110 protein-coding genes and 1 tRNA gene (2 of these 111 running past the window's edge) are annotated in these 111,912 nt (G+C 59.4%); 78 read left to right on the top strand and 33 right to left on the bottom strand.

Annotation, left to right across the window (positions count from 1 at the left end):
• Both FKG95_RS10085 and FKG95_RS10080 read left to right on the top strand, forming a co-directional pair.
• Positions 1-387, top strand: partial view of a DUF4401 domain-containing protein gene (locus tag FKG95_RS10085; RefSeq protein WP_142896232.1) — the 3' end only. Its footprint begins 714 nt before the window's first position; 387 of the gene's 1,101 nt are visible here — the last part of the coding sequence; its start codon lies off the left edge, out of view; its stop codon occupies positions 385-387.
• Positions 384-905, top strand: coding sequence for a GDYXXLXY domain-containing protein (locus FKG95_RS10080; RefSeq protein ID WP_142896231.1), 522 nt, complete (start codon positions 384-386; stop codon positions 903-905). The genes FKG95_RS10085 and FKG95_RS10080 overlap by 4 nt, the downstream gene beginning before the upstream one ends.
• A gap of 27 nt (positions 906-932) precedes the next feature.
• Here the strand turns inward: FKG95_RS10080 and FKG95_RS10075 are convergent, their stop codons facing one another.
• From FKG95_RS10075 to FKG95_RS29620, 4 genes are all read right to left on the bottom strand, one after another.
• Positions 933-2,276, bottom strand: a complete 1,344-nt coding sequence (locus FKG95_RS10075; protein WP_142896230.1) for an HlyD family type I secretion periplasmic adaptor subunit — start codon at positions 2,274-2,276, stop codon at positions 933-935.
• Positions 2,273-3,931 carry a type I secretion system permease/ATPase gene (locus FKG95_RS10070; RefSeq protein WP_142896229.1) on the bottom strand — a complete coding sequence of 553 codons (1,659 nt, stop codon included), beginning with the start codon at positions 3,929-3,931 and terminating at the stop codon, positions 2,273-2,275. The genes FKG95_RS10075 and FKG95_RS10070 overlap by 4 nt, the downstream gene beginning before the upstream one ends.
• Before the next feature lie 147 nt (positions 3,932-4,078).
• Entirely contained in the window at positions 4,079-4,744 is a 666-nt protein-coding gene (locus FKG95_RS10065) for a hypothetical protein (protein WP_142896228.1), read from the bottom strand.
• Positions 4,745-4,903: 159 nt separating this feature from the next.
• Entirely contained in the window at positions 4,904-5,542 is a 639-nt protein-coding gene (locus tag FKG95_RS29620) for a calcium-binding protein (protein WP_179954030.1), read from the bottom strand.
• 605 nt (positions 5,543-6,147) lie between these two features.
• Here FKG95_RS29620 and FKG95_RS10055 point away from each other — a divergent pair.
• Positions 6,148-7,281, top strand: a complete 1,134-nt coding sequence (locus FKG95_RS10055; protein WP_142896226.1) for a hypothetical protein — start codon at positions 6,148-6,150, stop codon at positions 7,279-7,281.
• 85 nt (positions 7,282-7,366) lie between these two features.
• Here FKG95_RS10055 and FKG95_RS10050 read toward each other — a convergent pair whose 3' ends face one another.
• From FKG95_RS10050 to FKG95_RS10040, 3 genes are all read right to left on the bottom strand, one after another.
• A complete protein-coding gene (locus FKG95_RS10050) occupies positions 7,367-7,750 on the bottom strand; it encodes a hypothetical protein (protein ID WP_142896225.1) in 384 nt (127 codons plus the stop codon).
• Positions 7,747-7,962, bottom strand: coding sequence for a hypothetical protein (locus FKG95_RS10045; RefSeq protein ID WP_142896224.1), 216 nt, complete (start codon positions 7,960-7,962; stop codon positions 7,747-7,749). Before FKG95_RS10045 ends, FKG95_RS10050 begins: the two co-directional genes overlap by 4 nt.
• Positions 7,963-8,052: 90 nt before the next feature.
• Positions 8,053-8,526 carry a hypothetical protein gene (locus FKG95_RS10040; RefSeq protein WP_142896223.1) on the bottom strand — a complete coding sequence of 158 codons (474 nt, stop codon included), beginning with the start codon at positions 8,524-8,526 and terminating at the stop codon, positions 8,053-8,055.
• 331 nt (positions 8,527-8,857) lie between these two features.
• On the opposite strand from FKG95_RS10040, the gene FKG95_RS10035 reads away from it, so the two are divergent.
• Complete coding sequence (locus FKG95_RS10035) at positions 8,858-9,355, top strand: plastocyanin/azurin family copper-binding protein (protein ID WP_142896222.1); 498 nt, start codon at positions 8,858-8,860, stop codon at positions 9,353-9,355.
• A gap of 159 nt (positions 9,356-9,514) precedes the next feature.
• The gene (locus FKG95_RS10030) at positions 9,515-9,892 is read left to right on the top strand and encodes a hypothetical protein (RefSeq protein WP_142896221.1); all 378 of its coding nucleotides are present in this window, start codon (positions 9,515-9,517) and stop codon (positions 9,890-9,892) included.
• 44 nt (positions 9,893-9,936) lie between these two features.
• On the opposite strand, the gene FKG95_RS10025 is transcribed toward FKG95_RS10030, so the two are convergent.
• Entirely contained in the window at positions 9,937-10,875 is a 939-nt protein-coding gene (locus FKG95_RS10025) for a nucleoside recognition domain-containing protein (protein ID WP_142896220.1), read from the bottom strand.
• A 133-nt stretch (positions 10,876-11,008) separates the two neighbouring features.
• Here FKG95_RS10025 and FKG95_RS10020 point away from each other — a divergent pair, with 133 nt between their 5' ends.
• The gene (locus tag FKG95_RS10020; protein ID WP_142896219.1) at positions 11,009-11,470 is read left to right on the top strand and encodes an Lrp/AsnC family transcriptional regulator; all 462 of its coding nucleotides are present in this window, start codon (positions 11,009-11,011) and stop codon (positions 11,468-11,470) included.
• Positions 11,471-11,674: 204 nt separating this feature from the next.
• Positions 11,675-13,480, top strand: a complete 1,806-nt coding sequence (locus FKG95_RS10015; RefSeq protein WP_142896218.1) for an ankyrin repeat domain-containing protein — start codon at positions 11,675-11,677, stop codon at positions 13,478-13,480.
• A 117-nt stretch (positions 13,481-13,597) separates the two neighbouring features.
• Here FKG95_RS10015 and FKG95_RS10010 read toward each other — a convergent pair whose 3' ends face one another.
• The 3 genes from FKG95_RS10010 to FKG95_RS10000 all read right to left on the bottom strand — a co-directional run bounded on the left by FKG95_RS10010 (position 13,598) and on the right by FKG95_RS10000 (position 16,933).
• A complete protein-coding gene (locus FKG95_RS10010; RefSeq protein ID WP_142896217.1) occupies positions 13,598-14,233 on the bottom strand; it encodes a peroxiredoxin in 636 nt (211 codons plus the stop codon).
• Between the two features lie 116 nt (positions 14,234-14,349).
• Positions 14,350-15,387 (bottom strand): porphobilinogen synthase, encoded by a 1,038-nt coding sequence (gene hemB / locus FKG95_RS10005; protein ID WP_142896216.1) that lies wholly within the window; start codon positions 15,385-15,387, stop codon positions 14,350-14,352.
• Positions 15,388-15,616: 229 nt separating this feature from the next.
• Positions 15,617-16,933 carry an O-acetylhomoserine aminocarboxypropyltransferase/cysteine synthase family protein gene (locus FKG95_RS10000; protein ID WP_142896215.1) on the bottom strand — a complete coding sequence of 439 codons (1,317 nt, stop codon included), beginning with the start codon at positions 16,931-16,933 and terminating at the stop codon, positions 15,617-15,619.
• A gap of 398 nt (positions 16,934-17,331) precedes the next feature.
• Between FKG95_RS10000 and FKG95_RS09995 the strand changes: the two genes are divergently transcribed.
• A complete protein-coding gene (locus FKG95_RS09995; protein WP_142896214.1) occupies positions 17,332-17,937 on the top strand; it encodes a 2-hydroxychromene-2-carboxylate isomerase in 606 nt (201 codons plus the stop codon).
• A gap of 56 nt (positions 17,938-17,993) precedes the next feature.
• On the opposite strand, the gene FKG95_RS09990 is transcribed toward FKG95_RS09995, so the two are convergent.
• Complete coding sequence (locus FKG95_RS09990; RefSeq protein ID WP_142896213.1) at positions 17,994-19,976, bottom strand: methyl-accepting chemotaxis protein; 1,983 nt, start codon at positions 19,974-19,976, stop codon at positions 17,994-17,996.
• A 295-nt stretch (positions 19,977-20,271) separates the two neighbouring features.
• Between FKG95_RS09990 and FKG95_RS09985 the strand changes: the two genes are divergently transcribed.
• Positions 20,272-21,141, top strand: coding sequence for a DUF1444 family protein (locus FKG95_RS09985; RefSeq protein ID WP_142896212.1), 870 nt, complete (start codon positions 20,272-20,274; stop codon positions 21,139-21,141).
• A gap of 70 nt (positions 21,142-21,211) precedes the next feature.
• On the opposite strand, the gene FKG95_RS09980 is transcribed toward FKG95_RS09985, so the two are convergent.
• Entirely contained in the window at positions 21,212-22,978 is a 1,767-nt protein-coding gene (locus tag FKG95_RS09980) for an ankyrin repeat domain-containing protein (protein ID WP_179954029.1), read from the bottom strand.
• A 287-nt stretch (positions 22,979-23,265) separates the two neighbouring features.
• Here FKG95_RS09980 and FKG95_RS09975 point away from each other — a divergent pair, with 287 nt between their 5' ends.
• The 5 genes from FKG95_RS09975 to FKG95_RS09955 all read left to right on the top strand — a co-directional run bounded on the left by FKG95_RS09975 (position 23,266) and on the right by FKG95_RS09955 (position 27,693).
• On the top strand, positions 23,266-24,405 hold the full coding sequence (locus FKG95_RS09975) for an isobutyryl-CoA dehydrogenase (protein ID WP_142896210.1): 1,140 nt from the start codon (positions 23,266-23,268) through the stop codon (positions 24,403-24,405).
• 48 nt (positions 24,406-24,453) lie between these two features.
• Positions 24,454-25,533 (top strand): enoyl-CoA hydratase/isomerase family protein, encoded by a 1,080-nt coding sequence (locus FKG95_RS09970; RefSeq protein ID WP_142896209.1) that lies wholly within the window; start codon positions 24,454-24,456, stop codon positions 25,531-25,533.
• 60 nt (positions 25,534-25,593) lie between these two features.
• Positions 25,594-26,478, top strand: coding sequence for a 3-hydroxyisobutyrate dehydrogenase (gene mmsB, locus FKG95_RS09965; protein ID WP_342779218.1), 885 nt, complete (start codon positions 25,594-25,596; stop codon positions 26,476-26,478).
• Between the two features lie 138 nt (positions 26,479-26,616).
• Positions 26,617-27,060: a MarR family winged helix-turn-helix transcriptional regulator gene (locus tag FKG95_RS09960; protein ID WP_246116735.1), complete on the top strand. Its 444-nt coding sequence runs from the start codon at positions 26,617-26,619 to the stop codon at positions 27,058-27,060.
• A 420-nt stretch (positions 27,061-27,480) separates the two neighbouring features.
• Complete coding sequence (locus tag FKG95_RS09955) at positions 27,481-27,693, top strand: DUF6898 family protein (RefSeq protein WP_218940150.1); 213 nt, start codon at positions 27,481-27,483, stop codon at positions 27,691-27,693.
• Positions 27,694-28,417: 724 nt separating this feature from the next.
• Here FKG95_RS09955 and FKG95_RS09950 read toward each other — a convergent pair.
• Positions 28,418-28,861, bottom strand: coding sequence for a Ros/MucR family transcriptional regulator (locus FKG95_RS09950; protein WP_142896206.1), 444 nt, complete (start codon positions 28,859-28,861; stop codon positions 28,418-28,420).
• 313 nt (positions 28,862-29,174) lie between these two features.
• Between FKG95_RS09950 and rpiB the strand changes: the two genes are divergently transcribed.
• The 11 genes from rpiB (at position 29,175) to FKG95_RS09895 (ending at position 37,609) form a co-directional block, all read left to right on the top strand.
• A complete protein-coding gene (rpiB, locus tag FKG95_RS09945) occupies positions 29,175-29,612 on the top strand; it encodes a ribose 5-phosphate isomerase B (protein ID WP_142896205.1) in 438 nt (145 codons plus the stop codon).
• A gap of 68 nt (positions 29,613-29,680) precedes the next feature.
• Positions 29,681-30,985, top strand: a complete 1,305-nt coding sequence (gene glyA / locus FKG95_RS09940; RefSeq protein ID WP_142896204.1) for a serine hydroxymethyltransferase — start codon at positions 29,681-29,683, stop codon at positions 30,983-30,985.
• A gap of 105 nt (positions 30,986-31,090) precedes the next feature.
• Entirely contained in the window at positions 31,091-31,549 is a 459-nt protein-coding gene (gene nrdR / locus FKG95_RS09935; RefSeq protein WP_142896203.1) for a transcriptional regulator NrdR, read from the top strand.
• Positions 31,512-32,669: a bifunctional diaminohydroxyphosphoribosylaminopyrimidine deaminase/5-amino-6-(5-phosphoribosylamino)uracil reductase RibD gene (ribD, locus tag FKG95_RS09930; RefSeq protein WP_425456743.1), complete on the top strand. Its 1,158-nt coding sequence runs from the start codon at positions 31,512-31,514 to the stop codon at positions 32,667-32,669. Before nrdR ends, ribD begins: the two co-directional genes overlap by 38 nt.
• 71 nt (positions 32,670-32,740) lie before the next feature.
• Positions 32,741-33,334, top strand: coding sequence for a riboflavin synthase (locus FKG95_RS09925; protein ID WP_142896201.1), 594 nt, complete (start codon positions 32,741-32,743; stop codon positions 33,332-33,334).
• Positions 33,331-34,470, top strand: a complete 1,140-nt coding sequence (gene ribB / locus FKG95_RS09920) for a 3,4-dihydroxy-2-butanone-4-phosphate synthase (protein ID WP_142896200.1) — start codon at positions 33,331-33,333, stop codon at positions 34,468-34,470. The genes FKG95_RS09925 and ribB overlap by 4 nt, the downstream gene beginning before the upstream one ends.
• A gap of 86 nt (positions 34,471-34,556) precedes the next feature.
• On the top strand, positions 34,557-35,021 hold the full coding sequence (gene ribH, locus FKG95_RS09915) for a 6,7-dimethyl-8-ribityllumazine synthase (protein WP_142896199.1): 465 nt from the start codon (positions 34,557-34,559) through the stop codon (positions 35,019-35,021).
• 10 nt (positions 35,022-35,031) lie between these two features.
• Entirely contained in the window at positions 35,032-35,568 is a 537-nt protein-coding gene (nusB, locus tag FKG95_RS09910; RefSeq protein ID WP_142896198.1) for a transcription antitermination factor NusB, read from the top strand.
• A 34-nt stretch (positions 35,569-35,602) separates the two neighbouring features.
• On the top strand, positions 35,603-36,586 hold the full coding sequence (gene thiL, locus FKG95_RS09905) for a thiamine-phosphate kinase (protein ID WP_142896197.1): 984 nt from the start codon (positions 35,603-35,605) through the stop codon (positions 36,584-36,586).
• A 181-nt stretch (positions 36,587-36,767) separates the two neighbouring features.
• A complete protein-coding gene (locus FKG95_RS09900) occupies positions 36,768-37,205 on the top strand; it encodes a hypothetical protein (RefSeq protein WP_142896196.1) in 438 nt (145 codons plus the stop codon).
• Between the two features lie 107 nt (positions 37,206-37,312).
• Positions 37,313-37,609 carry a YciI family protein gene (locus FKG95_RS09895; protein ID WP_142896195.1) on the top strand — a complete coding sequence of 99 codons (297 nt, stop codon included), beginning with the start codon at positions 37,313-37,315 and terminating at the stop codon, positions 37,607-37,609.
• 13 nt (positions 37,610-37,622) lie between these two features.
• On the opposite strand, the gene FKG95_RS09890 is transcribed toward FKG95_RS09895, so the two are convergent.
• Positions 37,623-38,060 (bottom strand): EamA family transporter, encoded by a 438-nt coding sequence (locus FKG95_RS09890; protein ID WP_142896194.1) that lies wholly within the window; start codon positions 38,058-38,060, stop codon positions 37,623-37,625.
• 254 nt (positions 38,061-38,314) lie between these two features.
• On the opposite strand from FKG95_RS09890, the gene FKG95_RS09885 reads away from it, so the two are divergent.
• The 4 genes from FKG95_RS09885 to FKG95_RS09870 all read left to right on the top strand — a co-directional run bounded on the left by FKG95_RS09885 (position 38,315) and on the right by FKG95_RS09870 (position 43,906).
• Positions 38,315-39,238: a PhzF family phenazine biosynthesis protein gene (locus FKG95_RS09885; RefSeq protein WP_142896193.1), complete on the top strand. Its 924-nt coding sequence runs from the start codon at positions 38,315-38,317 to the stop codon at positions 39,236-39,238.
• A gap of 122 nt (positions 39,239-39,360) precedes the next feature.
• Positions 39,361-40,551, top strand: coding sequence for an MFS transporter (locus FKG95_RS09880; RefSeq protein ID WP_142896192.1), 1,191 nt, complete (start codon positions 39,361-39,363; stop codon positions 40,549-40,551).
• A gap of 162 nt (positions 40,552-40,713) precedes the next feature.
• The gene (locus tag FKG95_RS09875; protein WP_142896191.1) at positions 40,714-42,810 is read left to right on the top strand and encodes a sodium-translocating pyrophosphatase; all 2,097 of its coding nucleotides are present in this window, start codon (positions 40,714-40,716) and stop codon (positions 42,808-42,810) included.
• Positions 42,811-43,045: 235 nt separating this feature from the next.
• Complete coding sequence (locus FKG95_RS09870) at positions 43,046-43,906, top strand: MBL fold metallo-hydrolase (RefSeq protein WP_142896190.1); 861 nt, start codon at positions 43,046-43,048, stop codon at positions 43,904-43,906.
• 83 nt (positions 43,907-43,989) lie between these two features.
• On the opposite strand, the gene FKG95_RS09865 is transcribed toward FKG95_RS09870, so the two are convergent.
• Positions 43,990-44,496 carry an outer membrane protein assembly factor BamE gene (locus FKG95_RS09865; RefSeq protein WP_142896189.1) on the bottom strand — a complete coding sequence of 169 codons (507 nt, stop codon included), beginning with the start codon at positions 44,494-44,496 and terminating at the stop codon, positions 43,990-43,992.
• Positions 44,497-44,691: 195 nt separating this feature from the next.
• On the opposite strand from FKG95_RS09865, the gene FKG95_RS09860 reads away from it, so the two are divergent.
• The 10 genes from FKG95_RS09860 to FKG95_RS09815 all read left to right on the top strand — a co-directional run bounded on the left by FKG95_RS09860 (position 44,692) and on the right by FKG95_RS09815 (position 51,655).
• Complete coding sequence (locus FKG95_RS09860) at positions 44,692-45,255, top strand: ubiquinol-cytochrome C chaperone family protein (RefSeq protein WP_142896188.1); 564 nt, start codon at positions 44,692-44,694, stop codon at positions 45,253-45,255.
• Between the two features lie 150 nt (positions 45,256-45,405).
• On the top strand, positions 45,406-46,080 hold the full coding sequence (locus FKG95_RS09855; protein ID WP_142896187.1) for a YceD family protein: 675 nt from the start codon (positions 45,406-45,408) through the stop codon (positions 46,078-46,080).
• 99 nt (positions 46,081-46,179) lie between these two features.
• Complete coding sequence (rpmF, locus tag FKG95_RS09850; protein WP_142896186.1) at positions 46,180-46,359, top strand: 50S ribosomal protein L32; 180 nt, start codon at positions 46,180-46,182, stop codon at positions 46,357-46,359.
• A 63-nt stretch (positions 46,360-46,422) separates the two neighbouring features.
• Complete coding sequence (plsX, locus tag FKG95_RS09845) at positions 46,423-47,469, top strand: phosphate acyltransferase PlsX (RefSeq protein WP_142896185.1); 1,047 nt, start codon at positions 46,423-46,425, stop codon at positions 47,467-47,469.
• Positions 47,470-47,486: 17 nt separating this feature from the next.
• On the top strand, positions 47,487-48,461 hold the full coding sequence (locus FKG95_RS09840; protein ID WP_142896184.1) for a beta-ketoacyl-ACP synthase III: 975 nt from the start codon (positions 47,487-47,489) through the stop codon (positions 48,459-48,461).
• A gap of 169 nt (positions 48,462-48,630) precedes the next feature.
• Positions 48,631-48,936, top strand: coding sequence for an integration host factor subunit alpha (locus FKG95_RS09835; RefSeq protein ID WP_142896183.1), 306 nt, complete (start codon positions 48,631-48,633; stop codon positions 48,934-48,936).
• A gap of 65 nt (positions 48,937-49,001) precedes the next feature.
• Positions 49,002-49,403: a MerR family transcriptional regulator gene (locus FKG95_RS09830; RefSeq protein ID WP_142896182.1), complete on the top strand. Its 402-nt coding sequence runs from the start codon at positions 49,002-49,004 to the stop codon at positions 49,401-49,403.
• A gap of 202 nt (positions 49,404-49,605) precedes the next feature.
• Positions 49,606-49,682, top strand: a tRNA-Pro gene (locus FKG95_RS09825).
• A gap of 153 nt (positions 49,683-49,835) precedes the next feature.
• Positions 49,836-50,636: a 2-keto-4-pentenoate hydratase gene (locus tag FKG95_RS09820; protein WP_179954028.1), complete on the top strand. Its 801-nt coding sequence runs from the start codon at positions 49,836-49,838 to the stop codon at positions 50,634-50,636.
• 242 nt (positions 50,637-50,878) lie between these two features.
• Complete coding sequence (locus FKG95_RS09815; RefSeq protein ID WP_142896180.1) at positions 50,879-51,655, top strand: SAM-dependent methyltransferase; 777 nt, start codon at positions 50,879-50,881, stop codon at positions 51,653-51,655.
• 90 nt (positions 51,656-51,745) lie between these two features.
• Here the strand turns inward: FKG95_RS09815 and FKG95_RS09810 are convergent, their stop codons facing one another.
• Both FKG95_RS09810 and FKG95_RS09805 read right to left on the bottom strand, forming a co-directional pair.
• Positions 51,746-52,546, bottom strand: a complete 801-nt coding sequence (locus FKG95_RS09810) for a citryl-CoA lyase (protein ID WP_142896179.1) — start codon at positions 52,544-52,546, stop codon at positions 51,746-51,748.
• Entirely contained in the window at positions 52,543-53,739 is a 1,197-nt protein-coding gene (locus FKG95_RS09805; protein ID WP_142896178.1) for a CaiB/BaiF CoA transferase family protein, read from the bottom strand. The genes FKG95_RS09810 and FKG95_RS09805 overlap by 4 nt, the downstream gene beginning before the upstream one ends.
• A 127-nt stretch (positions 53,740-53,866) precedes the next feature.
• Here FKG95_RS09805 and FKG95_RS09800 point away from each other — a divergent pair, with 127 nt between their 5' ends.
• Both FKG95_RS09800 and FKG95_RS09795 read left to right on the top strand, forming a co-directional pair.
• Positions 53,867-54,544 (top strand): IclR family transcriptional regulator, encoded by a 678-nt coding sequence (locus FKG95_RS09800; RefSeq protein WP_142896177.1) that lies wholly within the window; start codon positions 53,867-53,869, stop codon positions 54,542-54,544.
• Between the two features lie 194 nt (positions 54,545-54,738).
• On the top strand, positions 54,739-54,993 hold the full coding sequence (locus FKG95_RS09795; RefSeq protein WP_142896176.1) for a DUF1344 domain-containing protein: 255 nt from the start codon (positions 54,739-54,741) through the stop codon (positions 54,991-54,993).
• A gap of 92 nt (positions 54,994-55,085) precedes the next feature.
• On the opposite strand, the gene FKG95_RS09790 is transcribed toward FKG95_RS09795, so the two are convergent.
• The gene (locus FKG95_RS09790; RefSeq protein ID WP_142896175.1) at positions 55,086-55,994 is read right to left on the bottom strand and encodes a S1 family peptidase; all 909 of its coding nucleotides are present in this window, start codon (positions 55,992-55,994) and stop codon (positions 55,086-55,088) included.
• 630 nt (positions 55,995-56,624) lie between these two features.
• On the opposite strand from FKG95_RS09790, the gene tssA reads away from it, so the two are divergent.
• The 21 genes from tssA (at position 56,625) to FKG95_RS09685 (ending at position 86,697) form a co-directional block, all read left to right on the top strand.
• Positions 56,625-57,746: a type VI secretion system protein TssA gene (tssA, locus tag FKG95_RS09785; RefSeq protein ID WP_142896174.1), complete on the top strand. Its 1,122-nt coding sequence runs from the start codon at positions 56,625-56,627 to the stop codon at positions 57,744-57,746.
• Positions 57,747-57,967: 221 nt separating this feature from the next.
• The gene (gene tssB, locus FKG95_RS09780; RefSeq protein WP_179954027.1) at positions 57,968-58,498 is read left to right on the top strand and encodes a type VI secretion system contractile sheath small subunit; all 531 of its coding nucleotides are present in this window, start codon (positions 57,968-57,970) and stop codon (positions 58,496-58,498) included.
• A complete protein-coding gene (gene tssC / locus FKG95_RS09775; RefSeq protein ID WP_142896172.1) occupies positions 58,498-59,997 on the top strand; it encodes a type VI secretion system contractile sheath large subunit in 1,500 nt (499 codons plus the stop codon). The genes tssB and tssC (FKG95_RS09775) overlap by 1 nt, the downstream gene beginning before the upstream one ends.
• A 119-nt stretch (positions 59,998-60,116) precedes the next feature.
• The gene (tssC, locus tag FKG95_RS09770) at positions 60,117-61,658 is read left to right on the top strand and encodes a type VI secretion system contractile sheath large subunit (protein ID WP_142896171.1); all 1,542 of its coding nucleotides are present in this window, start codon (positions 60,117-60,119) and stop codon (positions 61,656-61,658) included.
• A gap of 24 nt (positions 61,659-61,682) precedes the next feature.
• Positions 61,683-62,519, top strand: coding sequence for a type VI secretion system accessory protein TagJ (locus tag FKG95_RS09765; protein ID WP_142896170.1), 837 nt, complete (start codon positions 61,683-61,685; stop codon positions 62,517-62,519).
• Between the two features lie 7 nt (positions 62,520-62,526).
• A complete protein-coding gene (tssE, locus tag FKG95_RS09760) occupies positions 62,527-63,021 on the top strand; it encodes a type VI secretion system baseplate subunit TssE (RefSeq protein ID WP_142896169.1) in 495 nt (164 codons plus the stop codon).
• Positions 63,014-64,840 (top strand): type VI secretion system baseplate subunit TssF, encoded by a 1,827-nt coding sequence (tssF, locus tag FKG95_RS09755; protein WP_142896168.1) that lies wholly within the window; start codon positions 63,014-63,016, stop codon positions 64,838-64,840. Before tssE ends, tssF begins: the two co-directional genes overlap by 8 nt.
• Positions 64,804-65,943 (top strand): type VI secretion system baseplate subunit TssG, encoded by a 1,140-nt coding sequence (tssG, locus tag FKG95_RS09750; RefSeq protein ID WP_142896167.1) that lies wholly within the window; start codon positions 64,804-64,806, stop codon positions 65,941-65,943. The genes tssF and tssG overlap by 37 nt, the downstream gene beginning before the upstream one ends.
• Before the next feature lie 13 nt (positions 65,944-65,956).
• A complete protein-coding gene (locus tag FKG95_RS09745; protein ID WP_142896166.1) occupies positions 65,957-67,507 on the top strand; it encodes a class I SAM-dependent methyltransferase in 1,551 nt (516 codons plus the stop codon).
• A gap of 132 nt (positions 67,508-67,639) precedes the next feature.
• Positions 67,640-70,333: a type VI secretion system ATPase TssH gene (gene tssH / locus FKG95_RS09740; RefSeq protein ID WP_142896165.1), complete on the top strand. Its 2,694-nt coding sequence runs from the start codon at positions 67,640-67,642 to the stop codon at positions 70,331-70,333.
• 100 nt (positions 70,334-70,433) lie between these two features.
• The gene (locus FKG95_RS09735; protein ID WP_142896164.1) at positions 70,434-70,910 is read left to right on the top strand and encodes an Hcp family type VI secretion system effector; all 477 of its coding nucleotides are present in this window, start codon (positions 70,434-70,436) and stop codon (positions 70,908-70,910) included.
• 244 nt (positions 70,911-71,154) lie between these two features.
• Positions 71,155-73,080: a type VI secretion system Vgr family protein gene (locus tag FKG95_RS09730; RefSeq protein ID WP_179954026.1), complete on the top strand. Its 1,926-nt coding sequence runs from the start codon at positions 71,155-71,157 to the stop codon at positions 73,078-73,080.
• A 104-nt stretch (positions 73,081-73,184) separates the two neighbouring features.
• Positions 73,185-73,763, top strand: coding sequence for a DUF6931 family protein (locus FKG95_RS09725; RefSeq protein WP_142896162.1), 579 nt, complete (start codon positions 73,185-73,187; stop codon positions 73,761-73,763).
• A gap of 126 nt (positions 73,764-73,889) precedes the next feature.
• Entirely contained in the window at positions 73,890-75,386 is a 1,497-nt protein-coding gene (gene tagH, locus FKG95_RS09720) for a type VI secretion system-associated FHA domain protein TagH (RefSeq protein WP_142896161.1), read from the top strand.
• Positions 75,387-75,549: 163 nt separating this feature from the next.
• The gene (gene tssJ, locus FKG95_RS09715) at positions 75,550-76,011 is read left to right on the top strand and encodes a type VI secretion system lipoprotein TssJ (protein WP_179954025.1); all 462 of its coding nucleotides are present in this window, start codon (positions 75,550-75,552) and stop codon (positions 76,009-76,011) included.
• 101 nt (positions 76,012-76,112) lie between these two features.
• Entirely contained in the window at positions 76,113-77,447 is a 1,335-nt protein-coding gene (gene tssK, locus FKG95_RS09710; RefSeq protein ID WP_142896159.1) for a type VI secretion system baseplate subunit TssK, read from the top strand.
• Between the two features lie 153 nt (positions 77,448-77,600).
• Entirely contained in the window at positions 77,601-79,001 is a 1,401-nt protein-coding gene (gene icmH, locus FKG95_RS09705; RefSeq protein WP_142896158.1) for a type IVB secretion system protein IcmH/DotU, read from the top strand.
• Positions 79,002-79,106: 105 nt separating this feature from the next.
• Complete coding sequence (gene tssM / locus FKG95_RS09700; RefSeq protein ID WP_142896157.1) at positions 79,107-82,709, top strand: type VI secretion system membrane subunit TssM; 3,603 nt, start codon at positions 79,107-79,109, stop codon at positions 82,707-82,709.
• 29 nt (positions 82,710-82,738) lie between these two features.
• Positions 82,739-83,593: a type VI secretion system-associated protein TagF gene (gene tagF / locus FKG95_RS09695; protein ID WP_218940149.1), complete on the top strand. Its 855-nt coding sequence runs from the start codon at positions 82,739-82,741 to the stop codon at positions 83,591-83,593.
• Between the two features lie 124 nt (positions 83,594-83,717).
• A complete protein-coding gene (locus FKG95_RS09690; protein ID WP_179954024.1) occupies positions 83,718-84,470 on the top strand; it encodes a PP2C family protein-serine/threonine phosphatase in 753 nt (250 codons plus the stop codon).
• Positions 84,471-84,615: 145 nt separating this feature from the next.
• A complete protein-coding gene (locus tag FKG95_RS09685) occupies positions 84,616-86,697 on the top strand; it encodes a serine/threonine protein kinase (protein WP_142896155.1) in 2,082 nt (693 codons plus the stop codon).
• Positions 86,698-86,720: 23 nt separating this feature from the next.
• Here FKG95_RS09685 and FKG95_RS09680 read toward each other — a convergent pair whose 3' ends face one another.
• Positions 86,721-87,695 carry a glycosyltransferase gene (locus FKG95_RS09680; protein ID WP_142896154.1) on the bottom strand — a complete coding sequence of 325 codons (975 nt, stop codon included), beginning with the start codon at positions 87,693-87,695 and terminating at the stop codon, positions 86,721-86,723.
• Between the two features lie 89 nt (positions 87,696-87,784).
• Positions 87,785-89,257, bottom strand: coding sequence for an SUMF1/EgtB/PvdO family nonheme iron enzyme (locus FKG95_RS09675; RefSeq protein WP_179954023.1), 1,473 nt, complete (start codon positions 89,255-89,257; stop codon positions 87,785-87,787).
• Between the two features lie 478 nt (positions 89,258-89,735).
• On the opposite strand from FKG95_RS09675, the gene FKG95_RS09670 reads away from it, so the two are divergent.
• The 5 genes from FKG95_RS09670 (at position 89,736) to FKG95_RS30320 (ending at position 94,175) form a co-directional block, all read left to right on the top strand.
• On the top strand, positions 89,736-90,185 hold the full coding sequence (locus FKG95_RS09670; RefSeq protein ID WP_218940148.1) for a DUF4399 domain-containing protein: 450 nt from the start codon (positions 89,736-89,738) through the stop codon (positions 90,183-90,185).
• A gap of 119 nt (positions 90,186-90,304) precedes the next feature.
• Positions 90,305-90,745, top strand: coding sequence for a DUF4399 domain-containing protein (locus FKG95_RS09665; RefSeq protein ID WP_142896152.1), 441 nt, complete (start codon positions 90,305-90,307; stop codon positions 90,743-90,745).
• A gap of 54 nt (positions 90,746-90,799) precedes the next feature.
• Positions 90,800-91,087, top strand: a complete 288-nt coding sequence (locus FKG95_RS09660; RefSeq protein ID WP_142896151.1) for a PAAR domain-containing protein — start codon at positions 90,800-90,802, stop codon at positions 91,085-91,087.
• Between the two features lie 308 nt (positions 91,088-91,395).
• Positions 91,396-91,773, top strand: a complete 378-nt coding sequence (locus FKG95_RS09655; RefSeq protein WP_142896150.1) for a hypothetical protein — start codon at positions 91,396-91,398, stop codon at positions 91,771-91,773.
• A gap of 47 nt (positions 91,774-91,820) precedes the next feature.
• Entirely contained in the window at positions 91,821-94,175 is a 2,355-nt protein-coding gene (locus tag FKG95_RS30320; RefSeq protein WP_142896149.1) for a caspase family protein, read from the top strand.
• A gap of 231 nt (positions 94,176-94,406) precedes the next feature.
• Here FKG95_RS30320 and FKG95_RS09645 read toward each other — a convergent pair whose 3' ends face one another.
• Positions 94,407-95,783, bottom strand: coding sequence for an SH3 domain-containing protein (locus tag FKG95_RS09645; RefSeq protein WP_142896148.1), 1,377 nt, complete (start codon positions 95,781-95,783; stop codon positions 94,407-94,409).
• 142 nt (positions 95,784-95,925) lie between these two features.
• Here FKG95_RS09645 and FKG95_RS09640 point away from each other — a divergent pair, with 142 nt between their 5' ends.
• Entirely contained in the window at positions 95,926-96,711 is a 786-nt protein-coding gene (locus tag FKG95_RS09640; RefSeq protein ID WP_179954022.1) for a dienelactone hydrolase family protein, read from the top strand.
• Between the two features lie 9 nt (positions 96,712-96,720).
• On the opposite strand, the gene FKG95_RS09635 is transcribed toward FKG95_RS09640, so the two are convergent.
• The 3 genes from FKG95_RS09635 to FKG95_RS09625 all read right to left on the bottom strand — a co-directional run bounded on the left by FKG95_RS09635 (position 96,721) and on the right by FKG95_RS09625 (position 99,846).
• The gene (locus tag FKG95_RS09635) at positions 96,721-97,572 is read right to left on the bottom strand and encodes an SPOR domain-containing protein (RefSeq protein WP_142896146.1); all 852 of its coding nucleotides are present in this window, start codon (positions 97,570-97,572) and stop codon (positions 96,721-96,723) included.
• Between the two features lie 258 nt (positions 97,573-97,830).
• Complete coding sequence (locus FKG95_RS09630; protein ID WP_342779217.1) at positions 97,831-99,126, bottom strand: polyhydroxyalkanoate depolymerase; 1,296 nt, start codon at positions 99,124-99,126, stop codon at positions 97,831-97,833.
• A 387-nt stretch (positions 99,127-99,513) separates the two neighbouring features.
• Positions 99,514-99,846, bottom strand: coding sequence for a hypothetical protein (locus FKG95_RS09625; protein ID WP_142896145.1), 333 nt, complete (start codon positions 99,844-99,846; stop codon positions 99,514-99,516).
• A gap of 417 nt (positions 99,847-100,263) precedes the next feature.
• Here FKG95_RS09625 and FKG95_RS09620 point away from each other — a divergent pair, with 417 nt between their 5' ends.
• From FKG95_RS09620 to FKG95_RS09605, 4 genes are all read left to right on the top strand, one after another.
• Positions 100,264-100,803 carry a TerB family tellurite resistance protein gene (locus FKG95_RS09620; protein ID WP_142896144.1) on the top strand — a complete coding sequence of 180 codons (540 nt, stop codon included), beginning with the start codon at positions 100,264-100,266 and terminating at the stop codon, positions 100,801-100,803.
• Between the two features lie 219 nt (positions 100,804-101,022).
• Positions 101,023-101,232: a cold-shock protein gene (locus tag FKG95_RS09615; RefSeq protein WP_142896143.1), complete on the top strand. Its 210-nt coding sequence runs from the start codon at positions 101,023-101,025 to the stop codon at positions 101,230-101,232.
• Between the two features lie 306 nt (positions 101,233-101,538).
• Positions 101,539-101,787 carry a hypothetical protein gene (locus FKG95_RS09610; RefSeq protein WP_142896142.1) on the top strand — a complete coding sequence of 83 codons (249 nt, stop codon included), beginning with the start codon at positions 101,539-101,541 and terminating at the stop codon, positions 101,785-101,787.
• A 127-nt stretch (positions 101,788-101,914) separates the two neighbouring features.
• Entirely contained in the window at positions 101,915-102,334 is a 420-nt protein-coding gene (locus FKG95_RS09605; protein WP_142896141.1) for a VOC family protein, read from the top strand.
• Positions 102,335-102,406: 72 nt separating this feature from the next.
• On the opposite strand, the gene FKG95_RS09600 is transcribed toward FKG95_RS09605, so the two are convergent.
• On the bottom strand, positions 102,407-102,892 hold the full coding sequence (locus FKG95_RS09600; RefSeq protein ID WP_142896140.1) for a GNAT family N-acetyltransferase: 486 nt from the start codon (positions 102,890-102,892) through the stop codon (positions 102,407-102,409).
• Between the two features lie 45 nt (positions 102,893-102,937).
• Positions 102,938-103,087: a hypothetical protein gene (locus tag FKG95_RS29615; protein WP_179954021.1), complete on the bottom strand. Its 150-nt coding sequence runs from the start codon at positions 103,085-103,087 to the stop codon at positions 102,938-102,940.
• Between FKG95_RS29615 and FKG95_RS29610 the strand changes: the two genes are divergently transcribed.
• Positions 103,086-103,253: a type 2 periplasmic-binding domain-containing protein gene (locus FKG95_RS29610; protein ID WP_179954020.1), complete on the top strand. Its 168-nt coding sequence runs from the start codon at positions 103,086-103,088 to the stop codon at positions 103,251-103,253. The two genes, FKG95_RS29615 and FKG95_RS29610, sit on opposite strands and share 2 nt — an antisense overlap.
• Positions 103,254-103,330: 77 nt before the next feature.
• On the opposite strand, the gene FKG95_RS09595 is transcribed toward FKG95_RS29610, so the two are convergent.
• On the bottom strand, positions 103,331-103,567 hold the full coding sequence (locus tag FKG95_RS09595; protein ID WP_142896139.1) for a hypothetical protein: 237 nt from the start codon (positions 103,565-103,567) through the stop codon (positions 103,331-103,333).
• Positions 103,568-103,787: 220 nt separating this feature from the next.
• On the opposite strand from FKG95_RS09595, the gene FKG95_RS09590 reads away from it, so the two are divergent.
• On the top strand, positions 103,788-104,999 hold the full coding sequence (locus FKG95_RS09590) for an MFS transporter (protein WP_142896138.1): 1,212 nt from the start codon (positions 103,788-103,790) through the stop codon (positions 104,997-104,999).
• Positions 105,000-105,013: 14 nt separating this feature from the next.
• On the opposite strand, the gene FKG95_RS09585 is transcribed toward FKG95_RS09590, so the two are convergent.
• The 4 genes from FKG95_RS09585 to FKG95_RS09575 all read right to left on the bottom strand — a co-directional run bounded on the left by FKG95_RS09585 (position 105,014) and on the right by FKG95_RS09575 (position 108,872).
• Complete coding sequence (locus FKG95_RS09585; protein ID WP_179954019.1) at positions 105,014-106,318, bottom strand: O-acetylhomoserine aminocarboxypropyltransferase; 1,305 nt, start codon at positions 106,316-106,318, stop codon at positions 105,014-105,016.
• A complete protein-coding gene (locus FKG95_RS29605) occupies positions 106,315-106,827 on the bottom strand; it encodes a CoA-binding protein (RefSeq protein ID WP_179954018.1) in 513 nt (170 codons plus the stop codon). Before FKG95_RS29605 ends, FKG95_RS09585 begins: the two co-directional genes overlap by 4 nt.
• A gap of 3 nt (positions 106,828-106,830) precedes the next feature.
• Complete coding sequence (locus tag FKG95_RS09580) at positions 106,831-107,658, bottom strand: enoyl-CoA hydratase (protein WP_142896137.1); 828 nt, start codon at positions 107,656-107,658, stop codon at positions 106,831-106,833.
• Positions 107,659-107,747: 89 nt separating this feature from the next.
• Positions 107,748-108,872, bottom strand: a complete 1,125-nt coding sequence (locus tag FKG95_RS09575; protein ID WP_142896136.1) for a CaiB/BaiF CoA transferase family protein — start codon at positions 108,870-108,872, stop codon at positions 107,748-107,750.
• Between the two features lie 128 nt (positions 108,873-109,000).
• Between FKG95_RS09575 and FKG95_RS09570 the strand changes: the two genes are divergently transcribed.
• From FKG95_RS09570 to rpsI, 3 genes are all read left to right on the top strand, one after another.
• Positions 109,001-109,423, top strand: a complete 423-nt coding sequence (locus FKG95_RS09570; RefSeq protein WP_142896135.1) for a PaaI family thioesterase — start codon at positions 109,001-109,003, stop codon at positions 109,421-109,423.
• 289 nt (positions 109,424-109,712) lie between these two features.
• The gene (rplM, locus tag FKG95_RS09565) at positions 109,713-110,177 is read left to right on the top strand and encodes a 50S ribosomal protein L13 (RefSeq protein ID WP_142896134.1); all 465 of its coding nucleotides are present in this window, start codon (positions 109,713-109,715) and stop codon (positions 110,175-110,177) included.
• A gap of 3 nt (positions 110,178-110,180) precedes the next feature.
• Positions 110,181-110,669 carry a 30S ribosomal protein S9 gene (rpsI, locus tag FKG95_RS09560; protein WP_142896133.1) on the top strand — a complete coding sequence of 163 codons (489 nt, stop codon included), beginning with the start codon at positions 110,181-110,183 and terminating at the stop codon, positions 110,667-110,669.
• A 135-nt stretch (positions 110,670-110,804) separates the two neighbouring features.
• On the opposite strand, the gene FKG95_RS09555 is transcribed toward rpsI, so the two are convergent.
• Positions 110,805-111,704, bottom strand: coding sequence for a LysR family transcriptional regulator (locus tag FKG95_RS09555; protein ID WP_142896132.1), 900 nt, complete (start codon positions 111,702-111,704; stop codon positions 110,805-110,807).
• 112 nt (positions 111,705-111,816) lie between these two features.
• On the opposite strand from FKG95_RS09555, the gene FKG95_RS09550 reads away from it, so the two are divergent.
• On the top strand, positions 111,817-111,912 hold the start of the coding sequence (locus FKG95_RS09550) for a DUF4437 domain-containing protein (protein WP_179954076.1). It continues 744 nt past the right edge of the window; only the first 96 of its 840 coding nucleotides appear in the window; the start codon lies at positions 111,817-111,819; the stop codon falls past the right edge of the window.

Below are 111,912 nucleotides of genomic sequence, written 5' to 3'. Positions count from 1 at the left end.
GAGGAAGAGGTCATCCGTCCGCTCTTTATGAGCCTGCTCTTTGCGGGGGCGCTGATCGCGGCCATCGCCTGGATCGCGGGCGGCCCGGCGAAACTCAAGTCCGAAGCTCTGATACTGGCCTGCTTGGGCGCCGCGGCGCTCGGCGCGATTGCCGCGCCCGGTATTACGCTCGCCATTCTGCTGATGGTGCTGGGCTACGGTAAACACGAGAAGATCATGATCGCCATGGGCGCGTTGCTGCTGCCGCTTTTCCTCTATCACTATTACTACGAACTGGATGTTTCCCTGCTGCAGAAGTCGGGCGTGCTGGTGGGCAGCGGTCTGTTGCTACTCGCCGCGCGCTTTTACTTGCACTTCAGAAAACTGGACCAGGGAGATACGGCATGAGAAGCAAAATTATGATCGGCCTCGCGGTTCTGATCTTCGGCGCGCTGAACTACGGGATCTACGAAAAAGAGCAAATTCTCGACAAGGGCGAGATTCTTCTGCTGGAGCTGGCGCCGGTCGATCCCCGATCACTGATGCAGGGGGATTACATGAACCTGCGCTACGCGGTCGAGCGTGCCGAGCCGGTGAAGGCACAGATGGAGGGACAGCAGAAGCGCGGGTACATGGTGATCAAGCCCGATGCCGATAATGTCGCGAAGTTTGTCCGCTTTCATGCAGGCGAGGAGCTGCAGGCGGGGGAACGGCTGCTGCGGTTCCACAAGGAATACAGCAGGATCACGATTGTTCCGGACTCTTTCCTGTTTCAGGAAGGCCATGCGAAATTCTATGAAAACGCCAAGTACGGCGTCTTCAAGTTCGATGAAAACGACAAGCGCCTGCTCGTCGGCCTGGCAGGTGAAGACCGCAAATTGATCGTTGTGCCCGATTCGGATTCGCGTGCCTTGGCGCATCCATAAAAAGGCTGCGGCTAAACGTCGCCCGAGTTAGCCTTCCGTGAAGCTTCTGCGAAATGATGACATCAAAGGTTCTAGAAGGTAGTCTAGAGCGGTCCGCTCGCCCGATATAATCATCACCTCCGTTGGCATGCCGGGATAAAGAACAATTTTCTCGGGTAACTCCGAGATGGCGTCCCGCTCGACGATAACTCGAGCCGAATAATATGTTTCTTCCGAGTCTTCGTCTTCCATGATGCCGGCCGAAATCCATTCAACCTTACCTCTTATGCTCGGTGTGGAACGGCGTGGATAAGCCGACAAGATAATCTCAGCACCTAGACCCGGATGCACAGCATCGATGTCAAGCGGAGGAATGCGGGCATCGATTACCAAGAGCTCGCGCGCCGGTACGATATCAAGAATGGCCTCGCCCGCTTTTACGACCCCGCCGATTGTCTTGAACTTAAGATTTATAACGCTTCCATCCACCGGCGCTTTGATAACAGTTCGCTCCAACTCGTCCGCCGTCCTGTCGAGGCTCTGCTCAATCTCAGCAATTCTGACCCGGAGGTCGGCCAGACTGTTGTTGACTTCATCGAGACGTTCAGCCTTGAGGCGAGTGATTTCAAGTTCAGCTTCGCCAATTGCCGAGCTTGCGCGTGCGATTCCAGCGAGGTTTTCTCCTCGTGCACCGTCGATTTGGGCCTGTGTTCTCTGCAGTGCCAGTAGACGCGGCTTGCGTTCAAGTCCTTTGTCAAACAAGGCTTGCACCCCCGCGATCTCTTCCCTGATCAGAACCTCTTGCCGATCAAGACTGTCGTTTTGGATGTTGAAACCTTCAATTTGCTGTTCGTATTGCTTTATCCGCTGACGCAGAATGCTCTGTTGATTTTCAAGGGCACTTCGCCGCGCTTTGAAGACCGCCTCTTGGGCTGACATAGCCTCTTCCTGCTCGGGGTCGCTGGCGTTGGTCATCAAGCGTGGGTCATGCGTAATAAATGCTCGACTTGCCTGTTCCGCCAATAGTCGGCTCTGCTCGGCCAAAAGGGTAAAAAGCTGACTCTCAAAGGTTGCGTGTTCAGATCGCACGCGGATCTGCTGTAGAACTGCGACAGTATCGCCTTTCGCCACACGTTGCCCTTCGCGCACCCGAAGCTCTTGGATAATGCCGCCTTCGTAATGCTGAACCGTACGCCTGCTGCCGTCAGGGCTGACAATGCCGGGGGCGAGCGTGCCCCGCGCTAAGGGCGCAAACGTAGCCCATCCGCCAAACAGGCCGAAGAAAAGCAAAATGGCGATCACGCCGACGGACACGATCGGCCGGAGACTGTCCTTCAACAGCGTTTCATCGGATGTCGCACTCACTGGGGCGACAGTTATCTGGTTCGTCATGCCGGGGTTAATCTTTCCATAACGGCTGCCGTGTGGCCGAAGGCTTCGACCCGCCCGTTACGCAAGGCGATGATTTTGTCGACTCCTTTCAGCATTGCTTGGCTATGCACAACCATAATAGTGGTTGCGCCCCATTCCCTGGCGGCCTGCAAAGCTCTGAATAAAGCCTCTGCGCCGGATCCATCGAGATTCGCGTTAGGTTCGTCGAGCACGAGCACTTGCGGCCGCTGATACAAAGCACGGGCTAGTCCAATGCGCTGTTGCTGCCCACCCGACAACGGTGCCCCGTCGGCCGAGACCAAAGTGTCATAACCCTGCGGCAGTTCGAGGATCATACTGTGAATTCCCGCTAGCTGGGCCGCCTCGATCACTGATTCATCGCATGTCGAGCGGAAGCGCGCGATGTTCTCCTTGATCGTACCCGGCAAAAACTCGCAGCGTTGCGGCAAGTAGCCAACGCAGGGCCCTAAGTCCTTAGCACGCCAATCGCGCACATCGGCGCCATCTATTCGGATGTAGCCTGCCGTCAATGGAAAATACCCGAGCAATGCCTTGCATAGAGTAGATTTACCTGCACCTGATTCACCGATAACCGCAAGCGTTTCACCGGGCGCGACCGAGAAACTGATCTGATTGAGAAGGGCGCGATGCGATCCGGGAAGCGCAAGCGTCGCATTCTGAGCCGAAATGGCGCCGCGCGGCGGGGGAAGGGCGATGTTACACTCTGGCGTCGCGGCGTATCTAAGAAACTGCCTGAGATAGTTCAGGGCTTCGCGGGCGTGAACCAGTTGCTTCCAACCTGCGACAATGGCGTCGATCGGCGCGAGCGCACGGGCGAGCATAATTGAAACTGCGATGATCGCGCCCATGGTGATCTCGCCCAGCACGGCGAGGTAGGTGCCAAGTCCGAGAATAGCGATCTGGATAAGCACGCGAACGCTTTTCGCGGCGGCAGAAAAGATCGCGTTCAGTTCGTCACTGCTTGCGTGCTCCTGGTTTCCTGCACCGCTGCGTTGCTGCCAGGTCTTCAGGATGTCGGGCCACATAGCCATCGCAATGATCGAGGAAGAGGCCTGAATTGCGCCGCTGGCATAGCGGTTGCCTGCCGTGCTGGCATGACGGGCGTCACGAGATCGCTGACGGATCGCGAAGTGAGCGATAAGTGTAATCGCAATCATGACAATGGAGGCCAGAGCGGCGGCGAAGCCGAGAGTTGGATGTACCATCCAGATGATTGCTATAAAGAGGGGAAACCACGGCAGATCAATGAGAGCGATGATTGCGGGACTTGCAAGGACACTCTTGAGCATATCCGCTTCCTCCAGCGGCCGCTTACCAACATCCATGCCGGTCGCTCGTGAACGCAGGCAAGCCGATAGGATGCTGGGTTTGAGACGTTCTGCAACCCAGGCGCCGGTGCGGACCAGGCAGCAAGATCTCACAGCTTCAAGGATGGCGTAGCCAACGATTGCGATGGCGGCAATCAGCGTGAGGAAGAAGAGTGTGTCCAAGTGCTGGGTCGGGATGACCCGATCAAACAGCTGCAGCATATAAAGGGGTAGGGTAAGGATCAGTATATTGATGAAAAAGCTAAAGCCGGCAACCAGCAACAGGGGGCGCCAAAGTTGTCCAGCAACGATCCCAATCGGTTCCACTGTGTTGTATCATCTCCCTTGTTTCTTGAGATAGATCGGTCGAGTGACGACGAGGAACGCTTTTGGGCCACCGGTCCCGATTGTCTCTCTCTGGCTTGGCGGATAGCCCTTCCCGTCAAGTCTCCAAACCTGCTGAACGCATATTCTCTAGGGGTGTGGTGAATTGCGAAGCGATCTCAATCGAGAGGCTTGCGAAATACGAACCCTCTCATGCTTCTCCAGTGTTTCAGTGTCGAGACTGACTCTAGGAGTTTTCGTAGTGAGTGTGATCTCGGAGGGATTGCTAAAAATCTCCGCGTGCAACATGCCCGCAGTCGGCGCTTGGCCGGTTTCATAACGGGTCATCGTTAAACCGGGACCGTATTTCCGCCTAAGAGCATGCGACGTTCTGATATCCATGAAATCATCCAACATCTCTCGCTTCAGCCCGCGGAGGGCTGCCTCCTTCATCAACCGAAGTCGGTCGTCGCGATCAGAATGAGAAGTTAATAGCCCGGTCTGGTTGCGATAGTGGATCGCTACAATCTTGCCATCCACCTGATAGACCACGCGTGCTTCAATCGCTTTTTGCTTGGCAATCTGCTGCAGGTGTTCCGCCGCCGGCCATCCTGCCAAGATTCTCCGGGCTTCATGCTGTCTTCGGACCGCCTCGGCCGGAACAGTTTCCGATACTCGTGCAAACCTTACTTTCTGATCGGCCAATGCCGTTGGGCTCGAGGCTGTCTTTACCTTGCTTTCTTGTGAGAAAAAAATAAGATTATCGTTTATTGGTTGTGGATCGAGTAATGCAAGAGCGATTGTGATCACTAACATTTTGGATCCCCATGAACTCAAGTTTATTGCTTCTGTTCTCAGTGAGTGAGAGCAATTAAAAATTGTAAAACTGTGATATTCTTTATGCGATTGACTTCGTCCGCTACGGCCCACACGAAGTCGTTATGCTTCATGTGGGCCCAGTGTGGTTTTTTTGAGTTAAGCGACTAAGCCAGTCAAATCCCATCCGACGCCATCACTGCCGTATACAAACTCGACGAGATTGTTACCTCCCAGGAAAAAATCTTCGATGATAACGCCTTCGTCGATCGTACCGTCTGACGTATCAAGGGCATCAGTGACACGCAAATCATTGCCGAATTGGTAGAATTGGATGTTCGCCCCTAAAGTGTCCATCATCCACAGAGTATCAATTCCACCGCCGGTTCCAGGGTTTCCGGAAGCGAAATTTGCGTCATTTATGGTGTCCACGCCACCGTCACCGAACCGAAACCGGTATTCGTCATTGCCGGCCCCGCCGAACATTTGATCCGAACCTGCGCCGCCGTCGAGCGTGTCGTTGCCGATTTCCGAGGATAAGCCATCACCGACAATCAAATCATCACCTGATCCGCCGATTATCGTGTCGTCCCCGTCATTTCCAAGCAGAATATCATTGCCGCCGGCGCCATTAATAAAGTCGTTTCCGTCTCCGCCGTGAATTTGATCATTGTATTGATTACCGGTAATTGTATCGTTTCCACCGAACCCATCGATTCGGTTCCCGGTTTCCCCGCCAGTTGGTACGAGGTCGGAGACGTAAACATCGTTTCCTTCTGTCAGTGGCATGTAAGCCATTTCATCCTCCAAGACGTGTTAACCATGATAGGTTGTATTCTAACCACGATTGAAATTTATCAGCAAGAAAAAAACTCTCAAAAAGAGAAAAATGTCTCATAGTTCTAATAAAACGAGTCTTGAGGGGAGTGGCAGACTGATGGGAAACGTGAACGGCGAACTTGGACGGTTGATTTCAGTTTTTCTTAGTCTCTCAGTTCATGAAACGGTCTGGTTCTGAACACATACTGCTGTGTTGCGGCTTAAGCCGGAGGCAGCGAAGAAGTTTAAATCTATGGGGCTTAGGCCAACTTAGCCGATCTCTGCATTTGACGATGTAACAGGGAAGCGATGCGCTTACGACGTGATCTGAAACCTTGTTCTACCTGGGCTCAGATTACTCGAAGGTGCCGGGACGCTCCGACTGAAGAAGTAATGCACTTTAACGCTCTAACCGACGGAGGATGACTGCAAGAAAATTCTGCCGGGAAGATTTTACCGAGTTAGGAAATTTTGACCCGGATGAAGTCCGTAACTGCCGCATTTTTATAGTGATGAGCCGAAAATGTCCGGCACGGGATTTGCTTGTGAGGGAGTAGTCCCAACTGTCTTCCGGAGTCCGGCGCGTGATCAATGGCAACCCAAGTCTCGCATTGGCGCACTACACGAACTATCAGAACGTCCCGGCGCAGTCCTCGGCTGCGAGCGCGGCTCAGGCCGGTACTGCGCGGGCCGCGAACGCGGCTGCGGCGCAGGCGCGTGGCGACAGCATTTTGCTCTCGGACGCGGCCCGGGCCGGCCTGAGCGAGAAAGCCGGCGCAACGATTGCGGAAGACGCCCAGGCCAGTATGAAAAAGCTGCTGGCGGACACCGGAAAGAGCTCGCCGCTGAAAGACGGTAAGCTGGACGTGGATCTTTCCAGGTTCGATCGCCGTGAGCTCTTTGCGGTGGCCACCAATTCGGGACTTCAGTTTCCAACCGATCAGCAGAAGGCCGCCAAACTCGAGCTTCAGCGCCGCTTTGACGTTACCATGGCCGGCGGCCTCGCGGTGGTCGGCGTCACCGGGAACGTGAAGGAGCTTTATGATCTCGCGCTGGACTATCTGAATTCGGCGGGACCGGAAGAGCGGGCATCCGGACCTTTTCAGAAACAGCTGGCGGCGGTAAAGGAAGCGCTTGGTCAGCTGGAAGCCAATCCGGAGCGGGTTCCCAGCGGTATCGAGAATGATCCGGTTGACAATTATCTGATGCGTGCCGCGAAGGGCGAAGCGATCATCGAGCGGAGTTTCGCCGATGTGACCTCCGATGCCCGCCGCGCGCTGGATAAGCAGTACAAAGCCGCGGACGCGGAGGGAAAACGGCTGATCTTCAGCGGTGACCCGGCGCGCGGGAAAGCCGTCGACCTCTCCGGTTTCGGCAATCGTGCCCTCTCCGCCATTTCGCTGAACCGGGATGGCAGTTTCAGCAGCCGCGAGGTTCTGTCCGCGAAGGAGGAATTGCAGACACGGGTCGGTAAGACGGTGCAGGATGCCTTCAGGTCCTCCGGTCCGACCAACGATCCGACCGCCTTCTCAAAGAACCTGATCGCACAGTATCAGACCATGAGCGCGGAAGAGCGCGAGGCCGCCGGATTCAGTCCGGAGTATTACGTGACCCTGAAGCAGAACTTCGAGAGTTCGCAGGCCATGTCGCAGCTCTTTGCCGGGCTGGGCGGACCGTCAGCTTCCGGATCGTCGCTCAATCTGATGAGCTATCTCTAGACCGGATCACATCCAGACGGAAACACTCCGTGCTTCAGGCATAGGCCGGAGAAATCGGCCGTGCCGAAGAACGGCTGTCGCGCGGCTATTTGCCCGCCTGCGTGCCGGGGAGGGGACTGGCACGCGCGGTGCACCAGGTCTCGAGCTTGAGAGCATCGAACGCATCGCAGCTGTTGTCCCGCCGAATGTAGATGTATTCCGGCCGTTCTGCCGAGAGGGCGAAATAGTGTTGGTGATCCCTGGCGAACAGCCACCAGCTTCCGGACCCGGGGTTATTCCTCGTGACCTCAAAACTCCAGATGTCGCTCTCGGCCGGGATAAAAAACGAACCCGTACCCTCCAGCATCCAAAAGAGATTGCCGTAGAGCTGTGTCGTGAAACTCAGAAGGAAAACTGTCAGCGCGAGACCGGCGAGAAGGCGCTTGAGCACCACCGCAAACCGGATCCTCTTGCGACCGGGTTCGATCATTTTTTAGCAAAGAAGAAGTTTATCAGCTTCACGAGGATGAAAAGGAATGCGCCGGTGAGGGCCAGGAGGATGATCCCGACGAGGATGATCTCCCATGTCTCCAGCGCGGAGAAGACCGGAGTGCCATCCCAGTAGAAGCGCGCCCGGGCCGGTGTGACTGCGGTGACCGCGGTCAGGCAGATGAAGAAGAGGAGGAGCGTTCTGTGCAGCACTTGAAGTGACCTTGCACGCGGCGTGGAAAAAAGGGAACCGCTTCAGTTGCCTGAAGCGGTTATGAGTTGAGGGAAATGGAGGACGGGGCTTTAGCCTTCCGGCCAGTAGTAGTTACAGGTGTATTCGATCCGGAAGCGGTTGGAATCACCGGCACCAACGGGGACCTTCTTAATTGTGTTGCCATGGCCTTGCGCAGGTGAACCGTTGTCAGTTCTGACCGAGCTCGGCGCAGGGCACTCGAAGATGGGCGAGCGGCACTCCATGGTATGCAGGCCGCCTTTGCGTGAGCCGCCCTGATACTTCAGATACTTCGTTTTGCTGTATCCGGGCATGCAGTGGAAGACCACAGGCGCAGCCGGTGCGTAACCGCCTGGGGCCGTCGAGTTGATGCCGGAATTGAAGGTGGGGTTGACCGGTGTCGGAGTCGGGGTTCCCGGCTTTTTCGGCTGTGTTTCCAGCTTGAGCTGAGCGACTGATGCGGATTCGGCCGTGACCGGGACCGTGAAGGACATGGACCCGACGAGGGCGCCGGCCATGACCAGGAGCGCGAGTTTCTGTTTCATTGAATCTTCTCCGTAATTGAAAGCGGGCGTTTTGAATTCTCACCCGTTAGACGGAGGCATGCGGTGTTGGGTTCAAAAACAACGAAAAAAACGTCTAATCAATAAAATTTCAACATATTGATATTAATAATTTATTCATACTTTTCCCGCCGCCGGGCGCGCATTCAGCCGAGCTTGAGGTGAAATGGGGAGGAGCGGTTATCTTCCTAAAGGCGGATCCTCGAAGGCATTGTCTATTTCAGCGCATTTGATGTGAATCATTCTCATTCACACAGTTTTTGAACAGAGTGGTGCAGAGTTCCATCGACCACCAGCGCGGGATTTAGATCAGATGATCAACTTCACCCCCAGGACCCTGACCCGGCGGCGGGCCATCCAAACCATCACGGCGGTCTGTTGCTGCGCCGGCAGCGCCGCGGCTGCGCGCCCGCGCGCCGTGGATCAGATCACCGATACCAATGCGACAGCCGCGACGGACATGTTCCGTTTCGAGCCGAATATTCTCCTGGTGTCGCCTGGCGAGGAGGTCGCTTTTTTGAATAGCCGTGGTGAGCATACGGTGCATTCGGTGCCCCAGCTCTGGCCGGATGGCATGCCCCCCGTAGGGATCTCGAACCAGAACGAGGCGCGCGTTACCTTCCGGGAGGAGGGCTTCTACGGCTTTCGCTGCCGGCGGCACGGGCAGTACGGCATGGTCATGCTTGTGGTTGCCGGGGAGGCAGGAGACAGCAAAAAGGCCTTGGCCGCGATCGATCAGATGCGGGCCAGAGCAAGAGAAAAGCAGGCCTTCGCCGACTTGATCGCACGTTACGAGAGCTTGCGGGCCTGACTGCTCAGGCACATAAAAAATGAACCGAGTAGTACCTCGTCCGACGAAAGGGATATTGGCGCGGAAACCCTCGTGAAGAAAAGTCTCTTCGGGAAGGTGCCTGGGTCGATACCACTCGAATAAGAGTTTCCCCAACGTCACCCTCACGAGGATGTAACCATGCCCATGACTTCACTCAGCTTGAACAAGGCCGGAATCCTGCTTGCGGCCGCGCTGGTCGCGATGATGCTGAACCCCGCCGTTTCCAAAGCCAAGAACACGAAAGATCCGGCCGCCAACCCGCCGGGCGCATCGCAGATGATGAAACAGAAGGCGGGCGGCAGCGGCCCGGGCCGGCCCATCGCTGCCACGTCGAAACTGCATGGCAAACCAGGCCAGTCTGCCAACGCCAACACCGGTTGTCATGACGGTGCCTCGCAGACGTCGTACGAAGGCTCCTGCGATTATCACGAGCAGTACCAGTCGACCGGCGGCTGTGAGAGCGATACCACCGGCACCTCCTATCCAGGAAACTGCCGCAACAGCAGCGAGCCCTGAATCCGAGGTTTATCGAGCCGACGTGTTACGACTGTCCGGGGAGGTCATGCCTCCCCGGTTTTTCTTGAGTCCATCAAGGGCGTGATTCGGGCCAGCACGGCGATCAGCGCCAGGCTGAAGCCGACCCGCCCGACCAGGACGATCCAGATATCCGCACCCAACGCCAGCATCAGGGCCGTATCTTCGATCAGGGAATGGGAGAGGGAGAGCAGTGATAAAGCAAGGAACCTGGCGCGGGGCGTGAAGTCCTGCTCTTTCGTCGCCTGGATGATGAGGGCGCCGCCATAGGTCAGGCCCAAAAGCAGCCCGATGGTGGTCAGCGGCGCAAGGCGCGTGTCCAGACCGATGACCCGCAGCGCAGGTTCGATCGCGGCGGTGATCCGGCGGATGACGCCGAGCTTTTCCAGCAGATCCAGGCCGATGAAGAGCGCGACGATAATGCCGAAAATGGAGGCAAGGGAGCCTGCGGTCGAGAGTGCCCAGGCGCCCCAACCCGGGTCGGTTTCCGCCGCCGTCAGCCAATCCAGTTCCAGTGGACTGGAAAGAGCACCGCTGAGGCCGCAGATCCAGGCGATGCCGGCGCCGTAAAGCAGGGCCCCACCGATCCTCAAAAGGCTGGTCAGCAGAAAGCTCGCGCCGGCGCGCCGGACGATGGCCTGCTCAAGCGGGATCGCGTGGGCGAAAAGCATCATGGCGCAGAGAATGCTGCCCTGGGCGATGCTCAGCTCCATCTGCGGGAAAAGGGCGATGTAGGCGCCGATCCCGCCGTAAAGACCGGTGAGCATGCCGGTGGCCCAGACAATCCCGGCCTCCGGCGGCAATCCCACCAGATGCATGACCGGTGCGAGGCCGGTGCCCAAGGTTTCTGAAAGTCCGAATTCTTCGCCAATGCGAATGACCAACATGACCGGCAGCATGATTTTCACGAGCGTGGTGAAGCTGCCCAGGCTGCGCCGGGCAAGGTTTTTCAGATAGCATTTCATTTCGGGTGCTTTGTTTCCGTGACCGTAAGATGCGGCAGGATCGCGGAAAGAGACTGCAATAGGTGCGCGAAAATCTCGTTTAGAAGCAATAAAGCAGTGAAAAAATGCAATCATTGCAATAATATGCGGCATCATGGAGCTTGACCGCATTGACCACCGTATTCTCTCGGTTTTGAGGGAGAACGCCGATCTGCCGAACACTGCGCTCGCCGCGCAGGTCGGCTTGTCACCCTCGGCCTGTCTGCGCCGCGTTGCCCGCCTCAAGCAGGAAGGTGTCATCAGACGCATCGTTGCCGTGATCGACCCGGGCCACCTGGACCGCAAACTTTCCGCGGTGGTGACCGTCGCGCTCGACCGGCACGGGCCGGAGTATCGCCGCGACTTTGTCACGCGGGTCAAGCGGGAGTCCGCCGTGTCTCAATGCTACATGGTGGCGGGCGAGGTCAGTTGTGTGGTCGTTGTGCAGGTGGCTGATATGGATGAGTACACCGCCCTGGCCGACCGGCTGTTTCACGCCGACAGTAATATAAAAGCCTTCACGACCCACTGGGTCATGAGCACAACCAAGCAGGAAATCTCGGGCTCTGTCGCCTAGTGTCCCGTTGAATCTAGTGTGATTCAGTCTCTAAAATTCGCCGCATATTATGCGACGAACTTCAGAAACATCACACTAGTCATAGCGTTCAACTGCTGCCGCGCGTGCCACAGCAAAACCATTTTGTAGTCACTGTATTTTTACAATCTAGGGTGATAGTTCCAGTCTTGTCGTTCGATTGATTTTCCTCGGGACTGGAATGCTATGACCCGCTACGGAAGCCTCATTCTTGCGTTAGTGGGAATTGCCCTTGCAGGTGGAACGGCGCGAGCTGAGTCCCGCAGTCATGGGATTACGCCTTACAAACCTGTTTTGCTCGAGAATATGCGGCCGGCGATTTGCGATCCATTTCTCTCCGCCTGGGAGAGAGTGTTTTACGGTGAGGGTTTGCTGGACGAACGGTTGCTAGACCTGCAGGCGGCTTTCCCGGATGCAGAATTTCTCACCTATCCGCGCGACCGCCATCGCGCGGGATATTTCAATGGCTTATACGATAGGAGCTTTGTGGAGTTTCTGGACCTTGATAACGACGGAAAATTGGAAGTTCTCCATATTGAAGGCGGCCAAGTTGGCTGGCGTTATCTCAGTTCCGATATTTATGTTTTCGAGAACGAGGCGCGGTATCAAGAAATAAAGGCGGTATACGGCGAAAGATATCCCCACTATCAATTTTTCCATATGTCCCGGATGGGAAGGCAAGATAATGACGAGCCTCGCCCGGTCGTGCAGCATCCGCCAAGCAGTGTGGTCTACGTGTTCTCTCACGAAGGGGCGTTCTACACCACTGCGGCGGTTAGCCGTTGGTTTCAAGGCAACGAGAGACAGGCGGATCTCTACCGGTTGAAAGCCACAGGAACTGCGGAGAAAGTCTGTAGCGTCCAATTGCAGCCAAGTGCGTCAAACATCGAGAGTTTTACGGAGAATTCGAGGTTTTATCAGACCTTACAAGCGATTCTCGGTGGTCCTCAAACCGGGTGCAGGGGGGGAACTCGAGCGTGGGGGATATCGTCCGAGAGGCTCCTGCTGACCGCGTTGAACAGGCCCCAGTCGATGGCGTTGGTCAACAACTATACGATCAATGAAACCATGACCTTGGAGCGGCAGGATGCTGCACGGAAAATTCGTTTTCTGGTTTGGGGTGTCAGCGATCCAACCAGTTGGTCTCTCTACAACAGTTTTAAGAATAGCCGCTCGGCCTTTATCGAAGGGATGCGCGCTTACTACCTGCAGCATTTTGTAGAAACGGCTGAGGAGGCACGCGCACTTGCAGAGGAGAGCTACCGCTTCGTCGTCGACCAGACCATTAGCTCCGACTATCCGGATCGTTTCCGGCTGACCGGCATTGCACAGTGGCCGGACTTTCCCTTGAGTCTTTCGAGGGACACGCCGCCTCGGGATGTTGCCGGGGTTGCGATCGAGAGTTGGCTTGAATTTGCAAGCCAGAATCAACGAGCAGCGTCCAACAGCAAGGTGTGGCGCGACGCCGTTCTTGCGGCTGTCTTCACACGCCAGGATATCGACGTGGTGGCTTCACTCTGGACGAAGTTGAAAGAGAGCTACCGTGACGACCAGGCCGCGATCGACAAGGCGTCGAATGATGTTTTGCTGGCTGCGCTGGGCGACCAGGATTTGACGGAGTTTGCGCTCATGGCGGGAGCGCAGGTCGATGCACCGACGAACTGGTTTGCGAAAACGGCGCTGATGTACGCAGCGCAGACGAATGATATTGGCGTTGTGCAGTTTCTTTTGAAGCAGGGGGCAAATCCTTCCGCCCGAACGGTTGCCTCTGAGCATCAATGCGCAAGGCTTAAACGCGATGGCCGCACGCCCTTGATGTACGCTGCGGAAAATGCCTCATCCGAAGTGATCGAGCTGCTCCTGAGCGCTGGCGCACAGACGGCAGCGACTGATACAGAGGAGCATACGGCAGCCTGGTATCTTCAGCGCAACAGTGGTTTGACTGACCAGGAAAAGACCGTTTTGTTGCGGCGCCTGAATCCGGAGCCGTAAGTCCGGGACGTTGGTGCACTGCTGCATCCGAATTAGAGAGGGACCGGCCAGAAATCGGCAGGTTCCTCTCTTCTTGGTGCGTGAGATGCCCGCGCCGGACCTCTCGTCTCTCCCGATTTACTTATTCGGTTGCGGCGTGACGCGCAGGTAAGGCTTCAGTGCCTTCCAGCCCTTGGGGAACTTGTCCTTGGCGTCTTCGTCGGAGAGGGCCGGGACGATGATCACGTCTTCGCCGTCCTTCCAGTTCACTGGGGTCGCGACCTTGTAACCGTCGGTGAGCTGCAGGGAGTCGATGACCCGCAGGATCTCGTCGAAGTTCCGGCCGGTGCTGGCGGGATAGGTGATGATCAGGCGGACCTTCTTGTTCGGGTCCATGATGAAGACCGAACGCACCGTCAGGGTGTCGTTGGCGTTCGGGTGAATCATGTCGTAAAGGTCGGACACGCTGCGGTCGGCATCGGCCAGCAGCGGGAAGTTCAGTTTCTGGGATTGGGTTTCCTCAATGTCGTTTGCCCAGGTCGTATGGTCGCTGACCGGATCGACGCTGAGGCCCATGACCTTGACGTTGCGCTTGTCGAACTCGGGCTTGAGTTTGGCCACGAAGCCGAGCTCGGTGGTGCAGACCGGCGTGAAGTCCTTGGGGTGCGAAAAGAGCACCGACCAGGAATCGCCGACATAGTCGTAGAAGTTGATCGTGCCTTCGGTGGAGTCCTGCGTGAAGTCAGGGGCGGTGTCGCCAAGACGGAGGGTCATTGTCGTTCTCCCTTTGGGTGGATGCGCGATGTGAATGCTGCGCCATTGGAACAATCAGACAAAAGATGTCGTCATGCGCTTGTTTAAATTCAACGGGTCTAAAGTGCTGTCGGACGTCAGCCGGCTTTGAGCAGCTCGGCCATTTCAATGGCTGCGTAGGTCAGGACTGCGTCTGCGCCGGCCCGCTTAAAGGCCATGAGGCTCTCATAGACGACCTTGTCGTTGTCGAGCCAGCCGTTGGCGGCGGCGGCCTTCATCATGGCGTATTCGCCACTGACCTGATAGGCCATGGTCGGCACGCCGAAGCGGTCCTTGACCCGGCGTACGATGTCCAGATAGGGCAGACCGGGTTTGACCATCACCATATCGGCACCCTCGGCCAAATCCAGCTCGACCTGGCGCAGGGCTTCGTCCGAATTGGCGAAGTCGAGCTGATAGGTCTTCTTGTCGCCGCTCAGCATGGTGTCCGCGCCCACGGCTTCGCGGAAAGGACCGTAGAAAGCGCTGGCGTACTTGGCCGAGTAGGACATGATCTTGGCGTCCTGATAGCCCGCGTCGTCCAGCGCGCGGCGGATTGCGCCGACCCGCCCGTCCATCATGTCGGAGGGGCCTAAGACATCGCAGCCGGCCCGGGCCTGGACCAGCGCCTGCTGGCAGAGCGCTTCGACGGATTCGTCGTTCAGGATCTTTCCGTCCTGCACCAGGCCGTCGTGGCCCAGCGAGTTGAAGGGATCCAGCGCGACGTCGCAGAGGATGCCGATGTCCGGCACCTCTTTCTTGATCAGGCGCACGGCGCGGCAGACGATGTTTTCCGGATTGAAGGCTTCGGCGCAGTCTGCCGTTTTCAGGCTCTCGTCCACGTAGGGAAAGACCGCGACCGCGGGGATCTTGAGCTCGGCGGCCTTGGCGACAGCCTCGACGACCCGGTCGAGGCCGTAACGCAGGACGCCGGGCATGGCGGAGATCCCGCTGGTGCCGTCAGGTTCCTGGACAAAAACCGGCCAGATAAAATCCTGTGGCCCGAGCCGGTTTTCCGCGACCAGACTGCGGGTCCAGGCGTCGGTCCGGTTGCGCCGCGTGCGGATCTGGGGATAGCCGCCCAGCACCGCCGGTTTGCGCAAGTAGGGGTTCAACTCGTTTCTCTGGCTCGCCATGACGTTTCCAATCGCGGCGCTCCGAAGGAAATCGCCGACTTATTGTGTTTATCGCCCGGTAACACTAATGCCGGATCGTCTATGCAACAAGTGTCGCGCAGGTCCCGGAAATTTACCATCCGGGACCTGCGCGCTCCTTAACGGAAATCAAGCCGGCACCGGCCCGAGATTGCCCGAGCTGATTTTATCCGGCCCGATGTTGCCCGGCCTTAATGCGCCCGGTCCGGGGTTACTCCGCCGCCGCGGCGCTGCTGCCCAGAGATCCAAGGGCCTGACCCAGGTCGGCCAGGATGTCGTCGATGTGCTCGATCCCGATCGAGAGCCGCACGTAACCGTCCGACACGCCGCTGGCCAGCTGCTCTTCGGGAGAGAGCTGAGAGTGGGTGGTTGTCGCGGGATGGATCGCCAGGCTGCGGGCATCGCCGATATTGGCCACGTGATAGAAGAGCTGCAGGCTGTCGATGAACTGGCGGCCGGCTTCCTTGCCGTCCTTCAGCTCAAAGCCGAGCAGGGCGCCGTGCTTGCCGCCCAGATAGATCTCGGCCCGGCGTTTCTGCTCTCCCTCGAAGAGGCTGGGGTGGATCACCCGTTCGACCGCCGGATGATCTTCCAGGAAGGCCGCGACCTTGTCCGCATTGGCGCAGTGCTCGCGCATGCGCAGGGGCAGGGTCTCCAGGCCCTGAATGAACTGGAAGGCGTTGAAGGGGCTCATGGCGGCGCCGAGATCGCGCAGCAGGGTGACGCGGGCCTTGAGGATGTAGGCGATCGGGCCCAGCGGCTTGACCGCCTGGGTCCAGACCGCGCCGTGATAGCTGGGATCCGGCTCGTTGAGCAGCGGGAAGCGTTCGGCGTTGGCCTCCCAGTCGAAGCTGCCGCCGTCGACGATCAGACCGCCGATGGAGGTCCCGTGACCGCCGATATACTTGGTGGTCGAATAGACCACGATGCTGGCGCCGTGGGCGAGGGGCTTGCAAAGCACCGGCGCGGCGGTGTTGTCGACGATCAGCGGCACGCCGAGTTCGTCGCCGATGTTTGCCACTTCGCGGATCGGGAAGACCGCCAGCTTCGGATTGGGCAGGGTCTCGGCATAGTAGGCACGGGTCTTGTCATCGGTGGCGCGGCGGAAGTTCTCGGGATCTTCCGGATCCACGAAACGCACTTCGATGCCCATGTTCGCCAGGGTGTTGGCGAAGAGGTTCCAGGTGCCGCCGTAGATGTCGGTGGAGCTGACCACATTATCGCCGGCTTTCGCGATGTTCTGGATCGCAACCGCCGAGGCCGCCTGGCCGGAGCTCACTGCCAGAGCCGCGGCACCGCCTTCCAGAGCCGTCACCCGCTCTTCCAGAACCGCGCAGGTCGGGTTCATGATCCGGGTGTAGATATTCCCCAGTTCCTTCAGCGCGAAAAGGTTCGCGGCGTGCTCGGCGCCCTGGAACTGATAGGAGGTGGTCTGGTAGATCGGAACCGCGACGGCGCCGGTCTCCGGGTCGCTGCGATAGCCCGCATGGAGCGCGAGCGTTTCCGGGTGTTGCGATTTTACGGTCATGGCGTTTCATCCCTCTTTGCAAGCTGCGGTGCCGTCTCCCTCGATCCGGCGCCGCTGGTCATATCGGCAGCAGGTAAATGAATTTCTTGCCCCGCGGACCCTCTCCGCGCGGCGAAAAACAAAAAACCGCCACAGCTATAGCCGGGCGGTGAAATCCGCTCGCTTTAGCCGTATTTATAGAGCGCCCGCAAGCTGTGCTTCAAATCGGCGCTAAGGCATCCAACGCTTTCAGCGTGATTTTGTCAAGTTTGATTGCGTGGAGGGCGCGATTCTGGAGGCTGAGAGGAAGTCTGGCTGCTGAAGTTCTGGCTGCTGGAGAGGCATAGGATGTGACGCCGGTGCCAACGTGGTAAGCAGGGGCTTCAAGAAAATGAAAACGAGCAGGGAAGCGCGAATATATGACCGCGAAGACAATCGAATACTTCTACTCGGCGCACTCGGCCTTTGCCTACCTGGGCTCAAAGCGGGTGATGGAAATTGCCGCTGCGGCGGGACGGAAGCTGCTCCATAAACCGGTCCACCTGGGACCTGTGGTATCGGCGGTCGGCGGGAAGACCTTTGCGGAGCGAACACCGCAGCATGTGGCCTATTTCTTTGGGCGGGAGATCGAGCGCTGGGCCGAGTTCCGCAATGTGCCGGTCATCGATTTCCGTCCGACCTATCATGACGAGGACATGACCCTGGCGAGCTGCATGCTGATCGCCGCGCAGGACCAGGGGCTGGATGCGGACCGGCTCGCGCATCTCATTCTGGAGGTGCACTGGCGCGATGACGCGGACATTTCCGACCCGTCGCTTTTGAGGAACCTGGCCGCTTCGCTGGATATCGATCCGGACAGCCTGATCGAGAGCGCCCAAACCCCTGCCGTGCAGAAGACCTATCAGGCCAATACGGCGGAAGCCATCGCGCGTTCGGTCTTCGGCTCACCGACCTACTTCATCGACGGCGATATGCATTATGGCCAGGACCATCTCGAGCTGATCGAGCGGGCGCTCGCCGGGTGAAGCGCTGAGTGGCGCGCAGGCGCCGGGCGTCAGGCTTCCTAAGCTGAGCAGGCTTCCTAAGCTGAACGGAGTTTGCCGAGGAAGCTGTCGACTTCGCTGCGCAGCACATCCGATTGCGTGGAGAGTTCATCGGCGGCGGTGAGAACCTGTTCCGCCGCGTTGCCCGTGGTCTCGGCGGCATCGCTCATGCTGCGGCTGTGGGTCGTAACCTCCTGGGTTCCCTCCGCCACTTCGGCCACGCTCCGGGAGATATCCAGGGTCGCAGTGTTCTGTTCTTCGACAGCGGAGGAGATTGCGGAGGCGTTTTCGCCGATCCGTGTGATGACGTCGCGGACACCGCTGATCGCATTCACGGTCTCCGAGGTCGCCGACTGCATGGACGCGATCTGACCGCTGATCTCTTCCGTTGCCTTTGCGGTCTGGCTGGCAAGAAGCTTGACCTCGGAAGCAACCACGGCAAAGCCTTTGCCCGCCTCTCCGGCGCGGGCCGCCTCGATGGTTGCATTCAGGGCCAGAAGGTTGGTCTGTTCCGCGATATCCTGGATCAGACTGACCACATCGCCGATTTTCTGGGCCGCTTCGGCCAATCCCTCGACGGTCGAGCTGGCCCCTTCGGTCTGGGTGATGGCCTGTTGGGTGATGTCGGTCGATTGGCTGACCTGTTGGCTGATCTCGCTGATCGAGCCGGAGAGCTGTTCCGCCGAAGAAGCCACCATCTGAATGTTCTGGGTCGCACAATCCGAGGCCTTGCCGACCGCCGTCGCCTGCGCGACGGTCTGTCCGGCGGTGCCCGACATGGAGCGCGCGGATGACTGGAGCTGGCTGCTGGTCGACGCGACAGTCTCGACCACGCTCTTGATGCTGTTCTCCAGCTCTTCAGCCATTTTCAGGGTGGCTTCGCGTTTCTCGCGCTCGGCTTGTTGGCTGGCGTGCGCGCTTTCCTCCCCAAGGCGCCGTGCCTCACTGGCATTCTCCTTGAAGACCTGGACAGCGCCGGCCATATCGCCCAGCTCGTCGCGGCGGTCCAGACCGGGCACGTCGATCTGGATTTCGCCCTTGGCCAGTCGCCGCATAACCGCGGTGATGTTTGAGATGGGCCGCGCGATGGAGCGGTTCATCGACCAGGCAATCAGCATGGAGGCCAGGAAGACCGCAATCCCGATGCCCAGGGAATTGAGCCGGCCTTCGTTAAGAGCGGCATTCATCACGCTGCGGTCGAACCCGATGACGGCGACACCAACGATGTTGCCGCTGAAATCAGTCACGGGGGTCATCAGAGCCGCATGAGCTATGCCGTCGATATCCACCTCGGACTGCAGGCGCGATCCGGTTTCTGCCGCTGCCCTGCGCAGAACGGCTTCGTCAAATACAACCTCCGCCGGAAAGGTCGTTGCGAAGGTTTCCACGGCCTCGTCGCGCAGGACATAGAGTGCCGCCAAAGCAGAGGTGCGCGCGGTAAAACCATCGAAGAAGGCCTGATCGAAGGAGAGACCGAATTCGACGGAGCCGACCTGTTCACCCTCCTGCGTGACCGGCACCACGCCGCGCATGCCGAGACCCGCGCGGCCACGCTCGAGGCCGGAAATGGCCCGCCCGTTCTTGTTTACGGCGACGACCGTCAAACGGAAGGATGATAGATCGTCATCGAACTTTTCAGGCTTATGAACGCGCAGAAACGAGGTGGCCGGGGCGATATGGAACTGGAACTGACGAACGCCCTGTTCGTCTCTCATCTTGGCGAAGCTTGGCACAAAAAGGGCGGCGAGGGCGTCGCGGTTGCGTTCTGCGAAGAGGCGCTGGACCTCTGCGGTTTCAGCGACCGTTGTTGCCATGGAAAGGGCCCGTGTCGCCTCTGCCTCGAGCGCGCTGATCAGTTGTCCCTGCAGTCCAGCAAGTTTTTGCTGCAGTGCCTGCTCACCCATGTTGGTCGCAGTCCAGAGGTTTGCCGCGGTCGTCACACCAACGCCCAGAAGCGCCGTCATGGCGAAGCCCATCGCCAAACGGACGCCGATCTTCCCGGTGCGTAGTCTTTTGAACATGGGTTGTTTTTCTCAAAGGTTGAATCGTTCCCAACCACCGGTTTAGTTATTAAAAATTTCGAATGTGTTAACTATAGTCTGTTTGCTTCAACTCCAGATAAGTCAAGTGTTGAAGACGTTAAGACTTAGATGCTTTTCAGAAGACATAAAGTTAAATAAAAACAACAAATTAGAAAAATAGCTTTTGCTCCTTATGCGTGGAGTGCCCAATAGTTGCAATCGGGTTGTGCAATCATCGGGCGGAGCTTGGACGTTCATTGGCATGGATATCGAGGCAGAGGACTGCGATTAAATAATGGTGAGATTTGTTAACGCCGCCTGCGTCTTGCTGCTGTTATTCCCCATGGTTCATGCCAGTGCAGCGGACGTGCTTTCAGAGGATGCGTTTGCAAAGCTTGTTCTTGAGGAGTTGCACTCTGAGGTTCCAGACTACGAAGTCCGGATCGCTGGACGGCTGCACCTGACGCTTAAGCCGCCTGAAGGCGAGGCGTTTCAGGTGTATCTGGACAATGCCTACAAGCTCTACCAGACGTCTCCGGAGCTTCGGAGTGACATCATCTCAAGCTATATGGTTGCCTGGCTCAATCCGGGACATAGCGAGGTCGCCGATATAGATGTGTCCAAGGTTGTTCCTGTCATCAAAGACACTGGTTACATCCCTCGCCTGCAGCAATCAGTTCGCGCTAGTGGCGCCGACTTGAGTGAGTGGCGCGTTCCCGCCCATGAGCCTTACAATAGAGAGTTGGTCGTTCTCTTTGCCGAGGATACGGACAGGAGCATTCGCTATCTGTCCGAGCAGGATCTGGTGGAAATCGGGTTCGAAGCTGAAAACCGGCTCGAACGCGCGATTGAGAATTTACGGGGGCTTTTGCCTGATATTCGGCTTTATGGCGGGAACGGTACCTACGGGTTAGGGGCTGGCGGCGATTACGAAGCCAGTATTCTTCTGCTGGCGAACGTCTGGAAGAGCGATAAGATTGCCGTGAATGGAGAACTGGTGGTGGCGGTACCGGCCCGAAACACACTGGCGGTGACCGGGAGCGAGGACGCAGAGGGTCTCGCGGCGCTGCGGCGGATCATTGCGAGTACGATGCAAGAGGAGGCCTATACCCTGACCGATCGACTGTTCGTTTACCGCGATGGTCGCTTCGTTCTTTATGAGTGAGGTGTCTTGCGGCTGCCCTGATTTCGGTTTCCGTCGCCACAGGGCAGCTACAGGCTTTTGCCGAAGGCGCTTAAGACGCGAGCGCGTCCGCGATCATTTGGAGCATCTCCGGACCGGCCTGCTCTTCAGCCAGTGAGAAAAGCGACTGTCCGGCGCCGTCGCTCACCCGCGGGTCGGCGCCTTGCTCCAGCAGATATTCCAACGCCTCCTGGCGCTTGTTGAGCACCGCATAGACGAGCGGCGTCATCCAGTCGTTCTCGCAAGCTTGCGTCTTGTTCGGACGGATCTCCCCAAAAGTCTGGTTCAGGCGCGCCGGGTCTTCCGCCAGCAAGATCCGGATCTGGCCGATGTTCCCGCGGGATACGGCTGTGAAGATATCCATGGCCTGCCCGTCGAGCAGTGCCACCAACCCGTCGTGACCGGCGTGCTGGGCAAAGCCGATGGGCGGCGCGAAGTAGTCCGGATCGCGTAAGCGCGGGTCCGCGCCCGCGTCCAGCAGCGTCTTCATCATGTCAAGATCGCCTTTGAGCGCGGCTTCATGCAGCGCTGTGCGTTTGCCGGGCGTGTTGAGTTCGAAACCCAGGGCGATCATGGCGGCGAGGGCTTTGCTTTTTCCCAGCTTGACCGCATCGCAAAGCAGTTCGTTCTGCAGCGGCTGGATCGCCCGTTTGAGGTCAGGCTCGCGACCAGTGAGTTGCTGTGCGGCCTCGAGATCGCCGGCCATGCAGGCGGCCTGAAAGCGGTCGAGCGCCGACAGGCTACCCTGGTCTGCGCCGGCTTCACGTAGAGCGGTGGCGATCTTCGTTTCACCGAGCAGGAGAGCTGCCGCGTGGGGCGTTCTGCCTTTTGTGCGGGTGTCATAGCTGTCATCGGGCTTATTGAGATCGACGCCATGATCGATCAGCAGCCGGGCCCGCTCCGCATAGCCGCGGTGGATCGACTGGATCAGATGAAAGTGCATGGTTTCGCTCGGGTTGGGGACCAGCCGGTCGCCGTCTTCGAGCAGCCAGTTGTTCCGATCCCTAGGAGACAAACCGAATTCCAGCAGCAGTTCGAGCCAGCTGTTGTCGGGCTCGAAACAGCGGTTGTAGGCAGCCTGGCCGTCGTTTGGATCCGCGCCCGCCTGTAAAAGCGCACGGGCAAAGTCCCGGCAGTCCGGATGTTCCGGCTGATTGACGGGGCCGCCTTCACCTTGACCGAAAACCCCCGTCAGGGCAGTGAAGCGGTACTGCCCGCCCCACATATAGTGCGCGTTGGGATCCGCGCCGCGCTCGAGAAGACGCCGTCCCGCGGCCAGTGTCGAGCGGTCCGGCAGGCGGGCGTAGGCCGCGTACATCAGGGGTTCCCAATGGAAGAATCCGCCTTTTTGAGCAACCCGTTCCGGCTTATCCTCCAGCCAGCGGTCGATCTCGGCGACATCGCCGATGGCGGCGGCCACGTAGATGTTCTCGCGCCGAATTTCAGGCTGCGACTCAAGGAGGGCCTCTGCTTCACGGAAGCGCGCGGGACTGCTCAGCTCTCCCGGCCCGTAGTTGAGCAAGACCAGATCCAGGAAGCGGTTGGCCAATTGGTCGCCGGTCTGCCCGGAGGCAGATACGGCGGTTCTTTTGTTGCGGCGTTCGACATGGGATTTCAGTTTCGCCCAACTGGAAAAGCCGTAGGCGCGCGCCAGGACAAGCTGCGCGGATTGCAGGCCGATCTTCCTGGGGTCTCCGAAATAGGGGCCTATCAGGTCGAGTGCCTGCTGATCACCGGCGCGTGCGGATTTAAGCAGGCCTTTTGCCCGCTTTTTAAGGTTCTCTAAGCTCGGATTTTCGGGGAGTTGATGGGTCGGCATCGGCGACCTCCTTTCATCACTGTCCGGTATCCGCGCCCTCAGACTGAAAAGAGGTTTGATGGGTCGTCGCAACTTCGTACAGGTGGGCTTAGCCCTTCCCGCGGATCGGGGGCCTCCTGATCGGCGGGCACAGCTTATCATGTGAGTGCTGCGTCGGGAAGCTGCGCCGCGCGCCTTGGAGCCGCTGGCTTTGGAAGGGAGAAAAACAAGGAGCCAACGCTTTCAAATGGACGGCGGCGCCATGCTTCGTTAAAAGAAACCTAACAGTCGTTAGGGGAGACAGGTTCGTGCAGTTCGATCTATCCGAGGAGCAGCGCGCTTTTCGGGATATGGCCCAGGAGTTCGCGCGCAACGAGATGGCGCCTTTCGCCGCCGAGTGGGACGCAGAGTGCCACTTTCCGGAGGAAACTCTGCGCAAGGCGGCTGCCTTGGGTTTCGGCGGTATCTATGTGTGCGACGATGTCGGCGGGTCGGCGCTGTCGCGCCTGGATGCGGCGGTCATCTTCGAGGAACTGGCGGGCGGCTGCACCTCGACGGCGGCTTACATCTCGATCCACAACATGGCCTCCTGGATGATCGATCACTTCGGCAACGACGAACTGCGCCGTAAATTCCTGCCCGCGCTGACTTCCATGGAACACTTCGCCAGCTACTGCCTGACCGAACCCAGTGCCGGATCCGACGCGGCGTCCCTCAAAACGCGCGCGGAGCGGGACGGAGAGGATTACGTTCTGAACGGCACCAAGGCCTTCATCTCGGGCGGCGGGCGCAGCGACATCTATGTCGTCATGTGCCGGACGGGCGGGGAGGGATCGAGAGGGATTTCCGCGCTGGTCGTTCCCAAGGACACGCCGGGGCTCTCCTTCGGCAAACAGGAAAAGAAAATGGGCTGGAACAGTCAGCCCACGGCGATGGTGATCTTCGAGAACGCGCGGGTACCGGCCGACAATCTGCTGGGCAAGGAGGGCGACGGATTCAAGATCGCCATGATGGGACTGGACGGGGGGCGGGTAAACATTTCCGCCTGTTCGCTGGGCGGCGCACGGACAGGCCTGGAGGCGGCGCGCGGCTACATGAAGGAGCGCAAGCAGTTCGGCAAAGCCCTGGCCGGATTTCAGGCCCTGCAATTCAAGCTGGCGGATATGGCAACCGAGCTGGAAGCGGCGCGCCTGATGGTGCAGAAAGCCGCTGACAAACTCGACAGGAACGCGGCGGATAAAACCGCGTTCTGCGCCATGGCCAAGCGTTTTGCGACCGATGCCGGTTTCAATATCTGCAACGAAGCGCTGCAGCTGCACGGCGGTTACGGCTACCTGCGGGACTTTCCCATCGAGCGCATCCTGCGTGACCTGCGGGTCCACCAGATTCTTGAGGGCACCAACGAGGTGATGCGGATTATCTCCGCGCGCAGCCTGCTGTCCGACTGAGAAGCTGTCCACCCACATCCAGATCAGACTTTTACAGGAAATCCAAACATGAGCGATAGCGAAGAGGTCCTCTTCGAACAGCAGGGAGCTGTTGGCTTCATCACGCTGAACCGGCCGAAATCTCTCAACGCCCTGACCCTGAACATGATCCGCCTGATGGATCCTCAGCTGGCGGCCTGGGAGGATGACGCTTCCATTGCGGCCGTGGTGATCCGGGGCGCCGGGGAGCGTGCCTTCTGTGCCGGCGGCGACGTCATCGATGTCTACAAAGCGGGACTGGCGGCGAAGGAGACGGGATCGACCACGGGCCTGCAGGCCGACTTTTTCTTTGAGGAATACCGGCTGAACCGCCGGATCTTTCAGTACCCCAAGCCCTACATCGCGCTGATCGACGGTTTCACCATGGGCGGCGGTGTCGGCGTCTCGATCCTGGGCGCGTTCCGGGTTGCGACCGAACGCACCCGCGCCGCCATGCCCGAGACCGCGATCGGACTCTTCCCGGATGTGGGCGGAAGTTACTTCCTGCCGAGGCTTAAGGGAGAGATCGGCTGTTATCTCGCGCTGACCGGGGCGCGGATCAAGCCCGCGGACTGTCTCTATAGCGGTCTTGCCAATGCCTACATCGAGAGTGTGGACATGCCGGCGCTGGAAGCGGCCTTTGCCAAGACGGACTGGAGCGGCGACGCAAAGGCTGTCGCGGCCAAGGTCATAGACGGCTTTGCCAAGGATCCGGGGGAAGCCCCCTTGCAGGCGCAACAGGCGCAGATCGACCGGATCTTTGCCGCCAGTTCCGTCGAAGAGATCGTCACGTCGCTAAAAGCGGAAGAGGGGGACTGGGCCCGCGAGACCCTGTCCACTCTGCTGAGCCGCTCGCCGGCCTCCATGAAGGTCTCCCTGGAACAGCTGCGCCGGGGACGGGATATGGACTTCGACGATGCGATGATCATGGAGTACCGCATGAGTCAGGCCTTTATGGCAGAACACGACTTCTATGAAGGTGTTCGTTCGGTGCTGATCGATAAGGATCATGCGCCGAAGTGGTCTCCGGCGACGCTGGAAGAGGTCTCGGGGGAGATGGTCGGGCGCTACTTCGAGGCTCTGGGTGACCGGGACCTGACATTCTCTTAAGATTGCAAAAACGAACAGGCTGCTGCGAATGGGCGGAGCAATTTAGGGAGCGAGCGGATCATGGATATCGGTTTCATCGGTTTGGGAAACATGGGCGGTCCAATGGCCAAGAACCTGGTACAGGCCGGCCACAAGGTGAAGGGCTTCGATCTGGGGGCGGGCGCGCTGGAGATCGCAACCGCCAACGGTATCGAGACGGTCTCCGCGGCGGCGGAGGTTGCGAAAGGCAGTCAGGCGGTGGTGACCATGTTGCCTGCGGGTGAACACGTCCGTTCGGTTTATCTCGGCGCTGAGGGCCTGATCGCGCAGGCGGACCCGGACACGCTTTTTATCGATTCCTCGACCATTGATGTGACCAGTTGCCGCGAAGTTCACGAGGCCGCGGCATCCGCCGGTCATGCCATGCTTGATGCCCCGGTCTCCGGCGGGGTTGCCGGCGCCGACGGCGGCACCCTGACCTTTATGGTCGGTGGGCCCGATGCGGCCTTTGCCCGCGGCAAGCCGCTGTTCGAGATCATGGGCCGCAACATCGTCCATGCGGGCGCGGCGGGGAACGGACAGGTGGCAAAGGTCTGCAACAACATGATCCTGGGCATCACCATGCTTGGGATTTCCGAGGCCTTCACACTGGGCGAGACTCTCGGGCTGGCGCCGGAGAAGCTTCAGGAGATTTCCTCGACCTCTTCAGGATCCTGTTGGGCGATGTTGAACCACAACCCGATTCCGGGTCTGGTTGAAAACTCGGCGGCGAATCGCGACTACAAGCCCGGTTTTGCGGCCTCGATGATGCAAAAGGATCTCAGGTTGTCGCAGGCGGCCGCCCATCAGGCCGGGGTGCCCACGCCCCTGGGGGCGGAGGCCTCGGCACTCTATACCATGTTTGTGAAGTCCGGGCGCGGAGGCCTTGATTACTCGGCGATTATCAAGATGTTGCAAGAAGCCTGAGGTTGTATGGCGCGCGGACTTATGACCACTTAATCAAGTTTTAACGTCCTCAAGGCATGATTAATCAGGATTATTGCTTCCACCTGAACAACATGATGCGAGGTTGCCGTGAAGGCCTCATACTTAGAAACGATTAGTTTGGTTGAACGCCTGCACCGCCAGTGCCTTGAGGTCGTGAAGTCTGAACTGGACCGAATGGGCGTGCGTGACCTCAACAACGTTCAGGCGTTGATTCTGTTCAACATTGGCGACGAAGAGCTGACCGTTGGTGAGCTGACGCAGCGCGGGTATTACCTGGGCTCGAACGTCTCCTATAACGTCAAAAAGATGGTCGAGAACGGCTACCTGATTCAGGAACGCTCGCTGCACGATCGCCGCTCTTTCCATGTGCGCGCGTCGGAAACCGGCCTGAAAATCTGTCAGGCGCTCGGCCAGCTCTTTGATCAGCACGCCGAGAACGGCCTGCAGAGCGCGCAGCTGTCCGACGAGGTTCTGCGGTCCGCCAACGAGGCGCTGAGCCGTCTGCAGCAGTTCTGGTCGGTGCCGGGGCAGTATTCCAGCAGGATATCGCCGGCAGCATAAGCGCCGCGACGCATACAGAGGGCAGGTCATACCTTGCCACGCGAAACACATAAACCATCGGTCGGGCGGGCTTCGGGTCGCTCTGCCGGTGGTTTTTTTTGTCTGGTATCTTGTTGAGACTTTTGGGAAAAACACCTGGGAGTGAGATGCCGGTCTTTACCAGGCCCGTCACCTGGCTGCAAAGATGCGGCGGTGACAAGAAGGGACTATGATCTATAAAATCGTGATCGCGCGCCAGGTATCGGCGCCAAGACCTTACGAACGTTTGGGACGCTTTTTCACCAGGGCGTTCCGGTTTCTCAAGTTCAGCGGCTAAGACGACCATGGGGCCGCGCAGAAGACCGCCAGGGCAGCGAACCCCCTGTGCGGTGCAGATTGTGTTCTTGTGAAGCCCTATTGCGAAGGATCGGACATTCGGGAATGAAAGACTCCGACGTCATCATCGAGTTCATACAGATTGGCGCCTACGTCAAAGTCTCGGCGATGCACACACCGACCATGACCGAGGCCGTGATTGTCGGTCCGCCATCGGCCGGAGAACTCGTCCTGCAAAACAACGCCCTGCGTAAACTGAGGTATCTGCTCGCCAAGTCGGAGACGGCCGGCGAGGGCGCGCGCGGCCTTGTCGTCTGAAGATTTGAAAAACTGATCTCACCCCGCTCATCGGCGTCGATAATCAATCAGAACGCGAGTGGCCCTCCGAGGTCCGGACCTGGTTCCTGCAGTGCGGCAACGGGTGCTCTTGTTGTATGTTTAAACAAAAAATAAAAAGTTTAAACGTACGTAAGTCGTTTGTTTCGTTCAGGTCTCCGAGGGAGTCCAGCCAGAGTGTAGCGCTGTCGGTGGGATGTTGGTCCTTCAAAGTCGAGCTGTTTGAGGCGCTTTTCCGGGAGTGGTTTTTCCATTGGTCCGGCACAGGATTTTTCGCCGAAATGGTGTGTTCTTGATCGAAAATGCCGATGTCGTCACGATCTAAAACCGATCGACCAGTCCGAAAAAAATAGAAAAATTGCACGAGCGAGCAAATAGGCCCGTGTAATGATAAACTAATTCTTTTTATCGCCCGCGTCTGATCCGGGGTGCGAGGTCACCTGCGCGTCGCGAGAGGTCGTCCCGGCGGTCCGTTTCGATGCTTGGTTTTGGAGGTTCGTTTCGACGGAGCGGCGAGGCCGATCTGAAACCTGATACTCTCGAGATTTGGCAGTCGAAACGCAGGCTGGTTCCGCACAGCTTTGTTGGTCGCGCAACGGGTCAAGAGAGGCGAAAAAACGCTTGTAAAACAACTTTTTATGCTTCAACGAAGCTTTACGGGAAGAGGCGAGACAGCCACTTGCTGTCTCGATCCCAACAAAAGGTACTAAGCGGCCTTGCCACGTCTGCGGCTTTGCTTTGCACCGCGTCCCAGGCCAATCTTCTTGGCGAAAGCGGAGCGTTGCGCGGCATAGTTCGGAGCCACCATCGGGTAGTCGGAAGACAGGCCCCATTTTGCACGGTACTCCTCGGGAGTCATGCCGTGCGTGGTCCGAAGATAGCGTTTCAGCATCTTCAGTTTCTTTCCGTCCTCAAGGCAGACGATATGATCCGGAGTGATCGATTTCCTTATGGAAACCGCGGGTTTGGGCGCTTCTCCTGCGCCAGGTGTACCGTTCTTCAGATGCATGAGAGACTCATGAACGGTCTGGATGATGCCGGGCAGCTCGTCGCCGGCAACCGCATTATTGCGAACGTAAGATGCGACAACATCGGATGTCATTCGCAAAATGTCTATGGAAGTCAGTTGTGGGCTTACAGCTTCAGTCATTTTTATTCCGCTTGGTATCAGAAATACTGTATTTTCCGAAAAAATTTGCACAACAATAAAATAATGTCAACTAATCAGTTATTTCAGTGCGTTGTGCCCGGGCGTTCTGTGGTGCATACATGGGAATGCAACTATGCGGAGTCAAAGAGATTTCGTCCCGAACGTTCGTCAGTACGTGGCTTGAAGTTTCTGGCGCCAAAGGGAGCTTCTGGTGCTCCGCACCGCTTTTCATTGCGCAATTTGCTATGTTAGTGTCCGCGCGCATTTCACAGATTCGCGCCAGGCGCAGCAGATTTCAGGTTAAGTGACCCTCATGACTGAGAAACCGATCGCTATTGCGGCAGACCATGCCGGCTTCGAGCTCAAAGCTGTTCTCAGCGAGGCGCTGGAGGCCGCGGGTCACACGGTTCTGGACCTGGGCACCTACGGTCCTGAATCGGTCGACTATCCCGATTTCGGCGTTGCGCTTGCACAGGTCGTTGAGCTGGGCAAGGTCGACCGCGGCGTTCTGGTCTGTGGCTCAGGCATCGGCATCTCTATTGCCGCGAACCGGAACCCGTCGGTGCGCGCGGCTTTGTGTCATGACGAGACGACCGCGCGGCTCGCCCGGGAGCACAACGATGCGAACGTCCTGGCCCTTGGCGCGCGCACGACCGGCGTCGACGTTGCCAAGGCCTGCCTGGAGATCTTTCTGGCAACGGAGTTCGCCGGTGGCGAACGTCACGAACGACGAGTGGCGAAACTCGGTTGATGAACTCGGTTGATAAACTCGGTTAGTGTTTTCAATTCACCTTTGGATTTAGTTGGAGAACGAGCGCCATGACTGCAGTCGCCTCACAGGCTGATTCAGATAACGCTTTCTTTTCCGCCTCGCTGGCGGAGAGTGACCCCGAACTTGCGGCTGCCATTCGCGACGAGTTGCACCGTCAGCAGGATCAGATCGAATTGATCGCCTCGGAAAACATCGTCTCAAGGGCGGTGCTGGAAGCCCAGGGCTCCGTCCTGACGAACAAGTATGCGGAGGGTTATCCGGGCCGGCGCTACTATGGCGGCTGCGAGTTCGTCGATGTCGCGGAAGAACTCGCGATCGATCGGGCCAAGAAGCTCTTCGACTGCAGCTTTGTCAACGTACAGCCCCATTCGGGCGCGCAGGCCAACCAGTGTGTGATGCTCGCACTTCTGCAGCCGGGCGACACGATCCTGGGCATGGCGCTCTCAGCCGGCGGTCACCTGACCCATGGTGCGAAACCGAACCTGTCGGGCAAGTGGTTCAACGCTGTGCAGTACGGGGTGCGCGAAGACGACGGCCAGATCGATTTCGAGCAGGTCGAGGCCCTGGCACGGGAACACAAGCCGAAAATGATCATTGCCGGCGGATCTGCCTATCCCCGCCAGATCGACTTTGCCCGCTTCCGGAAAATCGCGGACGAGGTCGGGGCTTATTTCCACGTGGATATGGCGCATTTCGCGGGTCTGGTCGCCGGGGGTGTCCATCCGAGCCCAATCCCCCACGCCCATGTGGTCACCACCACGACCCATAAGACCCTGCGGGCCGGACGTGGCGGCATGATCCTCTCCAACGATCTGGATCTGGGTAAGAAGATCAACTCAGCGGCTTTCCCCGGATTGCAGGGTGGTCCGCTGATGCATGCCATTGCCTCTAAGGCGGCGGCCTTCGGCGAAGCTCTGCGGCCGGAATTCAAGACCTACTCCAAGACAGTCGTCGATAACGCGAGGACGCTGGCCGACGTGCTGATGCGCAACGGCTGCGATATCGTCTCGGGCGGAACCGACACGCACCTGATGCTCGTCGATCTGCGTCCCAAGGGCCTGACCGGAAATATCACCGAGGAGAGCCTCGATAGGGCGGGTATCACCTGCAACAAGAACGGCGTGCCCTTCGATCCGGAGAAACCCACGGTAACCTCCGGGATCCGGCTGGGTACACCGGCGGGCACCACGCGGGGTTTCGGTCCGGCGGAATTCACTCTGGTCGGCGAATTGATCAGCCGCGTACTGGACGGACTGGCTGCTAACCGCGAAGATAACAGCAAGATCGAATCGGAAGTGCGTTCCGAAGTGGTGGCGCTCTGCCGCCGCTTCCCGATTTATCCCGATCTGTGAGCGTGGCCTGATCTTCTCGTCGGTCGGGTCTGGTGTGTAAGATTTGTAAGAGTAGCTGGTTTGAATTTGCTGTTGGATGACCTCCGGGTCGTCAGGAGGGGAAATATGCGTTGTCCGTTTTGCGGTCATGAAGATACTCAAGTCAAAGACTCGAGGCCGACTGAGGATCATTCCGCCATTCGGCGACGCAGGCAGTGTCCGAACTGCGCGGCGCGTTTCACCACGTTCGAGCGTGTGCAGCTGCGCGAACTGACTGTCGTCAAGGGCAGCGGTCAGCGCGAGCCCTTCGACCGGGACAAGCTGGCGCGCTCCATGACCATCGCCCTGCAGAAACGGCCGGTCGACCGCGACCGGGTGGAGCGGGTGATCAACGGCATCGTGCGGCGGCTGGAATCCTCCGGCGAGAGCGAGATCCCGACCAAGCTGATCGGTGAGTTGGTCATGGATGCCCTGGCGACACTCGATCAAGTGGGGTACGTCCGCTTTGCATCGGTCTATCGCGATTTCCGCGAAGCCCGGGACTTTGGTGAATTCGTTGGCAAGCTCGGTATCGACCAGGACTAGGAGTCCTCAATCTGGGGAACAGGACGCCGCGTTCATGCGCGCGGCGCTCAACCTTGCGGCACGCGGCCTGGGCCGGGTCGCACCCAATCCCGCGGTCGGATGCCTTATCGTCAAAGACGGGCGTGTGGTCGGCCGTGGCTGGACCCAGCCCGGCGGCCGTCCCCATGCCGAGACCGAGGCCCTGCGGCAGGCCGGAGAGGCGGCGCAGGGCGCCTGCGCCTATGTGACGCTGGAGCCCTGTTCCCATCATGGCGAGACACCGCCCTGCGCCGATGCTCTGGTCGAGGCCGGTATCGCCCGCTGTGTGGTGGCGCTGGAGGATCCCGACGGACGGGTTGAGGGGCGAGGGATCGAGCGACTGCGCGATGCGGGTATCGAAGTTTCGATCGGGACCGAAGCAGAAGCAGCGCGTTCGCTCAACGAGGGCTTTTTACGGCGCACCACGGAACTGCGGCCAATGGTCACGCTCAAGCTGGCCACGACCCTCGATGGCCGGATCGCCACCCGCAGCGGCGAGAGCCAGTGGATCACCGGGCCCGCGGCGCGGGCGCGCGGACATCTTCTGCGCGTGACACACGACGCGATCCTGGTGGGCAGCGGAACCGCCCTGGCGGACAATCCCCGGCTCGATGTGCGTCTGCCCGGCCTGGCGGATCGCTCGCCGCGACGCATTGTTGTGGACGGGCGTCTCCGTCTGCCGCTGGAACATGATCTGGTGGCGCGCGCGGGCGCGCAATCCACGCTCGTCTTTACACAGTCCGGCACTGAAGAGCAGCGCTTGCAGAAGTACCACGATGCCGGTGTCGAGGTTGTAGAGATTCCCAGAAATACGGAGAATGTGCTGTCCGTGCCGGATCTCCTGACGATCCTCGCGGCCATGGGCGTGACACGTCTGCTGGTCGAGGGCGGGGCAAAGCTGGCGGGAAGCTTCATGGCTGAAGACCTGGTGGACCGGATTGCCTGGTTCCGTGCCGGCGGGGTGATCGGCGGGGACGGATTGCCCGCGATTGCCGGTTTTGGGCTGGACCGGCTGGCGGAGATGCATAAATTCTCGCTCGAGAGCTCGATTGCGCTTGCGGAGGACCGGCTGGAGGTTTTCCATCGCCGGGAAAGGGACTAAATAGGCCTTCGTGAAGCTGAAGGCCTGGGATCAGTCGAATCTGGGATCAGTCGAATAGGAACAAGCAGACAGTGTTTACCGGAATTGTATCTGACCTCGGAAAGCTGCGGTCGCTGTCGGGCAGCGACATTCTCCGCCTGGAGATCGAGACCTCCTACGACCTCGATACGGTCGACATCGGGGCGTCGGTTTGCTGCTCGGGCTGTTGCCTGACCGTGGTCGAAAAGGGCGATGACTGGTTTGCCTTCGAGGCATCGCACGAGACGCTGGCGAAAACCACCATGGGCGCTTGGCAGGTGGGGACGACCATCAACATGGAACGCGCGCTCAAGGTTGGCGATGAACTGGGCGGGCATCTGGTGTCCGGCCATGTGGACGGCGTTGGCCGGGTGATCCGCAAGGCGCAGGACGGCGAGTCCTGGCGCTTCAGTTTCGAAGTGCCGGAAGAGCTCTCCGGCTTTATCGCGCCCAAGGGCTCGGTGGTGGTGGACGGTGTCTCGCTGACCGTGAATGAGGTTGAGAACAACGTCTTCGGGGTCAACATCATTCCCCATACGGCGGCGGTGACCACCTTCGGGGCGCTGGAAGAGGGCGACCGGGTGAACTTGGAAATCGATATGCTGGCGCGCTACGTCAAACGCCTGCTGGAAAAGGATCCTAAATGACTACTCCCGAGCAGGAGCTCTGGCGGCAGACCTTCAGTGAAGTCGTTTCATCGCCGGAAGAGGTGATCGAAGAGGCCCGCAATGGCCGGATGTTCATCCTGGTCGATGACGAAGGCCGCGAGAACGAGGGCGACCTTGTGATCCCGGCACAGATGGCGACCCCCGAGGCGATCAACTTCATGGCAAAGTACGGCCGCGGGCTGATCTGCCTCGCCATGACCGGCGAGCGGATCGAGGAACTGGGACTGCCCCTGATGGCACGTAAGAACGAGTCTCGTCACGAAACCGCTTTCACGGTCTCGATCGAGGCCAAGGAGGGCATCACCACGGGGATCTCGGCGCCGGACCGCGCCCACACGGTGGCCGTGGCCGTCGATCCGAGCAAGGGGGCGGCGGATATCGTCACGCCCGGACATATTTTCCCGCTCATGGCCCGTGAGGGCGGGGTCCTGGTGCGCACCGGCCATACGGAGGCGGCCGTGGATATCTCGCGGCTGGCGGGCCTTAACCCGGCGGGCGTGATCTGCGAGATCATGAATGACGACGGGACCATGGCGCGCCGCGACGACCTGATCGCTTTTGCCCAGCAGCACGGTCTCAAAATCGCGACCATTGCCGATCTGATCGCCTACCGCCGGATCAACGATCATATCGTCGAGCGCACGATCAAGACCAAGTTCGCGAGCCGCCACGGCGGCGAATTCAACATGGCGATCTATGTCAACCGGGTGTCCTACGCGGAGCATGTGGCGCTCTGGATGGGCGACCCTGAGAGTTCAGAGGATCCGGTGCTGGTGCGTATGCATGCGCTCAATGTGCTTGATGACGTCCTGGGCGATGAGACCAGCGGAAAAGCCGGCGAACTGCAGCGATCCCTTGAGATTATCGGCCGTGAGGGCCGTGGGTTCGTGGTTCTGATCCGCGAGCCGACACCGAAGAGCTTGTCGGAGACCCTGCGGGCGCGTATAGGGGAGCCGGTAAAGGGATCGGGCGAGCTGCGCGACTATGGGGTTGGCGCCCAGATACTTCTGGATCTGGGGGTTCGGCGAATGGTCCTGCTTTCCAACACCCAGCGCACCATCGTCGGGCTTGAGGGCTACGGACTGGAAGTCGTGGATCAGCGCCCGATCGATTGAGGCCGCCGCGCCTGTGGTGTAGAGACCCGGCAGCGAAGCAAGCATTAGTTATTAAGCAGCAGTGATTTGAGTGACAGGTAAAGACAATGGATGACGCGCCCCACATACTGATTGTGGAAGCCCGCTTTTACGAAGAGATCGGCGACGAGCTGGCGAAAGGCGCCATTGCCGAGCTGGAAAAGGCCGGTGCGACCTACGAGCGTCTGGAAGTGCCCGGCGTGTTCGAGGTGCCGGCGGCGATCCGCATGGCGATCCGCTCGATGGACTTCTATTCCGGCCAACGGCGCTTCGACGGCTACATCGCGCTGGGTTGCGTGATCCGCGGGGAGACCTCGCACTATGACTACGTTTGCTCGGAATCCGCCCGTAAGCTCCAGGACCTGGCCTGCGGCTACACCCTGGCCATGGGTTACGGTATTCTGACCTGCGAAAATGCCGATCAGGCCTGGGCCCGGGCCCGGATGACGGAAAAGAACAAAGGCGGCGACGTGGCGCGCGCGTGCCTGGACATGGTGAAGGTGAAGCATCGTTTTCATCTCTTCCCGCGCTGAGGAGGGCGAGATGTCATCTTCTGACAGCGGCGAAACACCCAAGGCCCAAAAGAGACCGTCCGGTGGCCGACGCAAGGGCAGCATGAAGCGCAGTCTGGCCCGCCTTGCGGCGGTTCAGGGGCTCTATCAGATTGAGATGTCCGAGAACGGCAACGCCGCCCTCGTGGTCGAGGAATTCCTGCGTCACCGTCTGAATGACGAGGTTGACGGCCTCGATATTTCCGAGGCCGACCAGGATCTGCTGACCGCCCTGATCAAGGGCACCACGGCGGAGCGGGACCGGCTGGATGATATGCTGGCCGCGGTCCTGAGCGACGAATGGCCGGTCGACCGCTTGCAGACCCTCCTGAAGGTGCTGTTGCGCACCGCGGTGTATGAGCTGTCGGAACGCCTGGACACGCCGGTCAAGGTGGTCATCACCGAGTACATGGATCTGGCGCACTCCTTTTTCAGCGAGAAAGAGCCGGCCCTGGTGAACGGCGTGCTGGACCGTGTCGCGCGGAGCCTGCGGCCGGAAGAACTGGAAGACGGCGCGGCCTCGTCCTAACCTCCTCTCGAGCTCCTGTTGGATCGGGCGAGACATGTCTGGCGAATTCGACCTTATTGCGCGCTATTTCGCGCCTCTCGCGGCTGAAGCCCCCGGGACCTTTGGGCTCAGGAACGACGCCGCGTTGCTGCCAAGCCTTCCCGGCAGCTCCATTGTCGTGACCGCCGACAGCCTGGCCAGCGGCGTTCATTTCAGGCCGAACGACCCGCCGGAGCTGGTCGCCAAGAAATCCCTGCGTGTCAATCTCTCGGATCTCGCGGCCATGGGGGCGAAGCCTCTGGGCTACCTGCTGAACCTCGCCCTGCCGAAAGGCGGGAACGAGGCGTGGGTGCGCGGGTTCAGCGCCGGTCTCGCCGAGGATCAGGCCGAGTTCGGAGTCTCGCTCTATGGCGGCGACACGGTTGCGACTGATGGTCCCTTGCTGATTACGGTCACCGCCTTTGGCGCCACGCCGGAGGGAACGGCGCTTGACCGTGGAACGGCGCAGGCGGGAGATCTGATCTACGTCTCGGGCAGCCTGGGCGACGCCGCGCTTGGTTTAGCCGTTTTTAACGCCCTCCTGCCGGAGCTGGACGAAGTCGCCGCAGAGTACCTGCGCGACCGCTATCTCCTGCCGCGCCCGCGTGTGGCTCTGGGGCAGCGCCTTCTGCGCGAGGGCCTGGCGAGCGCAGCCATGGATGTTTCAGATGGACTGGTGGCGGATCTGGGGCATATCGCCAAGGCGTCCGGTCTGGGCGCAGAACTGCGGGCGGCAAATCTGCCGCTGTCCGCTGCGGCAGCCGGTGTCATGGAACTGAGGCCGGACTTGAGCGCCTCAATTCTGGGCGGCGGCGATGATTACGAACTGCTTTTCAACCTTGCGCCGGAACGCACAGAGGAGATCGCCAGGCTCGCGCTGGAACTGGACCTGCCCCTGACCTGCATCGGAAAAATGCTGCCGGGCGAGGGGGTTAGGGTTCTCGCTCCGGATGGAGAGGTGATCGAAGTCGATAAGCCAGGCTGGAATCACCTCGCTTAACCGGCGTCCGCAGCTTCCGTAAGTGTCCGAATAACGGGGCTTTGGCCCTTGTTTTAAAACGTAAAAACACGGCTTTTAAGGTCTTGCTTTACCTTTCATTCATCATGCTGGGTTACCACTGCTTAAGGTCGCTGAGAGTCTCTCTTGCGGCTGGCGTGATGAATCTCGGCGGTCTTTGGCGATGCGAATTGCAATCCTCCTTCTGGTGCTTCTTCTGCTGCTGGGCGCGGCAGGCGGTGCCGCGTGGTGGTTTTTGCTGCGCGAGCCGGACGGCGAGGCCGAGGTGGTCGAGGAGCCGGTGATCGAGTCCGGTTTTGTCGAGTTCCAGCCCATGATTCTGCCCATCATCGAGCGGGGCCGGATTACCAACCAGGTGATTATGCTGGTGACCCTCGAGATCCCCCAGGGCGAAAATCTGGACCGGGCGGAGCTCTACAAACCGAAGCTGCGGGACCTGCTTTTTTCGGAACTCCATTCGCTCTATGCACTGAGGTACGTAACGGATCAGGGCTACGACGGGCAGATCGTCAAGGAACGCCTGACCAGCGTGGCCGAAAAGATCGTCGGCAAGGATGTCATTCGCGGCATCGCGCTCGAAGAGAGCGGCTACCCAGGCTAGCACGAGCTGTATTTCTGCCGTTCCGGTCTGCAGATTCGCAGATTTATCCAGAGGCGCCCGTCCGGCAATTTCATTGCTGTTGACCCTATTCACAGCAGGAGGCCGCCATGATCTATGCCGTTTTTTTCGAGGACAATGAAAGCCAGGCCGATAAACGCCGTGAATATATGACGGCGCACCTTGCGTTCCTGGAGCGCAACGCGAACCGCATCACGGCTGCCGGGCCCCTCGCAGACACTGCCGATGGACGTCCCGCCGGGGGGCTCTGGCTGGTGACGGCGGAGGATGCAGGCGCTGTGCAGGATCTGGTGGAGGAAGACCCCTTTTGGCCCACGGGACTGCGCAGGTCGCACCGCATTCTGCATTGGACCCGGGTGTTCGCTGACGGCGCGCGAAAGATCTGAAGCCTTCTGAGGTTCAGCCGCTTTTCGCTTTTCCGTAAGCAAAGAGGATGATTGCGGCGACGGCGAATGCCGTTCCGGCGATCTGATAGGCGTTGATGCTCTCGCGATAGAGAAAAACCCCGACGCCGATCGAAGTGGTCAGGATCGAGATGACGGCGTAGAGCGTGTACTGCGACGCGCCGTACTTGTTGAAGAGCAGAAAAAAGCCGACGAAGGTCACAAAGAAGCCGAAGCCGCTGAGCAGGATCATCCGCCAATTTGCTGCCACATAAGCCGTATCCTCCGGAGTTCTGTAGACGAGGACGGCGACAGCGAAAAATGCCAGGCAGGCAAGAACCGCGAAGCCCATAAAGAGGAAAGGATTCGCCGAGGTGGCCGCGCCGCGCTGGCCATAGACGAAGATTGCGTTGCCGACGGCGGCCAGGGTGGCGAAGAGAACGGGCTGAAGCATGAGATGGTCCGCATGAAGAGATGTTGAGCTGACGTCAGCATGACAGTATTTGCGCGGCCTGTAGTCAGAAAACCGTGCGGCGCTCTCGAAGAACGTGGGACTCCCGAAGAAATTGTCACCATGACATTTGCGCGCTTGCCTGCCTCCGCCGGGTCGGATCTATAAACAGGCATTCAGTTTTGCACTGCGGTCCGCAGGCCTGCCTATGCTCTAGCGGGCCTGCAGCGGATGGCGCAGCAGAAGGAGCGGTTCAGATGCTCGAAGTGCCATACGTCGTGGTCGACGTCTTCACGGAAAAACAGTTCGGCGGCAACCAGCTGGCCGTGATTACCGACGCCCGCGGCCTGGAGACGTCGCAGATGCAGCAGATCGCGGCGGAGTTCAACTTCGCCGAGACGACCTTCGTTCTGCCGCCCGAAGATCCGGCCAATGCCGCGCAGGTCCGTATTTTCACCCGGGCCCAGGAGGTCCCTTTTGCCGGTCACCCCAATGTCGGTACGGCCTACGTGCTCGCCCGTCAAGCGGATGTCTTTGGCGCACGGCCGGGCCAGGCGATGCGCTTCGAAGAGAAGGCTGGGCTGGTTGATGTCGCGCTGATCGAAGGCAAGGAAGGGGTGAGGGGAGCCGAGATCACCGCGCCACAGGAACTGGCTGTCGGCAATCCGATTGACCCGGCGGCGATCGCCGCCTGTATCGGGCTGGAGCCCAGCGAAATTCTTCTGGAAAACCACGTTCCCGTCAGTGTGTCCGTCGGCCTGCCGTTCTACGCCGCGGAAGTCAGTCTGGCCTCGCTGGCAAAGACCCGCGCTCATTTTGACGCCTTTTCGACGGCGGCCCGGAGCTACGGGTTCGTTGATCTCTCCGGGCGCTTCTCCGCCTTCGTCTATGCGCGTCTGGGCCAGGGGATCGCGCGGCTGCAGGCGCGGATGTTCGCACCCCTGAGCGGGAACTTCGAGGACCCGGCGACCGGCAGTGCGTCCGCAGCGCTCGGCGCTTATCTGGCTACGCTGGACCCCCAGGCCGATGGCGTTATCGAGATCGATATCGCGCAGGGTGTGGAAATGGGACGACCAAGCAAAATCGGACTTCGGGTCATCAAAGAGGGCGGACGCGCCGTCGAGGTCAAAATCTCCGGACACTGCGTTCAGATCATGCAGGGCCTTTTGCGGATTCAGTAAACCGCTCGCTTTAAATACCGCTCGCTTCTCAGGCCGCTCGCTTGGCGTAATTGCTGTGGTGTAAATTGTCACAGTCAGGTCTCCGGGCTTGCCCGCCCTGGTCAGGCCTTTATTGTCCCTGGATGCTCCGAGATTCGAACACGCCCAACGTTGGACTGCTCGCTGCCTGTCAGGCCTTGGCGAACTGTTGCAACGTGCTGATGGTCGCGATCGCCGCGCTGGTCGGTCAGAATCTGGCACCCGACCCATCCCTTGCGACCCTGCCGTTCGCGCTCCAGTTCGTTGGTATCATGGCGACGACCGTGCCGGCCTCCCTTGTGATGTCCCGTTTCGGGCGTCGCTATGGCTTCAGCCAGGGCGCCGTGATTGGGATCGCAGCGGGCGTGATTTGCTCTCTGGCCGTCTTTGATCGCAGTTTCATGCTCTACTGCTTCGGATCCTTGATCTACGGGGTTTTTGCAGCCCATGCTTCCTATTACCGCTTTGCCGCCGCGGATGCAGCGAAGCCGGAGGGCAAGGCGCAGGCGATCTCGTTGGTGCTGGCCGGCGGCATCGTTGCTGCCATTGCCGGACCGCAGTTGGCGACATGGTCGCGGGATCTTCTCGCGCCGGTCTTCTTCGCGGGCAGTTTTCTGGTCGTCTCGGCCCTGTCGTTCCTGGTACTTCTGGTCGTTCAGTTCATACGCATTCCCAATGTGAAGCCGGAAGCGGTCAGTAAGGGGGGGCGGTCTTTGTCCGAGATTGCGCGGCAACCCGCGTTTATCGTCGCCGTGCTGGCCGGTATGATCGGATACGGGTCCATGAACCTGATCATGCTCGCGACGCCGCTGGCGATGCTGGCGTGCAACCATAGCTTCTCCGACTCCAATTTTGTGATTTCCTGGCATGTGCTGAGCATGTTTGCGCCGTCCTTTTTCACCGGTAGCCTTGTCCGGCGCTTCGGTGTGGAGCCGATTCTTCTGACCGGCGGACTGCTCATACTGGCCTGTGTTGCGATCAACCTCTCGGGAGTCGAGATTCTCCAGTTCTGGAGTGCGCTGGTGATGCTCGGACTGGGATGGAATTTCCTTTATGTGGGCGGCAGCATTCTCCTGACTTCAACTCATCGGCCGGAGGAGCAGGCCAAAGTCCAGGCATTGAATGAATTTTTGACCTTTAGCGTTGTTGCCGTGACGGCATTGGGGTCCGGTGCCTTGCTCCATTACTTCGGCTGGGATGCTTTGAATCTCGGCGTTCTGGTGCCCGTTCTCCTGGTCATCACGTCGGTCCTGTGGTTCTGGCGCCGAAAGGAGGTTGCAATTCCACAACACTGATTTCTTATGTCTCGCTATCCCGATTGGCCGGTCACAGGACAAGGTGTTGCCATCGTTACGCGATTCTGGCACCTTTCCGCGCAATTCGGCGTCTTTGCCGCCGACAACAAGCCTTTACCGACCGTCCGAGTCGGATCATTCAAAATGGGGGAATGTCCTTAGATGTCGACAGAGTTATTGGTCTCCATAGGCTGCGGTGTGTTCGCACTGCTCTATGGAATTTGGGCGGCGCGTTCTGTCCTGGCCGCCGATGCCGGAACGGCGCGGATGCAGGAAATTGCAGCCGCGATCCAGGAAGGCGCGCAAGCCTATCTAAATCGTCAGTACCGGGCCATCGCTATGGTCGGCGTTGTAATCTTCTTTGTCCTCTGGCTGGTCTTCGGGATCGCTGACGGGATCGGCTTTCTGATCGGTGCCGTTCTCTCGGGTCTGACCGGCTACATCGGCATGAACGTCTCGGTTCGCGCCAACGTGCGGACGGCCGAAGCCGCGCGAAAGAGTCTCGCCGAGGGGCTGAGTGTCGCTTTCCGCTCCGGTGCGGTGACCGGCATGCTGGTCGCAGGCCTCGCGCTGCTCGCGGTTGCCGGTTACTACGCGATCCTCCTGAGCATGGGTTTCGAAGACCGCCATCTGATCGTTCCCCTGGTGGCCCTGGGCTTTGGCGCGTCACTAATTTCGATCTTCGCGCGTCTCGGCGGCGGTATCTTCACCAAGGGCGCCGACGTCGGCGCCGATCTGGTGGGTAAGGTCGAAGCCGGCATTCCCGAGGACGACCCCCGCAATCCTGCCGTGATCGCCGATAACGTCGGCGACAACGTCGGTGACTGCGCCGGCATGGCCGCGGATCTTTTCGAGACTTACGTGGTGACGATCGTGGCCACCATGGTGCTGGCGTCGATCTTCTTCGCGGGAACCGATGTCATGTCCGCGATGATGGTCTATCCGCTGGTGATCGGCGGTGTTTGCATCATCGGTTCGGTCATCGGCACGTTCTTTGTCCGTCTCGGCGCCAGTGAGAACATCATGGGCGCGCTTTACAAAGGCTTCGTTGCCTCGGCGGTGCTCTCCGCGATCGGCCTCTGGTTCGTCACCGACTGGGTGCTCGGCACGGGCGCCAGCTTTACGGTGGGGACCAGCGAATTCACCGGCAGCGACCTCTTTTTCTGCGGCATCGCCGGACTGGTGATCACCGGTGCCCTGATCTGGGTGACCGAGTACTACACCAGCACGGAATATCGTCCGGTGCGCTCTGTTGCCCAATCCTCGGAGACGGGACACGGCACCAACGTGATCCAGGGGCTGGCCGTTTCCATGGAAGCGACCGCTGTTCCCGCCCTGATCATCGTGGCCGGTATCATCGTGACCTATCTGCTGGCCGGTGTCATGGGCATCGCCATCGCGGTCACGACCATGCTGGCTCTGGCCGGTATGGTGGTCGCCCTCGACGCTTACGGGCCGGTGACCGACAACGCCGGCGGTATTGCCGAGATGGCCGAACTGGACGACTCGGTGCGTAAGACCACCGACGCGCTGGATGCGGTCGGCAACACCACCAAGGCCGTCACCAAAGGCTATGCGATCGGTTCCGCCGGGCTCGGTGCACTGATCCTCTTCGGGGCCTACACCGCCGATCTGGAGCATTTCATCGAAACCGGTGCGATCCAGGCCGAGGGCGTCGACTTCTCGCTCTCTAATCCCTTCGTGGTGGTTGGCCTCTTCATGGGCGGTCTGCTGCCGTATCTCTTCGGGGCGCTGGGCATGACCGCTGTCGGCCGTGCGGCGGGCTCCGTCGTGATCGAGGTGCGCCGTCAGTTCAAGGAGATCCCGGGCATCATGGAAGGCACGGGTAAGCCGGAGTACGGCACCTGCGTCGACCTTCTGACCAAGGCCGCGATCAAGGAGATGATTATTCCTTCGATGCTGCCGGTGCTCTCGCCGATCGTGCTCTATTTCGTCATCAGCGCGATCGCGGGACAGGCTGCGGCTCTTTCCGCCCTGGGCGCCATGCTGCTGGGTGTGATCGTGACCGGTATCTTCGTAGCGATTTCCATGACCGCCGGCGGCGGTGCCTGGGATAACGCCAAGAAGTACATTGAGGACGGCAATCACGGCGGCAAGGGCTCGGAGGCTCACAAGGCCGCCGTGACGGGCGATACGGTCGGCGATCCCTACAAGGATACCGCCGGTCCCGCCGTCAACCCGATGATCAAGATCACCAACATCGTGGCCTTGATGCTGCTGGCGGCTCTCGCAGGCTAAAGGACGACCTCTGACTGCTCCGGCCCAAGGGGCGCAGAGCTCAAACGCAGCGATAGAAAGCGGCGATCAAACCCCGGCACCGAGGTTCTTCAAGGGCCCTCGGTGCCGGGGTTTTCCGTATAGGGTTCTCCCGGTTTTTGGAAACCCCCGGGCGCATCAAAATGATTTGCATTGATGCCTCTGTAAGAGAAGACATATCTGTTGAATATCAGAACAACCAACCGGGAGTGATTGCATGAACCCGAGGGTGAAGGGGTTTTTCCACGACGGGACCAATACGGTCAGCTATGTGGTTGCCGAGGCTGATGGACCGGCCTGCGCAATCGTTGATCCGGTGCTGGACTATGACCCGAAAGCCGGCCGGACGGCGACCGCCGCAGCCGATGCGATCCTCGCTTATGTTCGTGCCGGGAACCTCAAGGTGGAATGGATCCTCGAGACTCATGCACATGCTGATCATCTCTCAGCCGGCAGCTATCTTAAGGAAAAGCTCGGCAGCCGCATCGGTGTGGGCGCCAACATCGTGGCCGTACAGTCCGTCTTCAAGGACCTCTATCACCTGGAACCCTCGTTCCCGGCCGATGGCTCACAGTTCGACCGGCTCTTCGAAGATGAGGCGCGCTTCAAATTGGGAGGGCTCGAGGGCAGGGTTCTCTGGACGCCCGGTCACACGCCCGCCTGCGTCACATACATCTTCGGGGATGCCGCCTTCGTGGGCGATACGCTCTTTATGCCGGACTTCGGGACCGCACGCGTCGACTTTCCCGGCGGTGATGCCAGCGTCCTCTACGATTCGATCCATCGTATTCTGGCGCTGCCGGACGAAACCCGGCTCTTCATGTGTCATGACTATGGCCCGAACGGCCGCGACTATGCCTGGGAGACCACAGTCGCAAAACAGCGGGCGGAGAACATTCACGTCGGCGCAAACCGAAGCCGGGAGGAGTTTATCGGCTTTCGGACCGAGCGGGATGCCTGCCTGAGTATGCCGGAGCTTTTGCTGCCGTCCATCCAGGTCAATATCCGGGCCGGTGCGCTGCCAGAAGAAGAGAGCAACGGCATCTCTTATCTGAAGATACCGCTCAATGCCGTCTAAGCGTCCTTGACAAGATCAGGGTCATCGCCCTGGACGCTTTCCCCGGACTCTTACTGGACTTTGCCCGGATTTTTTTGAAGGACTTACCTTGGCCGCTGGCTCTCGGTTCCGCCGCCGAGAATGGAACCCGGCACGTTGCTGCCGAGGTTGCCGAAGATCTGCTGCAGCAGTGTCAGTTCACGGCCTTCGGTCGGTGTCGTCCGGCTTACGACATCCACGACCTGTCCATCCGCCAGCGTGTAAGCCTTGGTTTCATCGACTTTCCCGGTGCCGTCAAAGGTCACGACCAGGACGTTGCGTTCCAGGACTTCGGGTTCAAAGAAGGCAAACTGCGTGGTCTTTTGACCGACGTAGTACCATTTGCGGTCTTCGAAAGTCGAAATGGCGGAGGGCGACCCGAGGCGTTCGGCGACCTGACGCCGTGAATGGACCCCTGTCTCGATCTCACCGACGATTTCGGGATCGGGCAGGTTGCCGCGAACCTGGATATTGTTCGAACAGCCGGAGAGCAGGAGCAATCCGACCGCACAACCCGACGCCATGAAGGCGGCACGTGCTGATCCAGAGATTTTGTGTGTTTTGCGTCGCATTGATTTCGCCGGTCAATTCACAAACAGGTTGAAAAAAAGCTGTCAGCCCTATTTTCGTATTTCTAGCCGTTTTGCCCCCGTCTCTCAAATCTTGATAAAGCAGGCAAAGACAGGCATTTCAATGATTCTGTTCGCTTTATATCGCGTCGCCGCCGCCGCGTGAAGCGTGAAACCCAGTGCCAAGGTATAGAAATCATGGTTTTAGGCAGGTTTTTCGGCCGGGATCCCCTGAAAGAGCCCGCTCGGGCGCTTTACGAATCGGTCGTTCTGCAGGCGCGCCAACCGATGTTCTACGACCGTTGCGGCGTTCCGGACAGCGTGGACGGGCGTTTCGATCTGATCGTTTTACATGCTTTTCTGGTGATGAACCGCCTGAAGAAGGAGCCTCAACGCAGCTCAAATCTGTCGCAGGCCCTGTTTGACCTGCTCTTCATGGACATGGACCTGAGTCTGCGTGAGATGGGGGTGGGCGATGTCGGGGTCGGCACACGGATCAAAACCATGGTGCAGGCCTTCTATGGCCGGATTTCAGCCTACGAATCGGGCTTGAAGGAGGGTGATGCAGCCCTCAAGGCTGCATTGGAGCGCAATCTCTTCGGCACGACTGAGGCCAGCCCGGCACAACTCGATGCCATTGCGGTCTATGCGAAGACGGTCGCGGCGGAGCTTGCAGGGCAGGACATGGAGCAGTTGCTGCAGGGCCATGTGGTCTTTCCGGCGCTTCCGGAAGACTTGCCGGGATCAGGAACCGCGGCCTGAGCGCGAATTTCCGCCCGAAACCTGACCGATGAGGCGCTGACGCCCGAGTCGTTGGTTTTCTTCCGAAATCGGCGGTAAAAAGGCGTTGACCAGGGTAGGCTGTCCCCCTAATGTGCGCCGCTTTCTGCGGATAAATTCAAAGGCGTAGCGGTGAAAGCGGACTCTGTGGAAGCCGGTGACGGGCAGGATTCTGTCGAATTTAGCCGTTTGGTCACGGTCGAAGACTTGAAACCAGGGGTGATTGAGCGCAGCTTTTCTCCTAATACGGAGGAATCCGAGGCTCTGGCGCAACGCTTTGGTGTGACCGCCGTTCGAAGTGTTACCGCAGACGTGGTTTTGCGCCGGAAGGGCCGAAGTCACATTATTGTGCTTGAAGGCCGGCTTAAGGCGGAAGTTGAACAGCCTTGCGTGGTGACACTGGAACCGGTGACCGAAACGCTGGATGAGCAGTTTGTCCTTCGCTTTACGTTGGATCCTGCCAAGGCTGGCGATCCGGCGAAGGCTGGGGATCTGGCCAAAGCTGGTCCGGAGTCGGCGGAGAGCGCAGGGTCGGAGATTGTGATTGACCCGGAGGCCGATGATCCGCCGGAACCTGCAGGGCCAAGGGGTATAGACGTTGGTGAGGCGGTTGCGCAGCAACTCTCCGTGGCGATAAACCCCTATCCCAGGGCGCAGGGCCTGGCATCCCGGGGAGAGGTTTTCTCATCCGGTGGCCCGGATGACGCTGAAAGTGATGATGACGAGACAAGCGAGAATTCCGGGAAGGTTAATCCCTTCGCGGTTCTCGAGGCACTGAAAAGCGGTGAAAAAGACGGTAAAGATTAAACCGGTCGGGCTTGCCGCAAGAGTATAATTTAGCTATGAAACGGCTCCGCGCCTACCCGCCGGCCCGTTGATAGCCCTGTGAAAGATGGATAGAGAACTATGGCTGTTCCAAAGAGTAAGATTTCCCCGTCGCGCCGCAACATGCGCCGTGCCCATGATGCGCTTGCATCAAACAGCTATCATGAGTGCTCAAACTGTGGTGAACTGAAGAGACCGCACCACGTATGCGCGTCTTGCGGACACTATGACGGACGTGAAGTCGCCGAGATCGAAGCTTAGTGCGGTTGCAGCACCGTTGAATTTGCCGATTGTCCTTGTTGACGTGTGGCGAAAGTAGGTTTTGTGAGCGACCGTTTGACCATAGCACTTGATGCGATGGGGGGAGATTCAGCACCCCGCGTGGTCGTTGATGGTGCCGAAATGGCATGCGAACGTTTCCCCGAGGTCGATTTTCTGATGTACGGGCGCGAGGATGAAGTCGGTCCTCTGCTCGATCGTTCTGAGCGTCTGAAGGCGGTAACCACGCTTATTCACACCGACGATGTGGTGCGCAGTGGCGACAAGCCGTCCGTGGCGCTGCGTGCCGGACGAAAGTCCAGTATGCGCCTGGCGATCAACGCGGTGCAGGACGGCAATGCCTCCGGCGTCGTCTCCGCCGGTAACACCGGTGCGCTAATGGCCATGGCGAAGTTCGTGCTCAAAACCCTTCCTGGGGTCGACCGGCCGGCCATTGCATCCTTCTTCCCGACCCTGCGCGGCGAATCGGTGATGCTCGATCTGGGTGCGAACCTGAACTGCGATGCGGACAACATCGTGGACTTCGCGGTCATGGGGAACGTCTTCGCCCGCTGTGTCCTGGGGATTCTGCAGCCGTCCTACGGCATCTTGAACGTCGGCTCGGAAGACATCAAAGGGCACGAGTACCTTCAGGACGCCAGCGCAATCCTGCGCCGCGCCAATCTGCCCGGCGAGTTTGTCGGATTCGTGGAAGGCGATGACATCGCCAAAGGCAGCGTCGACGTGATCGTCACCGACGGTTTCACCGGTAATATTGCTTTGAAGACCGCAGAAGGAACCGCCAAGCTGATCAATGAGTATGTCCGCCAGACCTTCAAGAGTTCACTCTTCGCGGGCATCGGTTATGTTCTGGCGCGCTCGGCCATGCGCAAGCTGCGCAAGCGGGTCGATCCCCGGGTTTACAACGGTGCGATTTTCCTCGGTCTGAACGGGATCGCGGTCAAGAGCCATGGCGGAACCGACGCTCTCGGGTTTGCCAATGCCATCGGCGTTGCGATCGATATGGCAAACCACGGGGTTATCGAGAAAATTCAAGCGGACTTCTCGACCCTCACTCGCCAGGAACCGGAAGCGCAGGCGGCCGCTGTCTAATAAACCATCGGGTTAGCATGACCATCAGATCTCAGGTGAAGGGCTGCGGGTCCTATCTTCCCGCAAAGAGAATCACGAACGCCGAACTGGCTCAGCGTATCGATACCTCCGACGAATGGATCGCTCAGAGAACCGGTATCCGGGAGCGCCGGATTGCGGCGGAAGGGGAATATACCTCCCACCTGGGCATTAAGGCGGCGAAAGATGCCCTGAACGATGCCGGTATGAGCGCCGAAGACGTGGATCTGGTGATTTGCGCCACGGCGACGCCGGATGACACCTTTCCCGCAACCGCGACCCGTATTCAGGAAGGCCTGGGCATGGTCAGAGGCGCGGCCTTTGACGTCCAGGCTGTTTGCAGCGGCTTTATCTACGCCCTGTCGATCGCGGATAATTTTATCCGTTGCGGCCAGGCTAAGACCGCCATCGTGGTTGGCGCGGAAACTTTCTCCCGCATTCTCGATTGGGAGGATCGCGGAACTTGCGTGCTGTTCGGCGACGGCGCCGGCGCGGTGGTGATTTCGGCGGAAGAGGGGGCCGGGACGACTGACGACCGCGGCATCCTCTCGACGCATATCTATTCCGACGGACGTCATCGCGATGCCCTCTACGTGGACGGCGGACCCTCGACGACGGGAACCGCGGGTCACCTGCGCATGGAAGGCAAGGAGGTCTTCCGCCATGCCGTGGTCCGGATGGCCGAAGCGATCGATACAGCCCTGGAGACGAACAACCTGACAGCCGAGGATATCGATTGGCTGGTGCCGCATCAGGCGAACCTGCGCATCATCGAATCCATGGGCCGGCGTTTAAAGCTTCCTGATGACCGCGTCGTCAAAACAGTTGATAAGCATGCTAATACCTCGGCGGCCTCGATACCACTTGCGCTGGTAGAGGCCACAAGGGACGGCCGCATCAAAGCGGGGGATCTCGTGCTGATGGAGGCCATGGGCGGTGGTTTCACCTGGGGCTCCGCGCTGGTCCGCTGGTAGACCGGCAGTTGCGTGTGCGACTTACTATTACTGTTGCAAAGTAAATCTCTTAACCATACTTGGTGCGAAGCTGTGTAAAGTTTGGCGCCCATCCATCAGTAGTCGTTGAATGTTTGACGATTTGAGAGCGATGGGGTAACGTGAAAAAAATGGGGAGTGGAGGGGACTAATGGCCGAGGCGACAATAACTCGCGCCGATCTGAGCGAAGCTGTTTATCAGGAAGTCGGTTTGTCTCGAAACGAGTCTGCCGATCTCGTGGAAACGGTACTAAATGAGATTTCCAGTGCTCTTGTTCGAGGGGAAATGGTGAAGCTTTCGTCGTTTGGAAGCTTCTCTGTTCGGCAAAAGGGCCAACGTATCGGGCGCAATCCTAAAACCGGTGAAGAAGTGCCCATTCTCCCACGGCGTGTTTTGGTGTTTCGTGCCTCGCATGTGCTGAAAAACCGAATAAACAAAACCCTGTCGTCGTCGTAGGGCAATGTCTTCCGTAAGGGGCCATTGACGTAGATGGGGGGCGCCGACAAGGAGTCCCGCTTTTTATGCCTGCAAGCCGTTCTGCCGGTAAGTCCCACGCCGCCTTCCGAACCATCAGTGAGGTCTCGGAAGATCTGGACGTGCCTCAGCATGTTCTGAGGTTTTGGGAAACCAAGTTCACGCAAGTCAAACCCTTAAAGCGGGGAGGCGGCAGACGCTATTATCGTCCTGAAGACGTTGATCTTTTGCGGCGTATCCGCGAACTGCTGTATACCGACGGCTACACCATCAAAGGTGTGCAGAAATTGCTTCGCGAGGGGCACGGAAAACTGGAGCCGGAGGTTGAGGAAACCGCTCAGTTGCCCTTGACGCCGCCGCCGGCTGCCAAGACCAAGGCCAGTGAACTCAACGACATTCTGTCTGAACTGAGCGAACTGCGGGACATGCTGCGGGCGGCAAGCCGCTGAGACTCATGAGGGCTTTTGCGCGGTCGCGGATCGTCTCCTGCCTGTGCGAATGAGCAGCGCATCAGTGCTTCGCTGATCCTTCTCGTCTCGTGAACGAGATTTTCTTTTGCAGCCCATTGCGTTGCCGATATCGCCAGAGTATATAAAGCCTCCCTGCAGCTCGCAGGGCCGGAGCGCGGGACGCTCCGCCAGAATTCCGGTACGGAGCGTGGCGCAGTCTGGTAGCGCACTTGGCTGGGGGCCAAGGGGTCGCAGGTTCGAATCCTGCCGCTCCGACCAACTTCTCTCAATTTCCGTCCGTTCCGTCCGGTAAGATGATTTTATCTTTTAAGACAATGTCTTACTGCGTCCTACAGAGACTTCAATTCAACCACACGTCTTGACAGCCGGGGAGCGTTGAACGGCATCCAGGCTTTCAATAGGATGTTTGGAGTGAATGCAGTTTTATCGGGGGATGTCTTGAGTGACCTGGCCTATGAACTTTGGGAAGCGCGACGCCTCGGGCATACCCTCGAGGCCACGAGAAGTGACCTGCCGAAGACGATCCTTGAAGCCTACGAAGTGCAGGAAGCTATCGTTGAGCTGAGCGGATTACCCCGATGCGGCTACAAGGTGGGTTCGACCAGCAAGGAGGCCCAGCGACTCCTCTCGACGGACGAGCCGGGCATGGGCGTTCTCTTGGCTCCCTTTGTCCAGGAAAGCCCCGCCCGGATTAAGATTTCCCCGGAGCAAATGCCCGCAGTGGAGGGAGAGTTCGCCTTTCGTCTTGGCCGGGATCTCCCCTGGCGCGCTGAGCAGCACAGCCTGGCTGAAGTTGTCGATGTCATCGATGGCGTAGCCGGGGTCATCGAGGTGGTGGGAACCCGCTTTTCCGGCGGACTTGAAGGCAAAGGCAGGTTGCTCACGACCGCGGACGGCGGGGTGAACATCGCGCTGGTCACCGGGAACTGGCATGAATTCAGCGGACAGAATTTACGCGAGCACGGCGTCACGATGACGGTCAACGGCCAACTTCGGGGACGCGGGACGGGCAGCCGGGCTCTGGGTGATCCGCTCAACGTCTTGCTCTGGCTCGTGAACCATCAGTCCAATCGCCGGGCGGACCTGAAGGCTGGCGAAATTGTCGCTACGGGCACATGCACCGGCTTGGATCCCGTGCATGCCGGCGATGTCGTTCAAGCGGACTTCGGCATATTCGGCTCGGTCGTCGTCGAGTTCGAAAAGAACACATAAAATCAATGATCTGGGCGATATTGCTCTTCGTAGCCCCGGCTTGCGGACCACCTTCTCTTCATGGCGATCCTGTGCGCTGCTCAGGCATGGTGGAGGACCATCCGGTACCACCCGCGCGCCTGCGGCAATCTGCAGGATTCCGCATGGTCGGGTCTCGACACTACAATGAGACACTCACGATGTGTTCCGCCTCATACGGGCGGATTTGAATCCGAAGAATAACGCGCGCACGGAGAGTGACTGTGACGAAGACCCTGCTGAGCGAAGTGGCTTACGCGATGGAGGCGCCGGAGTGCTTGCTGCCGCACCTGCCGTATCTGCTTCAGGACTTGCCGTCCTTGAGCGGCGGGGAAGACGAGGTGGTCGAGGTGCTGAGAGAGGTCGGCTTTCCAAAAAGCGGCACTGTGCTGGATCTTGGATGCGGGCGAGGCGATATAGCCATCCGGGTGGCGCGGGCTTTCGATGCGAAGGTCACAGGCGTCGACGGTCATTCGCCGTTCATCGAGATTGCGCGGCAGTCGGCAAAGGAAGCTGGGCTGCAACATCGCTGTCAATTTGTGGCGGACGATCTGCGCAAGTGGCTGGCTAAACCTGCTCGCTTCGACGCCGTTATGATGATCGCCGTCGGACCGCTGCTTGGCGATCCCGCGAAGACCATGGGCCTGCTTCGCGCCGTCGTGCGCGATGGTGGCTGGATCATCATCGACGATGGATATCTCGAAGACGGGGTATCCCCGCCGGCGGACTATGAAGATCTTCTCGAACAGGGAGCGATGGAAGCCGAGCTGACACAATTCGGCGATGCAATCGTCGCGCGGCGGATAGGAAGCCCTGCCTGGAGATCATTTAACGCACTTTCTCTTGAAACCATTCCCAAGCGCGCTGTTGAACTCATAGAGCTGTATCCGGAACTCAAAGACGCGATCGACCAATATGTCGCAAGACAGTTTCGGGAAGTTGCACTGATGGATGGTCCGGTGGTCCCGGCCTTATGGGCGATCCAGAAGACTGCTGCTTGAGATTGCACGGCACATCGCCCCAAACGCCCTGTTGTGTCCTGGCGGAACTTATCGGACGAGCACTTTGAGCAAGTTCGAGGTCTCTCGCCTTCACTCGATCGGATTTTTGCCCTCGTAGGTCCAGCGATATCCAGGCGGTGTCGGGCCTTTGTTGCGGCCGCCTTGCTCCATCTGCTCCCAGGCGTGGGCGACAATGCCGATGGAACGGGAGAGGCAGAAGAGGCCGCGAGCCAGGGGCGCGGCAAAACCCAATTCGGCGAAAATGACGGCGGTGGCGCCGTCGATGTTCATGGGAACCGGTTTGCCGGCCTTCTGCTCCAGAAAATCCTGGACCGCCTGAGCAATGGTCCCGAAGCGTCCGGAGATTGTTCCCGTCTGCGCCGCGTCTTCGACGAGCGCGAGGAGGCGCGGTGCGCGGGGATCACGCGGTTTATGGAAGCGGTGCCCGAAGCCCGGAGCATATTTGCTCTTCTCAGACTGCCATTGCCGGACAGCGGACGCGGCCGCATCCGGGAGGCTGGATCCCTCCGCCATGATCCCGTCGATCTGGTGGTAGAGTTCGACGGCCTGTTCCCCGGCGCCGCCGTGGACGTCATCGAGCATGTTGACGGCTGAGGCCAGCGCGCCGTTGAGGCCGAGTCCGCAGGTCACCGCCATGCGCGCCGCCGCGATGGAAGGCGCCTGCGGACCATGATCCACGGCGGCGACCAGCGCACACTCCAGGAGTTTGGCCTGCGCATCATTGGGCAGGTCGCCCCGGGTCATCAGCCAGATCATCTGCGGCAGGCTGATGGTGCCGATCAGCTCTTCGATCGGGCGGCCGCGCATGCGGATTTGTCCCGGCGCCATGTCAATGATCGAGGTGTGCCACCAGTCGCTGACGTCGCTCATATCACCTGTTCCTTTTTCAAGCTTTCGATGTCGGCCAGACTCAGGCCGAGTGCGCCATAAACCTTTTCATTATGCTCGCCGAGCCGGGGCGGGGGATCGGCGACGGCAGGCGGAACGCCGTTCAGCTTGAGACCGGTCCGCGCGACCTGGATGTCACGCCCGGTGCCGGGAACCGCCGTGAAAGACGCGAGCATGCCGCGATCCGAGATTTGCGGGTGCGCGAGGATATCGGGAACCTCCAGGACCATCCCGGCAGGCACGCCGCGATGATTCAACGCGTCAGACCAGTAGCTTGCGGGTCTGGTTTTAAAGGACTTCTCCAGTTCCGATTTCAAGGCCGAGCGATTGATCTTCCGGGCTTCGCGGGTGACGTAGTCGGGATGCTGCAGCAAATCCTCCCGCTCGAGAAAGCGGCAGAGGATCTCCCACTGTTCCTGCTTGTTGGCCGCAACATTGAGCGGTCCGTCGGCTGTCGCGAAGGTGCCCGAGGGCGCGGAGGTAGAATTCTCGTTGCCGTTTGGGCTCGGCCGCTGCCCCGCAATCAGCCAGTTCGACAGAACCCAGCCCATGGTCGAGAGAGTGGCCTCCAGCATGGAGACATCGATGAAGCTGCCACCCGTCCGGTCGCGGCCCTGGAGGGCGGCAGTGATCGCGAAGGCCGCCGTCAGGCCACCGATGGTGTCGCTGATCGGAGTGCCGACCCGATAGGGAGCGGTGTCGGCATCACCGGTGATGCTCATCACGCCGGAGACGCCCTGGACGATCTGGTCATAAGCCGGCAGGTCCCGCCAGGGGCCGTCCTGGCCGAAGCCTGAAATCGCGCAGTAGATGAGCTGCGGGTTCACGTCTTTGAGTACCTGCCAACCCACGCCGAGGCGATCCATGACGCCGGGCCGGAAGTTTTCGACCAGGACGTCGGCGGTTCGCACAAGCTGCTTTAAGAGGGCCACGCCCTTTTCGCTTTTGAGATTGAGGGTGACGGACTGCTTTCCCGCGTTCTGGGCGAGGAAAGAAACGCCCATAAGTTTTTGATTCAGTTCGGCATCGGCACCGAGTTGGCGGGCCAGGTCTCCCCGCCCGGGAACCTCCACCTTGATAACCTCGGCCCCCAGGTGCGCGAGTTGATGGCAGCAGAAGGGGCCAGCCAGGACATTGGTCAGGTCCAGAACCCGGACGCCGGTGAGTGGAGACATGAGCGCGCATTCCTCAAAGGAGTATCGATCTTGCGCGCATTGCTAATAAAGGTCGTGTTCTGTGTGCAAGAACGATGTTCTATTATTCTGGCAGGCAGAACGGTGGCAGCCCTGAAGGAGCGGGGAGATGAAGGAACAGCGGGTCGAGGCGGTGGAGCGGGCGCTCTCCATTCTGGAGGCTTTCGGCGAGGAGCGGCGCACCCTGAGCCTGGCGCAGATGGCCGAGGAGACCGGCCTCTACAAGAGCACCATCCTGCGGCTCTCGGCGTCGCTGGAGCGCTTCGGATACCTCTCGCGCGACGAAGCGGGGCTCTATCGGCTGGGAGCGAGCGTCTGGCGCCTGGGATCGGTCTACAGGCGCAGCTTCGATCTGGGCGAGCACATCAGGCCTGAACTGCGGGCACTGGTGGAAGCGACGGGAGAAACGGCGTCGTTTTATGTCCGGGAAGCGTCGGAACGGGTGTGTCTCTACCGCCAGAACTCCGGACATGCGGTGAGGCATCATCTGGATGAGGGCGTGCGGCTGCCTCTGGACCGTGGCGCCGCCGCGCATGTCCTGCAGGCTTACTCGGGAGCGCAGGATCAGGCCAGCAAGGAGGTGCGAAGAGCCGGATATTACCGCTCGATCGGTGAGCGGAATCCGGATCTCTCGGCGGTTGCTGTGGCGTTGCTGGGGCGGGATGGGGCACTGCGGGGAGCTCTGACCCTCTCGGGGCCGTCGTCACGCTTTACTGAGCGCATGCAAAATCAATCAATTGGTTTGTTGAAGGCGGCTTCAGGACGCCTAAGCAAGCTACTGGTTTAGCGTATTTTTCCCGGAATTCCAGCGTTCATGCAAAGGATGAAAAAGGGCGTGCCCCGAAGCGGTCACAGCCCTGTGGATGTAGCCTTTCGCTGACACAATTTTGGCCGGATCTTGTCCCTTCACGCTTGTTGCTGCCGGACATAGATTTAATCACGCAACTAATTGCAATCCGTAACCAAATTGGGATACAGACTATGAAAAAGTTAATCACTGCTCTCTCCGTCTTCGCGTTCTTGGGTTTCGCCGGCGCGGCGCATGCAGCAGAAGCTTCCGGTCGCATCGCCATGGCCGATCCTGGAACCAGCACCCTGACGCTTGAAGACGGCACGACCTTTGAGGTCGTAGAGGGCGTTCCTCTTGATGGCCTGGCTCCTGGAACCGAGGTCACGGTTTCTTACGAAGAGCAGGACGGCAAGAACGTCGCTACGTCGATTGCTCCTGCCCAGTAAGCAGACGCACTAAAGCCGAGGGCACGGGTCTTACGATCCGTGCCCCTTGGTGCTTGTATAGATAATGAAAGAACGGTGCGAGGAGCCAAACGCTAGTTGGTTTTTGTCGCACCGGACCTCGAAGCTGTGACTTTGGGGCAGCCGAAACCGCCATCGTCAAGACTGGCCCAGTCGTCGATTGGTGTCAGGTGGGCCAATTGCGCTTCTTCTAACTGACAGCGGATATCCGAAATCGGAATGACCGTTGTTTCGCCTGCGATCGGCACGCTCAGACTTTGACCGTTACCGCCCGGTACCGAGAGTTTTGCCGTGCGGTAGCCCCGCACGATCCCCAAAAGATTTCCAGTTTTGCCGTTAAAGACACCGCCGCCGCTGGTGCCATAGCTGACCGTCGCATCGATCAGACTGATCGGTCCGCGCGTAATCGACGCGGGGTTATCGTTTTCCTGCGCGATCTGGCTGACGAAACCGTTCACCACCGTGACACGGCGTCCCCAGGGAAAAGAAACCACCCAGATGTTTTCGCCGAGCCGGGCATCCTCCTGAAAATGCACGGGCTTCACGCGAAGAGGTGTTGTTTCCAGAAGCGCGATATCCTTTTCCGCATTGATCGTCAGAACCTGCGCTTCGGTGCGTTCCGTTTGTCCGGGCAGCGCCACGAAGACCTTTTGCGGGACCTGCGGTTCCAGCAGATGCGCCGTGGTGACGATGTAGGAACGTTCACCGGCCAGCGCGAAAACAACGCCGGATCCGGTGCGCCGGCGGCCGTCTTCGCGCTCGGTGAAGAGTTGAACGGAAGAGGAAAGTGCGGATTCGATAATGGATTCGGCTGTATTCGCGGGAGGTGTTGTGGCGGTCGTACAGGCTGCGGCACCGAGCAAAAGCCCGCCAACCACGAGGCCCCTGACCGCAAAGCCGGCCTTTTTCCGCGCGCGTCGCTTGGCTGCAGCGGCTGCAGGCCGGTCAAAAATCTCTGTAAGGGCGAATAAGCTACTCATCATCTTCGGGGTCCGTTGATCAGCTAGGCCTGTGGCAAAGTTGTGATACAAGAATTATGGTTAACATTTGGTTATCGTATGTCTACAAATTCCATTCACTTTGGCGTCACTTTTGCTTTGGAATGTTGCAAATTTATCTGTTTGTTCCCTGCCTTTCGGGGCGATGCGGAGCATCGGCAGGTATGAAAGGTTGTAGGATCAGGGCTGCAGCCGGACGTTGCGCAGGCTTTGCACAGTCACGCCCTATCAAAACACTTTCTCAAGGAAGAAGAGGAAAGTATTGAAAATCCACGGGTTTCCAGACTATTGTTCCAGAGCAAATTAAGAACACGTGTTTTTCGAAGGTGAAACGCTTCGGCGTGAACCTAGAAAAGCCTATAGTGTCGCGTGTGTTGAGGGACGGGGATGCGAGTTCACGACGACAGTGATTCCCTTCGCATTGGCTTTAAGCGGGCTTTTGGGGGGAAGGGATTCGCGCCGATTGACGGCGTTTGGCATAGCCTTCGGTTCGGGGGTTTTGCCGCCTTTCTCTCACGCATTGGAATTCTTTGGTGCCCCGGCATGGCTTCAGGCCACTTTCCCGCGCGGCCGGCCTCGGCTGGTCTTTTTCCTGATTTTGGCGAGTAAGAGTTTATGGCGTCGCAAGAGAATTTGGATTTTGAGGCTCTGCTGGCCCCGATCGAAGGGGACGCCGCCGCTGGCGAAAACCTGCGTGACGATGCCTCGCCGACATCGGTTTACTACCAGATCAAGGATGCGCGCTCGGCGGCCCGGGCAGCCGAGCGGAACATGGAGATGGACGATGAACCCGCCGGGTTTCTCGACGAGTGGCGCTCCATCCTCGAGCTTTCCCCGGATGTTATCGCGACCCGATCGAAGGATCTGGAAATCGCGGCCTGGCTGACCGAAGCGCTGTTGCGCGCCCACGGCTTTGGCGGCTTGCGGGATGGGTTCCGCCTGATGCATGGGCTGGTCGAAAACTTCTGGGATGACCTTTATCCGCTCGAGGACGAGGACGGTCTCGAGACCAAGGTCGCACCCGTGACCGGCCTGAATGGTGACGGTGGTGACGGCACGCTTATTCAGCCGATCAGAAAAGTCCAGATCACGCAGGGCAGCAGCGATCTGCCTTATGCCTTCTGGCAGTACGAGCAGGCCGGCGAGCTGGCCAAGGTTGCCGACGAAGAGAAACGTCAGGCCCGGATCGATGCCGGCGCTTTGACCATGGAACAGATGACGCGGGCCGTCGCCGAGTCCCCTGCGTCTTTTTACGGTGAACTGGTCGCCGATCTCGACGCCGCGATGGAGGAATTCGCGAAGCTGAACGCGGCACTGGATGAGAAGTGCGGCGCGGACTCGCCGCCGGCTTCCAACATCCGCAACCTGCTGCAGACCATCCGCGACGAAATCGGATTCCTGGCAAAGGATAAACTGATTTCCGACGCGCCGGCGGTGGAAGAGGCGGCATCTGAGGGTGGGGGCGCGGCACCGGCCGCGGCGGCAGGCCCTGCAACGGCTGTCGCAGGCGCAATCGCGAGCCGGGAGGACGCCTTCAACACCTTGCTGAAGGTTGCGGAGTTCTTCCGCAAGACGGAACCTCACTCGACACTTTCCTATACCTTGGAGGAAATGGTGCGACGTGCGCGCATGCCTTTGTCGGATCTTCTGGTTGAGCTGATCCCCGATGACGAGGCGCGGCGCGGGTTCCTGATGCGGGCAGGCATTGCGCCACCGCCGGCTGATGACGGCTACTGAGCGGAGTTAAATGCGGTCTAAGGCGTTTTTATCGGTAAGGCGGCAGAACGGAGGCGGCATAACGGCAGCCGCGGGGACAAGATTGTGATAATTTGTGTTACGATGAGTTTCGAGACGTAAAGCTGCCGACAGGAATTTTATGGCTGCCACGGGTGTTGTGGTCGAGTAGAGCGCCGCGAGCGTGGCGAATCATATAGTACGAGCAACTGAGGACAGGGATCATGGCGAGTATTCACAGTAAATTGGAGCGCGTCCGCAAACCACGCGTACACATCAGCTACGATGTCGAAACGGAAGGAGCGGTCGTTCAGAAGGAACTGCCGTTTATCGTTGGTGTCATGGGCGATTTTTCCGGCGATCCGACGGAACCTCTGGCATCCTTGAAAGACCGCAAGTTTGTTCAGATCGACCGCGACAACTTCAATCAGGTCATGGGGCGGATCAATCCCGGTCTGCAGATGAAGGTCGAGAACACCTTAAAGGGCGATGACAGCGAAATGGCTGTTGATCTGAAGTTCCGTTCGATCGAGGACTTCGAGCCGGGTGCCGTTGTCGAACAGGTGCCGGCGCTTAAAAAGCTTCTGGAAACCCGCAATCAGCTCCGCGATCTTATGAGCAAGGTGGACCGATCCGAGGATCTCGAGGCGCTGCTGGAGCGTGTTCTGCAGAACAAGGACGCGCTGTCCGAACTCTCAGGCGAACTGGGCGTCGATGAGGCGGCTGAAGGCGACGCGGATAAAGGAAAAGAATAATGAGCCAGACTGAAACCGATGCCCAAGCCGAAGCCCAAACGACAGAGGCCGAAGGCGAAGTCAGCCTGCTGGAGCAGGCGATCGGGGCAACCAAGCAGACCGAGCCGGAGCGCGCGACGGAACTCTTGAAGACCCTGACCGAGGAAGCCCTCAAGGGAACGGTCAGCTACAGCAAGAACCTGACCGTGACCTTCAATCAGGCGATCGAAGAAATCGACAAGGCCATGTCGAAGCAGTTGGCCGCCGTCATGCACAACGAGAAATTTCAGAAGCTGGAAGGCTCCTGGCGCGGACTGCATCATCTGGTGATGAATTCCGAGACCAGCGCCACGCTCAAGATCCGGATGATGAACGTCTCGAAACGCGATCTTTACAAGGATCTCAGCAAGGCGGTCGAGTTCGATCAGAGCCAGACCTTCAAGAAGATCTACGAAAACGAATTCGGTACGCCCGGCGGCGAGCCCTTCGGGGCTTTGATCGGTGACTACGAATTCACCAATCATCCGGAAGATGTCGAGCTGCTAACCAGCATGTCGAATGTGGCCGCGGCCTCCTTCGCACCCTTTATCTCAGCGGCCGGTCCGAAGCTCTTCGGTTTCGACGACTACAACGAACTCTCCAAGCCGCGGGATCTCGAGAAGATTTTCGAATCCATCGAGTACGCGAAATGGCGTTCTTTCCGTGAGAGCGAGGATGCGCGTTTCGTCAGTCTGGTCATGCCGCGCGTGCTGGCCCGTCTGCCTTACGGCGAGAACACCAAGCCGGTCGAGGAGTTTGGTTTCGAGGAAGGCGAGATGGACGCGAACGGTGCCGCCAAGCCCATGGGGCATGACGAGTACACCTGGATGAATGCGTCCTATGTCATGGGCACGAAAATGACCGATGCCTTCGCCCAGTACGGCTGGTGCACGGCCATCCGCGGCGCGGAAGGCGGCGGCCGGGTGGATAATCTGCCCAGCCATGTCTTCATGAGTGACGACGGCGACCCGGATCAGAAGTGCCCGACGGAAATCGGCATCACCGACCGGCGCGAGGCCGAACTCAGCAAGCTCGGCTTCCTGCCGCTCTGTCACTACAAGAATACCGACTATGCGGTCTTCTTCGGTGCGCAGACCGCGCAGAAACCCAAGAAGTACGATCGTCCGGAAGCAACGGCGAACGCAGCGATCTCGGCCCGTTTGCCGTACATGATGGCTACCTCTCGTTTTGCGCATTACCTGAAGATCATGGCGCGGGACAAGATCGGTTCCTTCATGGAGGCGTCGGACTGCGAAGACTGGCTGAACCGCTGGATCCTGAACTATGTCAACGGCAATGCCAGCTCGGGTCAGGAAATGAAGGCGAAGTACCCACTGGCCGAGGCCAAGGTCCAGGTGAAGGAAATTCCGGGCGCGCCGGGCTCCTACAATGCAGTGGCCTGGATGCGTCCGTGGCTGCAAATGGAAGAGTTGACGACCTCTATGCGCATGGTCGCCAAGATTCCTCAAATCGGCGGCTGATGACGCCTGGCTAGGGGAATGTTCGGCGGGGGCAGATCCTGTGAGTGCGACCGGTCGGCTGAAGGGCTTCAGCCGCCGGCGCCTCATGAGAGTGCCGCCTGCCGGGCCAAACTGCTGCTATGACTCAAGCTGCTGTCACGCTTGCCGGCGTTTCCGCCGCGCTTCGCGAACGGCGTTCCGAGGCCGTGGGCAGCACGAGTCTGGCAACCGGCTTGCACGGCGACGGCGACCGCCTGCAGGCTTTTCTCTCGACCACTCATGCAATTCAGGGTCTGCGGCTCTGGTTCGGTGACGGTAAGCTGCTGCAACCACCCTACGACCGGGAGGCGATCCTCGCGGCGCTGGACCGGGATATCGCTTATCTGGACCGGCTGTTGTCCGATCAAGTCGATGCCATCCTGCATCATCACAGGTTCCAGAGACTGGAAGCCTCCTGGCGGGGCGTCGACTACCTGGTCGAGCAGGCCGATCAGGAAGCCGGAGTCAAAATCAAGGTTCTGGATATCTCCTGGGCCGAGGTGACGCGCGATATGGAGCGCGCGATCGAATTCGATCAAAGCCAGCTCTTCACCAAAATCTACGAGAATGAGTTCGGCATGCCGGGCGGAGAGCCTTACGGTGTGCTGATCGGCGACTATGAAGTCCGTCATAAGCGCGGCAAGGATCATCCGACGGATGATGTCTCGACACTGAAGTCGCTCGCGCAGGTCTCAGCCGCGGCCTTTGCACCCCTGATCGTGGGGGCGGCACCGGAATTGCTGGGCCTGGACAGCTTCCGGGATCTGGGGACACCGATCGATCTCGGAACGGTGTTTCGGCAGCCGGAATACGACCGCTGGCGGTCCCTGCGCGAATTGGAGGATGCGCGCTTTCTCGGCGTGACCCTGCCCAGGATCCTCATGCGGCTGCCTTATAAAGACGGAGCCGCACCGGACTGCGGATTCCGTTACAATGAGGCCGTCTCGGGCAATACCGACAGCCGCTATCTCTGGGGCAGCGCGGCCTATGCCTTTGGCGGCATCCTGATCAGAAACTTTTTCGACAGCGGCTGGTTCGCGGACATCCGTGGCGCCGCGCGCGACGTGGTCGGTTACGGCCTGGTACCGGGACTGACCGTGCAGAGTTTCGATACCGACCGCAGAGGAATCGCGATCAAGTACTCGACCGATGTCTCGGTCTCCGAAACGCAGGAGATGGAGCTGAGCAATCTCGGGTTCATTCCCTTGAGCAAATGCGCGAACAGCGAATACTCGGTTTTCTACAGCAATCAGGCCGTCCAACTGCCCAAAACCTATGACCGGCCTTCGGCGAATGTGAATGCGCGGCTCTCGGCTATGCTGCAGTATATCCTCTGTGTTTCGCGCTTCAGCCATTACGTCAAGGTCATGGGGCGCGACCGGGTCGGCTCCTTCATCACCGCCGAAGAGTGCGAGGAGTTCCTGCAACGCTGGCTGCTGAACTACTGCTCGGCTGTCGACGGGGCATCGCCGGAGCAAAAGGCCAAGTACCCTCTGCGGGAAGGCCGGGTATCGGTGCGGGAGACGCCGGGACGTCCGGGCGTCTATAGTTGCACGGTGCACCTTCAGCCCCATGCGCAACTCGATCAGGTAATCACATCATTTCGACTCGTGACGGAACTCTCGACCGTCGGCACCGCGTGACGCGGTTTTGGAAAGGATTGAACGATGGCCTTAAGTGCCAAGGAGCTTTATCAGGCGGGGAATCTGGCGGACGCCATTGCTGCCATGAACGACGAGGTCCGCAAGAACCCGGTCGATCAGGGCCGGCGGGGTTTTCTGGCCGAACTGCTGTGTTTCTCCGGCAATCTGGAGCGCGCCGACAAACTGCTGGATGTGATCTCGACCCAGAACCCCGATGTCGCCGTTGGCGTTGCCATGATCCGGCAGCTGGTCCGCGCGGATCAGGCGCGCCGGGAACTTTTCTCGGCGGGCCGTGTGCCTGAGTTTCTCGAACAGCCGTCAGATGCGTTGAGTAAGCATCTCGAGGCCGTGACCCTGTTGCGGGAAGGTGACGCAGCCGGCGCGGCAAAAATTCTGGAAGACGCAGAGGCCGCGCGGGCGAGCTTGAGCGGAACCTGCAACGGCAAGTCTTTCGATGACTTTCGCGATCTTGACGATGTGACCGCATCCTTCTTCGAAGTCCTGACCAGCACCGGAAAGTACTTCTGGGTGGAGATGGCGCGCGTGCGGGAAATGGAATTTCACGCGCCGGAGCGGCCGATCGATCTGATCTGGCGCCGGGCGTCGGTCGATGTGATCGATGGTCCGGACGGCGACGTTTTTATTCCCGCCATTTACCTGCCGCCCAGCGATGCCCTGGACGCGGGTTACGGCACGGCGGAGCAGGTGATCGACGATCAGGTTCTGCTGGGACGCAGTTCCGATTGGGTCGGCGGCGAGGGCAGTCCGGCACGGGGGCTTGGCCAGCGCTGCTTCCTGATCGGTGACGATGTCGTGCCGGTGATGCAGCTGGAATCCCTGCAATTCAATCCGGCGGGCTGAGGGCTCCATGGCGCGTCTCGATCCCGATCAACCCATCCTGCCGTCGGTGCTCGACCGTTTGCTCGACGCGCATCCGGACGAGAGCAAGGACCGGCCAAAATCGCGCGGCCAGCCCCTTGCCGAGCTGCGCAATGCCATCCGGCGGGATCTCGAGGCTCTGCTCAATACGCGCCAGCGCCATCTCTCCTGGCCGTCCGAACTGAAGGAACTGGAGCGTTCGCTGCTGAATTTCGGCATCCCAGACGTGACCCGGATCGATGTGGCGACCCAACAGGACAGGCAGGATTTCTGCCGTGAACTCGAGGTCGCGATCCGCCGGCACGAACCGCGGTTTCAGTCCCTGAAGGTCATTATGCTCGATAACGCGGAGCCGCAGGACCGGACCCTGCGGTTCAGGGTCGAGGCCCTGGTCTTTGCCGACCCGACGCCGGAGTCGATGGTCTTCGATTCGAGCCTGGACCCTGTGACTCAAAACTTTTCGGTGACCAAACCCAATGGCTGATGACCTGCTGCCATACTATAACCGTGAACTGACTTACGTTCGTAAGCTGGCGGCGGAATTCGCCGATGCACATCCCAAGATCGCGGGACGTCTGCGTCTCAGCGCCGATGCCGTCGAGGATCCGCATGTCGGGCGCCTGATCGAGGGCTTCGCCTATCTGACCGCCCGGATCCGCCACAAGATCGACGATGACTTTCCGGAGCTCACCGACTCCCTGATCTCGGCGCTCTATCCTCACTACCTGGCGCCGATACCCTCCATGTCGATCGTCAAGTTCGATTGTCAGGCTGATCATACCGGCTCCTACAAGGTGCCCCGGCAAACGGAGATCGAGACGGAGCCGGTCGGTGGCGAGCGCTGCTGCTTCACCACCTGCTACGACACGACGCTCTGGCCCATCACCGTCGAGAATGCGAGCCTGACCGGGCGGCCGCTCGTAGCGCCGGCCAATCCGCGCGGCGCTGGTGCGGTCGCCGTGCTGCGGCTCAGTCTGAAGTGCCTGAGTGAGGAGATGAGCTTTACCAAGCTGGGGCCGGAGTCTCTGCGTTTCTTCCTGCGCGGGCAGCCGCAGCAGGTCCTGCCCCTGCACGAGCTGCTGTTCAATAATACGATCTCGATTGCGCTGGCCGACGGAGTTTCGGATCCCAATCCGGTGATCCTGGGGCCGGATGCCATCAAGCCTGTGGGCTTCGGGCGCGACGAAGGGCTTTTGCCTTATCCGGCACGGTCCTTTGCCGGATACCGTCTGCTGACCGAGTATTTTGCCTTTCCCGAGAAGTTCCTGTTCTTCGATCTGACGGCGCTGGAGGGCAAGACCCTGCTCGATGCCGGAAACAAGCTCGAGGTTTTCATCTACCTGAACCGGACTTCGAGCGACCTGGAGCGGAGTGTGTCGGCGGAGAGCTTTGCGCTCGGCTGCACGCCCATGGTGAACCTCTTCAAGCAACGCGCTGAGCCCATCTCGCTCAACCAGACTTCTCATGAGTACAGGGTTGTGCCGGACGCACGGCGGGAGGGCGTTAGCGAAGTCTATTCCATCGACGCGGTGTCCATGACATCGCCGGATGGTGACACGGCGGAGGTTGCGCCCTTTTATTCGCTGAAGCACAGCGGCGATCCCAGGCGGGATCTGCGGTTCTGGCACAGCGCGCGCCGGCCCGCCGGCCAGTTCGACCGGGGGACGGAGGTGTACCTGTCCCTGGTCGATTTGGATTACGTGCCCTCCATGCCTGCCAATTGGACGCTCTCGATCGGCATGACAGGCCTGAACCGGGATCTGCCGGGTAAGCTGCCATATGGTGGCGGGCATCCCTATCTGCGGCTGGTGGAAGGGGCGTCTCCGGTCAGCAAGCTCAGCTGCATCACTGCGCCGACCGAGACCCTCCGGCCGCCTGCCGGACCGAAAGGCTACTGGCGTCTGATCTCACATCTCAGCCTGAACCATCTTTCCATTACGGATGCGGAGAGCGGTGAAGGGGCCGACGCGCTGCGCGAGATTCTGAAACTCTATGACTTCAGGGATTCCGCCGAGACCCGTGCCGTGATCGATTCCGTGCTTTCGGTCAGGAACCGGCGCGTTGCCGCCCGGGCGGCTTCGCTGGGCGTCGGCGGAGTCTGCAGAGGCATGGAAGTCGAGATCGAATTCGACGAGAAAGGCTTTTCCGGCAGCGGACTCTTTCTCCTGGCGCAGGTGCTTGAACGCTTTCTGGGCCTCTATTGCTCGATCAACTCATTTACCCGTTTGACCGCCCGTGTGAAGGGGCGTTCAGGAGTACTGCGAAAATGGCCCCCAAGAGCCGGCGACCGGACGCTTCTCTGATCGACGAGTTGTTTCGCGCACCATACCGCTTCGGGTTTTTCCAGGCGGTGCGGTTGCTTGAAGCGGCGAAGCGTATACCCTTGCGCCGAAAGGGAGCTAAGGGCGGCGAAGATGCCCGCAGCCCCAACAGCGGTGCGGTTGGTGAGGATGTGCCGCCGGGATCGGAAGCCGTCCGCTTTCGGGCCTTGCCGGCCCTGCATTTTCCACCGAGTGAAATCAGCAAGATCGTTCAGCCCAAGCTTGAGTCCAAGAGCGGGGGCGCAGGCGAGAAACCCGCGCCGCCACCCGAGATGACCGTCGGCTTCATGGGGCTGACCGGCCCCAGCGGTGTCTTGCCGCCGCATTATACCGAGACCGTGATTCGGGAGACTCGCGGAAAAAATCTAGCGCTGCGCGATTTCTTCGACCTCTTTAACCACCGGCTGATTTCCCTGTTCCTGCGTGCCTGGGAAAAATACCGCCTGCCGCAGGTCTATGAGCGCGCGGGACGTGACCGGGAAGATCCGGTGACCTCGAGCCTCTATGCCATGATCGGCTTCGGGGAGAGCAGCCTGCGCAAGCGCCTGGCCTTCGACGACCAGCTGCTGCTGCATTATGGCGGGCACTTAAGCCATTCCCCGCCTTCCGCCGTGGCCTTGGAGGCCCTGCTGTCGGACTTCTTTGAGCGCAAGGTCGAGATCGATCAGTTTCAGGGGCGCTGGCTCACGCTGGCCGAGGACGAGTGCACTTCGCTGCCTGCGAATCCGCATATGGATCCGGGGTTTTGCCGCTTGGGTGTCGACGCGGTCGTGGGCTCCCGGGTCTGGGATGTGCAAAGCAGTTTCCGGATCCGTATGGGGCCCCTCAGCTACGACCAGTTCGTGGCCTTCATGCCCGAGGGGGACGAGCTTCTGAAGCTCGCACAAATGACGCGTCTTTTTGTCGGCGCGGACAAGTCTTTCGACGTGCAGCTGACCTTGCGCGGCGATCAGGTCCCTGCGCTTCAACTTGGCGGTGGAGGCAAGGGGCCGGGCCCGAGGCTGGGCTGGAATACCTGGTTCAAAAAAGACGACCATCGCGGCGATGTTTCCGATGCGGTCTTCTCGCTGGATAACTACGCATAAACGGGAAAAGTAAATGAGTTCATGGGACGCGGGCTATATCTCCGACATCGAGTATGTGCCCGGATTTTATAAACAGCAGGCACCGATCTATCTGAATTTCGCCTGCATGCTGAACGGCTATGAGCCGGTTTCGCTGAAACGCGGGTTCACCTATTGCGAACTGGGTTGCGGGCAGGGGCTGACGGCACTCATGCTCGCGGCGGCCAACCCGCAGGGCGAATTCCACGCCATGGATTTCAATCCGGCCCATATCGCCCGCGCAGAACGGCAGGTCACCGAGACGGGCCTGACCAACATCACCTTTCATGAGGCCGGTTTCGATGACTTTGCCCAGGGCCGTGTCGAGAAGCTGCCGCAGTTCGATTTCGTTACCATGCACGGTGTCTACAGCTGGATCAACGACGAGAACAAAGCGGCCATCGTCACCTTCCTGTCGCGCTACCTGAAGCCCGGCGGCATTGTCTACGTCAGCTACAACTCCATGCCCGACACGACGGCAGGGCTGCCGTTGCAACGCATGTTCAGTGAGTTTTCACGCCTGATGCCGGGCCGCAGCGATATGCAGGTGGAACGCGCCCTGAAGTTCGCGACCGAACTGCGCGACAGCGGCGCGAATTTTTTCGCGGATAACAAACGTCTCGACTATCTGATCAAGACCTGGGAGGGGGAAGGCGGTCAATACCTGGCCCATGAATATCTCAACGCACACTGGACCCCGCTCTATCATGCGGACGTGGCGCGTGATCTGGCGCCGGCGAAACTCTCCCACGTGGCGTCCTGCATTCTGCTGGAGAATTTTCCGGATCTCACCCTGACGCCTGAACAGAAGGAGATTCTCAATCAGGTGCAGATCCCGGAGATCCGCGAGACCTTCAAGGACTATTATCTGTCGCGCACCCTGCGGCAGGATGTTTTTGTTCGGGGCGCCCGGCGTATGAGCCGGGAACGCCAGAACCAGCTTTTTGCCGAACTTCAGATTGCCACGGTGGTCCCGAGGACGGATGCCTCGACAAAGGTGCTTGCACCGCGCGGTCATATTGAGGTCTCCGCCGAAGTCTACGGCGAGGTTTTCGATGCACTGAGCGAAGGACCGAAGACGATGTTCGAACTGATGGCCCTGCCGGCGATCCAAAAGCATCCGGAGTCGACCATGCAGGAGATCGCGGGCATTCTTATCGGATCCAATCAGGCACAACCGGTTGCGGGGCCGGCAGCCGGGACAGCAGCGGAGTCTCTTCGGTCTCTCAATCATTTGCTTTGCAAGCAGACGCGCGCGGAGAACGCCCAGCTTTCCAGTGCTCTGGCGTCGCAGCGACTGGCGAGTGCGGTTCCGGTCACGAGCCTGGAGACGCTGGTCTTCCTCGGTCTGTGCGAGGGTCTGGATAAGGATCCGGATGCTTTTGCGTCTTTCATCTGGAAAACATACGAAGACCGCGGTGAGCGTCTGATTAAGGATGGCCAGCCGGTCGAAGGCCGCGAAAACAACCTGCAGCATGTATCGGAAAGGCTGCAGGAGCTCTTGTCGAAAAAGAAGCCGATTTGGGAGTCGTTGGGCATGTTCTGAGAGAAAACAAAGGGCTGTCGAACAGCGTTCAATTTGTTACTGTGCAAATAGCGCTGTCGGTTTTTAAAAAAATGGCGTAAAACAAGATTCGAGTGCATACAAACGAGCTATGCGCCACGAGAAGGGGGACAGATGGCTGCAGTGGATTTGAAGGCGCTTGTCGGCAAGTTGAATGGGATTTGCCGGACGTCCCTGGAGAGCGCCGCGGGCCTTACTCTCTCCCGAAGTCACTACAACATTGAGATCGAGCATTGGCTGCTCAAGCTGCTCGAGAGCAGTAATTCCGACCTGCAGCTTTTGCTCCGTCATTACGAGGTCGACGAATCGCGGCTGATCGCGGACCTGACCCGGGTTCTCGACTCCATGAAGACCGGCAACAGCCGCGCCCCGGCGCTCTCGCCCCAGGTGGTGAAGCTGGCGCGTGAATCCTGGGTGCTGGCGTCCCTGCAATATGGTGCGCCGAAAGTCCGCTCCTGCCATTTGCTTGGAGCCTTGCTTTTGGACGAAGGGCTCGCTCCGGTCGCGCGCGAGTCTTCGGCGCAGTTTGCGCGCATCCCGGTAGAAGACCTGCAGCGGGACATGATGAAGATCGTCGCCGACAGTGACGAAGCGATCGGCGAGTCTGCCGCACAGAGCAGTGAACCCGGGAGCGATGCGCCTGCCGTGGCCACGGGTGCCGCCGGTGGCACCGCACTGGCGCAGTTCACTATCAATCTGACCCAGCGCGCACGGAATGGTGAGATCGACCCGGTTCTGGGACGTGATCCGGAAGTGCGCCAGATTGTCGACATTCTGACCCGCAGGCGTCAGAACAATCCGATTCTGACCGGCGAGGCGGGTGTCGGAAAGACGGCGGTGGTGGAGGGTTTTGCCCTGCGTCTCGCGTCGGGCGACGTTCCGCCGGCGCTACAGAACGTGGCATTGCATACCCTGGACCTGGGATTGCTGCAGGCGGGCGCTGGGGTGAAAGGCGAATTTGAAAACCGCCTGAAATCGGTGATCGAAGAGGTAAAAGCCTCGCCAAAACCCATCATCATGTTCATCGACGAAGCCCACACCCTGATCGGGGCCGGTGGGCAGGCCGGGCAGGGGGATGCGGCCAATCTGCTCAAGCCGGCCTTGGCGCGCGGAGAGCTGCGCACCATCGCGGCGACCACCTGGGCGGAATACAAGAAGTACTTCGAACGCGATGCGGCGCTCGCCCGGCGCTTTCAGGTGGTCAAGGTCGAGGAGCCGACGGAAGCCGTCGCCATCGAGATGATGCGCGGGCTGGTCGACACCCTGGAGAAGCACCACGGGGTGCGCATTCTCGATGAAGCCGTGATCGATGCCGTGCGGCTGTCTCACCGCTACATTCCGGGCCGGCAGCTGCCCGACAAATCTGTCAGCCTGCTGGACACCGCCTGTGCCCGCGTGAATATGAGTCAGGCCGCGGTGCCGCCGGAGATCGAGGACCGCCGGCGCAGGCTCGAGCAGTTGGATGTCGAAAGCGGGATCCTGGAGCGCGAGGCCGCGACCGGTGGCGCCCATAGCGCGAAGCTCACGGAGATTGCCGAGCAAAAGGAAAAGGTCGGCGATGAGCTGGCTGAACTCGAGGAGCGCTGGGCCAAGGAACGTGACCTGATCGGCCGGATCCGGGATCTGCGGGATAAGCTGGAAGGGGCCCATGCCGGCAACGGCGAGGAGGAGCAGGATCCGGACGGGGAAGCTCAGGAGCCGGCATCCGAAGAAGACATGAAGGCCTGGCTGGCCGAGCTCGCCGAGTTGAATTCGCAGCTGGATGAAATGCAGGGCGAAGCACCTTTGCTGCAGGTTTGTGTCGATGGCCAGGCGGTGGCGTCCGTGGTCGCAACCTGGACCGGCATCCCCGTTGGCCGAATGGTCTCCAACGAGATCCGGCAGGTGCTCAACATCAAGGAAGATCTCGAGAAGCGGATTATCGGACAGTCCCACGCCCTCGACGCCATTGCGCAGGCGATGAGAACCTCTCGTGCCAAGCTGACCGATCCGCGCAAGCCGATCGGGGTGTTCCTCTTTTGCGGCACCAGCGGCGTGGGTAAAACCGAGACCGCACTCTCGCTTGCCGAGCTGCTGTATGGCGGCGAGCAGAACGTCACGACGATCAATATGTCCGAGTTCAAGGAAGAGCATAAGGTTTCGACCCTGATGGGATCGCCGCCCGGATATGTCGGCTACGGCGAGGGCGGGGTCTTGACCGAAGCGGTCCGGCGGCGGCCCTACAGCGTGATCCTTTTCGATGAGATGGAGAAGGCACACGCGGGCGTGCAGGATGTTTTCTATCAGCTTTTCGACAAAGGCATGCTGCGCGACGGTGAAGGCCGGGACATCGACTTCAAGAATACCGTCATCATCATGACATCGAATGCCGGTACGGACACGATCGCCGGGCTTTGCGACGACCCGGAAACCATGCCGGATGAGGCGGGACTGGCCGAGGCTTTACGCCCTGAATTGCTGAAGGTTTTCAAGCCGGCCTTTCTCGGCCGCGTGACACTGGTTCCCTACTTCCCGCTGAGCGACGAGGTGATCAAAGGAATTGTAAAGCTGCAACTGGACCGGGTTGCGGCCCGGGTTCGCGAAAACTACAAGGCGGAATTCAGCTATGACGAGGCCTTGATCGACTCGATTGCCGAGCGCTGCAAGGAGAACGAGAGCGGCGCGCGGAACATCGAGCACATTCTTTCCCGGACCATGCTGCCGGAGATGTCGGCACTGTTTCTGGAGCGCATGGCAGAGGGTGGAGAAATCACTGACGTTGGTGTTTCGGTAGACGAAAGTGGTGGCTTTGAGTACCGTATCGGGTAAATATTCCCATCGTATTTTGAGCCGCAATTAACGCGGGTTTTTGCTTAGAAGATTCGCAACGAAAAGCTAATCACAACGATGTACTGGAGGTAGGAAGACCATGGCGATTTACGTAAAGTATGATGGTATCGATGGCGATGCGACTCACGACAAACATAAGAAATGGATCCAGGTCAATTCGCTTCAATGGGGCACCGGCCGTGCGATTATGACGAGCACCGGCCAAACCTCAGGCCGCGAAGCCTCGGAACCCTCGGTCAGTGAAGTCACCTTCTCGAAGGAACTGGACGCTTCTTCGGCCCACCTCTTTACGGAAGCGACCACGGGCGCCGCAGGTAAAAAGGTCGAGATCCATCTGGTCAGCACGGGCAGTCCTGGAGATCTCTATCTGACCTATGAACTGACGAACGCACTGGTCTCCGGCTACAGCGTCAGCAGTGGCGGCGACCGTCCGACTGAATCGGTCAGCATCAACTTCACCAAGATCGAAATGAAGTACACTCCGTTCGACGAAAAGCACAAAGCGGGATCGCCGATTCCTGCCGGCTACGATATGACCACGACCAAGAAGGTCTGATCCGGTTTTCCGGGCTTGCAGCCTGCCTGGCGGAGAAACGCCGCCTGGCAAGCTGCAGTACGGATATCGGGACTCAAGACGCCGTTAAGGCGGCGCCGGAGCCTGTCAGCTTGCTGCGCATGCGTATAAGCGAAGCGGCTCCGCATTATTGGTTTGGAGAGCGCATAACGCGCCATGTCCGCAGTGATCAGTGCGCGTTTGATCCTCCGGACCGGGTTATGCTCTTGGGGGCACCGCAACGATCGTGGCTTGGGAACAAACAGGCAGGCTACTGACCATCGAGAGTCCGTTGGGGCAGGATGTGCTGTTGCTGTCCGGTCTCGAGGGTGAAGAGCGGTCGTCCCGTCTTTTTCGTTTCGATCTCGACCTTCTTTCGGAAACCGCGGAGGTCGATCCCAAGGATCTGCTCGGAAAGTCTGTCTCCTTTAGCGTGAAGATGCCGGACCGGGACGGCGAGGTCCGCTGGTTTAACGGGATCGTCAAACGCTTTGCTTCGGGTGGAGCGGCAGGGCAAGGACTCTACAGCTACCGCATTGAGGTGGTGCCCGAGTTCTGGCTTTTGACCCGGACCTCCGATTGCCGGATTTTCCAGGAAAAGACCGTCGACAAAATTATTGAAGACGTTTTTTCCGACGCCAGTTTCAGCGATTACGAAATCAGGGCAAACGCAAGCTTTCCGACCCTTGAGTATTGCGTGCAGTTCAACGAGAGCGATTTCAATTTCGTATCGCGCCTGATGGAACGCTTTGGCCTGTTCTATTTTCACAAGCATGAACAGGGCAAACATACGCTCGTCATTGCCGACAATGCGAGCGCCTACGAAGACGCGCTTCAGGCCGAGGTCGAGCACCGGGCAGGCGGTGTTTCCGGCGGCGTCGTCAACAGCTGGAACCCCAGTCACGAGTTCAAAAGCGGGACCTGGGTGCAGAGTGACTACAACTTTACGACCTCGAAAACCGACCTTGAGAGCAAGACCAATACGGTTATCGACAACGCTGACTTCAAGAAGTACGAGGTCTATGAATATCCCGGGCAATTCACGACCAAGGCGGAAGGCTCGACGTCAAGTGAACTCAGGATGGAGACCGAAGAGGCTTCCTATAAAGTGGTTGAAGGCCAGGGGGACTGCTGCAGCTTCTCGCCGGGACATAGCTTCAAGCTGACGCGGCACGAAACCGAGGCTGAAGTCGATCAGGAATATGTCGTGTCGGGCCTAACCCATCACGCCTACGACCCGACGTTCCTGGCTGCCGGTGGCGGCGAGACGGCGAGCTACGCGAACCGGTTCGTCGCTCTTCCGAAAGATATCGTCCTGCGTCCGGAGAAAATCACGCCCGTCCCCCGGCCGAACGGTCCCCAAAGTGCAGTGGTCGTCGGTCCTGCCGGTGAGGAAATCGACGTGGATGAGCATGGGCGCGTTCATGTTCAATTTCACTGGGACCGCTACGGCGAAGACGACGATAAGAGTTCCTGCTACCTGCGCGTCACCCAGATGTGGGCAGGTAAGAACTGGGGCAGCGTTTTCACCCCGCGCGTCGGCATGGAAGTCATTGTCAGTTTCCTGGACGGAGACTACGACCGCCCTCTGGTGACCGGATGTGTCTATAATGACGAGAACACACCGCCCTACAGCCTTCCCGCCAACAAAACCCAGAGCGGTATAAAGACCCGCAGCAGCAAGTCCGGCGCCGAGGCGGATTTTAATGAGCTGCGCTTCGAGGACAAGGCGGGCAAAGAAGAGGTCTACTTCCATGCGCAGAAGGATTTCATGCGCAAGGTCGAGAACGACGACACGCTGGAAGTCGACAACGACCAATCCATCACGGTGACCAACAACCGGACCCTGGAGGTCAGCAAAGGCAACGAAGACATTACGATTTCGCAGGGAAACCGGACGGCCACGATCTCGAAGGGCAATGAAAAGCTGTCCGTCAAAATGGGAAACATTGCCGTCAAGGCCGACGCCGGAAAGATCACGGTAGAGGCCATGCAGTCGATCGAACTGAAGGTCGGCGGCAACTCGATCAAGATCGATCAGTCGGGAATCAAGATCAAGGGAATGATGGTCACGGTACAGGGCGATATGAAGGCGGATCTGAAGTCGCCAATGACCACGGTCGAGGGCTCGGGGATGCTCACCGTAAAGGGTGGAATAGTTATGATCAATTAAGTGTTGTCTCTGTGAAGGAAGGTGAAGTCCTGGGACGGATGGTTAAATCCAGGCGTTTGGAACTGAGGATCGATTGGGAAACATGTCGAAGGTGAGCGGTTAAAATGACAGCACTCACAAAAGTCCAAGCCTCGACGGCGGCTGAAGTCTGCCGTCTGTATGAGCTGGACCCGGATGCTGCCGCGCTGCTTGATGAGGCGTCCACGCCGGCCTCCTTCATGGAGCGCCTTATGGCGGAGCAACGCTTTGCCGACGCTGCGCGTTTCCTAGCCTACGCCCTGCCGAAACGCGAGGCGGTGTGGTGGGCCTGTCTCTGCGCGCGCGCTGTCACGACCGAAGATCCGTCTTCCGATAACCTCGCGGCCCTGGATGCCGCCGAAGCCTGGGTTTACAAGCCGGTTGACGAGAACCGCCGCAAGGCGATGGCGCTTGCCGAGAAAACGCCCATGGATTCTTCCGCGAGCTGGGCCGCCGTGGCCGCATTCTGGAGCGCGGGCTCCATGGCGCCCGAGGATGCTCCCTCCGTGCCGCCGGGCGAGGAACTGACCGGTGCAGCGGTTTCGGGGGCGGTTATTCTGGCCGCGGTTCAGACCGAGCCCGAAAAAGCCCCGGATAAGTATGCAAAGTTCCTGAATCAAGGCCTGGACGTGGCGCGCGGCGGGAGTGGCCGCGACGCGGAGTAATACGGGCTATGAACCGCGAAATGCCACGGATTACGGGAATTTTTCTTTCTGCGCATCCAGTCATGGCCTGTGACCGCCATGCATGTGTAATATGGGCGCGAAAACGGGAACGACCCTGAGATACGCATGATTCTGAGAATGACAATTGTCGGCGATGTCAAACCGCCGGATCCGCAGGACATCAGCCATAGTTTCGGATCCCAGGGGGGCAGAATCGGGCGAGGCCTGAGCAACGAGTGGGCGCTGCCGGACCCCCACATGTCGAAAAATCACTGCTCCGTCCATTTTCGCGACGGGACGTTCAGCCTGACCGATACCAGCACGAACGGTGTTTTTGTAAATGGCTCGCCGGAACGGCTGGAGCGCGGCACGACGGTCAGGATGAATGACGGGGATCGTCTGAAGATCGGCGATTACGAAATCAAAGTCGAAATCGACGAGTCTGCGGGTCCAGATGATGCGGTCGACGATCTGGATTCCTTCGCGCGGGTTCTGGGGGTCGGCATGGGCGAAAATCTCGACCCCTTCGAAATCAACTCCCAGCAGCGTGACAAGGCGGAGGACGAAGCAAAGCTAAGCGGTCCGGGAAGCGGCGGCTTGGAGCCCGGTGCGCCCGGGGAGGGCGCGCTGGATCCACTCGATGCACTTTTGGATCACTCCGGGCCGTCCGCGCGGCAGGAACCCTCGATTGCGCCTTTGGGGACTCCGTCCGGCGGGGGAATCCCGGAGGATGACGACCTCTTCAGCGATCTCTTGCCGGGAGGGGCGGGCAACGACCCCTTGGACAGCGCCGCGCCGGAACAGGATCATGTGCCCCCGTCTCAGGAGTTCTTTCAGCCGCCCGGGGTGGCCGGCGCCCAGATACCGGATGACTGGGACGCTGACGATCTGCTGAACCCGGCGCCTGAACCGGTGGAGCAATCAAGTTCCAGCGCTGGTGACGACGCAGAGCCGGCAGCTGCGCCAAGGGTTTCACCACAGGCGCCGCCCTCAGCTTCGGCACCTGCCGCGAACGTCGCTCAGCCTGCGATGCCGGCGTCGGATTCTGCTTTGCTGCATGCGTTTCTCGAAGGTGTCGGCATGACCGAGCTCGATGTGCCCGAGGCGGCAAAAGAGGAAATGATGCGCCGGGTGGGCGAGACCTACCGTGATCTGGTGCGTGGCCTGGTCGAGGTCCTGAAGGCCCGGCAGACCATCAAGAACGAATTCCGCCTGGATCAGACGATGATCCGGGCCGAAGCGAACAATCCGCTGAAATTCACCGTCAATATCGAAGATGCGCTGCAGGCCATGCTGGGCGGAACCAGCCGGGGCTATCTGACACCGCGTCAGGCGGTTGATCAGGGTTTCTCGGATATCAAGGCCCATCAGATCGCGGTGATGGCGGGAATGCAGGTGGCCTTGAAGGCTTTGCTGATGCGCTTCGATCCCAAGGAGCTGGAAGACCGGATGCGCGAGGATTCTGTTCTGGACAAAGTTCTGCCAGGCTCGAAAAAAGCCCGCCATTGGGAACTCTTTACAAAACTCTATGCGGAAATTGCGAAGGAAGCCGAAGATGACTTTCACGGTCTCTTCGGGCGGGAGTTTGCGCGGGCTTATGAGGAGCAGGCGAAAAAAGTTTAGGGGCGAAGCACGGACAGACGAGGCGCGAAAGCGGCGCGGCCATCATGAGGCCATCTGTGTTAGTGTAAATCGCTTGACGATTCGGGATGTTGCGGCGGTTCGTTCAAACAATGAGGTTTGAACTATTGCAGGGGCCAACTCGACCTATGTGGGGAGACCAAATGTGAGAGTGATCTGTTGCCTGTTCGCGGCTTTGCTGGTGCTCGGCGGATGCGCCGAGACCAAACCTGAGCCGACTGTCGTCGATCTCTCGATTTCGGCTGCACTGGACATCAATCCCAACGCGCAAGGACGGGCCTCGCCGGTTGTATTAAGGGTCTACCAGCTGGCATCTCCCAACGCCTTCGAGGAAGCCGACTTCTTTCAGCTGTTCGAACAGGACGCAGCGATCCTGGGAGCCGATATGATCGGACGCGAGGAAATCATCGTGACGCCGGGAGCCACCCAAAAGATTTCGCAGGAAGTCGGGCCAACGGTCCGTTATCTCGGGGTGCTTGCGGCATACCGAGAGACGGAGACCTCGGTCTGGCGCGCCATGGGCGATATCGTGCCCGAGGAGATCAACAGCTACAATGTCCAGATCGATGCCCTGGCGGTATCGGTCAGCAAAGCCGAGGAAGACTGACGGAGGCCGGATGGATCGACAGGCGGCAGGAGCTGTGACAGGCGCTCCTGCGACCTGCAGCCAACCGGGGCATCCGCAGGGTATGAGCCGAGAGACAGTTTATGGCATGGGATAACAAAGTCGTCTGGTCTGAAGGCATGTTCCTTCAGACCCAGCACTTTCAACAGAGCGACCGCTATGTTGAACGGCTGGTACGCGGACGGGTGGACGGTATTCGCCCCTACAGCTGGGGCATTCAGGATCTTCAGATTAATCGGGATCTCCTGACCACGGGTAAGTTCGCGTTGAGTGTCTGCCGCGGCATTCTGGAGGACGGAACCCCTTTCAGCATTCCCGACGACAGCAATCATCCGCCACCACTGGAGCTGCCGGAGAATACCCGCGATTGTGTCGTCTATCTGGCGCTGCCCGTGCGTCAGCCCGGCGGGGCCGAGTTTGATCTGGACGGCTCGCCGGACAGCGTCGCGCGCTACGCAGGCGAAGAAGTCGAGACACCGGATTCGAACGCCGGGTCGGAGACTGTCTCGACCATGCAGGTCGGAAAGCTGCGCCTGCGGTATCTGCTCGAGACCGATGAACGGGCCGGCTACGTCTGTCTGGGGCTTGCGCGGATTGTCGAGGTGCGGGCGGACAAGAATGTGGTGATTGATGAGCGCTATATCCCGCCTTGCCTGGACTGCGCGGCCTCGTCTGTCCTGAGCGGTATGATCAGCGAGATCCTTGGTCTCACTCATCACCGTGGCGAAGCCCTGGCGGGACGTGTCTCGGAATCCGGCACCAAGGGCGTCGCCGAAATCGCGGACTTTTTGCTGTTGATGGCGGTCAACCGCTATGAGCCCTTGCTGGCGCATCTCGCCTCGTCGGCCAACGTCCACCCCGAAACCTTCTATGCGGTCGCGCTCTCCATTGCCGGTGAACTCTCGACCTTCACAGCGCCCGGCAAGCGGCCCGGCAAATTTGGCGTGTACCGCCACGACGATCTTCAGGGCAGCTTTGCACCTGTGATGAAAGAGCTGCGCCAGGCCTTGAGCGCAGTGCTGGAGCAGACGGCGGTGCCGATTCCCCTGCAGGCGCGCAAATACGGAATTCACGTGGCCGCATTGACCGACAAAGGCCTCCTGAGCAACTCCAGTTTCGTGCTGGCAGTGCGGGCCGACCTGCCGGTTGAGAATCTGCGCCGCGGTTTTCCGAACCAGGCCAAAATCGGGTCGGTCGAACAGATCCGCGAGCTGGTGAATGTGGCTCTGCCGGGAATCGCCTTGCGACCGCTTCCGGTCGCGCCACGGCAGATTCCCTACCATGCAGGGGTAACCTATTTCGAACTGGACCAGTCCAGTCAGTATTGGAAGCAACTTAAAAACTCCGGCGGAATCGCAATTCACGTATCCGGCGAGTTCCCGCGTCTTGAAATGGAACTTTGGGCGATTCGGAGCTGATGAACCGGGGGACGCCGGTGGACGTATGAGGGCAGGATAGGGGCGAGGCCCTTCAACGTAAGTTGCCCTTAAACGTAAGTTGCTGGGGGGACGTAAGAGGACTGTAATGCCTGGAACCGTGTATTGGAGCAGCATGCCAGAGGGGAAGATAGCATGAGCGGCGACGATCCCTTTGAAGAGGATCGCACGGTTATCCGACCCATGCCGGGCGGACGGCGGCCAGGGGCGGGGCAGACCGGAGCGGGGCAGGTTGGAGCTGACGCTACGCAGGCGCCATCGCTCGGCGGCGCAGCGGCGGATTCCGACCGCACGGTTTCCCCGCGCCGTGCCGGTCCGGCTGTTGCGGCGGCGGATCTGAGCCAGGCGAGTTTCAATCCGCTGGTGGGCGCGGCGACCGCGCTGCTGGGGCTCGCCATGCGCCTGAAGAACTCCGGACAGCTCCAGGATGTGGATGGTCTTCGCCGGCGTGTGATCGAAGAGGTTAAAGCCTTTGAACGCCGTGCGAACGAGACCGGGCTGAGCCCACAGTCGGTGCGTGCGGCCCGCTATGCACTCTGCGCGACCCTGGATGATCTGGTGCTCAACACGCCCTGGGGCGCGTCCAGCGCCTGGGGACAACAGAGCATGGTCGCTCTGTTCCACAACGAGACTTCGGGCGGGGAGCGTTTCTTCGACCTGCTGGAAAAGCTCGAGCGGGATCCGGGCCGCTACGCCGAGGTGCTCGAGCTGATGTACCTCTGTATGTCCTTGGGCTTCGAGGGCAAATACAGGGTCATGAGCCGCGGTTCAATCCGGCATGGCGAAGTCCGCGAGGGCCTGTTCCGCCTGATCCGGTCGCGGCGCGGCGAATTCGAGCGCGAGCTCTCGCCCCATTGGCGCGGGGTCGATGCCGGGCACAAGCCGCTGAGTTCCTATGTGCCGCTCTGGGTGATCGCGGTCGGCACCGCGGCTTTGGTGACGGTGATGTTCGTGCTGTTCAGTTACAGCCTGAACAATGATTCCGATGTAGTTGCGATTGAACTGCAGCAACTGCCGCCGATCGGTGCCGTTACGCTGGCGCGTGTCGATGCGCCGCCACCACCCCCGCCGCCCGAGATCAAGTCGGAACTCCTTCCGAGGGTGGAGGGCTTCCTGGAACAGGAGATCGCGCAGGGGCTCGTCGTGGTCAGCGAAGATGTCCAGGCACTGACGATCCGCGTGCGTAACAAAGGCCTCTTCGGGTCCGGCAGTGCGCTGGTCGAGGAGAGCTATCTGCCGATCATCGAGCGGATTGGGAATGCTTTAAGAAGCGAGCCCGGCCAGATCGTGGTGGCGGGACACAGCGACAACATTCCGATCCGGACCGTCCGTTTTCCCTCCAACTGGCATCTTTCGCTGGCGCGCGCCTCCTCGGTGGCCAAAATCCTGACCGGATTTCTGACCGATCCCGGTCGACTCTCGGTTGATGGCCGCGCAGACAATGAGCCGATTGCCTCGAATGCTTCGGCTGAGGGACGCGCCGAAAACCGGCGCATCGAAATTATCCTCATCAAGGAAGGAGCGGTGATCCAATGACCCGGCTAAACCGCTTCGTTTCCTTGGTCTTCTCCGCAACGCCCCCTGGATTTGGGGCCGCCGCGCCCGGCGCGACGTTCTCTCGTTCAGCGAGGGAGGACGCCGATGTCTAAGCTGCTGGATATACTCCGCTCGCGCTGGTTTGTGACCTTTGTCGGCGCGTTGCTGCTGTGCCTGCTGGTATGGTTCATCGGCCCGCTTGTCGCCATCGCCGATGTCCGGCCCTTGGAGAGTGCGATTGTGCGTCTCTTCACGGTGGTGGTCATTTTCCTGATCTGGGGTTTGATCAACCTGATCGCGATGGTGAAGGCGAAAAAGGCCGACAAAGCGCTGATGGAAGACCTCGCGGAGAGCGGCGGGGATGCGGACAGCGAGGAGGCCGCAGCCTCCGATCGTGAAGTGGCGGTGCTCAACGAGCGCATGCAGGATGCGCTGGACCTCCTGAAGACAACGCGCCTCGGGGGCGGCAAAGGCGGGCGGAAATTCCTCTACCAGCTGCCCTGGTACATTATTATCGGCCCGCCTGGCGCGGGCAAAACCACCGCCCTGGTGAATTCCGGATTGCGCTTCCCCCTGGCGGAAAAGCTCGGCAAGGATTCGGTTCGTGGTGTTGGCGGGACCCGGCATTGCGATTGGTGGTTCACCGACGAGGCGGTCCTGATCGATACCGCGGGCCGTTACACCACGCAGGACAGCCATCAGGCCGTCGACCGGGCCGCCTGGACCGGTTTCCTGGATCTCTTGAAAAAGTACCGGGCGCGACAGCCGATCAATGGCGCGATCGTGGCGATCAGCCTGTCGGATATGGCGACCTTGAGCGATACGGAACGCTTTGCCCATGCTCATGCGGTCAAGCAGCGCCTGCGTGAACTCCATGACTATTTCGGGGTGCGTTTTCCGATCTACGTGGTGTTCACCAAGGCCGATCTGGTCGCGGGCTTCAGTGAGTTCTTCGATGACCTGGGACGGGAAGACCGGGATCAGGTCTGGGGGACCACCTTCAAACTGGAGGCGGCCGAGTCTGAAACCGGGGTCGTCGCCGAGTTCGAAGAAGAGTTTGACGCGCTTGTCGACCGTTTGAACGAACGGCTGGTGGAGCGTATCCATCAGGAACCGGATATCCAGCGCCGCAGCCTGATCTATGGTTTCCCGCAGCAGATCGCGTCGTTGAAACGGCCTATCCAGGACTTCCTCGACGAGATTTTCAAGCCAAGCCGCTATGAAGACATTCCCATGCTGCGCGGTTTCTACTTCACCAGTGGAACGCAGGACGGGACGCCGATCGACCGCTTGATGGGAACCATGGCGCAAACCTTCGGGATCGGTCGCCAGGCCTTGTCGGCCCATTCCGGCGGTGGACGCAGCTACTTCCTGACCCGTCTCCTGAGTTCCGTGGTCTTTGCCGAAGCGGGCGCCGTGACCGCCAACCGAAAGGTGGAACGCCGGCGGTTTTGGGTTCAGAACGCTGCCTACGCTCTGGCTGTTCTTGTCCTGCTCGGGGCCGCGGGAGCCTGGGTCACCAGCTATAGCGGAAACAGCGGGAAAATTGCCGAGGTCGAAGAGAGTATTACGGCCTACGAAGCCGCGACTTCGGGGCTCTCGTTCAACGCGGTGGAGGACGCGGATCTGAAGCGAATTCTGCCGGCCCTCAACGCCTTGCGCAACATGCCCACGGGCTATGCGGCGCGGGACGAAGACGTCCCGCTCAGCATGACCCTGGGGCTTTACCAGGGCGATAAGCTAGGGGCGCAGGCCCGCTCGGCTTACCGCCGGGGCCTCAGCTCCTTGTTTCTGCCGCGTCTGCTGGTCCGCCTTGAGGGGCAGTTACGCGACAACATCAGCCGGCCGGATTATCTCTATGAGGCTTTGAAAGTCTATCTGATGCTGGGGCGTCAGGGACCTGTCGATGCGGATCTGGTGCGCCAGTGGCTCGTTCTGGACTGGAACGCGACCTTCCCCGGGCAGGTAAACGAGAGCATCCGCGAACCCTTGATGCTGCATCTGGAAGCGCTGCTGGAGGAACCGCTCAAACAGATCCCGCTGGACGGTACATTGGTCGAGCGGGTGCAGCAGAGTCTCAGAGCCTTCCCGCTCTCGGAACGGGCCTATGCGGTGATCCGGCAAAGCCCGGAAGCACGCGAGCTGACACCCTGGCGCGCCAGCGACAAGATCGGGGCCGACGGGAACCGGGTGTTCGTCCGCCGCTCCGGAAAGCCGCTGACCGAGGCCATTCCCGGCCTCTACACTTACGATGGCTTTCAGACCGTCTTCCTGCCCCAGGTGAGCCAGGTCGCCAGCGAAGTCGCACAGGAAAGCTGGGTGCTGGGCCCTGAAGAAGAGATCGGTCTGGACAGTGCCGCGCTTGGACGCCTCAGGAGCGAGGTCATGCGGCGCTACTTCGATGACTATGCCGCCTTCTGGGATGTGTTGATTGCGGACCTCGCGATCATTCCCTTCCGCGACCTCAATCACTCGGTGGATGTGCTCAATATTGTGTCGGCGCCGAACGGATCTCCGCTCAAACTGCTTCTGCTCGCGATTACCCGCGAGACGACGCTGACCGCCCCGCTGCCGGAGAGCGCGCCCACTGCGCTGGAGGCCGTGGGCGATGCCGCGGAAGCGGCGGCTCAGAAGCGCCTCGAGTCAAAGTCCAAACGCCTGGCCAATATTGTCGGCTCCGCGCTGGCGGAGGAGGGTGGCGAAGTGCCCGGCGCTGTGATCGACCGGCGGTACGAGAGCCTTCACGCCTTGAGCCGCGGCGAACCCGGCGCACCAACGCAACTCGACAGCGCGATTGGGCGACTGAACGATCTCTATACCCAGCTGAACCAACTCGCCATTTCCGGCAACCAGGGGCAGGCGGCTCTTTCGGCGGCAAGCGGTGCCGGTGGCGGTGCGGCACAGTCGATCATGTCCACGGCGTCGCGCTTGCCGGATCCCCTGAAGGGCTGGCTCTCGGCCCTGGCGAAGAGCAGTTCCAGCGTGACGGTCGGCGGCGCGCGTTCGCAAATCGATGCGGCCTGGAAGTCCGAGGTTCTGCCGACCTGCCGGGCAGCGCTGAACAACCGTTATCCGGTGTTCGCGGACAGCGATGCGGAAATCGCCCTGGACGATTTCGGCCGCTTGTTCGCGCCGGGCGGTAAGATCGACGGTTTCTTCGCGACCTATCTGAAGCCCTTTGTCGACACCTCGCGCATTCCCTGGAAATGGCAAAAGGTCGATAACGTCAGTCTCGGGATTCCCGACTCCGTGCTGGTGCAGTTTCAGCGCGCCTCCGTGATTCGCGACAGTCTCTTTTTCGGAGGCGCACAGACGCCAGGTGTCCAGTTCGAGCTGATGCCGGTCGATCTGGACGCGCAGGCGACACAGGTGGTGTTCGACCTCGATGGCCAGTCGATCTCCTACCGCCACGGACCGCAACGCCCGTCACGTCTGAAGTGGCCGGGGCCGAGCGGACCAAGCCAGGTGCGCGTATCCTTCGCGCCACTCATTCCGGGCCAACGTTCGAGTCTTTCACGCGAGGGGCCCTGGTCTTGGTTCCGCATGCTGGATGAAGCCTCGATCGAGAAAAGCGGTCTTGCCGACCGTTTCAACCTGACCTTCGAAGTTGGCAACCGCACGGTGACTTATGAACTGCGCGCCAACAGTGTCGTCAATCCTTTCACCTTGCCGGAACTCCAGCAGTTCCGTTGCCCATCGTCGCTATGACCGCGCCGGGGTTTCACAATGGAGGTGCTATGAACGACGACAAGGATATGGATCTGGAGGGGCCGGAGAACGGGCGTCACATCGAAGGCGAGCCGGGTTTCTATGGCAAGTTGCCCTCGAAGGGCGATTTTGTGACGCGCCGGCTTCCGCAGAGGTTCGTCGAGGTTTGGGATACCTGGCTGCAGAACGGACTGCAAACCAGTCAGGAGAGTCTCGGGGAAGACTGGTTATCAATCTATATGACCAGTCCGATCTGGCGCTTTGCGCTTTCCGCCGGTGTCGGAGGGCCGCAGGTCATGACCGGCGTGCTCATGCCCTCGGTCGATCGTGTCGGGCGCTACTTCCCGCTCACGCTGGCAGTTGAGCTGGAAGATTGCCGGAGCGTCGCCGGACTGCCGAAGCAGGCATCAGGCTGGTATGCGCAGGCGGAGGACGCCGTGCTGACGGCTTTGGAGGAAGGGGCGGAGTTCGAAGACGTGGACGCGCGCATTCAGGAGCTTGGTATACCGGATCACCGCGGCACGGGCATGACACCCTTGGACCGGGAGGCCGGCGAGAGTGGTTTGCGGATTGCCGTCGATCCGTCTGATGGCTTCGCGCCCGATCCCGCAGCTCTGTTGAATCATTTCCTGCGCCAGTCCTATCCGCGCTATTGCCTCTGGTGGACCGCGGGTTCTGAAAAGGTGGTTCCGTCGATGCTGGTGAGTGCCGGATTGCCCAGCATGGGCGCGTTCGTTGCCTTCCTGGATGGCCAGTGGCGGGAAAGTGGCTGGGTCGGGGGGATGGCGGATGCGGGTGATACTTCGCTGCGGGAGGACGACTTGGGACGCAGCGGCCGGAGCGACGATGTCTTGGACGACGACATTCTTGACGGGATTATTTGAGGTGCGAGTGCTCGTGACAGCGAGACCTGCAGAGTTTTGGGGGCGTTTGCCGGATCATTTCCCGGCATCGCGTGTACTTTGAATTCCATCACACGAGCGCCTGTTGGCAATTAGGGATATGACGATGTCGACGGAACAGGTTTACCAATATGTGACAGGAGCCTGTAGCCATGTGGGCAATGTTCGGCGGTTGAACGAAGATGCGCTGTTGTCGCGCCCGGACATCGGCCTCTGGGTGGTCGCCGACGGCATGGGGGGGCACGATGCCGGCGATTATGCCAGCAAGATGATCGTGGAGCGCCTGGACGCTTTGCCGCCTCCGCAGTCGGCGCCGACGTTTCTGGCGGCGGTCAAAGACAGTGTCATCGACACCAACGAACACCTGAGAGAGGAAGCAAAGCGGCGCGGCGGGCAGAGCGTGATCGGCAGCACCGTGGTCATCTTCATGGCCTATGGACGCTACTGCGCCTACCTCTGGGCGGGAGACAGCCGGATCTACCGGCTGCGCCGGGGTGAGATGACTCAGTTGACGCGCGATCACAGCTACGTTCAGGAACTGGTCGACATGGGACACCTTGATCACGACGAGGCGGAGTCCCATCCCCAGGCCAATGTCATCACTCGGGCCGTCGGCGCCGAGGATTTGCTGAATCTCGATGTCCGTCAGGAATTGCTGATTGAGGATGATGTGTTGCTGCTCTGCAGTGACGGTCTTACCAAGGTTCTGTCAGACGACGAAATTTTTCAGTGCCTCTCACAGGTTCCCGCGGATACAGCGGCCGATGACCTGGTCCGGGCGGCGGTGACGAATGGTGCAAAAGACAACGTGACGGCCCTGGTGATGAAATGCACGGCGGATACGACACTTGCGCCGTAGTGCCCCATTCCAGCCGGGCGTAGATCGGGTGGAGAGCTTGTTCGACTGAAGGATCATTAATCTTTATAAGCTACTAAAGTGAAATCCTGTGCTTTCGGATACCGGACTATCAGGCGAGAGGCGCAAGCAAGCCAGTGAGTTGTGAATGAACGCTAAGCCACCTGGAGACAACGACGCGGAGGGACAAAAACCCGGTCCATTCGTGGACCCGGATGAGCCCACCCGCATGGTCACGCCGGAAATGCGGCCCGCCGACGCCAGTGACAGCTCACGGACAAGTGGTGCGACCAGCGGTACGGCGACCGGCACCGGCACGTTCGGTGATCTGGAGAAACTCGCCGACGGTCCGGTCCAGGTGCTGCAGGAGGGCGATACCCTCAAGGAGCGTTTCGTACTGGAGGCACGCCTCGGAACCGGCGGCATGGGAACCGTCTACAAGGCCCTGGACCTGCGCAAGCAGGAGGCGGAAGACCGCAATCCCTACATCGCCGTTAAGATTCTGAACGAAGACTTCCGGGCCCATCCGGAATCGCTCCGGACCCTGCAGCGCGAATCCAAGAAAGCCCAAAGCCTGGCCCATCCCAGCATCGTGACCGTCTACGACTTCGATCGGGACGGGACATCCATTTACATGACGATGGAGTACCTGGAGGGCAAGCCGCTCGACAAGATCACCAAGTCCGGCGGGTTCAAGGGCCTTCCACTCGATCAGGCCCTGGAGATCATCCAGGACGTCGGCGCCGCCCTGGCCTTCGCTCACAAGCAGGGCATCGTTCACTGTGATTTCAAACCCGGCAATATTTTCATCACCGACACGGGACCGGCCAAGGTCATCGATTTCGGGATCGCGCGCGCCGTGAAACTGGGGGACGACCCGCAGGCGGACGCCACCGTCTTCGATGCCGGTTCGCTCGGAGCCTTAACACCAGCCTACGCGAGTCCGGAAATGCTGGAGGACGAGGAGCCGGATCCGCGCGACGACGTCTATGCACTCGCCTGCATTTCGTACGAACTGATCTCGGGGCGCCATCCATTCGGGCGCATGCCGGCAACCGAGGCACGGGATAATGCGCTGGTCCCGAAACAGCCGCCGGAGTTGAACCGGCGACAGTGGAAGGCACTGGCCGCCGGTCTTGCCTTCGACCGCGGCAAGCGCATTGCTGATGTGGAAACCTTTGTCTCCGAACTGAGCGCGGGTGGCGAGAACCGCAGGGCACTGCGTCTTGTCGCGGCCGTTGCAGGCGTCGCGATTTTGGCGGGAGGCGGCTTCTACTTTTCGACGAACGAGACTGAGGAAGCCGCGTCATCCGGGTCGGGCATTGTTGCTCAAAGCGATAGCGGGAACGAGACTCCGGGCGCGGCGTCCCAGCCCGGGACATTAGCGCCGGCTGAGGTCGCTCCCGAGCCAGCAGACCCTGCGCCGGAAGCGTCCGCCGAGGCAGTATCTCCTGAACCTGAAGTGACAGTGCAAGGAGAGGCGGATGCGGCGCCAGAGGTCACGCAGGAACCAGAAAGGGTTCAAGAAGCGCTCATCCCGCCGGTGCGCTTTACAGCTGAAGATATCGACGAACTCGTCAGACGCGCGTCCTGCGCGGACATCCGTCACGAAATTGAGGGCGGTTCCATTTCGGTGACCGGTTATTCCGGCTCCATGGCGGAGATCAATCTGCTCAGAGACGAAATCGGGAATCTGTCGGGAGTCGAGAACACCCGCTTCTCCGTTGGATTGCTGGATGGTGCGCTCTGTGCGCCACTCGAGGTCTTTACGCCCTATGTCCGCAAAAACCGCGAAGAGAATACCGGTCTTACGATACGGACACGGAACGAGGACGGAGTCTATGTCGAGAACGAAAGTCTGATCGTCGACATGAAACTTCCCGGTTATGAGTCGTATGTCTACGTGGACTACTACTCCATTGACGGCGGTGTGCTCCATATTCTTCCGAACGAAGCCTATCCGGAAAATCTGGGTTCGGCGGATCTCGACGTGACCCTGGGCGAGGATGACTCGGTCAGGAGCTGGACGATCGCGGCGCCGTTCGGGACTGAATTGGTGGTGGTTTTGACGTCGCCGGAGCCGTTGTTCGGCGTGCAGCGCGAGGAAGTCGAGTTCGCCAGCAGTTATCTGCCGGATCTCCGCGCGCGCCTGGATGAACTTGCGCGCGGTGCCGATGCAAACCGCTTGTCGGCCGACATTTTCTTCATCACCACCACCCCCGCGCGCTGAAGCTGGGGAGGCTTCAGGCAGGATCAGCAGAGATCGTCTTCCCGGGTGACCATGCGCCTGAGCCTCCGGGCCGCGACATGGATATCATGCCGCTCGGCCACCTGCTCGCGGGTTTTTCCGCGATAGGACTGCAGGAAATTGTCATGCCGCAGCAGGAAGGTGAGATCGTTCGAGAGTGAAGCGGGATTTCCAGCGGCGGAGAGCCGGCCCGTTACACCGTTTTCGACGATGGCTTCGGTCTCCGCACTTTTGTTCGCTACGACGGCGAGGCCCGATGCCAGAGCTTCGAGCAGATCCATGACCCCGCCGCCACTGCGCTCCACCGAGAGGCAGAGGTCGCTTGCCGCCATAAAAGCGATGCGCTCGCGCACGTCATACTTCTGCAGCAGGTATCTGCTTTTCCCGGAGAGGCCTGGAAGAAGCTGAGAGGCCTGATCGTGATGTTCCTCCGCGGCGGAGACGATGAGATTCCAGTCCAGCATATAAAGGCGGGACAGAATCTCGAACGTCGAGAAGAGAGCGCTGGTTTCGCATCCCGAAGGAATTGACAGAAAAATCCAGCTTCTATCGACAGGCAAAGCATGCCGTTGGGAAAGATTCTGCCGCAGAGAAGCGGCGTCCCGTTGAGCCGCGAAATAGGGACCGGGATCCAGAAACGGCGCGATCGTCAGATGGTTTGAACCGTTATCCCTTTGATGTGGCGAGGTTTCGGACCCATGCGATAGCGTGGGATCGACATAGTGGTGGGGCAGGGACTGCGAATGGCAGAACCGCTCGGCATCCTGGTGCTGTGCATGATCGCTTACCGTCACCCAGGCGTCGGGCAGCCTTTCAGGTCGGCGCGCGGTCTGCTCAAGGAGAGGGGCCGCATCAAGTGTCTCAAAACCTGCGAGAGTCAGCGCCTGGTCAATCAGACCGAGCGTGGCGGCTCCCCCAAAACCCTGCGCATGATCAAGACGGTCCAGCACGGCAATGCGCTTTGGGGGCTTAACGGACATATTTCCCTGTCACCCGAATATTAGCCCTCAGGATGCCGGGGCGCCGGCGGCAGACCACCGTGCGCCCACCGGCCAAACCAAACGGAGGGCTATTGCGCACCGACAGCGACGCGGAAGCCGTTCACCAGATAGCGCACGTTTGCGTCATAGTTGAAACGCGACGCTGAGCTCAGGTATTCCGGTTCGTTTCGCCAGGAACCGCCGCGTAGAACCCGTTGCCGGCAATCGGCGCTGTCACGGACCGAGCCGTCTCTGGGGGCGCCGTCATGAGACTTGCTCCAGCAGTCTGCCGTCCATTCCCAGACACTTCCACTGGTGTCATGCAGACCAAAGGGGTTGGCGGCAAAGGAGGCGGCTTTCGGCGGGTTCCTGCGCTCCCAGTCGCTGCCGCAGTCTTCGCAGTCGACCTGACCCTGACCGACATTATCACCCCACCAGAAGCGTGTCGTGGTGCCCGCACGCGCGGCATATTCCCACTCGGCTTCGCTGGGCAGTCGGTAGGGGCGGCCGGTCTTCTTGCTGAGCCAGTTCACGTACTCCATGGCATCAAGCCAACTGAGATTCCGCATGGGGTCCTGGTCGCTCTGTCCTGCGTTCTTTTTGGGCTTATAGCTACAGCCGCCATCTTCAACGCAAAAGGCCCATTCACCCACTGTCACTTCGTGCCGTCCGATGGCGAAAGGCTTCTGGATCGTAACCTTGGTCGCCGGGCGCTCGTTATCGTTGCCCGAATTGGACCCGAGCGTGAAGCTTCCGGGCGCGATCTCGACCAGTTCCGGGCAGAACTCGCAGTCTTTCAGTCCAGTGACGCTGGGCAACGCGGCGACAGCCGACGTGTTGGTTTCGGCCGGCGCTTTCTCTGCCGTTACGGTGAGTGTGGTTTCGGCTTTTTGCGGCTCGGGTGCGGTTTTTTCCGGGGCCGGTGCAGGTGCGGCCGGGGTTGTGGCCGGTGCCGGTGTTGCGGCAGGCCTCGCGGGGGCGGTTGAAGCAATGGCGCTCCTGATCAGGTCGCCGAACACATACCCGCGGCCTCCATCGACCTGGACCCGGAACCAGTTGGCTCCGACGACACGTCCGGTAACCTCGACGCTCTCGCCTTTCGCAACCTGTGTGACCTTATCGGAATCGGCTCTTGGGAGCGCGCGGATGTTGGCGTTCGCGAGGGCAATGAAAGGGGCTTCCATGTCTTCGACCCTGAAGTCCGGCTCGTTACTCTCTTCTTTGGCCTCGCTTTTGCTGTACTGGCGAATGCGCAGACGGGCCAACGGAGCAAAGCTGCCTTCCGGGAAGGATTCGAGGTAGGCCTCGTAATCGGCGGCGTCTTTACTGTCCTTGATGGCGTTCCAGAACTCGAGGTCGTGCGCGCCTGATTTCTTCGGAAGGATACCGCGCGACCTCTGCGGTGCCATCGCCAACTGGACATATTGTGCCGGTGACGCTGCTGATGAAGACAGCAGGAGCGCTGGCTCAGTGAAGGAAACACTCTCTTTGGCTGCGATTGACGAATTGCTCACCGAGACAACAGCGGTAAGCGCAACAATGAATCCCGTAAGTCTAATCATGATACTGTCAGATACCACTTCGCATGTGTCGTTGCAGCGGAGCCATCGGCCGCGCCCTTCTCAGGTCGTCCGATTTCGCGCCCTGAAATACTCAAAACCCGGATATGACGCTCACTGTTGGGTAAGATCTGCGCTCACATCCCGGTTTTCCACGAATTATCACGAACCGATCGCCATCATGGTCTTGCCAGGATGCTCTCAACGATAAAAACCGCCTAGCTTCACCCATAGAGTTCACGCCGTTTTCCAGCTTTGATAGTCACTATAGTTGGTTTGGCGCTTGAGACAACTGCGGTGCGCGGATGCGGGGCGTTCCCGTCAGTATTGGCGATGTTGTTAATATTCATGATGGCGGCTTTATTGCGTCGGGCCACTACAGTTCTTGAATCGAACGATAAACGCCTTACACCCTTCGCCCGGCTATGGTAGTTTTCTTCAGCACTGTAATAACCATACGAAAATAAAGCAGGGGAGTGCGATGCGCAGATTTTTCACGTTTGGCAGGGTTGCGGCCGCGGTTGGAGCGATTGCCGTCGGTATGACGGCAGGCCTCACCGGGGCTTTTGCCGGAGATACACCGGCGCCAAAGGATGCCAAGGTTTACATTATCTGGCCGAATGACGGGACCGTTATCGAAGGTGGAAAGTTCTGGTTGCGGATGGGCGCCCGGGGCATCGGTGTTGCGCCCGCCGGGGTCGAATGGCCCAATACAGGCCATCACCATGTGATTATCAATTCGCCGCTACCGCCTTTCGACGAAGACATCCCGGCGGACAACAATCATCTGCACTTCGGCGCTGGGCAGTCGGAAGCCCGGGTCGAGCTGCCGCCGGGGACGCACACGCTGCAGCTCCTGATGGGGGATCACAATCATGTCCCGCATGACCCGCCGCTGATGTCCAAGAAGATTACCGTCATCGTTCCTTAAGGTCAGTGGACCTGGAGAGAACGGAATTCAACTCTGTATGTCGGAAAATCCGCGCTCCGCACAGGCTTTCATTTTCTTAGCCGGCGTCAGAGAGCGGTTAGGTAAAAGGATCGAATAGAATGAAAAAGTTTGCCCTGGCCACCCTTCTTGCGGCGCCTCTGCTTGCTTTGCCGGCAGTGCTGGCGCAACCGGCGCTGGCTGGTGATACGCCTGCGCCCGAGAACGCATATCTCTATATCGGCTGGCCGAATGACGGCGAGGTCATCAATAACCGCCGCTTCCGGGTCTGGTTCGGTCTGCGCAACATGGGGCTCGCGCCGGCGGGTGTGGAATGGCCGAATGCCGGGCACCACCATTTGATTATCGACCGTGATCTGCCCCCCTTTGACGAGGACATTCCGGCGGACAACAACCATCTGCACTTCGGGGCCGGACAAACGGAAACGGTGATCGAGTTGGAGCCGGGGGTACATACGCTTCAACTGATGTTGGGCGACCACAACCACGTGCCGCACGACCCGCCGGTCATTTCAAAGAAGATCACGATCACAGTGAAGTAAAAAACCTGAATTTGGCGCTGCGCGAAGCGGCGCGAGAGAGGCGAGAGGGATAGCATGGGACAACCGGCTGCGCGGATGACCGACATGCATGTCTGTCCCATGGTGACGGGGGTGGTGCCGCATGTGGGCGGGCCGATTATCAAGGGTCAACCAACCGTGATGATCGGTAAAATGCCCGCAGCCAGGGCGACTGATATGGCAACCTGTGTCGGCCCCCCGGATATGATCGCCAAAGGCTCCGTGACGGTCCTGATCGGTAAGATGCCCGCTGCGCGCATGGGTGACACCATGTCTCATGGCGGTACGATTGTGATTGGCTGTCCGACCGTTCTGATCGGTTGATCCGGCTGGCCTGCTTAGAGCCGGACAGAACTGGAGGCGCGATGAGCGGTTTTCCGGTCGACCAATCTGATCCGTTCAAGCAGTCTGCACGAGAGACGTTTGATTGCAGACCCCTTTCAATGCTGAATTGTATCTGATCGGGGTGATCTGCCCGAGAGTAGCCCTTTGGGGTGTTTGACCCTGCCGCAGAGCAATGCAGGCCAGGAATTTCTGTAACTCTTCACGAAAAAGCAGGTATAGTTGGATGCGTGCATATGAATGCGCGCCGCCGTCATCACGCGGTATTGTCTTCTGCGAGGAGTAGGGTCATGGGAACTAAATTCCAGAAATCGAAGGCGGTTTGCGTAACCAGCCTGATCTTTGCAGGGGCGGCTGCGGCCTTCGGCAGCTCTGCGCTCGCAGCCTGTCAATCCGCTCATTCGGTACTTGAAGCGGCCTCCGCACCGCAAAACAGCATTTCCGGGACCGCCCGGAGCTTCCCTGCCGATCAGCAGCTCGCCATGCAAATCCCTGCGCCGTCCGGCCATAAGCGTCACCAGCCCTACAACCCGATCGCCCGCGCCGGATCCGGCCTTGAAGGTGGCGGCGATGGCAAAGAGGGCGGCGGTGGAGGCGGCGGCGGTGGAGGTGGTGGAGGTGGTGGAGGTGGTGGCGGAGGCGGTGGAGGCGGCGGCGGTGGCTGGTAACCGCCCAACGATGCTGCAGGCCCCGCACGGATTTTGGACAGTTACCGGTGTTTAGGCTTTACCGCTTCATAGTCGTCACGTTACTGATCGCGGCTGGTACAGGGTCGTTTGGAGCACAGGCCCCCGCCCAGTCTGGCGCCCAGCCTGCCGCACCGGTCCTGGCTTGCGACCGATTGGCGGCTCATCCCGCAGATACCGCACGCGTTGTTGATGGCGTCGCCTGGGATCTGGTGGACGGCCGGGCGGCGGTCCGGGCCTGCGAAGATGCGGTGCAGTTGCATCCCCAAGAACTCAGGTTCCAATACCAGTTGGGGCGCGCCCTCTTGCGCGCAAACCGCAGAGATGAGGGCTTGCCCTATCTCTTCGATGTTGCGGAGAAAGGCTATCTGGCGGCTTTCGCCAACATTGGCGGCACCTATCAATTCGATCTGGGAAATCTGGCTGAAGCCCTGAAGTGGTACCGGCGTGGCGCCGATCTGGACGACGTCAGTTCCCAGACCCATCTTGCGGAGATGTATCTTGAGGGCTGGGGCGTGAAGCGCGACCTGACCGAAGCCCTGAGATGGTTCATGCCTTCGGCCAGCCGGGGCTATGCCCTCTCCGAGTATAAAGTGGGTTTGGTCTATCAGCAGGGCGATTCCAAGGTGCCCCGCGATATGACCCGAGCCGTCGAGTGGTTTAGCAAGGCGGCTGCGAAAGGCTTTGCCCGCGCGCAGAATGACCTGGGCGTTCTTTACGAGAAGGGCGACGGCGTTCCACGTGACGAGCGGGAAGCTGCTCGATGGTATCGCTTGGCAGCGGAGCAGGGCTGGGCGCTCGGTCAGATCAACCTGGCGTTCCTCTATGAAAATGGAAAGGGGGTCGGGCGGAATCTCGAAGAGGCTTTCTATTGGTACCGTCTTGCGACTCAGGCGCGCCGTGACGATCTGGCATCAACGGCACGCAATGGCGTGGACCGGACCCGAAAACGGCTGTCTTCGGGTCAAATTGCGTCAGTCGATAATAGAATAGATGCCTGGCGTTCTCTCTCGCAGGAAGAGTCTGTGGTTGCAGTCCGCGCTTCATCAGGGGCAGGAGCGAGTGGGAACGTTGCATCGCTAGAGGAGACGCCAGAGCGGACGTCTGCCGTTGATCCGGTCTATACACCACCGCCAGGCGATGATGTCGATACGAGCTACCGCCCGGGCGGCGCCGAGGTGGCGGCTGTCGCGAAACCCGCAGAACCTTTGAGCGAAGCGCAGAGAGAAGCCGCTGGGAGTAAGCCGGCTGATCCCCCGGCCGCGGAGCTTGAACGGCCCGACATCGTGCCGGAGTTTGCGATTTATACCGCTGCGACAAACGCAAACATCAGGGCTGCGCCCGCCGCCGGCGCGGGCCGGATCGGTGGATTGCGCCGGGGCGAGAAGATCACGGTTTTGGGACGGGTTGTCGGCAAAAACTGGGTCATGGTCAGTACACAAGACGAGCGTATCGGCTATGTTTTCGGCGATCTTGTACGGTCGAGTACGCAGGTTGCGCTTCAGGCGCCTCCGAAACCAGACGCGCGGAGTCCAGATGCGCGGAGTCCAGATGCGCAGAACCCAGATGCGCAGAACCCAGATGCGCAGAACCCAGATGCTGCGGCTCCAACACTCGGCACGCTGAAAAAACCACAGGAGACCTCACCCGCGGCGGAGCCGGTGGATGTGCCGGGGCTTGGCCGTTACCACGCGCTGGTGATCGGCATCAACGCCTACCAGCACCTGCCGCGCCTGGAGACCGCAATCAATGACGCGCGCGTCATTGGTGATGTTCTGGCCAAGGACTACGGTTACAAGGTCAATCTGTTGCTCGATGCGACACGCGCCGACATTATCCGGGCGCTCGACGATTATCGAAAGTCCCTGACCGACAAAGATAATCTTCTGATTTACTATGCAGGCCACGGTTATCTCGATACGGAGTCCGACCGCGGCTTCTGGCTGCCGGTAGACGCTTCGGGTGAGAGTCAGGTCAGCTGGCTCTCGAACGTTACGATCACAGACAGCCTGAAGGCGATCGAGGCCAAGCATGCCATGCTGATCGTGGACAGCTGTTATTCAGGGACCCTGACCCGGGGCTTGAAGGTGACGCTGCGCGGCCCTGAAGCGGAACAGAAGCTTGCGCAAAAGCGTGTCCGTGTCGTGCTGACCTCGGGAGGACTGGAACCGGTCGTCGATGGCGGTGGCGGGAACCACTCGGTCTTCGCCAAAGCGGTGCTGGAGGCACTGAGGTCGAACAAGGGGCGGATGAAGGGCACGGAGCTGGCCTTGCAGGTCAGGCGTCCGGTTATGCTTGCCGCAAATCAGACGCCCGACTATGCCGACCTGAGGTTCGCCGGTCACGAAGGTGGTGACTTTGTCTTTGCGGCGCGCCCGCAATAAGGGGGCTGCAGAGCCGGCCTCAGGCTTACAGTGAAATCAGATTTACAGGCAGGATGGTTCCGCCGGCAGCGGTTCTATCTATGTTTGCTCTGATCTAGAGCAGATCCGGTTTAGATGGAATCGCCTTTGGCGATCCGTCGTACCGGTGAATCTGCTCTAACTATATGTTGTAGAGCGGGTTCACATGTTTCAGCGAAAACACAGAGCGTTTCCGTTAAAACATGACGCGCTCTAGAGAGCATCAAGCATAGTGGCGCGTTTTCGGCTGTACTCAGCTTCCGAGATCAGTCGTTCGTTGATCAAATCGTTCAGCAGAACCAGACCCTGCTTTGCGTCCATGTCCTGCGTATTTATCTTTGCGAGAATGCCGGCGCGTGTTTTGACAAACTCTTCCGGATTGATCTTGCCCTGACGAAACTGCGCGTTGGTTTGTCTGAGCTGGTCGGCAATGCCGACAGACTTTCCCGAGCCGAGCAGGTCTTTTCGTTTTTGCTGGTACTCGGCTTCCGAAATCAGATCAAGGCGCCGCAATTCATCGAGTTTTTTCAGGCGCTCCGGAGTGTCTGCCGCGGCGGGTGCAGGTGTGGGAGCCGGTGCTCTTACGGCCGCGGTCTGTGTGGCGCCCTGCGCGGGCTGCGGTTTCGCCGCCGGTTGCACAGCAGGTTTGGAAGCGGGAGCCAGGGCGGCGGCCGCTGCCGGTGAAGTCGCAGGCGCATTTGCTTCCTTCAACACACCGCTGAAGACATAACCGGTGGTGCCATTGTCCAGGGGAAGGGCGTACCAGCGCTCACCACTGACGTCGACATAACCCGAAACGGAAATTCGGGTTCCATTGCCGAGACGGCCGATCCGGGCGGCGGCGCGGGAGGGCTCCTCGCGGACGTTTGCATTGACTATTGAACGCATTCGCTGCGGGCTCTTGACAACCGCGATCTGTGAACCGACCACTGTCCCGGGCGCCTCGGGCCGGGCCACGACCGGAATACCGTCAAGACCTTCCGCCGCGGCAAGTTCGCAGGTGATCTCTGCGCCGTTCGAATCCTTGTACTCCCAGCTCAGAGGAAAGCTCAGCTCCGGGGCATAACGCACATCGAGATTTGAAGAATAGACGTTCACCCAGCGGGCCTCCGACAGGGTGATGACCTTGAGGTCGCCGAAAGCACGGTTATATACGGTCTCGCGGCCGAGGACCGATAGGGTGTAGTCCCACTCAAGCCGTTCCCTAGGCCGCCGTTCAATGACGTAACCCGAGTATTTGCCGCCGACTTCCAGCGATTGCAGTTGCTTGAACTCACTGGGAATGTTGAACATCGAGGATTCCTGGCCTCGAATCATCTGCTTCGATGCGATGGTCGTATTCAGCAGATAGAGGGGCTTTTCATACCAGTTGCGTTCGATACCATCGTCGACCTCTACGCGGAGCGTTGAGCCATCACTGGACAGGATCGAATAGACTTCTTCGTAGTTTGCATTCACGCTCGATGAACACTCGAAGGTGTACTTGGCGCCCGCTGGGGGCGGGGTCATTTGAGACCAGGCCGGAGACGACATCACAATGGCAGCGCCGACAAACCCTGAGACTGTGGCTGCATCACGTCGAAAAGTCATAAATTCTGCCCCCAAATTCAATACGCTGCGTTTTAACACCGCATTCACCGAATCAGCTGTTATTGTAATCACGCATACAATTTCAGGCAAGCGAAGCGGTAGAGGCGGCAGTATGGGTCGGTGGGAGACGAGATGCAGGCGGATGATGGGAGTCGTCGCCGGATTAGTCTTGGGTATGCTCTATGGGTCACCGCAGGCCCACGCCGACGTCAGCGCGACATGGCAACGTGCATATGTGTCTATCCCCGGCCATATCTTTGGCGGGCGTCCGATCCTCGGCAAGTGGCGGGACACCTTAGTTCAGAGAGGACTTCAAAGGATACCCGACGGTACGGATATGGCCGCCATCATTTTTCTGCACGGCTGCAGCGGCATTGCCCGTGAAGAAGAAGCCGCCCGTCTGATGTTTATGGAAGCCGGCTACGCCACCTTTTTTCCAGACAGCTTTGCCCGCGCGCGCCGCCGCTCCAATTGCTCACTGGAAGAGCATCGCACTTCGCTGGCGCCCGAAGCCCACAGCTATCGGGTGGAGGAGATCCGCTATGCTTTGGAGCAGGTGCGCGGCCTGCCTTGGATCGATCAGTCACGGGTCTTTGTCATGGGCTTCAGCGAGGGCGGCATGGCGGTCGCGAACTATCCGGGGAATGGTCTAGCCGGGTTGGTCATCACCGGGTGGCACTGTCAGGGCCGGCCGCCCAACATTGGGATCAAATCCGATGTCACGGTGCCGGTCTTGGCTATTTTGGGCGGTGAAGATCCCTGGTATGCCGCGAAACGCGGGGAGCACTGCGGCCAGGTCTTTAATGGCCGCCCGGATGCCACGTCACTGGTTCTGCCGGGAAACGGTCACGCCATCGTCAATTCGCCGATCCTGAAAAATGCGGAGCGGGCAAAAGATGCGATCATTTCCTTCTTGGAAAACCACTAAGGACGAGTGCTAACCCTGGCTCTCGATTCGGGCGCTCTGGGCTTGTGATTGCCCCGCAGGCGCCTGCATCACAGCGCAGTACTGCTCTTTTTTCTTCAACTCGGAGCAGACACGGGCGGCAGCAGGTTTGTCAGCAAAAGGGCCGGCCATCACCCGGAAAAAGACGCCTTTTTTGCCCAGGTCCGTGCGGGCAATCTCGAGGTTCAAGCCACCTAACTGATCAGGGAAGGCCTTCTTCAGCTCGGTCCACTCCCGCATTGCCGACTCCTTGGTTTTGTTCGAGGAGAGGTGCAGCGCCATATCGGCTTTCTGCTTGCCTGCCACCTGCTTGACGGCAGGTTTCGGTTTTGCCGGTGCGGTCTCGGCCTTCGCGGTTTCGGCAGGTGGTTTGCCTGCGGTTTGCGGATAGAGGTTCGGCCGTGCGGTCTGGCTGGTGGCGGCAGGTTTAGGGGTTTCCTGCGCGGGCGCATCCGTGGTGACCGAGGGAATTTCAGGCGCTGTGCTTGCAACCTGTGTCTCGCGGCCTTGTTCGCTAATGGTCTCGGGGCTTGCAGTCATCCCCTCGCTTAGGGTTTCCGCTGCGGACTTTTCGGCATCAGCCGTTTGTGGCACGGCCACAGAGTCTGGCGTGGCTGTGCTCTGTGCCGTTTCAGCGCCCGAAAGACCTGAGATTTCCTCGCCGATATCATCGATGGAGGCCTTGACATCCTTTATGAAATCTTCGCGGAACCAGGCCTCGACGTCGTTTCCCCAGCCTTTGGTGTCGTCGTAGGTCTGCTGACAGCCTGTCAGGCCGCCAAGGGTCAGGAGCGAAATCAGCGCAAAGGGCCGGATAGCTCTCGATTTCTCTGCAAAGGTCATTTTGTCTCTACCACCGGTTTTTGTTCCGGGTTCGGCGCCTGGTGTTTCCGGAGGAAGACATGAAGGCGCGGGCCGGAAAGGGCGAAGCGCCCTGTCAACTCACAGCGGTAGGGTATTCGCATTATGGTGTAGGAAACTTTAACGGGGGATCGCAGGCTGTCCGGCGCTTCGCAAGGAACGGAAACTCAAGCACGCGTATGGTAGCGTCCGGTAGGGGAGCGATAGCCTCACCGCGGCCTGGTTGCGATTTTTCAGGCGTTAAAATGCCGGGTCGTTCTTGCGGATGAACTCGGTGATCTTCGGACGGATATTCTCACGCCAGCGGCGGCCATTGAAGATGCCGTAGTGACCGACCTTCTTTTGAAGATGATGGGCGCGTTTTTCTTCCGGAATGCTCGAGCAGAGATCATGCGCGGCCTCGGTTTGAGCCGGCGAAGAGATGTCGTCGAGTTCACCCTCCACCGTCATCAGCGCGGTTTTCTTGATCTTCGCGGGCTCAACCAGCTGATCACGCCATTTCATGGTTCCGTTGGCGAGGCTGTGCTTCTGGAAGACGCAATCCAGGGTCTCCAGGTAAAACTCAGCCGTAATATCCATAACCGAGAGATACTCGTCGTAGAAGCGCCGGTGCGCTTCGGCTGAGTCGCCGTCGCCCTCGATGAGGTGGTGAAACATCTGGACGTGGGCATTGACGTGCCGCATGGCATTCATGGAGATAAAGGCGCCCAGTTGCATGAAGCCGGGATAAACCGACCGGGTCGCTCCGGGGTAATAGAGTGGCACCTTGGCGATCATATTGCGCTTGAACCAACCCAGAGGACGGCTTGCGGCCAGACGGGTCACTTCGGTCTCGGACGCTGCCGCATCGACAGGACCGCCCATTAGGGTCATCGAAAGGGGCTGACAGGCGTCGTCGTTCGCCGCCATCAAGGCAACGGTTGCCAGCACGATCGGGGCGGGTTGGCAGACCGCAATGACATGCACGTCATCGCCGAGTGTTTGGATAAATTCCATCAGATAAGCAATATAGTCATCGAGCCCAAAACGTCCCTCGCTCTCGGGCACGATCCGTGCGTCCGTCCAATCCGTGATGTAAACCTCATGCTCGGGCAGCAAAGCCTTCACCGTGCCTCTGAGCAGCGTGGCGTGATGTCCGGACATCGGGGCGACAAGAAGAACTTTCGGGGATTTCACTTTGGTCTTGCGCTCGAAGTGCAGCAGATCGCCAAAGCTCCGGTGCAGCACAACCTTCTCGGTCACTGCAACGCGGCTTCCATTGATTTCGGTGTCCTGAATGCCCCAGGCAGGTTTTCCACGGTGCTTGATGGCTCCGTCCAGGACATCCGCGCCGGCAGCGAAGGCCTGACCAATACTGGTGTAGGAGAGGGGCACCATGGGATGCTGGAACATGCTGCGTGTCGCTTTGGCGAACGCCCGCATCGGCGCGAGCGCAGCGTTGTTCATCTCATGGTATGCATAAAGCATTACGATCGACTCCGCGTTGACCTCGTTGTTGGCGTCCCATCGGATCTTCCCGCAAAGCCCCTGAGGCATATCTTAATGCCGTTCAGCAGGCCTATCGAACAGAGTCCGATGCTGTCTCCTCCCGGGTCCCCTAAGCAGATATCTTTGTCGTCTTCGATACCACGAATGCTGCAGGCTAGCATATTGGGGTTAATACTGTGTTTGTGTATTAAAGAAAGCAACTCATTGAACACGGACCCAAGTTAGACGAAATTTTGCGATCAATGGCAAGTAAAACAATTGGTTGCCTGCAGCTTGAACGCTACAGAATCAATAGATTCGGGTGTGTTTGGTCTTATGGTATTTTTATAAGACCAATTTGTTTGGGCGATGACTGAAAGCTATTGAGGCGTTTAATATCAATATTCTGTGCGCGTTGTTTGGCATTCAATATAGGTCGTTTTAACGAGAAAAATCCTAGATGAGAGATATCTGAGATTGTGTTGTGCCATTTATGGCCTGCGCTTGATTTTTTGAGACTTCAGATCTCGTTTTGTCGGATTTGGCATCAGGCAGCGAAACGATCAGGCGTCCCGAGTCGGTCAGCTTGCAGACCAGCCAGTCGGGCTTGAGAGGATTGTTAAACCAGGGTTCGGCCCAGCCCTGCTCGATACAGCTTTTGATGGTTCTCGAGGAGTACTCCTGGCCCTCGCGATTGAACAACGGCAGTTTGCCGCCAGGCTGGTCGAGCCCGCGACGAAGCCAGGCTTTTTGCGCGCGAGATGGGCGTTGTGGGCGTTTAAGCAACATTCCGGAGAGCTCCCGTCTCGAGCATGCAACGGCTGTTCGCTTCAGCCCGTGTTTCTTCATCCGCCATATGAAGTATCCCCAAAAGTCTTATGTTCGTAGGGACATGTTAAGAGATATTAAGGCGTTTAGAAAGAGTGGCGCGGGCAGAAAACCCAGCTTAATTGCACCGTTTTGTTGGTGCTCCGGCCTTTGGGGAGACCTAAATAGTTGATTTCCCGAATCGAAGTGTCTACCGACTGAGTTTAGGGGTCTCTCCTGGTTCAAAACATCATGATTGTCCGACAGTTATCTGAAAATAAGGTGCTTCTGCCTGGTCGGATTTCTGAAAATTCTTTTGCCGGAGAGCCCGCTTTCTAAATCAATGGTTGTTCGGTAAGTTCCGGACTTAATTTATTCAGAGTAGATTTTGGGGTTGGCGTGCACATTCTGATAGGGATTTTGACCCTTGTTGGCGGAATTGCCTTCTGGGTCTGGCGGACGCGGAATGCCGCTTCGGTGGCGCGGGAATTCATTGATGTGGCGGATGATGCGCGCGCTGCGGTGCGCCGTTTCGGCTATCGTCGCGTTGCCGGTAAACATCCACTCGACGTTGTCGAAGATTCGCGCCTGGCGGCGGCGGGTATACTGGTGGCGTTCGCCAAAATGGATGGTGACTATACGCGAGAGCAGATGAAGGTGATCCAGGACGAGTGCGCGCGCGTTTTTGAAGCGTCGGAAAAGGATGCCGAGCAGATGACCGCTTATGGCCGGTGGCTGGCCCATCAACTGGCCAACCCCGATGAGGTCATCCGGCGGCTCTCGAGAGGACTGGCCAAGAGCATTTCCGACGCGCAGCGCCAAGAGCTCCTGGTGATGGCGGAGCGGGTGGCTGCAGTCGAGGACGACAGCCCTTCGGATGAGCAGAGGCTGGCTTTGAAACGCCTCTCGGAAACCTTCGCGGTTTTACAGCTTCGCTAAAGACGTCGCTCTCGAAATACCACTTAAAACAAGTGTTGCGTTGACTTTCCGGCCATTCCCAATGATTGTGGTCCGAGCGTGTTGCATCTGTTTTGTGTTATTTGAATAACCGGTTCGCCGATTAGCCTCTTTATCCCCTAACAATGTGAGCGTTATCCCGATCACGTCACTGCCGCATCCGGCATGCGAGATCACTGTTTCTGTTAGAGGAAGACGACGATGGCCCAAGGCACCGTAAAGTGGTTCAACCCGACGAAGGGTTATGGTTTCATCGAGCCTGATGATGGTTCGAAAGACGCATTTGTTCATATTTCTGCTGTCGAGCGCGCTGGTCTCAGCTCACTCAACGAAGGCCAGAAGGTCTCGTTCGAGGTCCAGACCGGTCAGAACGGCAAGTCTTCTGCAGAGAACCTCTCTGTAATCGACTGAAGATACGGGTGATCGCTTCCGGCTTAGGTCGGGAGCGATCATCACACGAAAGAAAGGGCGATTGCAGCCCGCGAGGCAGGACAAGGCACCGGTTTCGTGACCTCCTGAAATCACGCAAAGAACGATCCTGGAAACAGCGCATTCTGTTTTTCAGTCGATCGGTAAAAGCGGCACGCAAATACGATCAAACATGCGGCAAGTCTGGCCGCCACAGGATTTTTGCACTTATCTGCGAGCGGTCCCGCGTCGGTGCTGCGGGACGATCCCTCCGCCCGTATCTCTCGAATAGCGCAGAGGACAGCCGTCATGCAAAAATCACTTCGATCTCAGGCGGAGCAGCACTTCGCCGCGACGCAGAAGAAGGCAGCGCAAGCCGGTAAAGATAAGGAAAAGGCGAGGAAAGCAGAGGCGGATCACGTCGCCAAGCTGCGCGCCTTACGTCTGGCGAAAGAAGCAGCCGACAAAGAAGCCGCCGAGGCGACCGCCGGGCCGGCCAAAGCTAAAAAGCCGTCCGCACCGAAAAAAGAACCGGCCCGCAAACCAAAGGCCTACTAAACGGGCTGGTCTTGCGCGAAGCCGGCTCATCGACTTGTCCGGCTGGTTGCTTTTTGCGATATGTGATACTTGATTTGACCGCAGTTGCAGAGGCTCTAGTCTCGGAGCCAGCAGTGCAAGGACAGCTATGATCATTCCGAATCTACTTGTCACAGATATGCAGCGCTCGCTTGCGTTCTATCGCGATATGCTGGACATGACCCTCGTCATGGCCGTGTCGCAGGAGCGGGAAATCCTGTCCGGCAGTGACGCCGCGGGCGCGGCCTTTGCGATCCTGGAATGGAACGGCGGACAGCTGATGCTGCAGACGGCGGCTTCGCTGGCTGATGAGCTTTCCGTCTATAACGCGGATCAAACGCCCTCTGCCTCCGGCACGATCTATTTTCGCGACCTTCACCCGAAAGATGTCATCGACCGGATCCCTGAAGACCAACTCGTAAAAGGACCGACGTTGCAGTGGTATGGCATGATGGAGCTCTATTTCCGCGATCCGGATGGCTACGTTATCTGTGTCGGGACGCCGGAAGGGCCGCCACCAACGGGCTGAAGCCTCGAGAAGGTCCGCAGGCTCGCCTTTTCGGCCAGTGCTTGAAGATCAGTGCCTGACGATCCGAGAAGATCAGCCGGACGTCTCGTTGGAAAGAACTTTCTCGACCGCATAGTTGTGGATCGCCACGCCGGACAGTTCGAAGTCGCGCCGTTCCATCACAACGAAGCCTTGTTTCAAAAAGAACCGACGTGCGGCTTCACTGGCTTCGCTGGTTAGCCGTGTCATGCCCTGCAAGCGTGCATACTCCTCCAGAGCGCTGAAGAGGGCTGTGGTGATGCCTTTGCCTGCAGCCTCCGGCGCGCAGTAGAGGAAGTGGATATGCCCATCCGGCTTGAGGTCGCTAAAGGCGACAGGGCCACGTGCGTCGTCGATTGCGACAAACCTTGCGCGGCCATCCCGCATGATTTCCTCCAGACCTTCTGGTGTCGGGCAGCGGGCGGCCCAGACTGCGACCTGATCAGGGGTGTAGTGCCGGCTGCCGATCTGTTCGACGGCCCGCAGAAAGATCTCGGCGAGCGCCACCGCGTCTCTTTTCTGGTAAGGGCGGATAATCATCGAACCGGCGACCTCGTCTCTGATGTAGAGATAGAGGAACTGGTTTTAAGCCTGTGTCCGAGACTTGTCGCGATCAAAAAATGGGATGGGCTCGACGATCGCCTCGCAGGAGAAGTCTTTACCTGCAACGGACAGACGGGTTCCGGGCGCCGCGGCATCCGGGTGCAGGTGCACCAGTGCGAGGGGTTTCTTCATGCGGTGCGACCAGGCGGTGATTGACGGGCAGGGGATTGCCCTGAACGATGCTCTGGCCGAAAACGAGCTGGCGGCGGGCCAGCTTTTCGCGATCTCCGATATCAAGCTTGAAGACTACGGTTACTCTCTGACTTACCCGCAAGGCGCACTCGAGAATTCAGCCTAGCGGGATTTCCGGGACTGGATCATGGAAGAGGCGGCCTGTGACTCGGTGGGGGGCTCCGCATACTCACTCAGTCGCCTTTAACGCTCGTTGCTGCCAAATGCCCCTCCCGTGAGCAGGTGTCGGACCTGGGCGCGGTATTCCTGATCCCAAACCACGCGCTCAAGATCAATATCGTCGAGGGTGGTTGCGATAGGTTCGATGAGATTGCCGAGCGGCAGGCCGGGGCCGGTATTTTGCGGAATCTTGTCGCTGGTCTCGAAGCTCTGTTGCACTGTCTTTCCTCGCATGGCTTTTGGTCGATCTGGGGCGTCCATGCTGGCTATGCTGGCGGGACAGTTGGACCTGAATGGGGCCGCGAATGGGGATATTCAGGCGGGAATTGGGCATAACCGAGGCAGGGTGCCGGAAGGAAGACTGCAAAGCTGCCATGCAGTTCGACCGCTTGTAGGGCCTACCGCAGGCGTGTATAGCCATAGTCTTCGACGTTCTGACCGCGCGTATCAGAAACGCAGAAATCTCTGAGGACGATTGATTGTGACCAAGGCTTCCGCCCAGTTATCGCTGGTTTTTTCCTGCATCGGGCATGCCTTCGTTCATCTCTTCATGGCGCTCTATTTCGTTGTCGTGCTGGCCATTGAGATCGATTGGTCGATCCCTTATCACAATCTCATCGGGCTCTGGACGGTCGGGTCTATTCTGGTGGGTGTCTGCGCTATTCCCGCCGGATGGCTGGCGGACCGCTGGTCGGCGCCGGGTATGATGGTGGTCTATCACATCGGTCTGGGCGGCGCGGCGATTGCCTGCAGCTTCATGGCCGCGCCGATGGCGATGGCCGTCGGTCTTGCCGCCATTGGTCTCTTCGCCGCGATTTATCATCCCGTCGGCATCGCCTGGCTGGTCCGCAATGCGGAATCGCGCGGCAAGGCGCTCGGCATCAACGGGATCTTCGGTGGCCTGGGTGTTGCCGGAGCCGGTCTCATCGCGGGCCTGCTGATCGATTTCCATTCCTGGCGCGCGGCCTTCTTCGTACCCGGAGTGGCCTGCGTCGCGACGGGTCTGGCGCTATGGTACTGCGTTCATCGTGGCCTAGTCGTGGACGATGGAGAAGACCGGGTCCAGAGTGCGCCGGTGGCGCGGGGCGATATGGTCCGGGTCTTCGTGATTCTTCTGATGACCATGCTCTTGACGGGGCTGCTCTATCAATCGACCCAGGTCTCGCTGCCGAAGGTTTTTGATCTGCGCTTGCGCGACCTGGCCGGGGACGGGGCCTTCGGCATTGGCTTCGCCATAGCCGCCGTCTACACCGTCAGCTCCGTGATGCAGGTTTACGGCGGACACCTTGCCGACCGTTATCCTTTGAAGCCGATCTACGTCTGCGCATTCCTGTTGCAGGTTCCCCTCCTGATCGCGGTCGGTGCCATGTCCGGTCTTCCGTTGATCTTCGTGGCCATGCTGGCGGTTCTGGTAAACGTGGCTGCCTTGCCCGCGGAGAATATGCTGCTCGCCCGTTACGCCCCCCAAAAGCACCGCAGTCTGGCCTTCGGGATCAAGTTCGTTCTGGCCTTCACCATCGCGCCGGTCGCTCTGCAGCTGGTGGCTTTCGTTCAGGAACGCACCGGCGAATTCATCTGGCTCTACTATGTTCTGGGTGGCGCGGCGCTCGTCGCCTGTTTTGCCGCATTGATGCTGCCCAAGGATCGTGGTGCCGTCTCGGATGAGGTCGTGATCTCGGTTCCGGCGGAGTAGCTCAGGGTACGCGATCAGGGGTTCGAGATAGCCTGATCCAAGTCGGCGATCAGATCCTCGAGGGTTTCCAGACCGATTGAGAGACGGATGACATCCGGCCCCGCGCCGGCGGCCTGCTGTTGCTCTTCGCTGAGCTGCCGATGGGTGGTCGACGCAGGATGCAGGATCAGTGAACGGGCGTCGCCGATGTTGGCGAGATGCGAGAAGATTTCGCAGTTCTCGACGACTTTTGTGCCCGCCTCATAACCGCCTTTCACGCCGAAGGTGAAGACCGCACCGGCACCCTTGGGCAGATACTTCTGCGCCAGGGCGTGATAGGGGCTGGAGGGCAGGGCGGCGCAGGAGACCCAGGCAACCGCCGGATGTGCTTCCAGGAACTCGGCGACTTTCCTGGCATTCTCGCAATGCCGTTCCATGCGCAGGGCCAGGGTCTCGCAGCCGAGGATGGTCTGAAAGGCATTCATGGGCGCCATGGTCGAACCCAGATCCCGCAGGCCGATGGCATGGGCATGGGTGGTGAAGGCCATGTCGCCGAAGGTCTCGTAAAAGTTCAGCCCGTGATAAGCGGGCTCGGGCGCGGCGAGACCGGGGAATTTATCGTTCTGGGCCCAGTCGAAGTTGCCGCTGTCGACAACACATCCCCCCAGCGAAGTACCGTTGCCCGAGAGGAACTTGGTCGTGGAGTGCACGACCAGATCCGCGCCCCACTCGATCGGGCGGCAGAGGTAGGGCGTTGCCATGGTGTTGTCGACGATCAGGGGGATGCCTGCTTCTTTTGCAATGTTCGAGAGGGCCTCCAGGTCGCTGACCACGCCGCCGGGGTTGGCGAGGCTTTCCACGAAGATCGCCTTGCAGTCGGGTGACAGGGCGTCGCGAACGTTTTGCGGATCGTCCACGTCGACGAACTTCACGCGCCAGTCAAACTTCTTGAAGGTCTTGCCGAACTGGGTAATTGAACCGCCATAGAGCCGGTTGGAAGCGATAAAGCTGTCGCCTGGTTCCATCAATGCGAAGAAGGCGAGCAACTGCGCGGCGTGTCCAGACGCGCAACAGGTGCTGCCGCGCCCGTCCTCCAGACTGGCAATGCGTTCTTCCAGCACGGCCACTGTCGGGTTGGTAAGGCGCGAATAGATAAAGCCGAAGGTCTGCAGATTGAAAAGCGAGGCCGCGTGCTCGGCGTCGTGAAAAACGTAGGAAGTATTCTGGTGGATCGGTGTCTGGCGCGCGCCGGTGACCGGCTCCGGCTGCGCCCCTGCGTGGATCATGCGGGTCTCGAAGCCGAACTTCGGTGCAGCGGCCTTTTCCTCTTTGGGGTTCATCCGATCCGTACCTTGCGGCGTTTCGCTGAAATGACCTTGGAATTGAAACCGCCCCACGAGAGCTCGCTGTTCAGGCGGCCGAACTCGATCTTGGGACAGCGGTCCATGACGACCTGAAGTCCGGCGGCTTCGGCACGCGCCGCCGCCGCGTCGTTGCGCACGGTCAGCTGCATCCAGATGGCCTTGATGTCTTTGCTGTCTTTGAGCGCGATCGCTTCGTCGGTAACGGCCCCGGCGACCTCGGAGTTGCGGAAGACATCGACCATGTCGAAGTTTTCGGGAATTTCAGCGAGAGATGCATAGACCTTTTCGCCCAGGATCTCTTCGCCGGCCGCCCGGGGATTGACCGGCAGGATCCGATAGCCCTTATCCTGAAGATACTTCATGACGAAGTAACTGGGGCGGTTCCAGTTGGGGCTGGCACCCACGACGGCGACGCTCTTCACGCTGTTCAGGAGATTGCGCAGGCTGGCGTCGCTGTAACTGTCGTGATCGATCTTTCCGCTCATGACTTATTCGCCGGTCCATTTTGGATCGCGCTTTTCGATGAAGGCATCGATGCCTTCTTCCGCATCGCGCGCAAGCATGTTGGTTGTCATGACTTCGCTGGCGTAATTGTAGGCTTGCTCGAGATCCATTTCGATCTGCCGGTAAAAGGCTTCCTTGCCGATCTTCAAGGTCAGCGGTGATTTACTCGCGATCTTCTCGGCGTACTCCAGAGTTATCCGGTCAAGCTCGCCCGGGGGTACCGCCCGGTTTATCAGGCCCATGCGTTCCGCCGTCGCGGCGTCGATGCCTTCGCCGGTCAGCAGCATCTCCATGGCGGTCTTTCGACCCACGGCGCGCGAGAGCGCGACCATGGGGGTCGAGCAAAAGAGCCCGATGTTCACGCCCGGTGTGGCGAAGTGTGCGTCATTGGAGGCGACCGCCAGGTCGCAGGTCGCCACAAGCTGGCAGCCGGCTGCGGTTGCGATGCCGTGGACCTTCGCGATGACCGGCTGGGGCAGGCGGGTGATGGCGAGCATCATGCGGCTGCACTGCTTGAAGACAGCTTCGAAGTAGGTGCGGCCATCACCGGCCCGCATTTCCTTCAGGTCGTGCCCGGCACAGAAGCCCTTGCCGGATGCTTCCAGGATGGCGACTTTCACCGAGTGGTCTTCGCGTAGGTCATCCAGCGCAGCCTGAACCTCGCTCATCAAGCCGGTTGAGAGGGCGTTATACTGTTTGGGCCGGTTCAGGGTGAGCGTGGCAATGCCATCGGAATCGCTGCGCAGCAGAATGGCCTCGTCATTGCTTGCAGTGCCATTGCTCACGGCGTCTGATGCGGATACTGCGCTCATGGGACCAAGGCCTCCGGTGCGAAATGGTTTATCAACTTAACTATTCCTGCTGATGCGGCTTAAGTCCAGCCGCATCGGGGTTTGTCCTTTCAGGCTTCGTCGGAGTGCCAGGCGGCAAGCACCTCTTCACAACTGGCTGTCTTCACGGGTCTGCGCTGTTCGGGTGGGCTGCCGTCGAGCCACGCCGGATAGAGCGCCTGAACCACGCCGGGCGCCTCAGGATCGGACGCCAGCATCCCGCGTGCCCTAATCTGGGGATGTTCGGCGATCTCAGCGATTTCGACGACCGTGTGAAAGCAGCAATCGACAGGATCGAGCCGCTCCTGCCAGTGCGACAGATCCTGCTGTGCGATGGCTGCGGCGACTTCATCGATCAAAGCGGTTTGCGGCAGGTTTTCGGCTTGCCGCGCGATCCAGTCGGGACGGGCGAGTGTTTGGCAGAAATTCGCCCAGAACTTCGGCTCGATCGCCCCCAGGCTGACAAAACGCCCGTCGCGGGTCCTGTAAATCTGATAGCAGGCCGCACCTCCGTTGAGCAGGTTTCTCGCGCGTTCCGGCCGATGGTTTTCCGTGTTGCAGGCGGTCAGGTTCATGCCTTGCCATGCCAAGACGGACTCGGCGATGCTCATGTCGAGATAGCAGCCTGTACTCCCGCGCTCGCGTCCGAAGAGCGCCGCGAGCACCGCCGATGCCGCCTGACTGCCGCTTGCGAAGTCGGCGACAGGTGGGGCGGCGAAAACCGGCTTGTCAGTCGTCCCCGAGGCCGCAAGACCGCCCGCCATCGCCATGTAGTTGATGTCATGCCCCGCGCGCTTCCGGTAAGGTCCGGACTGTCCGAAGCCGGAAAGGGCGCAGTGAATGAGGCGGGGATTGAGTATTTTAATATGGTCGTGCGCGAAGCCAAGCCGCTCAAGGGCGCCCGGGCGAAAGGATTCGATGAGGACGTCTGTGCGTTTGATAAGCGCCGTGAAGGCGGTTTTGCCGTCCGGCGATTTCAGATCGAGGCTGATGACCTTCTTCCCGGCGTTGATGCCTTTATAGAACAGCGAGAGCCCGTCTATCCCAAGGGGGCCAAATTCCCGCATGGGGTCGCCCCCGGGAGGCTCCAGCTTCACGACGTCCGCACCCATATCCGAGAGAATCTGCGCGCAATAGGGACCGGGTAGAAACTGGCCCATGTCCAGAACGCGGACGCCCGCTAAAAAACTGATCATCGATCAAGGGTCCCTTCTGGCACTTTCAAGGTCGGACGGACTCTGATGGTGCGTGCCTAACGAATGTTTGGTATGCATCAGGACGGGTAACGTCCGCAAGGGCCTTTGAGAGAGGGGAATGATAGAGGATGGCGCTGATTACCGCCGAAGAGATATTCGAGATCTGCCGGGCGGAAATGCCCCTGGTGCTGGATCTGGGGCTTGAAATTCAGGATATCGGTGAGGGGACCTGCCGCTTGAGGCAGCCCTACCGGGAGGCTTTCGTGCGGCCTGGCGGAACTATCAGCGGTCCGACCATGATGGGGGTTGCCGATTGCGCCATGTGGATCGCGGTGATGTCCGTGGTCGGCAAGGCGGAGATGGCGGTCACCACCAGCCTCAACATCAATTTCCTCAAGCGTCCCAAGCCGGTCGCGCTGATCGTCGAGTGCCGCGTTCTCAAGGCGGGCAAGAGACTGGCTTATGGCGAGGTTTCGCTCTTTTCCGAGGGAGAAGAGGACGAAGGTCCGGTAGCTCATGTGACCAGCACCTATTCGCTGCCCCCCAGATAGCCGCTAAATCCCTCAAATTCCGGGAGATTTTTGGCAGATCCTGTCAGACATGCTATGAAGTTACCGGAAATAACCTTTAAATCATGAGGTTAACAAAGCGGTATTATGATACCGCAATGCTAAAATATTCGAAAAACACGCTTTTTCGGCGTTGACAGGCCAAGATCGCTGCACTAGAAACCGCCGCGTTACGGACGGGTATCGCCCGTGCGTTCATTTTCTCTTTTGTGTGAAGCCCCGTTTTCCTTGTGTGGGAAGCCCATGGCCTTCACGACGAGTGGATAAACCAATGAAGACTTTTTCAGCCAAACCGGCGGATATCGAGAAAAAGTGGATCATCATTGACGCCGACGGCGTCGTGCTTGGTCGCCTGGCCGTCGAAGTCGCCCGGATCCTGCGCGGCAAGAACAAGCCGACCTATACCCCTCATATGGATTGCGGTGACAACGTCATCGTGATCAATGCCGGGAAGATCAAGTTGACGGGCAAGAAGCTCACCGACAAGACCTACTATTGGCACACCGGTCACCCGGGCGGCATCAAGCAGCGTACTGCTGGTCAGATCCTCGCCGGTGCCCACCCCGAGCGTGTTGTCACCAAGGCCGTCGAGCGCATGGTTCCCCGTGGACCGCTCGGCCGTCAGCAGATGAAAAATCTCCGCGTCTATGCCGGAACCGAGCATCCGCATGAGGCACAGAGCCCGGTCGTTCTCGACTTCGCGTCGCAGAACCCGAAGAACAAGAGGAGCGCGTAAGTCATGGCCGAGGAAACTCAGACCCTGACCGATTTGAGCCAGCTTGGCGACGTAGCCACGGCGGAAGCGGCAGTCGAAACCACGGCAGAGCCGAAGAAGGATGCTCAAGGTCGCTCCTATGCTACCGGCAAGCGGAAAGACGCGGTTGCCCGTGTCTGGATCATGCCCGGAACCGGCAAGGTCACCGTTAACGGCCGCGATCAGGAGAAGTACTTCGCCCGCGCAGTGCTGCGGATGATGATCGCCCAGCCTTTCACGGTTACCGATCGCACCAACCAGTTCGACGTGGTCTGCACGGCGACCGGTGGCGGTCTCTCCGGTCAGGCCGGCGCCGTACGTCACGGTATCTCGAAAGCTCTGACCCTCTTCGAGCCGGGCCTGCGTCCGGTCCTGAAGGCCGGCGGCTTCCTGACCCGCGATTCGCGTGTCGTCGAACGTAAGAAGTACGGCCGGGCGAAAGCACGCCGGAGCTTCCAGTTCTCCAAGCGTTAATCTGGAACAGCGCTTCAGTTTCAGTTTTTTATTCGGCGTTTCCAACTGCTGGAAACGCCGAATTCATATGCACGTCCGTAAGGTGACTCTCCAAGCGCCAGTCACCAGATATGTCCGTTTCAGGCCGCTTCCAATCTAAGTCAGCGATGGCTCGGATTGCAGTTTCTCTCTCAGAAATTCTATGAATTCGCGAACCCGCGCCGGCAGGTGGCGAGATGGAGAACGCACTGCAAAAACACTCCACTCGGGCATGACAGTGTATTCCTCAAAAATCTGGATCAGTGTTCCGGCTGCAAGCTCTTCCGTGACCTCCCATTTGCATTTTCTGGCGATGCCCAGGCCAGCCCGGGCAGCTTCGGTTATTGCCTCGGCGCTGTTGCTGGCAAAGTTGCCGGTGGCTTTGTAGTCCCGCACTTTTCCATCAGGATCTCGCAACTTCCATGCTCTTGCATCGCCGCGCACGAGACAGTTGTGGTTGATCAGTTCCTCGGGAGCCTTGGGCATATCGTGACCGGCCAGGTACGTGGGTGCCGCGACGACGATCCTTGGGCTTGCCGCGAGCCGCCGTGCCTTCAACGAAGAGGGCGCGAGTTCACCCAAGCGAATAGAGAGGTCAAAACCGCCGTTCACAAGGTCGACCACCATATCGTTCAGGCTGAGTTGGATCGAAACACCAGGGTGTTCGTCCAAAAACTCAGAGACATAGGGAGCTATGTGCCGTCGGCCGAAGGACGCGGAACTGGCGATCCGCAGTTCTCCCTTGATCGCCCGTGGGTCTCTCTGCGTTTCCGAGAGTGCCTCGTCGACGTTATCGAGGATGCGTTTCGCATGTCCAAGGAACGTCTCGCCGTCGCTGGTTAAGGACAACCTGCGGGTCGTTCGATGAAAGAGCTGAACCCCTACGTCTGTTTCCAGGGATTGGATACGCTGAGTCGCTGCTGTCCGAGACAATCCAACTTCTGCGCCCGCCTTGCCTATGGCCCCTAAAAAGGCGGCTCTTACGAAAAGCTCCAGGGATTTTAAATCAAGCGACATTGTTCCGAATTTCCAAATACTCTTTTTATCAATAAGGTGATTATTTGTTTTTTCCGGTCAGTAAGATGCGGGTTCCGAACCTGAATGTCGATCAAATACACCGGAGTTGAACGTGCTTGGAAGAACTGCTGTTTCAGTCGCCGCCGCTTTATTAGCCGCATCGGGCGTGGCCCAGGCGCAGCCGGACTTTGAGCTGGTTGCCCGGCCC

Origin of the sequence: Denitrobaculum tricleocarpae (assembly GCF_007004665.1) — a bacterium.
In the GTDB taxonomy this organism is placed as follows: Bacteria; Pseudomonadota; Alphaproteobacteria; order Kiloniellales; family Kiloniellaceae; genus Denitrobaculum; species Denitrobaculum tricleocarpae.
Note: the sequence above shows the minus strand (reverse complement) of the source record. Positions and strands in the feature narration are given on the sequence as shown.

What these genes read in the sequence shown, in the direction of transcription:
- FKG95_RS10080 (WP_142896231.1), top strand. Translation starts at nt 384, where the DNA reads ATGAGAAGCAAAATTATGATCGGCCTCGCGGTTCTGATCTTCGGCGCG.
- FKG95_RS10075 (WP_142896230.1), bottom strand. Translation starts at nt 2,276, where the DNA reads ATGACGAACCAGATAACTGTCGCCCCAGTGAGTGCGACATCCGATGAA.
- FKG95_RS10065 (WP_142896228.1), bottom strand. Translation starts at nt 4,744, where the DNA reads ATGTTAGTGATCACAATCGCTCTTGCATTACTCGATCCACAACCAATA.
- FKG95_RS29620 (WP_179954030.1), bottom strand. Translation starts at nt 5,542, where the DNA reads ATGGCTTACATGCCACTGACAGAAGGAAACGATGTTTACGTCTCCGAC.
- FKG95_RS10050 (WP_142896225.1), bottom strand. Translation starts at nt 7,750, where the DNA reads ATGATCGAACCCGGTCGCAAGAGGATCCGGTTTGCGGTGGTGCTCAAG.
- FKG95_RS10040 (WP_142896223.1), bottom strand. Translation starts at nt 8,526, where the DNA reads ATGAAACAGAAACTCGCGCTCCTGGTCATGGCCGGCGCCCTCGTCGGG.
- FKG95_RS10035 (WP_142896222.1), top strand. Translation starts at nt 8,858, where the DNA reads ATGATCAACTTCACCCCCAGGACCCTGACCCGGCGGCGGGCCATCCAA.
- FKG95_RS10030 (WP_142896221.1), top strand. Translation starts at nt 9,515, where the DNA reads ATGCCCATGACTTCACTCAGCTTGAACAAGGCCGGAATCCTGCTTGCG.
- FKG95_RS10025 (WP_142896220.1), bottom strand. Translation starts at nt 10,875, where the DNA reads ATGAAATGCTATCTGAAAAACCTTGCCCGGCGCAGCCTGGGCAGCTTC.
- FKG95_RS10020 (WP_142896219.1), top strand. Translation starts at nt 11,009, where the DNA reads ATGGAGCTTGACCGCATTGACCACCGTATTCTCTCGGTTTTGAGGGAG.
- FKG95_RS10015 (WP_142896218.1), top strand. Translation starts at nt 11,675, where the DNA reads ATGACCCGCTACGGAAGCCTCATTCTTGCGTTAGTGGGAATTGCCCTT.
- FKG95_RS10010 (WP_142896217.1), bottom strand. Translation starts at nt 14,233, where the DNA reads ATGACCCTCCGTCTTGGCGACACCGCCCCTGACTTCACGCAGGACTCC.
- hemB (WP_142896216.1), bottom strand. Translation starts at nt 15,387, where the DNA reads ATGGCGAGCCAGAGAAACGAGTTGAACCCCTACTTGCGCAAACCGGCG.
- FKG95_RS10000 (WP_142896215.1), bottom strand. Translation starts at nt 16,933, where the DNA reads ATGACCGTAAAATCGCAACACCCGGAAACGCTCGCGCTCCATGCGGGC.
- FKG95_RS09995 (WP_142896214.1), top strand. Translation starts at nt 17,332, where the DNA reads ATGACCGCGAAGACAATCGAATACTTCTACTCGGCGCACTCGGCCTTT.
- FKG95_RS09990 (WP_142896213.1), bottom strand. Translation starts at nt 19,976, where the DNA reads ATGTTCAAAAGACTACGCACCGGGAAGATCGGCGTCCGTTTGGCGATG.
- FKG95_RS09985 (WP_142896212.1), top strand. Translation starts at nt 20,272, where the DNA reads ATGGTGAGATTTGTTAACGCCGCCTGCGTCTTGCTGCTGTTATTCCCC.
- FKG95_RS09980 (WP_179954029.1), bottom strand. Translation starts at nt 22,978, where the DNA reads ATGCCGACCCATCAACTCCCCGAAAATCCGAGCTTAGAGAACCTTAAA.
- FKG95_RS09970 (WP_142896209.1), top strand. Translation starts at nt 24,454, where the DNA reads ATGAGCGATAGCGAAGAGGTCCTCTTCGAACAGCAGGGAGCTGTTGGC.
- mmsB (WP_342779218.1), top strand. Translation starts at nt 25,594, where the DNA reads ATGGATATCGGTTTCATCGGTTTGGGAAACATGGGCGGTCCAATGGCC.
- FKG95_RS09955 (WP_218940150.1), top strand. Translation starts at nt 27,481, where the DNA reads ATGAAAGACTCCGACGTCATCATCGAGTTCATACAGATTGGCGCCTAC.
- FKG95_RS09950 (WP_142896206.1), bottom strand. Translation starts at nt 28,861, where the DNA reads ATGACTGAAGCTGTAAGCCCACAACTGACTTCCATAGACATTTTGCGA.
- rpiB (WP_142896205.1), top strand. Translation starts at nt 29,175, where the DNA reads ATGACTGAGAAACCGATCGCTATTGCGGCAGACCATGCCGGCTTCGAG.
- glyA (WP_142896204.1), top strand. Translation starts at nt 29,681, where the DNA reads ATGACTGCAGTCGCCTCACAGGCTGATTCAGATAACGCTTTCTTTTCC.
- nrdR (WP_142896203.1), top strand. Translation starts at nt 31,091, where the DNA reads ATGCGTTGTCCGTTTTGCGGTCATGAAGATACTCAAGTCAAAGACTCG.
- ribB (WP_142896200.1), top strand. Translation starts at nt 33,331, where the DNA reads ATGACTACTCCCGAGCAGGAGCTCTGGCGGCAGACCTTCAGTGAAGTC.
- ribH (WP_142896199.1), top strand. Translation starts at nt 34,557, where the DNA reads ATGGATGACGCGCCCCACATACTGATTGTGGAAGCCCGCTTTTACGAA.
- nusB (WP_142896198.1), top strand. Translation starts at nt 35,032, where the DNA reads ATGTCATCTTCTGACAGCGGCGAAACACCCAAGGCCCAAAAGAGACCG.
- thiL (WP_142896197.1), top strand. Translation starts at nt 35,603, where the DNA reads ATGTCTGGCGAATTCGACCTTATTGCGCGCTATTTCGCGCCTCTCGCG.
- FKG95_RS09900 (WP_142896196.1), top strand. Translation starts at nt 36,768, where the DNA reads ATGCGAATTGCAATCCTCCTTCTGGTGCTTCTTCTGCTGCTGGGCGCG.
- FKG95_RS09895 (WP_142896195.1), top strand. Translation starts at nt 37,313, where the DNA reads ATGATCTATGCCGTTTTTTTCGAGGACAATGAAAGCCAGGCCGATAAA.
- FKG95_RS09890 (WP_142896194.1), bottom strand. Translation starts at nt 38,060, where the DNA reads ATGCTTCAGCCCGTTCTCTTCGCCACCCTGGCCGCCGTCGGCAACGCA.
- FKG95_RS09885 (WP_142896193.1), top strand. Translation starts at nt 38,315, where the DNA reads ATGCTCGAAGTGCCATACGTCGTGGTCGACGTCTTCACGGAAAAACAG.
- FKG95_RS09880 (WP_142896192.1), top strand. Translation starts at nt 39,361, where the DNA reads ATGCTCCGAGATTCGAACACGCCCAACGTTGGACTGCTCGCTGCCTGT.
- FKG95_RS09875 (WP_142896191.1), top strand. Translation starts at nt 40,714, where the DNA reads ATGTCGACAGAGTTATTGGTCTCCATAGGCTGCGGTGTGTTCGCACTG.
- FKG95_RS09870 (WP_142896190.1), top strand. Translation starts at nt 43,046, where the DNA reads ATGAACCCGAGGGTGAAGGGGTTTTTCCACGACGGGACCAATACGGTC.
- FKG95_RS09865 (WP_142896189.1), bottom strand. Translation starts at nt 44,496, where the DNA reads ATGCGACGCAAAACACACAAAATCTCTGGATCAGCACGTGCCGCCTTC.
- FKG95_RS09860 (WP_142896188.1), top strand. Translation starts at nt 44,692, where the DNA reads ATGGTTTTAGGCAGGTTTTTCGGCCGGGATCCCCTGAAAGAGCCCGCT.
- rpmF (WP_142896186.1), top strand. Translation starts at nt 46,180, where the DNA reads ATGGCTGTTCCAAAGAGTAAGATTTCCCCGTCGCGCCGCAACATGCGC.
- FKG95_RS09840 (WP_142896184.1), top strand. Translation starts at nt 47,487, where the DNA reads ATGACCATCAGATCTCAGGTGAAGGGCTGCGGGTCCTATCTTCCCGCA.
- FKG95_RS09835 (WP_142896183.1), top strand. Translation starts at nt 48,631, where the DNA reads ATGGCCGAGGCGACAATAACTCGCGCCGATCTGAGCGAAGCTGTTTAT.
- FKG95_RS09830 (WP_142896182.1), top strand. Translation starts at nt 49,002, where the DNA reads ATGCCTGCAAGCCGTTCTGCCGGTAAGTCCCACGCCGCCTTCCGAACC.
- FKG95_RS09810 (WP_142896179.1), bottom strand. Translation starts at nt 52,546, where the DNA reads ATGAGCGACGTCAGCGACTGGTGGCACACCTCGATCATTGACATGGCG.
- FKG95_RS09805 (WP_142896178.1), bottom strand. Translation starts at nt 53,739, where the DNA reads ATGTCTCCACTCACCGGCGTCCGGGTTCTGGACCTGACCAATGTCCTG.
- FKG95_RS09800 (WP_142896177.1), top strand. Translation starts at nt 53,867, where the DNA reads ATGAAGGAACAGCGGGTCGAGGCGGTGGAGCGGGCGCTCTCCATTCTG.
- FKG95_RS09795 (WP_142896176.1), top strand. Translation starts at nt 54,739, where the DNA reads ATGAAAAAGTTAATCACTGCTCTCTCCGTCTTCGCGTTCTTGGGTTTC.
- FKG95_RS09790 (WP_142896175.1), bottom strand. Translation starts at nt 55,994, where the DNA reads ATGATGAGTAGCTTATTCGCCCTTACAGAGATTTTTGACCGGCCTGCA.
- tssA (WP_142896174.1), top strand. Translation starts at nt 56,625, where the DNA reads ATGGCGTCGCAAGAGAATTTGGATTTTGAGGCTCTGCTGGCCCCGATC.
- tssB (WP_179954027.1), top strand. Translation starts at nt 57,968, where the DNA reads ATGGCGAGTATTCACAGTAAATTGGAGCGCGTCCGCAAACCACGCGTA.
- tssC (WP_142896172.1), top strand. Translation starts at nt 58,498, where the DNA reads ATGAGCCAGACTGAAACCGATGCCCAAGCCGAAGCCCAAACGACAGAG.
- tssC (WP_142896171.1), top strand. Translation starts at nt 60,117, where the DNA reads ATGACTCAAGCTGCTGTCACGCTTGCCGGCGTTTCCGCCGCGCTTCGC.
- FKG95_RS09765 (WP_142896170.1), top strand. Translation starts at nt 61,683, where the DNA reads ATGGCCTTAAGTGCCAAGGAGCTTTATCAGGCGGGGAATCTGGCGGAC.
- tssE (WP_142896169.1), top strand. Translation starts at nt 62,527, where the DNA reads ATGGCGCGTCTCGATCCCGATCAACCCATCCTGCCGTCGGTGCTCGAC.
- tssF (WP_142896168.1), top strand. Translation starts at nt 63,014, where the DNA reads ATGGCTGATGACCTGCTGCCATACTATAACCGTGAACTGACTTACGTT.
- tssG (WP_142896167.1), top strand. Translation starts at nt 64,804, where the DNA reads ATGGCCCCCAAGAGCCGGCGACCGGACGCTTCTCTGATCGACGAGTTG.
- FKG95_RS09745 (WP_142896166.1), top strand. Translation starts at nt 65,957, where the DNA reads ATGAGTTCATGGGACGCGGGCTATATCTCCGACATCGAGTATGTGCCC.
- tssH (WP_142896165.1), top strand. Translation starts at nt 67,640, where the DNA reads ATGGCTGCAGTGGATTTGAAGGCGCTTGTCGGCAAGTTGAATGGGATT.
- FKG95_RS09735 (WP_142896164.1), top strand. Translation starts at nt 70,434, where the DNA reads ATGGCGATTTACGTAAAGTATGATGGTATCGATGGCGATGCGACTCAC.
- FKG95_RS09725 (WP_142896162.1), top strand. Translation starts at nt 73,185, where the DNA reads ATGACAGCACTCACAAAAGTCCAAGCCTCGACGGCGGCTGAAGTCTGC.
- tagH (WP_142896161.1), top strand. Translation starts at nt 73,890, where the DNA reads ATGATTCTGAGAATGACAATTGTCGGCGATGTCAAACCGCCGGATCCG.
- tssK (WP_142896159.1), top strand. Translation starts at nt 76,113, where the DNA reads ATGGCATGGGATAACAAAGTCGTCTGGTCTGAAGGCATGTTCCTTCAG.
- icmH (WP_142896158.1), top strand. Translation starts at nt 77,601, where the DNA reads ATGAGCGGCGACGATCCCTTTGAAGAGGATCGCACGGTTATCCGACCC.
- tssM (WP_142896157.1), top strand. Translation starts at nt 79,107, where the DNA reads ATGTCTAAGCTGCTGGATATACTCCGCTCGCGCTGGTTTGTGACCTTT.
- tagF (WP_218940149.1), top strand. Translation starts at nt 82,739, where the DNA reads ATGAACGACGACAAGGATATGGATCTGGAGGGGCCGGAGAACGGGCGT.
- FKG95_RS09690 (WP_179954024.1), top strand. Translation starts at nt 83,718, where the DNA reads ATGTCGACGGAACAGGTTTACCAATATGTGACAGGAGCCTGTAGCCAT.
- FKG95_RS09685 (WP_142896155.1), top strand. Translation starts at nt 84,616, where the DNA reads ATGAACGCTAAGCCACCTGGAGACAACGACGCGGAGGGACAAAAACCC.
- FKG95_RS09680 (WP_142896154.1), bottom strand. Translation starts at nt 87,695, where the DNA reads ATGTCCGTTAAGCCCCCAAAGCGCATTGCCGTGCTGGACCGTCTTGAT.
- FKG95_RS09675 (WP_179954023.1), bottom strand. Translation starts at nt 89,257, where the DNA reads ATGATTAGACTTACGGGATTCATTGTTGCGCTTACCGCTGTTGTCTCG.
- FKG95_RS09670 (WP_218940148.1), top strand. Translation starts at nt 89,736, where the DNA reads ATGCGCAGATTTTTCACGTTTGGCAGGGTTGCGGCCGCGGTTGGAGCG.
- FKG95_RS09665 (WP_142896152.1), top strand. Translation starts at nt 90,305, where the DNA reads ATGAAAAAGTTTGCCCTGGCCACCCTTCTTGCGGCGCCTCTGCTTGCT.
- FKG95_RS09660 (WP_142896151.1), top strand. Translation starts at nt 90,800, where the DNA reads ATGGGACAACCGGCTGCGCGGATGACCGACATGCATGTCTGTCCCATG.
- FKG95_RS09655 (WP_142896150.1), top strand. Translation starts at nt 91,396, where the DNA reads ATGGGAACTAAATTCCAGAAATCGAAGGCGGTTTGCGTAACCAGCCTG.
- FKG95_RS09645 (WP_142896148.1), bottom strand. Translation starts at nt 95,783, where the DNA reads ATGACTTTTCGACGTGATGCAGCCACAGTCTCAGGGTTTGTCGGCGCT.
- FKG95_RS09640 (WP_179954022.1), top strand. Translation starts at nt 95,926, where the DNA reads ATGATGGGAGTCGTCGCCGGATTAGTCTTGGGTATGCTCTATGGGTCA.
- FKG95_RS09635 (WP_142896146.1), bottom strand. Translation starts at nt 97,572, where the DNA reads ATGACCTTTGCAGAGAAATCGAGAGCTATCCGGCCCTTTGCGCTGATT.
- FKG95_RS09630 (WP_342779217.1), bottom strand. Translation starts at nt 99,126, where the DNA reads ATGCCTCAGGGGCTTTGCGGGAAGATCCGATGGGACGCCAACAACGAG.
- FKG95_RS09625 (WP_142896145.1), bottom strand. Translation starts at nt 99,846, where the DNA reads ATGTTGCTTAAACGCCCACAACGCCCATCTCGCGCGCAAAAAGCCTGG.
- FKG95_RS09615 (WP_142896143.1), top strand. Translation starts at nt 101,023, where the DNA reads ATGGCCCAAGGCACCGTAAAGTGGTTCAACCCGACGAAGGGTTATGGT.
- FKG95_RS09610 (WP_142896142.1), top strand. Translation starts at nt 101,539, where the DNA reads ATGCAAAAATCACTTCGATCTCAGGCGGAGCAGCACTTCGCCGCGACG.
- FKG95_RS09605 (WP_142896141.1), top strand. Translation starts at nt 101,915, where the DNA reads ATGATCATTCCGAATCTACTTGTCACAGATATGCAGCGCTCGCTTGCG.
- FKG95_RS09600 (WP_142896140.1), bottom strand. Translation starts at nt 102,892, where the DNA reads ATGATTATCCGCCCTTACCAGAAAAGAGACGCGGTGGCGCTCGCCGAG.
- FKG95_RS29610 (WP_179954020.1), top strand. Translation starts at nt 103,086, where the DNA reads ATGCGGTGCGACCAGGCGGTGATTGACGGGCAGGGGATTGCCCTGAAC.
- FKG95_RS29615 (WP_179954021.1), bottom strand. Translation starts at nt 103,087, where the DNA reads ATGAAGAAACCCCTCGCACTGGTGCACCTGCACCCGGATGCCGCGGCG.
- FKG95_RS09595 (WP_142896139.1), bottom strand. Translation starts at nt 103,567, where the DNA reads ATGGACGCCCCAGATCGACCAAAAGCCATGCGAGGAAAGACAGTGCAA.
- FKG95_RS09585 (WP_179954019.1), bottom strand. Translation starts at nt 106,318, where the DNA reads ATGAACCCCAAAGAGGAAAAGGCCGCTGCACCGAAGTTCGGCTTCGAG.
- FKG95_RS29605 (WP_179954018.1), bottom strand. Translation starts at nt 106,827, where the DNA reads ATGAGCGGAAAGATCGATCACGACAGTTACAGCGACGCCAGCCTGCGC.
- FKG95_RS09580 (WP_142896137.1), bottom strand. Translation starts at nt 107,658, where the DNA reads ATGAGCGCAGTATCCGCATCAGACGCCGTGAGCAATGGCACTGCAAGC.
- FKG95_RS09575 (WP_142896136.1), bottom strand. Translation starts at nt 108,872, where the DNA reads ATGATCAGTTTTTTAGCGGGCGTCCGCGTTCTGGACATGGGCCAGTTT.
- FKG95_RS09570 (WP_142896135.1), top strand. Translation starts at nt 109,001, where the DNA reads ATGGCGCTGATTACCGCCGAAGAGATATTCGAGATCTGCCGGGCGGAA.
- rplM (WP_142896134.1), top strand. Translation starts at nt 109,713, where the DNA reads ATGAAGACTTTTTCAGCCAAACCGGCGGATATCGAGAAAAAGTGGATC.
- rpsI (WP_142896133.1), top strand. Translation starts at nt 110,181, where the DNA reads ATGGCCGAGGAAACTCAGACCCTGACCGATTTGAGCCAGCTTGGCGAC.
- FKG95_RS09555 (WP_142896132.1), bottom strand. Translation starts at nt 111,704, where the DNA reads ATGTCGCTTGATTTAAAATCCCTGGAGCTTTTCGTAAGAGCCGCCTTT.